The 111556-nt window shown below is 57.3% G+C and carries 105 protein-coding genes (1 of these 105 running past the window's edge); 65 read left to right on the top strand and 40 right to left on the bottom strand.

The genetic code is table 11. From position 1 onward, the window contains the following. The first annotated feature begins 60 nt into the window (after nt 1–60). The 3 genes from FIV46_RS10540 to FIV46_RS10530 all read left to right on the top strand — a co-directional run bounded on the left by FIV46_RS10540 (nt 61) and on the right by FIV46_RS10530 (nt 3092). Nucleotides 61–1527, top strand: coding sequence for a 2-hydroxymuconic semialdehyde dehydrogenase (locus tag FIV46_RS10540; protein ID WP_139938585.1), 1467 nt, complete (start codon nt 61–63; stop codon nt 1525–1527). A gap of 14 nt (nt 1528–1541) precedes the next feature. After that, the gene (locus FIV46_RS10535; RefSeq protein WP_139938583.1) at nt 1542–2312 is read left to right on the top strand and encodes a 2-keto-4-pentenoate hydratase; all 771 of its coding nucleotides are present in this window, start codon (nt 1542–1544) and stop codon (nt 2310–2312) included. Nucleotides 2313–2396: 84 nt separating this feature from the next. After that, the gene (locus tag FIV46_RS10530; RefSeq protein ID WP_139940878.1) at nt 2397–3092 is read left to right on the top strand and encodes a fumarylacetoacetate hydrolase family protein; all 696 of its coding nucleotides are present in this window, start codon (nt 2397–2399) and stop codon (nt 3090–3092) included. 190 nt (nt 3093–3282) lie between these two features. Here the strand turns inward: FIV46_RS10530 and FIV46_RS10525 are convergent, their stop codons facing one another. Then, nucleotides 3283–4065, bottom strand: a complete 783-nt coding sequence (locus tag FIV46_RS10525) for an IclR family transcriptional regulator (RefSeq protein WP_139940877.1) — start codon at nt 4063–4065, stop codon at nt 3283–3285. Nucleotides 4066–4177: 112 nt separating this feature from the next. Here FIV46_RS10525 and FIV46_RS10520 point away from each other — a divergent pair, with 112 nt between their 5' ends. From FIV46_RS10520 to FIV46_RS10480, 9 genes are all read left to right on the top strand, one after another. After that, nucleotides 4178–4966 (top strand): 2-keto-4-pentenoate hydratase, encoded by a 789-nt coding sequence (locus tag FIV46_RS10520; RefSeq protein ID WP_139940876.1) that lies wholly within the window; start codon nt 4178–4180, stop codon nt 4964–4966. 14 nt (nt 4967–4980) lie between these two features. After that, the gene (locus FIV46_RS10515; protein WP_139940875.1) at nt 4981–5925 is read left to right on the top strand and encodes an acetaldehyde dehydrogenase (acetylating); all 945 of its coding nucleotides are present in this window, start codon (nt 4981–4983) and stop codon (nt 5923–5925) included. 11 nt (nt 5926–5936) lie between these two features. After that, nucleotides 5937–6962: a 4-hydroxy-2-oxovalerate aldolase gene (gene dmpG, locus FIV46_RS10510; protein WP_139940874.1), complete on the top strand. Its 1026-nt coding sequence runs from the start codon at nt 5937–5939 to the stop codon at nt 6960–6962. Between the two features lie 318 nt (nt 6963–7280). Next, a complete protein-coding gene (locus tag FIV46_RS10505; protein WP_139940873.1) occupies nt 7281–8450 on the top strand; it encodes an amidohydrolase family protein in 1170 nt (389 codons plus the stop codon). A gap of 91 nt (nt 8451–8541) precedes the next feature. Continuing rightward, nucleotides 8542–9702 (top strand): LLM class flavin-dependent oxidoreductase, encoded by a 1161-nt coding sequence (locus FIV46_RS10500; RefSeq protein WP_139940872.1) that lies wholly within the window; start codon nt 8542–8544, stop codon nt 9700–9702. Between the two features lie 120 nt (nt 9703–9822). Continuing rightward, nucleotides 9823–10128: a hypothetical protein gene (locus FIV46_RS10495; RefSeq protein ID WP_139940871.1), complete on the top strand. Its 306-nt coding sequence runs from the start codon at nt 9823–9825 to the stop codon at nt 10126–10128. Nucleotides 10129–10178: 50 nt separating this feature from the next. Continuing rightward, nucleotides 10179–11138, top strand: a complete 960-nt coding sequence (locus FIV46_RS10490) for an enoyl-CoA hydratase/isomerase family protein (protein WP_139940870.1) — start codon at nt 10179–10181, stop codon at nt 11136–11138. Nucleotides 11139–11175: 37 nt separating this feature from the next. Continuing rightward, on the top strand, nt 11176–12357 hold the full coding sequence (locus FIV46_RS10485) for a CaiB/BaiF CoA transferase family protein (RefSeq protein WP_139940869.1): 1182 nt from the start codon (nt 11176–11178) through the stop codon (nt 12355–12357). Further along, nucleotides 12357–13562 carry a CaiB/BaiF CoA transferase family protein gene (locus FIV46_RS10480; protein WP_139940868.1) on the top strand — a complete coding sequence of 402 codons (1206 nt, stop codon included), beginning with the start codon at nt 12357–12359 and terminating at the stop codon, nt 13560–13562. Before FIV46_RS10485 ends, FIV46_RS10480 begins: the two co-directional genes overlap by 1 nt. 108 nt (nt 13563–13670) lie before the next feature. On the opposite strand, the gene FIV46_RS10475 is transcribed toward FIV46_RS10480, so the two are convergent. From FIV46_RS10475 to FIV46_RS18085, 8 genes are all read right to left on the bottom strand, one after another. Beyond that, entirely contained in the window at nt 13671–13988 is a 318-nt protein-coding gene (locus FIV46_RS10475; protein ID WP_139940867.1) for a 2Fe-2S iron-sulfur cluster-binding protein, read from the bottom strand. Between the two features lie 87 nt (nt 13989–14075). Next, complete coding sequence (locus FIV46_RS10470; protein ID WP_181163182.1) at nt 14076–14669, bottom strand: 2-hydroxychromene-2-carboxylate isomerase; 594 nt, start codon at nt 14667–14669, stop codon at nt 14076–14078. Beyond that, complete coding sequence (locus FIV46_RS10465; RefSeq protein WP_139940865.1) at nt 14666–15490, bottom strand: DODA-type extradiol aromatic ring-opening family dioxygenase; 825 nt, start codon at nt 15488–15490, stop codon at nt 14666–14668. Before FIV46_RS10465 ends, FIV46_RS10470 begins: the two co-directional genes overlap by 4 nt. A 26-nt stretch (nt 15491–15516) precedes the next feature. Then, nucleotides 15517–15783: a hypothetical protein gene (locus FIV46_RS10460; RefSeq protein WP_139940864.1), complete on the bottom strand. Its 267-nt coding sequence runs from the start codon at nt 15781–15783 to the stop codon at nt 15517–15519. Between the two features lie 39 nt (nt 15784–15822). After that, nucleotides 15823–16812 (bottom strand): dihydrodipicolinate synthase family protein, encoded by a 990-nt coding sequence (locus FIV46_RS10455; RefSeq protein WP_219846079.1) that lies wholly within the window; start codon nt 16810–16812, stop codon nt 15823–15825. A gap of 345 nt (nt 16813–17157) precedes the next feature. Further along, nucleotides 17158–17820 (bottom strand): GntR family transcriptional regulator, encoded by a 663-nt coding sequence (locus FIV46_RS10450; protein WP_139940863.1) that lies wholly within the window; start codon nt 17818–17820, stop codon nt 17158–17160. 112 nt (nt 17821–17932) lie between these two features. After that, nucleotides 17933–19657, bottom strand: a complete 1725-nt coding sequence (locus FIV46_RS10445; RefSeq protein WP_139940862.1) for an FAD-binding protein — start codon at nt 19655–19657, stop codon at nt 17933–17935. Nucleotides 19658–19661: 4 nt separating this feature from the next. Beyond that, a complete protein-coding gene (locus FIV46_RS18085; protein ID WP_181163181.1) occupies nt 19662–19817 on the bottom strand; it encodes a hypothetical protein in 156 nt (51 codons plus the stop codon). A 302-nt stretch (nt 19818–20119) separates the two neighbouring features. On the opposite strand from FIV46_RS18085, the gene FIV46_RS10440 reads away from it, so the two are divergent. The 12 genes from FIV46_RS10440 (at nt 20120) to FIV46_RS10385 (ending at nt 34578) form a co-directional block, all read left to right on the top strand. Next, nucleotides 20120–21289: an acyl-CoA dehydrogenase family protein gene (locus FIV46_RS10440; RefSeq protein ID WP_139940861.1), complete on the top strand. Its 1170-nt coding sequence runs from the start codon at nt 20120–20122 to the stop codon at nt 21287–21289. A gap of 131 nt (nt 21290–21420) precedes the next feature. Further along, nucleotides 21421–22650 (top strand): LLM class flavin-dependent oxidoreductase, encoded by a 1230-nt coding sequence (locus tag FIV46_RS10435; protein WP_139940860.1) that lies wholly within the window; start codon nt 21421–21423, stop codon nt 22648–22650. A 36-nt stretch (nt 22651–22686) separates the two neighbouring features. After that, complete coding sequence (locus tag FIV46_RS10430) at nt 22687–23508, top strand: alpha/beta fold hydrolase (protein ID WP_139940859.1); 822 nt, start codon at nt 22687–22689, stop codon at nt 23506–23508. A 69-nt stretch (nt 23509–23577) separates the two neighbouring features. Beyond that, on the top strand, nt 23578–24564 hold the full coding sequence (locus tag FIV46_RS10425; protein WP_139940858.1) for a flavin reductase: 987 nt from the start codon (nt 23578–23580) through the stop codon (nt 24562–24564). Between the two features lie 223 nt (nt 24565–24787). Then, entirely contained in the window at nt 24788–27208 is a 2421-nt protein-coding gene (locus FIV46_RS10420; RefSeq protein ID WP_181163180.1) for a TonB-dependent receptor, read from the top strand. 82 nt (nt 27209–27290) lie between these two features. Further along, nucleotides 27291–28373, top strand: coding sequence for a phosphotransferase (locus tag FIV46_RS10415; protein ID WP_139940856.1), 1083 nt, complete (start codon nt 27291–27293; stop codon nt 28371–28373). A gap of 314 nt (nt 28374–28687) precedes the next feature. After that, a complete protein-coding gene (locus FIV46_RS10410) occupies nt 28688–29011 on the top strand; it encodes a 2Fe-2S iron-sulfur cluster-binding protein (RefSeq protein ID WP_139940855.1) in 324 nt (107 codons plus the stop codon). 21 nt (nt 29012–29032) lie between these two features. Further along, nucleotides 29033–29956: a catechol 2,3-dioxygenase gene (locus tag FIV46_RS10405; protein WP_139940854.1), complete on the top strand. Its 924-nt coding sequence runs from the start codon at nt 29033–29035 to the stop codon at nt 29954–29956. A 218-nt stretch (nt 29957–30174) separates the two neighbouring features. After that, nucleotides 30175–30465: a hypothetical protein gene (locus FIV46_RS10400; RefSeq protein ID WP_139940853.1), complete on the top strand. Its 291-nt coding sequence runs from the start codon at nt 30175–30177 to the stop codon at nt 30463–30465. 12 nt (nt 30466–30477) lie between these two features. Further along, the gene (locus FIV46_RS10395; protein WP_139940852.1) at nt 30478–31977 is read left to right on the top strand and encodes a class I adenylate-forming enzyme family protein; all 1500 of its coding nucleotides are present in this window, start codon (nt 30478–30480) and stop codon (nt 31975–31977) included. 1 nt (nt 31978) lies between these two features. Continuing rightward, nucleotides 31979–33160: a CoA transferase gene (locus FIV46_RS10390; RefSeq protein WP_219846078.1), complete on the top strand. Its 1182-nt coding sequence runs from the start codon at nt 31979–31981 to the stop codon at nt 33158–33160. Further along, the gene (locus tag FIV46_RS10385; RefSeq protein WP_139940850.1) at nt 33154–34578 is read left to right on the top strand and encodes an amidohydrolase family protein; all 1425 of its coding nucleotides are present in this window, start codon (nt 33154–33156) and stop codon (nt 34576–34578) included. Before FIV46_RS10390 ends, FIV46_RS10385 begins: the two co-directional genes overlap by 7 nt. Here FIV46_RS10385 and FIV46_RS10380 read toward each other — a convergent pair. The 10 genes from FIV46_RS10380 to FIV46_RS10335 all read right to left on the bottom strand — a co-directional run bounded on the left by FIV46_RS10380 (nt 34510) and on the right by FIV46_RS10335 (nt 43406). Further along, a complete protein-coding gene (locus FIV46_RS10380) occupies nt 34510–35466 on the bottom strand; it encodes an enoyl-CoA hydratase/isomerase family protein (protein ID WP_139940849.1) in 957 nt (318 codons plus the stop codon). The genes FIV46_RS10385 and FIV46_RS10380 overlap by 69 nt on opposite strands. A gap of 10 nt (nt 35467–35476) precedes the next feature. After that, nucleotides 35477–36313 carry an alpha/beta fold hydrolase gene (locus FIV46_RS10375; protein WP_139940848.1) on the bottom strand — a complete coding sequence of 279 codons (837 nt, stop codon included), beginning with the start codon at nt 36311–36313 and terminating at the stop codon, nt 35477–35479. Between the two features lie 44 nt (nt 36314–36357). Then, complete coding sequence (ribB, locus tag FIV46_RS10370) at nt 36358–37476, bottom strand: 3,4-dihydroxy-2-butanone-4-phosphate synthase (RefSeq protein ID WP_139940847.1); 1119 nt, start codon at nt 37474–37476, stop codon at nt 36358–36360. Nucleotides 37477–37612: 136 nt separating this feature from the next. Next, the gene (locus tag FIV46_RS10365; RefSeq protein WP_139940846.1) at nt 37613–37945 is read right to left on the bottom strand and encodes a 2Fe-2S iron-sulfur cluster-binding protein; all 333 of its coding nucleotides are present in this window, start codon (nt 37943–37945) and stop codon (nt 37613–37615) included. Between the two features lie 12 nt (nt 37946–37957). After that, nucleotides 37958–38815 (bottom strand): SDR family NAD(P)-dependent oxidoreductase, encoded by an 858-nt coding sequence (locus tag FIV46_RS10360; RefSeq protein WP_139940845.1) that lies wholly within the window; start codon nt 38813–38815, stop codon nt 37958–37960. Between the two features lie 101 nt (nt 38816–38916). Continuing rightward, nucleotides 38917–40224: a cytochrome P450 gene (locus tag FIV46_RS10355; protein ID WP_139940844.1), complete on the bottom strand. Its 1308-nt coding sequence runs from the start codon at nt 40222–40224 to the stop codon at nt 38917–38919. A 130-nt stretch (nt 40225–40354) separates the two neighbouring features. Then, nucleotides 40355–41320, bottom strand: coding sequence for an NAD(P)H-dependent flavin oxidoreductase (locus FIV46_RS10350; RefSeq protein ID WP_139940843.1), 966 nt, complete (start codon nt 41318–41320; stop codon nt 40355–40357). Next, a complete protein-coding gene (locus FIV46_RS10345) occupies nt 41313–41618 on the bottom strand; it encodes a DUF1145 domain-containing protein (protein WP_181163179.1) in 306 nt (101 codons plus the stop codon). Before FIV46_RS10345 ends, FIV46_RS10350 begins: the two co-directional genes overlap by 8 nt. A 28-nt stretch (nt 41619–41646) precedes the next feature. Next, nucleotides 41647–42207, bottom strand: a complete 561-nt coding sequence (locus FIV46_RS10340) for a carboxymuconolactone decarboxylase family protein (protein ID WP_181163178.1) — start codon at nt 42205–42207, stop codon at nt 41647–41649. A gap of 533 nt (nt 42208–42740) precedes the next feature. Further along, entirely contained in the window at nt 42741–43406 is a 666-nt protein-coding gene (locus FIV46_RS10335) for a TetR/AcrR family transcriptional regulator (protein WP_139940840.1), read from the bottom strand. Nucleotides 43407–43619: 213 nt separating this feature from the next. On the opposite strand from FIV46_RS10335, the gene FIV46_RS10330 reads away from it, so the two are divergent. From FIV46_RS10330 to FIV46_RS10320, 3 genes are all read left to right on the top strand, one after another. Further along, complete coding sequence (locus FIV46_RS10330) at nt 43620–44843, top strand: cytochrome P450 (RefSeq protein WP_139940839.1); 1224 nt, start codon at nt 43620–43622, stop codon at nt 44841–44843. Between the two features lie 14 nt (nt 44844–44857). After that, nucleotides 44858–45178 carry a 2Fe-2S iron-sulfur cluster-binding protein gene (locus FIV46_RS10325; RefSeq protein WP_139940838.1) on the top strand — a complete coding sequence of 107 codons (321 nt, stop codon included), beginning with the start codon at nt 44858–44860 and terminating at the stop codon, nt 45176–45178. A 313-nt stretch (nt 45179–45491) separates the two neighbouring features. Beyond that, entirely contained in the window at nt 45492–46343 is an 852-nt protein-coding gene (locus FIV46_RS10320; protein ID WP_139940837.1) for a CmcJ/NvfI family oxidoreductase, read from the top strand. 40 nt (nt 46344–46383) lie between these two features. Here FIV46_RS10320 and FIV46_RS10315 read toward each other — a convergent pair whose 3' ends face one another. Genes FIV46_RS10315 through FIV46_RS10300 form a run of 4 tightly spaced genes read right to left on the bottom strand, consistent with a single transcriptional unit; the run spans nt 46384 to nt 49760 of the window. Next, on the bottom strand, nt 46384–47280 hold the full coding sequence (locus FIV46_RS10315; protein ID WP_139940836.1) for an SDR family NAD(P)-dependent oxidoreductase: 897 nt from the start codon (nt 47278–47280) through the stop codon (nt 46384–46386). A 38-nt stretch (nt 47281–47318) separates the two neighbouring features. Continuing rightward, nucleotides 47319–48050, bottom strand: coding sequence for a glutathione S-transferase N-terminal domain-containing protein (locus FIV46_RS10310; RefSeq protein ID WP_139940835.1), 732 nt, complete (start codon nt 48048–48050; stop codon nt 47319–47321). Nucleotides 48051–48061: 11 nt separating this feature from the next. Then, nucleotides 48062–48973 carry an SDR family oxidoreductase gene (locus FIV46_RS10305; RefSeq protein ID WP_139940834.1) on the bottom strand — a complete coding sequence of 304 codons (912 nt, stop codon included), beginning with the start codon at nt 48971–48973 and terminating at the stop codon, nt 48062–48064. Nucleotide 48974: 1 nt separating this feature from the next. Further along, nucleotides 48975–49760, bottom strand: a complete 786-nt coding sequence (locus FIV46_RS10300; protein ID WP_139940833.1) for a glutathione S-transferase family protein — start codon at nt 49758–49760, stop codon at nt 48975–48977. 259 nt (nt 49761–50019) lie between these two features. Here FIV46_RS10300 and FIV46_RS10295 point away from each other — a divergent pair, with 259 nt between their 5' ends. Continuing rightward, the gene (locus FIV46_RS10295; RefSeq protein WP_139940832.1) at nt 50020–50841 is read left to right on the top strand and encodes a helix-turn-helix transcriptional regulator; all 822 of its coding nucleotides are present in this window, start codon (nt 50020–50022) and stop codon (nt 50839–50841) included. Here FIV46_RS10295 and FIV46_RS10290 read toward each other — a convergent pair. Beyond that, a complete protein-coding gene (locus FIV46_RS10290) occupies nt 50817–52259 on the bottom strand; it encodes a spinster family MFS transporter (protein WP_139940831.1) in 1443 nt (480 codons plus the stop codon). The two genes, FIV46_RS10295 and FIV46_RS10290, sit on opposite strands and share 25 nt — an antisense overlap. A gap of 121 nt (nt 52260–52380) precedes the next feature. Further along, a complete protein-coding gene (locus tag FIV46_RS10285; RefSeq protein WP_219846077.1) occupies nt 52381–53718 on the bottom strand; it encodes an MFS transporter in 1338 nt (445 codons plus the stop codon). A 230-nt stretch (nt 53719–53948) separates the two neighbouring features. On the opposite strand from FIV46_RS10285, the gene nov2 reads away from it, so the two are divergent. Genes nov2 through FIV46_RS10265 form a run of 4 tightly spaced genes read left to right on the top strand, consistent with a single transcriptional unit; the run spans nt 53949 to nt 58583 of the window. Beyond that, nucleotides 53949–55418 carry a lignostilbene-alpha,beta-dioxygenase NOV2 gene (gene nov2 / locus FIV46_RS10280; protein WP_139940830.1) on the top strand — a complete coding sequence of 490 codons (1470 nt, stop codon included), beginning with the start codon at nt 53949–53951 and terminating at the stop codon, nt 55416–55418. Nucleotides 55419–55436: 18 nt separating this feature from the next. Next, on the top strand, nt 55437–56684 hold the full coding sequence (locus FIV46_RS10275) for a multidrug effflux MFS transporter (RefSeq protein ID WP_219846076.1): 1248 nt from the start codon (nt 55437–55439) through the stop codon (nt 56682–56684). After that, nucleotides 56671–58233 (top strand): FAD-binding oxidoreductase, encoded by a 1563-nt coding sequence (locus FIV46_RS10270; protein WP_219846075.1) that lies wholly within the window; start codon nt 56671–56673, stop codon nt 58231–58233. Before FIV46_RS10275 ends, FIV46_RS10270 begins: the two co-directional genes overlap by 14 nt. 14 nt (nt 58234–58247) lie before the next feature. After that, nucleotides 58248–58583 carry a c-type cytochrome gene (locus FIV46_RS10265; RefSeq protein ID WP_219846074.1) on the top strand — a complete coding sequence of 112 codons (336 nt, stop codon included), beginning with the start codon at nt 58248–58250 and terminating at the stop codon, nt 58581–58583. Nucleotides 58584–58585: 2 nt separating this feature from the next. Here FIV46_RS10265 and FIV46_RS10260 read toward each other — a convergent pair whose 3' ends face one another. Further along, nucleotides 58586–59080, bottom strand: a complete 495-nt coding sequence (locus FIV46_RS10260; RefSeq protein WP_139940828.1) for a nuclear transport factor 2 family protein — start codon at nt 59078–59080, stop codon at nt 58586–58588. A gap of 105 nt (nt 59081–59185) precedes the next feature. Between FIV46_RS10260 and FIV46_RS10255 the strand changes: the two genes are divergently transcribed. From FIV46_RS10255 to FIV46_RS10215, 9 genes are all read left to right on the top strand, one after another. Then, nucleotides 59186–60094, top strand: a complete 909-nt coding sequence (locus FIV46_RS10255) for an SDR family oxidoreductase (RefSeq protein ID WP_139940827.1) — start codon at nt 59186–59188, stop codon at nt 60092–60094. A 90-nt stretch (nt 60095–60184) separates the two neighbouring features. After that, a complete protein-coding gene (locus FIV46_RS10250) occupies nt 60185–62308 on the top strand; it encodes a PQQ-dependent dehydrogenase, methanol/ethanol family (protein WP_219846073.1) in 2124 nt (707 codons plus the stop codon). 59 nt (nt 62309–62367) lie between these two features. After that, complete coding sequence (locus tag FIV46_RS10245) at nt 62368–63849, top strand: aldehyde dehydrogenase (protein WP_139940826.1); 1482 nt, start codon at nt 62368–62370, stop codon at nt 63847–63849. Between the two features lie 234 nt (nt 63850–64083). Then, a complete protein-coding gene (locus FIV46_RS10240; protein ID WP_219846072.1) occupies nt 64084–65580 on the top strand; it encodes an aldehyde dehydrogenase in 1497 nt (498 codons plus the stop codon). A 253-nt stretch (nt 65581–65833) separates the two neighbouring features. Continuing rightward, entirely contained in the window at nt 65834–66259 is a 426-nt protein-coding gene (locus FIV46_RS10235; RefSeq protein ID WP_139940825.1) for a nuclear transport factor 2 family protein, read from the top strand. Nucleotides 66260–66366: 107 nt separating this feature from the next. Then, nucleotides 66367–66873 carry a MarR family winged helix-turn-helix transcriptional regulator gene (locus FIV46_RS10230; RefSeq protein WP_219846071.1) on the top strand — a complete coding sequence of 169 codons (507 nt, stop codon included), beginning with the start codon at nt 66367–66369 and terminating at the stop codon, nt 66871–66873. Nucleotides 66874–67006: 133 nt separating this feature from the next. Next, nucleotides 67007–67393: a nuclear transport factor 2 family protein gene (locus FIV46_RS10225; RefSeq protein ID WP_139940824.1), complete on the top strand. Its 387-nt coding sequence runs from the start codon at nt 67007–67009 to the stop codon at nt 67391–67393. A gap of 11 nt (nt 67394–67404) precedes the next feature. After that, nucleotides 67405–68154 carry an SDR family oxidoreductase gene (locus tag FIV46_RS10220; protein WP_139940823.1) on the top strand — a complete coding sequence of 250 codons (750 nt, stop codon included), beginning with the start codon at nt 67405–67407 and terminating at the stop codon, nt 68152–68154. After that, the gene (locus FIV46_RS10215; protein ID WP_139940822.1) at nt 68154–68657 is read left to right on the top strand and encodes a DUF3237 domain-containing protein; all 504 of its coding nucleotides are present in this window, start codon (nt 68154–68156) and stop codon (nt 68655–68657) included. The genes FIV46_RS10220 and FIV46_RS10215 overlap by 1 nt, the downstream gene beginning before the upstream one ends. 81 nt (nt 68658–68738) lie before the next feature. Here FIV46_RS10215 and FIV46_RS10210 read toward each other — a convergent pair whose 3' ends face one another. The 4 genes from FIV46_RS10210 to FIV46_RS10195 all read right to left on the bottom strand — a co-directional run bounded on the left by FIV46_RS10210 (nt 68739) and on the right by FIV46_RS10195 (nt 72023). Further along, nucleotides 68739–69656 (bottom strand): surface lipoprotein assembly modifier, encoded by a 918-nt coding sequence (locus FIV46_RS10210; RefSeq protein ID WP_139940821.1) that lies wholly within the window; start codon nt 69654–69656, stop codon nt 68739–68741. Between the two features lie 134 nt (nt 69657–69790). Further along, the gene (locus FIV46_RS10205) at nt 69791–70438 is read right to left on the bottom strand and encodes a hypothetical protein (RefSeq protein WP_139940820.1); all 648 of its coding nucleotides are present in this window, start codon (nt 70436–70438) and stop codon (nt 69791–69793) included. 234 nt (nt 70439–70672) lie between these two features. Then, nucleotides 70673–71497: a zf-HC2 domain-containing protein gene (locus tag FIV46_RS10200; protein ID WP_139940819.1), complete on the bottom strand. Its 825-nt coding sequence runs from the start codon at nt 71495–71497 to the stop codon at nt 70673–70675. Beyond that, complete coding sequence (locus FIV46_RS10195) at nt 71487–72023, bottom strand: RNA polymerase sigma factor (RefSeq protein ID WP_219846070.1); 537 nt, start codon at nt 72021–72023, stop codon at nt 71487–71489. The genes FIV46_RS10200 and FIV46_RS10195 overlap by 11 nt, the downstream gene beginning before the upstream one ends. Nucleotides 72024–72307: 284 nt before the next feature. Between FIV46_RS10195 and FIV46_RS10190 the strand changes: the two genes are divergently transcribed. Further along, the gene (locus FIV46_RS10190) at nt 72308–74212 is read left to right on the top strand and encodes a S8 family serine peptidase (RefSeq protein ID WP_139940818.1); all 1905 of its coding nucleotides are present in this window, start codon (nt 72308–72310) and stop codon (nt 74210–74212) included. A 23-nt stretch (nt 74213–74235) separates the two neighbouring features. Here the strand turns inward: FIV46_RS10190 and FIV46_RS10185 are convergent, their stop codons facing one another. The 4 genes from FIV46_RS10185 to FIV46_RS10170 form a co-directional block, all read right to left on the bottom strand. After that, nucleotides 74236–74733, bottom strand: a complete 498-nt coding sequence (locus tag FIV46_RS10185) for a hypothetical protein (RefSeq protein ID WP_139940817.1) — start codon at nt 74731–74733, stop codon at nt 74236–74238. Further along, entirely contained in the window at nt 74730–77186 is a 2457-nt protein-coding gene (locus FIV46_RS10180; RefSeq protein ID WP_139940816.1) for a Lon protease family protein, read from the bottom strand. Before FIV46_RS10180 ends, FIV46_RS10185 begins: the two co-directional genes overlap by 4 nt. 109 nt (nt 77187–77295) lie before the next feature. After that, nucleotides 77296–77565 (bottom strand): zinc ribbon domain-containing protein, encoded by a 270-nt coding sequence (locus FIV46_RS10175; protein ID WP_139940815.1) that lies wholly within the window; start codon nt 77563–77565, stop codon nt 77296–77298. 93 nt (nt 77566–77658) lie between these two features. Then, entirely contained in the window at nt 77659–78348 is a 690-nt protein-coding gene (locus FIV46_RS10170) for an IclR family transcriptional regulator (RefSeq protein WP_139940814.1), read from the bottom strand. 137 nt (nt 78349–78485) lie between these two features. Here FIV46_RS10170 and FIV46_RS10165 point away from each other — a divergent pair, with 137 nt between their 5' ends. From FIV46_RS10165 to FIV46_RS10110, 12 genes are all read left to right on the top strand, one after another. Beyond that, a complete protein-coding gene (locus FIV46_RS10165; RefSeq protein ID WP_139940813.1) occupies nt 78486–80789 on the top strand; it encodes a cytochrome P450/oxidoreductase in 2304 nt (767 codons plus the stop codon). A 79-nt stretch (nt 80790–80868) separates the two neighbouring features. Further along, nucleotides 80869–82284: an aldehyde dehydrogenase family protein gene (locus FIV46_RS10160; protein ID WP_139940812.1), complete on the top strand. Its 1416-nt coding sequence runs from the start codon at nt 80869–80871 to the stop codon at nt 82282–82284. Nucleotides 82285–82417: 133 nt separating this feature from the next. Beyond that, entirely contained in the window at nt 82418–83851 is a 1434-nt protein-coding gene (gene atpD, locus FIV46_RS10155) for a F0F1 ATP synthase subunit beta (protein WP_139940811.1), read from the top strand. After that, the gene (locus tag FIV46_RS10150; RefSeq protein ID WP_139940810.1) at nt 83848–84249 is read left to right on the top strand and encodes a F0F1 ATP synthase subunit delta/epsilon; all 402 of its coding nucleotides are present in this window, start codon (nt 83848–83850) and stop codon (nt 84247–84249) included. Before atpD ends, FIV46_RS10150 begins: the two co-directional genes overlap by 4 nt. 3 nt (nt 84250–84252) lie before the next feature. After that, nucleotides 84253–84534: an AtpZ/AtpI family protein gene (locus FIV46_RS10145; RefSeq protein ID WP_139940809.1), complete on the top strand. Its 282-nt coding sequence runs from the start codon at nt 84253–84255 to the stop codon at nt 84532–84534. After that, nucleotides 84534–85232 carry a F0F1 ATP synthase subunit A gene (locus FIV46_RS10140; RefSeq protein WP_139940808.1) on the top strand — a complete coding sequence of 233 codons (699 nt, stop codon included), beginning with the start codon at nt 84534–84536 and terminating at the stop codon, nt 85230–85232. The genes FIV46_RS10145 and FIV46_RS10140 overlap by 1 nt, the downstream gene beginning before the upstream one ends. Beyond that, nucleotides 85229–85498 (top strand): ATP synthase F0 subunit C, encoded by a 270-nt coding sequence (gene atpE, locus FIV46_RS10135; RefSeq protein WP_139940807.1) that lies wholly within the window; start codon nt 85229–85231, stop codon nt 85496–85498. The genes FIV46_RS10140 and atpE overlap by 4 nt, the downstream gene beginning before the upstream one ends. A gap of 5 nt (nt 85499–85503) precedes the next feature. After that, nucleotides 85504–86253: a F0F1 ATP synthase subunit delta gene (locus FIV46_RS10130; protein ID WP_139940806.1), complete on the top strand. Its 750-nt coding sequence runs from the start codon at nt 85504–85506 to the stop codon at nt 86251–86253. Then, the gene (locus tag FIV46_RS10125; RefSeq protein ID WP_139940805.1) at nt 86243–87700 is read left to right on the top strand and encodes a F0F1 ATP synthase subunit alpha; all 1458 of its coding nucleotides are present in this window, start codon (nt 86243–86245) and stop codon (nt 87698–87700) included. Before FIV46_RS10130 ends, FIV46_RS10125 begins: the two co-directional genes overlap by 11 nt. Further along, a complete protein-coding gene (locus tag FIV46_RS10120) occupies nt 87697–88512 on the top strand; it encodes a F0F1 ATP synthase subunit gamma (protein ID WP_139940804.1) in 816 nt (271 codons plus the stop codon). The genes FIV46_RS10125 and FIV46_RS10120 overlap by 4 nt, the downstream gene beginning before the upstream one ends. Nucleotides 88513–88711: 199 nt before the next feature. Then, the gene (locus FIV46_RS18205; protein ID WP_219846069.1) at nt 88712–89392 is read left to right on the top strand and encodes a PEP-CTERM sorting domain-containing protein; all 681 of its coding nucleotides are present in this window, start codon (nt 88712–88714) and stop codon (nt 89390–89392) included. Nucleotides 89393–89563: 171 nt separating this feature from the next. Next, on the top strand, nt 89564–89842 hold the full coding sequence (locus FIV46_RS10110; RefSeq protein ID WP_139940803.1) for a hypothetical protein: 279 nt from the start codon (nt 89564–89566) through the stop codon (nt 89840–89842). A 4-nt stretch (nt 89843–89846) separates the two neighbouring features. On the opposite strand, the gene FIV46_RS10105 is transcribed toward FIV46_RS10110, so the two are convergent. Then, the gene (locus FIV46_RS10105) at nt 89847–91238 is read right to left on the bottom strand and encodes a methyl-accepting chemotaxis protein (RefSeq protein ID WP_139940802.1); all 1392 of its coding nucleotides are present in this window, start codon (nt 91236–91238) and stop codon (nt 89847–89849) included. Between the two features lie 269 nt (nt 91239–91507). Continuing rightward, complete coding sequence (locus FIV46_RS10100) at nt 91508–92899, bottom strand: methyl-accepting chemotaxis protein (protein ID WP_139940801.1); 1392 nt, start codon at nt 92897–92899, stop codon at nt 91508–91510. A 253-nt stretch (nt 92900–93152) separates the two neighbouring features. On the opposite strand from FIV46_RS10100, the gene FIV46_RS10095 reads away from it, so the two are divergent. Next, the gene (locus FIV46_RS10095) at nt 93153–93530 is read left to right on the top strand and encodes an Hpt domain-containing protein (RefSeq protein WP_139940800.1); all 378 of its coding nucleotides are present in this window, start codon (nt 93153–93155) and stop codon (nt 93528–93530) included. Here FIV46_RS10095 and FIV46_RS10090 read toward each other — a convergent pair. Both FIV46_RS10090 and ppk2 read right to left on the bottom strand, forming a co-directional pair. After that, entirely contained in the window at nt 93476–94576 is a 1101-nt protein-coding gene (locus tag FIV46_RS10090; RefSeq protein ID WP_139940799.1) for a hypothetical protein, read from the bottom strand. The two genes, FIV46_RS10095 and FIV46_RS10090, sit on opposite strands and share 55 nt — an antisense overlap. A 176-nt stretch (nt 94577–94752) precedes the next feature. Next, nucleotides 94753–95517, bottom strand: a complete 765-nt coding sequence (gene ppk2, locus FIV46_RS10085) for a polyphosphate kinase 2 (RefSeq protein WP_139940798.1) — start codon at nt 95515–95517, stop codon at nt 94753–94755. 151 nt (nt 95518–95668) lie between these two features. Here ppk2 and FIV46_RS10080 point away from each other — a divergent pair, with 151 nt between their 5' ends. Then, nucleotides 95669–96937: an MgtC/SapB family protein gene (locus FIV46_RS10080; protein ID WP_219846068.1), complete on the top strand. Its 1269-nt coding sequence runs from the start codon at nt 95669–95671 to the stop codon at nt 96935–96937. 17 nt (nt 96938–96954) lie between these two features. Here the strand turns inward: FIV46_RS10080 and FIV46_RS10075 are convergent, their stop codons facing one another. After that, nucleotides 96955–97869 (bottom strand): LysR family transcriptional regulator, encoded by a 915-nt coding sequence (locus FIV46_RS10075; RefSeq protein WP_139940797.1) that lies wholly within the window; start codon nt 97867–97869, stop codon nt 96955–96957. Between the two features lie 103 nt (nt 97870–97972). Here FIV46_RS10075 and FIV46_RS10070 point away from each other — a divergent pair, with 103 nt between their 5' ends. Further along, nucleotides 97973–99772 (top strand): alkyl/aryl-sulfatase, encoded by a 1800-nt coding sequence (locus tag FIV46_RS10070; RefSeq protein ID WP_181163177.1) that lies wholly within the window; start codon nt 97973–97975, stop codon nt 99770–99772. A gap of 55 nt (nt 99773–99827) precedes the next feature. Here the strand turns inward: FIV46_RS10070 and FIV46_RS10065 are convergent, their stop codons facing one another. Then, nucleotides 99828–101099 (bottom strand): NAD(P)/FAD-dependent oxidoreductase, encoded by a 1272-nt coding sequence (locus tag FIV46_RS10065; RefSeq protein WP_139940795.1) that lies wholly within the window; start codon nt 101097–101099, stop codon nt 99828–99830. A gap of 278 nt (nt 101100–101377) precedes the next feature. Here FIV46_RS10065 and FIV46_RS10060 point away from each other — a divergent pair, with 278 nt between their 5' ends. From FIV46_RS10060 to FIV46_RS10025, 8 genes are all read left to right on the top strand, one after another. Next, on the top strand, nt 101378–101581 hold the full coding sequence (locus FIV46_RS10060; protein WP_139940794.1) for a YgaP family membrane protein: 204 nt from the start codon (nt 101378–101380) through the stop codon (nt 101579–101581). 56 nt (nt 101582–101637) lie between these two features. Then, a complete protein-coding gene (locus FIV46_RS10055; protein WP_139940793.1) occupies nt 101638–104268 on the top strand; it encodes an efflux RND transporter permease subunit in 2631 nt (876 codons plus the stop codon). After that, nucleotides 104265–105050 carry an outer membrane lipoprotein-sorting protein gene (locus FIV46_RS10050; RefSeq protein ID WP_139940792.1) on the top strand — a complete coding sequence of 262 codons (786 nt, stop codon included), beginning with the start codon at nt 104265–104267 and terminating at the stop codon, nt 105048–105050. The genes FIV46_RS10055 and FIV46_RS10050 overlap by 4 nt, the downstream gene beginning before the upstream one ends. Before the next feature lie 36 nt (nt 105051–105086). Beyond that, the gene (locus FIV46_RS10045) at nt 105087–106445 is read left to right on the top strand and encodes a hypothetical protein (protein ID WP_219846067.1); all 1359 of its coding nucleotides are present in this window, start codon (nt 105087–105089) and stop codon (nt 106443–106445) included. A 153-nt stretch (nt 106446–106598) separates the two neighbouring features. Beyond that, on the top strand, nt 106599–108833 hold the full coding sequence (gene amt, locus FIV46_RS10040) for an ammonium transporter (protein WP_181163176.1): 2235 nt from the start codon (nt 106599–106601) through the stop codon (nt 108831–108833). A 147-nt stretch (nt 108834–108980) separates the two neighbouring features. Further along, nucleotides 108981–109544 (top strand): hypothetical protein, encoded by a 564-nt coding sequence (locus tag FIV46_RS10035; RefSeq protein WP_219846066.1) that lies wholly within the window; start codon nt 108981–108983, stop codon nt 109542–109544. Nucleotides 109545–109689: 145 nt separating this feature from the next. Then, nucleotides 109690–109998, top strand: coding sequence for a hypothetical protein (locus FIV46_RS10030; RefSeq protein ID WP_139940790.1), 309 nt, complete (start codon nt 109690–109692; stop codon nt 109996–109998). A 308-nt stretch (nt 109999–110306) separates the two neighbouring features. Then, a protein-coding gene (locus tag FIV46_RS10025; protein WP_139940789.1) for a TonB-dependent receptor crosses the window boundary here: on the top strand, nt 110307–111556 show its 5' portion. 1009 nt of this gene lie beyond the right edge of the window; 1250 of the gene's 2259 nt are visible here — the first part of the coding sequence; the start codon lies at nt 110307–110309; its stop codon lies beyond the right edge, outside the window.

Genomic DNA, 111556 nt, shown 5'->3' with positions numbered 1-111556 from the left:
GTTCCCGCTGCTCCCATGGCGGGGACCATCTTTCTTTCATCTCACACTTGAGGAATGATCATGTCAGACAGAGAAAGTCTTCATTTTATCAACGGGGAATATACCGCCGGATCGTCCGGGCTCACCTTTGAAAACCGCTGTCCGGTCGACGGCAGCCTGATCGGCCTGGTGCATGAGGGCAAGCGCGAAGAGGTTGACGCCGCGGTCAGCGCGGCGCGGGCGGCGCTCAAGGGGCCGTGGGGCCGCATGAGTGTGGAGGAGCGGGTCAGGATGCTGTACCGGGTCGCCGACGGCATCACCGCCCGGTTTGACGAATTCCTCGAGGCCGAATGCCTCGACACCGGCAAGCCGAAGAGCCTGGCCAGCCATATCGACATTCCGCGCGGCGCCGCCAACTTCAAGGTCTTTGCCGACGTGATCAGGAATGTGCCGACCGAAGGCTTTTTCCTCGAGACGCCGGACGGGGCCGGGGCGCAGAATTACGGCGTGCGCACGCCCAAGGGGGTGATCGGGGTGATCTCGCCGTGGAACCTGCCGCTGCTGCTGATGACCTGGAAGGTGGGCCCGGCCTTGGCCTGCGGCAATACCGTGGTGGTCAAGCCGTCCGAGGAGACGCCGCTGACCACGACCCTGCTCGGCGAAGTGATGAATGACGCCGGCGTGCCCAGGGGCGTGTTCAATGTGGTGCACGGCTTCGGGCCGGACAGCGCCGGGGCGTTCCTGACTGAACATCCGGGCGTCGACGCCATCACCTTTACCGGCGAGACCCGCACCGGCACCGCGATCATGAAGGCGGCGGCCGAAGGGGTGCGCGATGTCTCCTTCGAACTCGGCGGCAAGAACCCGGCCATTGTCTTTGCCGACTGTGATATGGACAAGGCCATCGAGGGCACCATGCGTTCGGTGTTCGCCAACTGCGGCCAGGTCTGCCTCGGCACCGAGCGGGTATTTGTCGAGCGGCCGGTCTTTGATGAATTTGTCGCCCGCCTCAAGGCGGGGGCCGAGGGCCTGAAGCTGGGCCGTCCCGAAGACGAAACCGTCAACATGGGACCGCTGATCAGCAAGGAGCATCAGCAGAAGGTGCTGGGCTATTACAAGCTGGCCAAAGACCTGGGCGCGACCGTGGTCATTGGCGGCGGCGTGCCGGACATGCCGGACGACCTGAAGGACGGCGCCTGGGTCGAGCCGACCATCTGGACCGGGCTTGGCGACGACAGTGCGGTCATGAGGGAAGAAATCTTCGGCCCCTGTTGCCATATCACGCCGTTCGATGAGGAAGAGGAAGTGATCGCGCGGGCCAATGACACGGTTTACGGTTTGGCGTCGGCAGTGTGGACCGAGAATATGTCCCGCGGTCACCGGGTCGCGGCACAGATCGACTGCGGCATCTGCTGGGTCAACAGCTGGTTCCTGCGCGACCTGCGCACCGCTTTCGGCGGCACCAAGCAGTCCGGCATCGGCCGCGAGGGCGGGGTGCACAGCCTGGAATTCTATACCGAACTGAGAAACGTCTGCGTCAAGTTGTAGGGAGACCCATTGAGATGAGCAAAGACCTGAACGAAATAGCTAAAATCGTTGATGACGCCGCGCGTACCGCGACGGCGATTCCGCAGCTGTCGGAAACCGGTCACGACCTGACCCTGGAAGAAGCCTATCAGGTGCAGGCGCTCTCGCTCGCCCGGCGCTACGCCCGCGGCGAGCATCAGGTCGGGGTCAAGATGGGCTTCACCAGTGAAGCCAAGATGAAGCAGATGGGGCTCAAGGAAATGATCTGGGGCCGGCTCACCAATGTGATGCTGGTGGACAACGGCGGCGAGATCGACCTCAAACATTATGTTCATCCCCGGGTCGAGCCGGAAATCTGCTTCCGCCTCAGGGCGCCGCTGGCCGGCGAGGTGAGCCCCGAGGAAGCGCTGGCCGCCGTGGACGCCGTGGCGCCGGCGCTGGAGATCATCGACAGCCGCTACGAGAATTTCAAATTCAATCTGCCGGATGTGGTGGCGGACAACACCTCCACCTCCAGCTATGTGGTCGGCGACTGGTATCCGGCCGACACCGACATTGCCGATCTCGCCATGGCGATCAGCTTTGACGGCGAAGAGGTGCAGTCCGGCTCCACCTCTGCCATTCTCGGCGATCCGCTGCGGGCCCTCATCGGGGCGGCGCGGCTGGTGGGCAAAGACGGCGGCCGGCTCGAGGCGGGCTGGCATGTGATGGCCGGCGGCGCCACTGCGGCAGAGGCCCTCACTCCCGGGATCAGCGTCCGGCTCGACACCGAAAATATGACACCGGTCACCTTCAATGTGAAATAGGCAGGGGGGCAGGGGCAGCAATATTTTCATTGTGTCCGGCCGGTGATCAGTTAATCATAGAACTGATCAGGAGGAGACATCGACATGAGTTATATCTTTGAGCCCCCCGCCATTCCCAGTGTGGCGATCGCTGGCAGCGACGCCCGCTTCCCGGTCCGTCGCATATTCTGTGTCGGCCGCAACTATGAAGCCCATGCCCTTGAAATGGGACTTCAGCCGACCCGGGGCGAGCCGATGTTTTTCACCAAGCCGGCCGATGCAGTGGTGGAAAGCGGCAGTACCATTCCCTATCCGCCGGAGACGGAAAATTTCCATTATGAGGGGGAACTGGTGGTGGCTATCGGCGCCGACGGCTTCCGGGTTCCGGAAGAGCAGGTTCCGGAAATGATTTTCGGCTACGGTATCGGCATCGACCTGACCCGTCGGGACCTGCAGGCCAAGGCCCGTGATGCGGGCCGCCCCTGGGACTGGGCCAAGGGGTTTGACAATTCCGCGCCCTGTTCCGCCCTGACGCCGATCAAAAAGACCGGTGAGCTGACCAGTGGTGAAATCCGGCTGAGCGTCAATGGGGAGGTTCGGCAGGACGCGGATATTTCCCAGATGATCTGGACTGTGCGGGAAATTGTCTCCCTCATTTCCAATTCCATGCACCTGAAGAAAGGGGACCTGATCTATACCGGCACGCCGGCCGGGGTCGGCGCCGTCGGGCCGGGTGACCGTCTGGTCGCAAGTATTGAAGGATTGCCGGAGCTTACCCTCACCATCGGTGAGCCGGAATAGGAATTCGGCAAAATAGCGCAGCAAAGCGGATGTTGGGTTCACTATCGGGATAGTGCGTTGGAACCGGTCTGATACAGTGGAATGGTCACGCTGAAATGGTTTATTTAGCCAGGCCAATCCCTTGGTATTTCAGATGACATGTGTATCCTGGAAAATGAGGACGTTGGTCTTGGCCGGCGTCCTCATTATTTTAGTCGCGGGCGCTGGTTGACTGCTTGGTGACCCATCGCCCGTAAAGGGATTCCCGCAGTTTTACCGCCGCATCAGTGAGGATTTTCCGGATCCGGTCTTTTTCTGCCTCATAGGTTTCGACATTCCGGCAGGAGGCGGACAGGGCTGCGATTGCTTCCCCCTCCAGATTCCGGAGTGGGACGGCAAGGCAATAGAGGCCCGGTTCTATCTCGCTGTTATCGGTTGCAAATCCCTGCTCCCGGGTAAGGACGAGAACCTGGCGCAGCTTTTCCGGGTCGGTGATAGTGGTGTCGGTCAGGGCCGGAAACGGGCCGGTGGAGAGATAGGCGTCCAGATCCTGCTGGGGTAGTTCGGCGAGCAATATTTTACCGATCCCCGAGCAATAGGCTTCAAGCTGCTCGTTTTCCCGGGTGAAGACTTTTTGTCCCTCGGGTTCCGATTTCACCAGATAGGTCACCATTTCATTCTCGTATACCCCGATGTGGGAGATCATCTTGAGCTTGCGGCTGACCTCGGCCAGAATCGGTCGCGCCGCAGACGCCAGAAGACGGTGCAGCAGCCCCTGGTCCACCAGGGCGATCAGCTCCGTCCCCGGCCCCAGGGAACCCTGAGGGCTTCGCCGGACCAGCCCCTGCTTTTCCAGGACCGCCAGATGACGATAGACCGTTGCGGGCGGCAGGGAAATGGCTTCGGCTATTTCCTTGGCATTTTGCGGTCTTCTGCTGTCAATCGCCAGTTTCAAAATGGTGATGGCCTTGTCCAGGGTCTTGGTGCCTGACATCAATGGTCTCCAGAAATTTTTCTCACATTATGGGAATAATGCTGCCGGCGCAAGTTGCTTAAAAATAATGCCTGCGTAAGATATGGGAGATTGCGATGAGGGAAAGAAGACAATGACCACAGAAAATATAGAGCGTGCCGCCGAGAATATTCTCAAAGCCTATGAAACCAGGCAGTACTGCGCCCCGGTGCGGGAGCTGATCGGTGAAACCATCGAAGCCGGCTATGCCGTGCAGTCCATCCTGACAAAGCAGTGGCTTAAGGAAGGGCGTCGTCTGTGCGGCCGGAAAATCGGCCTCACCTCCGAGGCCGTTCAAAAGCAGCTTGGTGTCGATCAGCCTGACTTTGGCGTTCTGATGGCCGACATGGAATATGCCGACGGCGCTGAAGTCCCCTTTTCCAAAATGCATCAGCCCAAGGCGGAGGCCGAACTGGCCCTGATCCTCAAGGCCGACCTGGATCATGAGGACGTGACCTACGAAGAACTGGTCGAGGCGATTGACTACATCATGCCGTCTGTTGAGATCGTCGGCAGCCGGATCAAAGACTGGGATATCCGCCTCGCCGATACGGTTGCCGATAATGCCTCCAGCGGTCTTTATGTGCTCGGCAGCCCGGTGCGCGACTGGAAAGACATCGATCTTGCGGCGGCCGGCATGATCCTCAAGCGCAACGGCGAAATTGTCTCAGAAGGCAAGGGGGAGGCCTGCCTCGGACATCCGTTTAATGCCGCTCTGTGGCTTGCACAAACCTGCGCTCGTTTCGGCAACGGCCTGAAAGCCGGTGATGTGGTACTGACCGGGGCCTTGGGCCCGATGGTGCCCATCGCGCCGGGTGACGCCTTCGAAGCCTCAATCGAAAATGTCGGCTCAGTGAATTTCACGGTCAGTCAGGACCGGTAACAAGGAATAAAGTTATGTCTCAAGCAGCGAAAACCAAAGTAGCAATCATCGGCTCCGGCAATATCGGTACCGACCTGATGATCAAAATCATGCGTACCAGCGATGTCCTGGAAATGGGCGCCATGGTCGGGGTGGATCCGGCTTCCGACGGTCTTGCCCGGGCGGAACGTCTTGGCGTGCCGATCACCGCAGAGGGAATCGAAGGCCTGGTGAAAATGCCAGAGTGGCAGGACATCCAGATCGTGTTTGACGCCACCTCCGCTTATGCCCACAAGCACCATGACGAGGTGTGCCGGGCGGCCGGTAAGGTTCTGGTTGACCTGACGCCGGCGGCGATCGGCCCCTATACGGTGCCGGTGGTGAATATGGAAAAAAATCTGTCCGAACCGAATGTGAATATGGTGACCTGTGGCGGTCAGGCGACTATCCCCATTGTCGCCGCCGTCAGCCGGGTGGCAAAAGTACATTACGCCGAGATCGTGGCCAGTATCTCGTCCCGTTCGGCGGGGCCCGGCACCCGGGCCAATATTGACGAGTTTACCGAGACCACCAGCCGCGCTATCGAAAAGGTCGGCGGCGCCGGTCGCGGCAAGGCCATCATCATCCTAAATCCGGCGGAACCGCCGCTGCTGATGCGCGATACGGTGTTTACCCTGTCGGAAATGGCCGACGAAGCGGAAGTCGAGGCCTCCATCGAACAGATGGTCAAGGACGTGCAAAGCTATGTGCCCGGCTACCGGCTGAAACAAAAGGTGCAGTTCGAGCGTTTCGGCTCCAACAATCCGCTCAAAATTCCCGGCTACGGCGAGTTTGAGGGTCTGAAAACCTCTGTCTTTCTGGAAGTGGAAGGGGCGGCGCACTACCTGCCGGCCTATGCGGGCAACCTCGACATCATGACGTCGGCAGCGCTGGGCACCGCAGAGAAAATTGCCCGGCTCAAATTCAACAAGGCGGCCTGAGGAGAAGGACCATGACAGACCAGAAACTCTATATCCAGGATGTGACCCTGCGCGACGGCATGCACGCCATCCGCCATATGTACAGTATCGACCATGTGCGCGATATCGCCAGGGCCCTGGAAGAGGCTGGCGTTGACGCCATCGAAGTGGCGCATGGCGACGGGCTGACCGGTTCCAGCTTCAACTATGGCTTTGGCGCCCATACTGACTGGGAATGGATCGAGGCCGTGGCCGACGTGCTGGACAAGGCGGTGCTGACCACTCTGTTGCTGCCGGGTATCGGCACCAAGGAAGACCTGAAGCGGGCTTATGATCTTGGCGTGCGGTCCGTACGTATCGCCACCCATTGTACCGAGGCCGACGTGTCTAAGCAGCATATCGGCGTCGCCCGGGAGATGGGTATGGACACCATCGGCTTTCTGATGATGAGCCATATGATTGAGCCCGCGCATCTGGCCGAGCAGGCCAAGCTGATGGAAAGCTATGGCGCCACCACCGTTTATGTGGTGGATAGCGGCGGCGCCCAGAATATGGATGACGTGGCCGCCCGCCTGAAAGCTTTCGATGATGTGCTGGAGCCGGAAACCCAGCGCGGCATTCATGCCCACCACAATCTCAGCCTTGGCGTGGCCAACTCCATTGTGGCGGTGCAGAACGGCGCCATCCGTGTTGATGCGTCGCTGGCCGGTATGGGGGCCGGGGCCGGCAATGCGCCGCTCGAGGTCTTTATCGCCGCGGCCGATCGCATGGGCTGGAACCACGGCTGTGATGTGTTCAAGCTAATGGATGCGGCGGAGAACCTGGTGCGGCCGTTGCAGGATCGTCCGGTGCGGGTGGATCGCGAAACCCTGTCGCTGGGCTATGCCGGGGTATACAGTTCCTTCCTGCGTCATGCCGAGACGGCGGCGGAAAACTACGGCCTCGATGTGCGCGAGATCCTGGTGGAACTGGGACGCCGGAAAATGGTCGGCGGCCAGGAGGATATGATCGTCGATGTGGCGCTTGATATTCTCAAGCAAAAGGAAAGTGCCGCCTGAGGCGGTTCCGAGTCTGTTTGCCAAGGCGATTTGTCGTCCTGGAATCACCAAATCGGAAAGCAGTGTGAGCCCTGTCCCCGGCGTGCCGGAGACGGGGCTCATTTTTTTTGCAGCAGGAGGGGAACCGGAGAAAATCCTCGGGAAGTCCAGTATTTGCGGGACGTATTCACAGGAAAGTCTCGCTCAAATGTCTATCCTGAAATTGTCTATATGATCCGAAAATTGAAGTTTCGGACAGAAAGTGTGTTGATTTCATATGTCTAGACTGCTAGAATGTTAGTTAAGTTACAACATCCAAGCTTTACTGGAGACCAATACATGTTCGACGAACCCTTATCCGATATTTTTCCGCCCGAAGGGCATGGTGCGCCCAATGACCGCAGTCCCCAGAAAGAGGGCGATACTGGGTTGCCGGCGGGAACCGAAGTCTTTTCCGCAGATGATCATGTGTCGGTCGGTGAGGATATCTTTTTCGAGAATCTGCCTGAAAGCCTGAAACCCCGCGCACCGCGCCTGTGGCGGGACGAACAGGGCGTTTTCCAGATCGGAATGGTAATGGGCCAGTCGGTCCTGCCGGAAGCCTTTGTTGAAGTTGTGAGCCATTTTGAGAAGCGGCCCGGCTGTGATGCCGCCAATGTGGAGGCCCGCCTGGAAGATATGTCGGCCGAGGGCGTCTCCAAGGCACTGGTTTTCCCCAACGAGGTCCTTGGCCTCCTGGCCTGGCCGGATCATGAGATCAAAGGGGAATGTTTCCGGATCTACAACGACTATATCGCCGCCTGGAAGGACCAGGCGCCGGACCGGCTGTATCCGGTCGGCCTGATCAACTGGTGGGACGCGAAGGAAACCCGCAAAGACCTGGAACAGCTCAAGTCGCTGGGGCTGAAAACCTTCCTGATGCCGCTTAATGCCATGACCAGCCCTGATGGCGAAAAAATTGACTATGCCAGCCTGAAAATGCAACCGGTCTGGGAAGAGATTGAGGATTCCGGCATTCCCGTGTCCCACCATATCGGCGAAGGTGATTTCGGCCATGACGAGAATAACCGGGTGGCTATGGGCCTGTTGCAGCTGGTGAATAGCTTCCGCGAGATGTTCGGCAAATATACCTTCGGCGGCATTCTCGACCGGCATCCGAACCTGCAGGTTGGCTGGTTTGAAGGCGGGATCAACTGGGTGGTTTCCACCCTGCAGGACGCCAAATATATCGATGCCAGCATCAAGCATACCTACAACTGGAAAATGCAGCATGATCCGGAATATTACTGGAACAAGCATATGTGTGCGTCCTTCATGGTTGATCCGCTCGGTCTTGAGCTGATCGACCGGATCGGTGTGGAACGGGCGATGTGGTCAACAGATTACCCGCACAATGAGAGCACTCTGGGGTACACCAGAACCTCCCTGAAAAGTGTCGTGGATGCGGTCGGCGTTGAAAACGCGCGCAAAATCTGCGCCGAAAATATCGTCAAATACCTGAAAATCTGACGCCCCATTCCGGAGAGTGAAATAATCGCGGACAGGGTGCCTTGCTTAATGTGTCCTGTCCGGGTTCTGGGAGCACCTGAGGAGAAATAACTTGCGTAAAAATAGATTAAAGCTCGGCCTGTTCATTCCGCCGTTCCATCCACTCTACGAAAATCCGACCCTGTGTATTGAGCGGGATCTGCAAATCACCCAGTTCGCTGACGAGATCGGCATGTCGGAAATCTGGTTCGGCGAGCATCATTCCGGCGGCTACGAGATCATCATGTCTCCGGAGCTGATGGTTGCTGCGGCGGCGGAACGGACCAAGAGTATCAAGCTCGGCACCGGCGTGATCACGCTGCCGTACCATAATCCGCTGATGACGGCCAACCGCCTGTGCCAGCTCGACCACCAGACCCGCGGTCGCCTGCTGTTTGGTGGCGGCCCCGGCCTGCTGACTGCCGATGCCCATATGCTGGGCCTGGATGCGCGGGAATCCCGTGACAAGCTGGACGAGGGGATCAGTGTGATTTCCCGCCTTCTCGCCGGCGAATGGGTGACCGAGAAAACCAGCTGGTACGACCTGAACGATGCCCATTGTCATCTGCTTCCCTATAACGGTCCCGGCTCGCTCCCCATTGGTGTGGCCAGTGCCTTCTCTCCGAGCGGCGGTACCCTGGCGGCAAAATATGATACGGCGATGCTGTGCCTGGCGGCGACCAGCCCGGATGGCTATGACGCCCTGGCCGGCAACTGGAAGATCGCCTGTGATACCGCTGAAAAATATGGCCGTACCATGAATCCGGCAGTGCTGCGCTGTGCCACGGACATGCATATTGCCGAGACCCGGGATGAAGCCATGGACCAGGCCCGTAAAGGCTTTGAGGTTACCCAGCGCTATTTCGCCAACCAGACCGCCCATGTGGCCAACGAAGGAATGGATGTGACCCTGGAGGACCTGATCGAGCGTGGCGAAGCCGTGGTCGGGACCCCGGATGATGCGGTCGCCCAGATTCGTCGCCTGGAAGAAAAAGTTCCGGACTTCGGCACTCTGCTGCTGCTGGACAAGAACTGGGCAACCTTCGAGAACAAGAAACGCTCGCTGGAAATGATGATGCGCTACGTACTGCCCGAGATCAACGGCGACAACGTCAGCCGCCAGAAATCCTTCGACTGGCAGGGTGAGCACGCGGAAGAATATTTCAAAACCTTCCAGCAGGCCGCTCAACGCGCCTTCGAGAAGCATGCGGCCCAGACGGAGGCAGATAAATAACCAACTCAAAAATTGAGTGCCACCTCAGACCGGATACCCTGTCCCTGCGGCGGGGTATCCGTTCCCGTCAATAGGGTCAGCCGGTCTTTCGGCAAGTGCGGCAAAATAAAAGGAACAGGGATGCAAATCATCGTGTCAGACAGTGGCGTTATTCTTGAAGAGGCAGATCGCTTCGACGGTTTCAAGATCGTGTCCGGACTGGAGATCGAAGAGGTAGAAGGAAAACTGGCCGGGTCGGTTGGATACGCTGACGGTCAGGATAATTTCTTTATCAGGCGGGAATGGATTGTCTCCCAGGCGCCGGCAGCGGGTCAGGCCGGCTGGCAGCAAAATTTCGAAAAAATGATAAACTACGCCGCCAGCCACGGATGGGTCGATTCAGAGACCGGCGCCATTCGTGCCCATGTCGAGCGGCCGGAAGCGTAGGGCCAGGCCATGCGATTCCCAATAGATCAGGAAAGATAAGGAGCAGGGTTATGAGTAAAGCGGAGACGAGAACCGCCGAAGAAATGATGACCTATGAAAAGGATGTCGAGAACAAGATTGCCTATATCACTCTCCGTCGCCCCGACAAGATGAATGCGCCGGATACGGATATGCGGATGCGCTATGCGGAGCTCCTGCACCAGGCCAATGTGGATGATGAGGTCAAGGTTCTGGTGCTGCGCGGCGAGGGGGATGATTTCGGCACCGGCGCCGACCTGCCGGAGCAGCAGCAACGCATGTACAGCGGTGATATCCTTTATGAATTTGGTTTCGAGGAAGGGGCCGACGTCAAATATCCGGCAATGGACAGCTTCCGGTTCGCCCAGAATATCTGCACCCATTATGCCTCGGTCCGTGGCGGCTGCCGCAGCCTGCAGGAATTCAAGAAAATCAGCATTGTCGAGGTCAAGGGCTATTGCTACGGCTGGCATTTCTACCAGGCCGGAGATGCGGATATCGTTATTGCCTCCGACGATGCCCTGTTTGGCCACGCCGCCTTCCGCTACATGGGCTTTGCCCCGCGTATGTGGACCTGGATCGAAACCATTGGCTTGCGCAAATTCCAGGAGATGCTGTTCACCGGCCGTCCCTTTACTGCCGACGAAATGGAAAAATGCGACTTCGTTAACAAGGTGGTGCCGCGGGATCAGCTGGAAGACGAGGTGCAGAAATACGCCCTGGCCTGCGCCAACAACGGCACCACCGACCGGATCGTCATGCAGAAAACTTTCATGGAAATGTATAAGCAGCAGCGCGGCGAATATTTCGGCAGCATCCTGAGTGGCCTGTTCGAGGGGCTCGCCGCCAGCGGCGTCGAAAAGGTTGAGGAAGGTGAATTCGGTCTCACCCCTGAGGTGATGAAAAAAGGTCTGGCCAAAGCGGTCAAGGAAGCCGAAGAGAAATTCCCGCCGGAATGGCGGCTTAGCCGTTCGGGTCGTGAGAAGAAATGAGTTTAGCAGAGATTACAATAGATACAGGGAGCCGTGAATGACTGCCTTGAACACTTATCGAGTTCTCGAGCTTGCGGAAAATGTAAGTGGAGAATATTGCGGAAAACTTCTTGCCGATTTTGGCGCCGATGTCATCAAGATCGAGCGGCCCGGCAGCGGCAGCCCGACACGGAACATGGGCCCCTTTGCCGGCGGCGAAGCAGGCACAGAGAAAAGCGGCCTGTTTGCCTATCTGAACACCAACAAGAAATCCGTAGCCCTTGACCTGTCCCGTGAGGAAGGGATGCTGGCGCTGGGCAAGTTGCTGGATCATGTGGATGTGGTGATTGATGACCACCGGAGCGGCTGGCTTGGGGACGTCGGCCTGGATCCGGTCTCGTTTCAGGATAAACGGCCCGGGGTGGTGCTCTGTTCGATCACCGCTTTCGGCCAGAACCCGCCGGAGGACCGGCAAAACGCAGAGGACCTGACCGTCTTCCACAGCAGCGGCTGGGGCTACCATACTCCGGGCGGGGGTTACGATCAGCGGCCGCCGCTCAAGGGTCCGGGCCGCTTTCTGGTCAGTTATGAAGCGGGCATGGAAGCCGCTATGTATGTGGCGTCTGCTCTTTATGAGCGCGAAGAGTCGAAAAAAGGCCAGTTCATCGATGTCTCCATGCATGAAGTGATGGCTTCGCGCGCCGACTATGTGCTGGCCCAGTTTGTTGCCGGGGAGATGGACGTCAGCGCCAGCCGCAACGCCTTTGACCTGTTCGGCCCGGCGGGGATTTTCCCCTGCAGGGACGGCTTCATCTATGTGTTCATGGCGACGCCACAGCACTGGGAAGGTTATAAACAGCTTGTCGGCCATCCGGACTGGGCCAAGGATCTTCCGTCTGACTGGCTGATGAAGGGGCTGACGCCGGAACGGATCGCGAACTGCCGGCGCGACCTGTGTGAGTGGCTCAAGAGCAAAAGCAAGGATGAGGCGGCGGCCGAGGCGCAGGCACTCGGCATTACCCTGGTGCCGGTCAATACGCCCAAGGATCTGCTGGCGTCGCCGCAATATCAGCACCGCGAGTATTTTACCGAAGTCAACCATCCGGTCCAGGGCACTGCGCTCTACCCGACGGTGCCCTATCGGATGAGCGAAACTCCGGCGCAGATCACGTCGCCGGCCCCGCTCCTGGGGCAACATAGCGACGAGCCCATGGCGTCTGTCAGTGGAGGAGAGAAATAATGGCCAATGTGAACAGCAAAAGAGGCGGCCCGCTTCAAGGCGTCCGCGTGGTCGAGTTATCAAAAGTCTGGGCCGGGCCGGAAACCGGCAAGCATTTCGCCTTTCTTGGCGCCGAAGTCATCAAGATTGAAAGCCAGGGCGCCATTGACCTCACCCGTTATGACAGCCTGACCGGGGACATCAACAAGGCCCGCGGCTTCCAGTCCGTCAATCCGCAGAAGCTGAGCGCCCAGATCAACATGAAAAGCGAGAAGGGCATCCAGCTGATCCTCGATCTCCTGAAAGAGACCGACATCCTGGTGGAGAACCTGCGCCCGGGCGCCATGGACCGGCTTGGCCTCGGCTACGACGTGGCCCGGAAAATCAATCCGGGTCTGGTCTATATTTCCATGGGCATGTATGGTAATGACGGCCCGCTCGCCTACCAGACCGGCTATGCGCCCTGTTTTAACGCGGTCGGCGGTCTCAGTGCCCTGGTGGGCTATGAAGGCCAGGCGCCGACCGGGATTAATGTGCGCTATGCGGATTCCACCTATGGCACCGCCGCGGCCTATGCCGGCCTCGTGGCCCTTCTGCACAGCCGCCGGACCGGGGTCGGTCAGTTTGTGGATGTGTCCGCCTGTGAAACCATGACCGGCATGATTGCCGATACCGTTATGGAGTATACCATGAACGGGGTGGAACATGCCTGCGACGGCAACCGTCATGCCGAGATGGCCCCCCATGGCGTCTATCCCTGCCAGGGCGAAGACTGGATCAGCATTGCCGTCTCCTCCGATGAGGCCTGGTCCGCGCTGGCCGACGTCATGGGACTTGCCGGGGATGACCGTTTCGCAAGCCTGGCGAGCCGCACAGCCAATATCGAGGAACTCGACCGGCTGGTTGGGGAGTGGACTAAGTCCCAGGATGTCGGGGAACTGGTCGCAGCACTTCAGAACAAGGGGATTGCCGCCGGCAAAAGCCAGAACACCCTCGACCTGATCTCCGACCAGACCTTCTGGCAGCGCGGCTTCTATCCCGACGTTACCGAGTTTGACGGCGAGACCAAAACCATTGTCGGCCCCGGGGCGAAAATGACCCGGGGGGCGGCGATCACAGACGGTGCGCCAAAGCTGGGGGATCATACCGACTATGTGCTGGGGGAAATCCTCGGTCTTTCTGAAGAGGAGCAGAAAAAGCTCAACGATGAGGGGATTATGAGCTAGTAAGCAAGGGAAACCTGCCTGCTGCAGCCGGGTTCAAATTGTAAAAGCCGGGGCCTTAGCCCCGGCTTGTTCTTTATCTGCGCTGTGCAATCGGGAAGGTGAGAATTATTACTGCTCTTCCGGGATCCTGATAATGATGCCGTCGAGGTCGTCATTCATGGTGATCTGGCAGCCGAGACGGCTGTTTGGCCGGTGATCCATGACGAATTCCAGCATGTCCTGTTCGACGGGGTCCGCTTCGCCGGCCTTTCCCATCCAGGCTTCGTCCACATAGCAGTGACATGTGGCACAGCTGCAGGTCCCGCCGCATTCACCGTCAATACCCTCGATGCTGTTGTCAACGGCGGCCTGCATGATGCTGGTGCCGTTATCGACCTCAACGTCCTGTTCATCCCCGTCGGGGCTGATAAACTTGATTACTGGCATAACTTGCTTCCTGTGAGTTTAAAAATGTCAGAAGCTCCGGCGCTGGTTTCCGCCAATGCTTCTGACAATGCAGGGCTGGTCGGTAGATCAGGCGTTTTCCGCCAGATATTCCTCGACGAAATGCAGCCGGTCGTTGCCCCACCACATCTGGTCGTCGATGATATAGATCGGCACGCCGAAAACGCCGCGCTCGACGGCCTGGTCGAACAGTTTTGCGTAGCGTTCATCCGCCTCACCAGACGCGATATAGGTGAGGAACTCATCCGGGTTCCAGCCCATCTTTTGGGCCAGGTCCGTCAGGGTTTCATCGCTCGACATATCCCCGCCGCGCCCCCAGGTGGCGGCATAGGATTCGCGGATATACTCTGTGGCCTGGCCGTGATCGATGGCGAAAAATACGCCCCGGTTGATGCGGTTGGAGTCCATCCCCTTCGGAATTTCTCCGAAGGGGATGCCGTAGCGGTTCGCCCACCGGGTCAGGTCCGCCATCAGGTAACGGATCTTGGGCGGGATCTGCATGTTTGCCGGGCCGGTATTGCCGGCCGCGATCTTGGCCTTTTTCAGGTCAATGGGCAGATAGTTGATCTCGGAGCCATGCGCGTCGGCAATTTCCACCAGGCGGTGGAAAGCCAGATAGGCATAGGGACTATAGATATCAAAATAGAAGTCTATGGTCTTCACGCCGCAACCTCCATAAAGCCGCAGCCGGTGACCCACTGCGGGATCGGCTGATATTCGATCATCTCGCCCTTGCCGCCTTCGACGAAGCCCATGGCGACCATCCAGTTTTTGATCTCCAGGCCGCCGTTGCCGGACTGTTCGATAATTTCCTCATCACTAAGGGCCAGGAAACTGTCCATGTCGCCATTTTCAATATAGCCCATGATCCGCTTGTCCCATTCGACATTGACCCGGCCCATGTCCGGCATGCCGACCCAGTGGCTGATGCCGCCGGTGCCGAAGATGGCGACGCGTTCCGCCCCGTCCCAGGACTGTACCGCTTCACGCATGTTCCGGCCGATTTCGTAACAGCGCTTGTTGGAGATCAGCGGTTCAACGCCGGAGTTTACGAGCACCGGTATGGCGCTGATTTTCGGGTTGTCGATGAAGCACAGGTGAATCGGCTGCGATGTGGAGTGATCCAGCACGATGCTTTTCGCAACGGCCCAGTCAATGCCGGTATCAAAACCATGCTGCATGATATGCGTGGCGAGCGGCTGGTTGATGCGCATCTGTTTCTGCGGCAGGCCGACCCAGGGCTCCACCGGGCCGGAGGCCTCACCGGTAACGATCAGGCACCGCGGCAGGCAGTGCGGGCCGAACACGGTATAGTGATCGTCGCCGATGACGATTACGGTATCAATATCCAGTTCATTGAGGCGATTGCCGATGTGCGCATAGGCGTTCATAACGGCGTCTGCCTGTTCCTTCGGCGGAGAGGAGGGATCCGCGGTGATAAGGGGATCGTGCGGAAGAAGAAAGCCACCTACGATTTCTGCCATTTTTTGTCTCCAGATTTACTTGGTTGTTACTGTGCCGGGCCGTTCAGGGCGCCGAGATATTCGGGAAGGGCTGAAAAGCCGCCGGACACGGCGACAAAGAACAGCATCAGCAGCATATGGCTGTGTCCCTGGTCGGCGAGCGCCTTGACGTTTTTCTCTTTCATGAGGGCTTTTTCCTCGTCGCTCATCCCGTAGGGGGCGAGAAAAGCGTCCGGATCAGCCATATATTGCTGGATCTTGTCCGGGCCGCTGGTGACGTCCCACAGGGCACGTTCAGTCGCTATTTGAGTCATTGGAAACCTCCGATATATTTTCGCAGTCTGTTTGTCGTGTCAGGCGGAATATTTCTTGTGCAACGCCGCCGCACGCCGTCCGGATTCATGGGCGCCTTCCAGGTAAGACTGGGGCACGATGTGATAGGGCGGGCGGGTTGGTCCGGCCACCATCCAGCCGGCGGCGTTCATACGCTCTTTTTCCAGGATGATATTATACATGGAGAAATCTTTGAAGCTGCCATTGGGGAATAGCGTGGACAGGGCATAGCCGATTTCGCCGGCCATAACCTTGGCTTCGCTCCAGTCATTGGTCTTTTTCGCTTCAGCAATCACATCGCGGAATTTGGTCACCGCAGCCGGGCCACAGACGGCGCTGTTGGTCCAGAAGGCGTCGCAAAAATCGGGTTCCATGCGGGCGGCGCCGTAATAGGCGGCGTCAATGGGCAGGAATTTGATCTGTCCCCTGGTTGCGGCGATGTCCTGCAGCAGGTTGCCGAGATTATTGTACTTGCTGGTCACGACCTGGGGAATGGAGGCCACCTGGGCCCAGAAGGCGGTCGGGAAGTCGAACTTGAAGGCCTCCACGTTGGCATAAACGCAGATCGCCATGTCCGGACAGGCTTCGGCGACATCCTTGTAGAACTGAACCGCGGTGTCGACGCTGGAGGCGCACCACATGGGCAGGCCAAGCATGGTGCCGGCAGCGCCCAGTTCCGCTGCCGCTCTGGTTTCACGGATGGTTTCGCGGGTGTTCAGGGCGGTGGTGCCGACAAACACCGGAACGCGACCGGCGGCGGCTTCAATCATCGTGGCCATGAATTCGTATTTCTCTTCCCAGGTCAAGGTGGCGCATTCGCCGAGTGTTCCAAGGGCGAGAATACCGTCGACGCCGCCTTCAATCAGGCCGTTGACCACGCGGGCAGTTTCTTCCAGGTCAACGGTATTTTCTGAATCCCACTTTTCGGAACCGGGTTTGGCGGGCGTCGGCATGATTGCCCAGGCACCGACGATATCATCGACGGTCAGTAGAGATTTTGATTTGGCCATTATTGTAGTCCTATTTCAATCAATTACGGGCGCTCAACGGCGCATGGCTGCGAAACGCCCAACGAAACTTAAAAAAATATCCGGCGAAATAAGAGTAGAAGCGTGCCCTGAGCGGCCATATTCTCTCTTGCCAGGAATACTAACATCCTAGCAGGTTAGATATATTAAATCAACAAATGAATCATGCCGGCGTCAGCCGGGGACTGCGCCGGAATATACGGATAGACCAGGGTGGGGGCGACCGTTCTTACCGGTTATTGATAACCGGTAAGCCAGGGCAGGGACTTGAAGGACAATTAAAAAGGGCCCGAGGGGCCCTTCTTTCCGATGGGGTAAGCGGGAGTATTACGAAGCTTCTTTCTGGTGGACGCCAGCGCGTTTGGGCTTGCCCTGTACGTGGATTTCCATAAGTCGGCTTGCCCGCTCGGCGTCACGGGCGGCGATGGCCTCGATGATATCCGCCCTCTCTTTGTCGGCTATCTCAAGCGGTTCACCACCGGGAACATTCATGGCGTTACTGTTGAACATGAAGAATTCTGACATCCGCAGATATTTCGCAGCGCGTTCCGCCTCGAATTTGGAGTTGGAGATCTGGTGAATCTGATGATAGAATTCAGCGACCAGGTCGACAAAGGTTTCGGTAATTGTCTCGCCTTTTTTGGGGGTATGAATCTGAATCTGCTGTTGTGTCATACGCAACATCGCCAGACCCTTGTCATCATGCCGTTCTGCCGCCATGGCGGCAAAGGCGCCTTCCACCCTGCCGTACACGAAGAAGAAATCCTCGATCTCTGACGGGGAGGGGGAGATCACCCGGCATCCTACCTGGGGTGTAATGATCAGATATCCTTCGGCACGCAGGTAATTCATGGCCGCCATCACTGGCGCGCGGCTGGCGCCGAATTCCTTGACAAGATCATTCGCCAGTATTTCATCGCCGAAACGATAAACTCCCCGCACCAATCTTTTCTCGATTTCCTCGCAAATGGCGCGTGTCTTTCCAGACAAAGCCGATGTATGTAAGTTGCGCAAACTGGTGACCTCTCTTGTTGTCGAATTGGCTGGTATTATAAGATACTAGACCAAAACATGTTAGCTAAACAAACTTCTAACCCATTTTCTATTTATTTATCAAGTCTGTCAGCGCCTTGCCGGCGATATGCAGCGCGGCTCTGGCGCCGAAAACCATGGATGGACCGATGGTGACCCCGCCACCCGGGTAGGAGCGGCCCATAATGGAGGCGGCAGTGTTGCCGGCGGCATAAAGGCCATTGATGGTGTTTCCACCCCTGTCCAGAACCCGGGCGTCCCTATCCGTGACCAGTCCCCCTTTCGTCCCGATGTCTCCCGCATAAATCGGAATGGCATAAAACGGCGCCTCGGTGATTGGCGCCATGGTACTGTTGGGCGCGACATTGGGATCGCTGTAGTGGCGTTCATAGGTTTCCTCGCCGCGGTGGAAGTCAGCATCCACGCCCGCCAGCGCCTGGCGATTGAAGCGTTCAACAGTATTTTCCAGCGCCACCGGATCAATATTCAGTTTTTCCGCCAGCGACTTGAGGTCGGGCGCCTTGATGACAAGATCCTTTGTTTCCGCGCTCAGCACAGCGTCCATCACCGCCGGCATCGGCTGCAGCGGGCCGGCGATATAGTTTTCCCGGCACCGTTTGTCGAAAATAAAATAACTTGGCACGTCCGGGCCGTTAGTGGAATTCGCATTTGCCATGGCGCGGCCGGCGTCATCATAGTTGGCCGCTTCGTTGAGATATCGCGCGCCCTGGCGGTTGATGATCATGGAACCGGGGAAGGAGCGCTCCATGAACATGCCGCAGGTCAGTTTCGAGTCCCTGAGCCGGTAGATGGGAATCCACCAGGCTTCATCCATGAGATGCGTGTCGGCGCCCAGCTCCATGCCGGCGGAAATGCCGTCTCCCATATTGATGTCCGGGGCAACGCTCCGTTCCGTTTCCGGGGAACGGGTGAGATAGGTCTTGCGCATCTCCTGATTGGCGCCAAATCCACCGGCGGCCAGAATCACGCCTTTCTTCGCCTTTATACGGACTTCCTTGCCGTCCCGCTCGGCAACAATGCCGATAACGCCGGTCTCGTCTCTGATGAGGCGTTTCAGTTTCGTTTCGCGCCAGATGGGAATGTTGCGTTGTTTCAGGCTCAGCATGCAGCGGCCGACCAAGGCGTTGCCCAGGGTCAGTCGTGGCGAGTTGCCGTGGCGAACAAGCCAGGGCAGGTCGAGGTAATGATGCAACGCCCTTTTCAGGACGAGCTTGAGCCAGCCCGGTTCCTTGCGCAGGATGATGGCGACTTCACCGGTGGTAAAGGTCATGCCGCCGACCACGATCTGCGGATGAGGCGGGCGCAGAATCTTGATGTCCTCGCCCAGGTCCCGGGCACTCAGGGGCAGCGGGTCGAGGGCGCGATTGCCGTCCTTGCCGCCGGGAAGGTCGGCGTAATAATCGGGAAGCCCCACCGGGCGGAACGCGATTTCTGAATGTTGTTCAAGATAGCTGACGAGGGCAGGGCCGGTGTCCAGATAGGCGCCGATCTTTTCCTCATCATAGTCCTCGCCGACAGTTTCCCTGAGATAGGTGGCGGCGTCGTCCCGCGAATCCGGATAACTAATGGATTTGAGGTGGGGATTATCCGGAATCCAGACCACCCCGGCGGATACAGCTGTTGTCCCGCCCACCAGATTGCTTTTCTCAATCACAATCGCATCAAGACCAAGGTCATGGGCGATCAGTGCGGCCGTCATGCCGCCCGCGCCGGATCCCACGATGACAACATCATGCTGATAATCCCAGTCACTGGCGTTGGTGGTTTGCGTCATTTCCTCATTCCGTCACAATATATATTAAAAAATCGACGGTCATTTCCCGGCCGGCGAGCAGGGAGGCATGACCGCGAATCGGTTTATTTTCCTGTTTCAGCCCGCGTATGGCCGGTTCATCCGGGTGCATTTTGTTCTTGTCGGCGCCTGTTATGTTCATGATGATATCGCTTTATCCTCCCGTGGCGACTTGTGGTATTTCCTTTGGTTATGGTTTTTATTTCTTTTATTTATGTGCCTCTTTACATTCATTATACATGATTTATACTAGAATTCTAGAATATAGTTTATAACAGCCTTTACATATATTCTAGAATGTTACATAATGCCTGCACCGGCCGCAAGGGATGAAAAAGCCTGTGGAGGTTGGTATCAGGGATCAAACAAGTCTTGTAATATGAAGTAAATATCTGATGCAGACGCTGCCAGGACGTCAGGTGCGGATATAGGGATCGTAATTGGATGGAGAGTAAAGTAATGCCGGAAGGCCTTCTTGAATGTGCGAGGGCGATGAAGCCCAGATTAAGAGAGCGCGCTGCCAAAGTGGAGCAGGAGCGCATCGTTGGACAGGATACGATTTCAGATTTTCGCGAAGCGGGGTTTTTCAAAATTCTCCAGCCGAAAGAATATGGCGGCTATGAGCTGTCCCCTTCCTTGCTGACCGATATCATATTCGAGGTGGCGTCGGCCTGTGGATCAAGCGGCTGGACGCTCGCCGTGCTGGCGTTGCATCAGTGGGAGGTGAAACATCTTCCGGTCCAGGGGCTGGAAGATATCTGGGGCGCGGATCGCGAAGTCCTGTTGTCTTCCGCCTATGCGCCGACCGGCCAGGTGGAGCCGGCCGAGGGTGGTTTTCTGCTGACCGGTGAGTGGCCCTATTCCAGTGGCTGTGACCACGCCGAGTGGGCGATTGTCGGCGGCATTCGCCCGCCGCGGGCCGAAGGTGACCAGCCGACCCCCTGCGGGTTTTTTGTGCCCCGGTCCGATTATGAGATCATCGACGACTGGAAGGTCATGGGGCTTGCCGGTACCGGCAGTAAACGGTTGAAGATGGAAAAAGTATTTGTGCCCGAACATCGTCATCATCCGATTTTCGGCGCGGCGCCGACACCGCCGGCGGATTTTGATCCGATCTACAAGATACCTTTCGTATTGATTTTTGGTGAGATGCTGGCCGCTGCCGCGCAAGGCATGGCCCGGGGAATCCTGGATCAGTATATCGAGCGCAACCAGTCCCGCCTGGGGGCTTTTGACCGGTCCAAATATGCCGACAACCCGGATGTGCATCGTTATATCGCCGAGACGGAATATGCTATTCGCTCTGCCCGTGCCATGAGCCATGCCAACCAGCAGGCGGCCTATGACGCGGCGAACGAAGGTGTTGAGCAGCCGGTAATTGATAAAGCGCGTCATTTGTGGGAGATGGCCAAGTCCGTGCACGGCTGTACCGAGGCGGCTTCCCGGCTTTATTCCATCAGCGGGGCGCATACGATCTTCGAAGGCGATTCATTGCAGCGGGCGTTCCGCGACATGCAGAGCGCAACAACGCATATGGCCTTTAACTTCAATGGATACGCACGCAACTATGGCGGGATGCACATGGGGCACCCCAACACGCTGAACCTCATCTAGGTTCAGCGTAAGCCAGATAATAATGTTGAGGGGCATCTGTGTGCCCATTTTATTAACATTCTAGAATGGAAATGGACTGGGCGCAGGGCGCCACAAGGAGCGCGAGGGGTCGCGCTGAATAGGAGAAAATAATGAAAGTATTAGCCTTCCAGCAATTGCCGTACCGGCATCTGCCTGATGATTTTGCAGAAAAATATAATTCTGTTGTGAAGACACCTTATTTCGAGCTGGTGGATTCGAAACTGATGCATCAGGATCATGTCCACTTCCTGGACGAAATGCTGCATGCCGCCCGTTGCGGGTTTGACGGCATCGGCCTGACAGAACACAGTCAGGCCTCCTATGATGTCCTGCCGAACCCGAACCTGCAGCTGGCGGCGCTGGCCTATGCCACCCAGTCGGAAGGCCTTGACACGGCACTGGCCTGCCTCGGCCGGGCTCTTGGCAAATCCAAGGAGCCGCTGCGCATTGCCGAGGAATATGCCGTGCTTGACCAGATCAGCGGCGGCCGCCTGATTGCCGGTTTCCCGATCTCCCTGAGTTACGATTCCAACCAGAACCAGGGCATCCCGCCGATTGAAACCCGGGCCCGCTTTGCCGAGAATATCCAGCTGATCGACAGGGCGCACAAGGAGAAGGAGCCGTTTGCCTTCAACGGGACATTCAGCAAACATCCCCATGTCAATATCTGGCCGCGCCCGGTCCAGCCGAACCTGCCGGTCTGGTCACCGGCGGTGGGCAACCCGCATACCCTCGGCGGCATTCTCGACCGTAACCAGGTGTTCCTGTACCTCAGCTGGTTCGGTCCGAAACTTACCGGCCGCGTGTTCAAGCGCTATTGGGATATGGCTGAAGAGCGCGGTCGCGACCGCAACCCCTATCGCCTGTCCTTCCTGCAGTGTGTCGCTGTTGGCGAGACCGATGAAGAAGCGCATCGCGAATATGGTCCGCACGTAAAAGCCGGATTTAACACCGGCCTCGGCTGTATTCCGCCGAGCAGCCTCGGCATCCCCGGGTATATGGACATCCGCGGTGTTGAAGCCATTACCAAGGACCCGGGCGACTTCGGCCTGTTCCCGAAAATGCGCACTGCCACCTATGAGGAAATCGTCGATTCACAGGCCTGTATCGTGGGCGGCGTGGATACAGTGACAGAACAGCTCCTGGAGCTGGTCAAGGAGCACCGCATCGGCAACCTGCTGCTGATGACGCAGCATGGCTCCATGCCGACGGAGCTGACCAAGAAGAACATCAGCCTGCTTGCGGAAAAGGTAATGCCGCGATTGCGCGAGGAGTGGGAAAAAACCTTCGGCGCGGACGACTGGCATAACCATTGGTGGCCGACCGGCCTGTCCAAATAAGACGCAACTGCAGAGAAAGATTCGGAGTTAGACGAGATGAGCAATAATACAACACTCAAGGGGCCTGAACGGGACGAAACTGTAAGCGTCTGGAATGGCGAGATCGATATGCGGGTGCGCATTGCGGGCAGCGGCCCGGCACTGGTTTATTTCCATCCGGCCGCCGGCCTTTACTGGGATGAATTCCTCGACAAGCTGGCGGAGGACTATACGGTTTATGCGCCGGAATTGCCGGGCACCACACCGGGCGATCCCTACGCCATTCACAAGGTTGGCAACTATAATGATCTTCTTCTCATGTATGAAGAACTGCTGCGCAAGCTTGACCTGGGTGGAGCGATTGCAGTGGGTCAGTCCATGGGTGGCATGATCGCCTGTGACCTGGCGGCTTACTTCCCCACCCTGTTCAGTCGCCTGGTGGGGCTGGCGCCCTGCGGCCTGTGGCGGGACGATGCCCCGCTCGGCCTTGCCGATCTTTACGCGGCAGCGCCGGAGGCGCTTCCGGGCTATGTGTTCAAGGATCCTTCAATTCCCGCGGCGCAGGCCATGTTTGCCCTGCCGGAAAATCCTGAAGATATTCCGATGCACGTAGCGCAGAGTGTCTGGAACCTGGGCTGCGCCGGCAAGTTCCTGTGGCCGTTCCCCGATACCGGCATGCGCAGCCGCCTGCACCGGATTTCCATTCCCACGCTGATTGTCTGGGGCCGTGATGACCGGGTCGTGCCCGCGGTCTATGCCGAGGACTTCGCCAGCGGGATCGAGAACTGCGAGGCTCGTATCTACGAGAATTGCGGCCATATCCTGCAGATGGAAAAAATTGACGACGCAGTGGCGGACGTCAAGGGTTTCATTTCCTAGAAGATTGAGTGGCGTTCACATGGTGTGTTGCTCAGCATTTCCACCATGTGAACGCATAAAGAGTGAATAATGAAAGAACCAGTTTTTGATTCAATGGAATTTCGTCGCGCCCTCGGTACTTTTACCACGGGGGTGACGGTAATTACCGCGCGCGGCGCGGACGGGGAACCCGTCGGGGTCACGGCAAACAGTTTCAGCTCTGTATCCCTTGAACCGCCGCTTGTTCTGTGGAGCTTGGCGAAAAGCGCCCACAGTCTTTCGGTCTTTCAGGAGGCGGAATATTTCGCGATCCATATTCTTGCCGCGAACCAGGAAGACCTGTCCAACCGGTTTGCCTCCCGCGGCGAGGACAAATTCGCTGCTCTGGATGTGGAAGACGGTCTGGGTAAAACGCCGTTGCTGTCCGGCTGCTGTACCAGGATGCAGTGCAAGACGGTGTATCGGTATGAAGGCGGCGACCATATTATTTTTGTCGGTGAAGTCGTTGACCTGGTACGCGACGATGTGCCGCCGCTGGTTTTCCAGGCTGGCAAATATGCCGTTGCCGCCCGCAAGGCCAGTGAAGCGCCATTGCTTCCTGCCGGCAGTTCCGAGTTCAAGGAAGACTTTCTGGGGTACCTGCTGTGGCGAGCCTATTTCCAGTTTCACTGTGAGATGAGAAAGCAGGCACCGATTTCAGATTTATCCGATCAGGAATTCCTCATTCTGAGCACCTTGTTTCACAGCAACTGGCGCAGCGCAGACGGTCTTTGCAACAGTGTGTTCCTTGATAGTGACCGCGAAGAGGCGGCCCGCGCCCTGGCTTCATTGTTGGAGAAGGGGCTGATCGAAAAAAAGGCCGGTGATAACAATGTCGACCTTTACGGTGTAACTGACACCGGTAAAGAAAAAGCGCTGGGCCTGTTGGGCGCCGCGAAAGCAACGGAGGCAGACTTCCTCGACAAGCTTGGCACGTGGGAAGGGGGCGCCCTCAAAAATCTGCTTAAAGGGTTCATAGTGGAGACGAACCCCGGACTACCGCATCCGTGGGAACGCACGGACAATGAAAGCCTTTAGCTAAACGATAAGGCGACCATTGCCGAAATTGCGCCAGTTGTGCGCTTTTGCGTGTCTTCTACGCAACAAAAACCGAAATTTGCTCGAAAAACCTGAAGGAACAGGAGGTGTCAATTAGACTCTTTAAAACTAAAATGCTAATATATTAATACTTAAGGATACTAGAATGACAATACCAAGGGAGACGATTCATGAAAGTATGTATGATACAGGGAGGCCTGGCATGAAAAAATCAAGAATGATGCTGTTGCCGATCGTTGCAGCTTCCATTCCGGTCTGGACGATGCCGGCGATGGCTGAAGACGACGCGGACAATTTCCAGATCGAGGAAATCGTGATCACGGCGCGTAAGCGTGAAGAATCCATCATGAAAGTGCCGGTGGTGGCTACCGCACTGTCCGGGGAACATCTGGACCAGTTCCAGACCAGCGATCTGTCAAAAATGGCCGATGAAGTTGCCGGCCTGAACCTCGGCTCCGCCACCAGCGTGTTCGGGACCCAGGTGTCCCTGCGTGGTGTCGGCACATCGGTGTTGAATGGCAGTATCGACCAGTCCATCTCCCTCAATATCGATGGTATGCAGATGACCCAGGGGCTGGCCTATTCCATCGGTTCCTTTGATATGGCCCAGCTCGAGGTGCTTAAAGGTCCGCAGGCGCTGTTTTACGGCAAGGCCTCCCCCGGTGGCGTGATTTCCATCCGCACCGCGGACCCGTCGGATGAGTTCGAATTGATCGGCCGGGCCGGCTATGAGATTGAAGCAGAAGAAAAGCTGTTTGAGTTGGTTGTTTCCGGCCCAGTGTCCGATACCCTCGGCGTACGGCTGGCCGGTAAATTCTCTGATTCCAACGGCTTTTTCAAAAACGAAGGTGTGGCCGGCGGTCTTGGTGCTGCTGATCCCAAATACGATACCGTGCCGCAGAATAAAACATGGATGTTCCGCGGCACAGCCGTCTGGAATCCGAGCGACGAGTTTAGCGCCCGCCTGAAGGTGAATTATGCTGACGTTGAAATCGAAGGCGCCGGCTGGGGCGGCCAGATGGGGTCCTGTCCGGATGGCACAGCACCGACGACGACACCGTTCGCCTTCCTTGGCGGCGGCGAGGACTGCGTCCTTGACGATACCGTTTACAGTGTTGCACTCGACCCGGATTATTTCCCGGGCATCAAGAACAATGGTACGCCCATCAACGCGTCAGAGCAGATTTTCGGCACTCTCGAGCTGAACTACAATGTTCGGGACGATCTGATCCTGACGTCCGTGACCGGTTTCTATGACCTTGACCAGGAATCCATGATCAACGGGACGGGAACGACCCTGATTGGACCAGGTTTCCCGGTTCAGGGGGACTTTGACCGCAAGGACTTTACCCAGGAACTGCGTTTGACGTCGAATTTTGATGGCAACCTGAATTTCATGCTGGGCGGGTTCTATCAGGATGCGTCCATGGATTTCCTGGTTGATTTGCCGGTCAATACGGCGTTCATTGCCATGGGTATTCCGCTTCCCCCCAAGCTTGCCTTTGCGGATCACCATATCGATATTGAATCCGTGTCCCTGTTCGGACAGGTGCTGTGGAACATCACGTCTGAACTGGAACTGGGCGCCGGTGTGCGCTGGACCGACGAGGACCGGACCCATACCCAGCTGAACATGTTCCCCACGCTGATGGGGATGGACCCGGTTGCTACGGATCTGGCGGTGCCGAAGCTGTCCAGCAGCAACTGGTCGCCGGAAGTTACCCTGACCTATACACCGACGGATGACCTGACCGTGTTTGCCTCCTTCAAGCAGGCCTACAAGTCCGGTTCATTTGATTCCTCCGGGCAGTTCCAGGACGGTGACGATTCCTCCTTCGGGGACGAACGGGTCCGCGGCGGCGAGATCGGCCTCAAGACCCGTTTGATGGAAGGGGCCGTCAATTTTAATATCGCCGGCTACTACTATCGCTTCCGGGATCTGCAGGTTGGCGCCAATGATGTGGACCTGGAAGGCAACATCGTTATCCACACCACCAATGCGGCCTCTGCCGATGTTTACGGGATTGATGCCGATGTGACCTATATGCCTGAAGGAGTGGAAGGTTTGACCCTGAAGGCAGCCGTGAACTGGAATATCGCCGAATATGATGAGTTCACCAATGCCCAGTGCTGGGGTGGCCAGACCATCGCTGAGGGCTGTAACCAGCTTCTCGATCCCAACACCGGTCTCTTTACCGCCCAGGATATCTCCGGCGGTAAACTGATGCGCGCCCCGGAATGGGCCGCCACCTTCGGTTTTGACTACCAGACCCAGGTTGGCAGCGATATGACGCTGGCCCTCGGCGGGAACGCCAATTACTCTTCCGAGTATTACACCAACCTGCTGCTCCGGGACGACATGATCCAGGAAGACTTCATCAAGTTCAACGCCAGCATCGCGCTGCGCGGGGCGGATGACAAGTGGGAACTGGCGCTGATCGGCAACAACCTGGGCAACAAGATCGTGACCGGGAACTGCGTCAACGCGCCGTTCCAGGACGGCACCATCTTCAGTGCGACGGTTACCGGCGCGCCGGTAAAGGGCCCCAGCGGGGATGAGGAACTGTTCTGTACACCGGAACGTGGCCGTTCCCTGTGGCTGCGGGCGACTGTCAAATACTAAGTCCGTCAGGGTAACATCTCGAACTGAAATGAACGGGGGACACTTGGAAACAAGTGTCCTCTGTCTGCGAAGGAGCAGTTAAATGGTTGAAAAATTGCGAATTCCGTCGAACTGGCAGTTTACGCCGGAATTCATGACACATGTTGTGGCGGCACAGCATCCGGGTGCCCGTGTGTCCGAAGTGAGCCTGTTGAACGGTTCCGACGGCACCAGCAGCCGGGCGCTTTTGGGGCTGAAATATGCGGAAGGGTCAGGGCCTGGCGCCCTGTTCGTCAAAACCCAGGGTGACTGGAAGCACCGGTTGCTGCACGTAATGACGGGGAACCTGTATCGCGAATCGCTGATGTATGGCTCCGGCGTAGCGATACCGGTCGAACATCCCAGACCCTACTTTGGCGGGGTGGATCGTCTCCGGCTCAACGACCTGGTGATGATGGAAGACCTGAGCCCGCGCAACGTGACCCTGAATGACGCCACCAAACCGTTGAGCGTTGAAAATGTCGCCAGTGGGTTGCGGGGTCTGGCCAAACTGCACAGTAAATTCTGGAATTTCTCTGCCGGCGACTATCCGACTTTGGCCTGGGTGGAGCCGTGGAAAGCGACTCTGACCTTCCGGCTTACCATCCGGAGGGCCTGCAAGATCGGCATTGAAAATCACCGGAACAGCCTGCCGGAGGAGATGGCGGCGCTGGGCGGTGCCGGCATGGAAGAATGGTGGACCAAATACATCAGGACTGTGAGCCAAGGGCCGATGACGTTGCTCCATGGCGATGCCCATGTGGGCAACAGCTATATCGTGCCCGGCGGGGAAGTCGGCTTTCTGGACTGGGCCTGCGTGCGCAAGGGCAACTGGGCCTTTGATGTGGGTTATTTCCTGGCCGGCGCGCTGGATGTCGAGACCTGTCGGGCCAATGAAGCCGACCTTGTTGAGGAGTATCGCCAGGCTCTTGAGGTCCCGACTGCAGAAATGCCGAGCAGGGAGGAAGCCTTCCTGCGCTATCGCACCACGCCCGCCTACGGCATGGCGGTGTGGGTGGCGACCGGCTGCAGCGTCAACTACCAGAGCAGTGAAATCTGCGCCAACCTGGTCCATCGCTACGGCAGGGCGTTTCTTGACCTCGATACCCGGACGGCGCTGGGCGAACTTGCGGACAGTCTGCGGTAAAGAGAGAAACAATTTCGGCAGGATGAGAGGCCCGGAGAAGCTTGTCGTCGGGGACACCAGAACAGGCGAAGCTTCCCTACAGTCGTCACTGGCGCTCCCATGCCAGTTCCCGGCGGCGCAAGTCTGAGTGCCGGGCCTGTCTGAACGCCGAACTGCGGGGCGGAGGGAACCTGGATACGGGTGCCCTCCGTTCCGTATTTGTGAGGGGCTGACCAATAAACAATGTTGATCTTGGCAAACTAAAATGCTAAAAGACTAGTATAACTTAATTCATCAAATCATCGATTTGATGAGTCTGGATAGGGAAAAGTCTGATGGCGTCAGACAGTCATGTCATCCGTGTTGAAGATTCCGGGGAAGCCTTTGAGTGCAGGGAGGAAGAATCACTTCTTTCTGCGGCGTCGCGGACCGGCCGGCGGATCATACTGGCAGGATGCCGTAACGGCGGATGTGGGGTCTGCAAAATCCGTGTTTTGCAGGGGCAGTATCGCACCGGCAAGATGAGCAAGGCGCATGTCAGCGACTGCGAAGGCGAAGAAGGCTACGCCCTGGCCTGTCGGACGTTGCCGACCACGTCATTGAAAATAGAAGTTTGCCGCCGGGCCGACAAGCCGGTGACAAGCTGGAGTGATAAATAACATTCGGAGGTTTTATTCGTTATGGTTAAAGGAGTTATGCGTCCGGGACACGTGCAAATCCGCGTCCTCGACATGGAAGAGGCAGTAAAGCACTATCGGGATTTGATGGGACTGATCGAAGTAAACCGGGATGCATCCGGACGGGTCTATCTCAAGGGCTGGACCGAGTCAGATAAATTCTCCGTGGTTCTGCGCGAGGCGGATACGCCCGGTTGTGATTTCAACGGTTTCAAGGTGCGCAACAACGAGGTTCTGGACCAGCTGCACAGCGACCTGAAGGATTTCGGCTGCAATATCGAGGAAATCCCGGCGGGTGAGCTGGAAGATTGCGGCCGTCGTATCCGTTTTGATTCTCCGACCGGCCATATTTTCGAAATCTATGCCGAAAAAGAACGGACCGGGAAATGGGGCATTTCCAGCACCAACCCGGAAGCCTGGCCGCGCGGCCTGAAAGGTATGAAGGCGACCCGTTTTGACCATTGCCTGTTTTACGGCGATGATCTGGACGGCACCTTTGATCTCTTTACCAATGTTCTGGGTTTTGATCTTTCGGAACAGGTGGTGGATCCGGAAGGCAACCGGATCGCCCAGTTCTTTACCTGCTCGATCAAGGAACATGACATCGCCTTCATCAAGCATGAGGAAAAAGGAAAGCTCCATCACGTCTCCTTCTATCTGGATACCTGGGAAGACGTGCTGCGGGCGGCCGACCTGATCTCCATGGAGGATGTGCCGCTCGATATTGGCCCGACCCGCCACGGCCTGACCCATGGCCAGACCATTTACTTCTTCGACCCCTCCGGGAACCGCTCTGAAGTCTTCTGCGGCGGCGACTATTTCTATCCCGACCAGGAGCCGATAACCTGGACGGCTGATCAGCTTGGCAAGGCGATCTTTTATCATGACCGGCAGCTGAATGAACGGTTCCTGTCGGTTCTGACCTGACCGGTCAGTGAAGAGGAGTGCCTTTCCGGCACAAGCAGGGGGGTGAATGGTGACATCCACCCCCTCGCGTTGTCGGGAAAAATATAGAAACTGTTCCTCATTGCGGACACATTGCTGAAAATGGCAAAGTTGCTTTAACTCAGGGACCGGAGTGAGGTAGAATTTGAACGTGAAAGCGGAGGGCGGTTATGCCTGACGCAACCTGTAAGGAAAGAGGAATGAAGCCAGGTACAAAGTTAAAAAGTGCGGTTTGCGATACAGAAGTCATGGTGGTGCGTTGCGGCGACGGCACCGTTGAATGCGGCGGGGCACCGATGGTGGAACAGAAGCCCGAGGCACCGGGACAGCTCAGTGACGAGCATGCTGGCGGCACCCTGATGGGCAAGCGCTATGTGGATGCCGACGGCAAGTTTGAACTTCTTTGTGTAAAGCCGGGCAAGGGATCGCTTTCCATTGACGGCGTCGCCATGGCGCCCAAAGAAGCGAAACCGCTTCCCTCCTCAGACTGAAGAAAAAATCTCATGAATATTGCTCTGTTTCTGCAAATGTCTGCCGATGCCGCTCCGGATCGCATAGGCCTGGTCTGTGAAGGCAAACACTGGAGTTATGCCGAACTGCTGGCCGGCGCCCGCGGGGCGGCCGACCTGATCCGCAAGAGCGGCTGCACCAATGTGGCCCTGCTGGATGAAAGCAGCGCGGCGGCCGTCATGACCCTGTTTGGCGCTGCTCTTGCCGGTGTGCCCTATGTACCGCTGAACTATCGCCTGGCGGACAAGGATCTGGCAGGCCTGATTGAGCGCATCACGCCGGCGTTTATCGTCGGCGATATCGAACGCGTTGACCGGCTCTATTCCAGTTCGGACAACCAGCTTTACAGCCGGGCGGATTTTATCGCCGCGGCGGTGGAAGCAGGCAAAACCGCGTCGGAAGAGGAAACCGAAGGGGACGGCGTCGCGGTCCAGCTCTTTACCAGTGGCACCACCGGTGCGCCCAAAGCAGCGATCCTGCGCCATTCCAATCTGGTCTCTTATATTCTGGGCACAGCGGAATTCGCTTCCGCGCCCGAAGGCACTGCAGCGCTGGTCAGTGTGCCGCCCTATCATATTGCCGGCACCGCCGCCCTGATCAGTTCTATTTATACCCAGCGCAAGATCCTGATGCTGCCCGCCTTCAGTCCCGAAGCCTGGCTCGAGCTGGCCTCCCGGGAAAAGGCGAGCAACGCCTTTGTGGTGCCGACCATGTTGTCACGGATCGTGGAGCAGATGGATAAAGGCGATGCGCCGGACCTGTCGTCGCTGCGATCCATCGCCTATGGCGGCGGCAAAATGCCGATCGAACTGATCCGGCGGGCGCTGGACCTGTTTCCTGAGACCGGTTTCACCAATGCGTATGGCTTAACTGAAACCAGTTCCACCATTTCCCTGCTGGGACCGGACGATCATCGCGAGGCCTATGAGTCCGACGATCCGAAGGTTCAGGCCCGCCTGGGTTCGGTAGGGCGTCCCCTGCCGACCATCGAACTGGAAATCCGCGATGAAGAGGGCCGGGCCGTTCCCGTCGGTGAACGCGGTGAAATCTACGTCCGCGGCGAGCAGGTGTCGGGCGAATATCGCGAGCGCAGCGCCCTTGACAAGGATGGCTGGTTCCCGACCCGCGATGCCGGTTATCTCGATGAGGGCGGCTATCTGTTTCTGTCCGGCCGTGCTGACGATGTCATTGTCCGTGGCGGGGAGAATATCTCCCCCGGCGAGATCGAGGATGTGCTGCTGACCCATCCGGCCATTGCCGATGCGGCCGCGGTGGCGGTGCCGTCGGCGGAATGGGGCGAAGCGGTCGGGGTTGCCGCGGTAGTCCGCGAGGGGCACGCGCAGCCCGGGGAAAACGAACTGAAGCAACTGATCCGCGACAGGCTCCGCTCCTCCCGCGTGCCGGAGGAGATTCTGTTTACCCCTGAGCTGCCCTATAATGAAATGGGCAAGCTGCTGCGGCGCAAAATCAAAACCATGTTTTCCAGTGACTGAAATGACGGACGAGCTGACCATCCCCCTCTCCAATTGGGCCCATGAGCAGCTCGTCGGTCTTGCCAAAGCCACACACTCCCCTGAAGTTGCAGCTTTGACCGGTGCCACCCTGCTGGGCGAGCGCGCTGGCCTGAATGGGTTTTCCCTTCCCGGCCGGACCTCTGCCGGCGGTGGAAGCCGCCTGTTTCAGGCGCGCGACGGCTGGGTCACCCTCAACCTGGCCCGGCCCGACGATCGGGATCTGCTGCCGGCGCTGTTTTGTGATGCAGACGCGGATTTCCGCCGGGAAGAGGCGATCGCGCAGGTTATTTCCCAGTGCGAGTGCCTGCCGCTGGTCCGGCGGGGTCGGGAAATGGGACTGGCGATTGCCGCCGACAGGGAAGAGCTTTTAAGTCCGGTGATCCAGATAGAAGAGGAAGGACGTATTTCTTCGGTCCGGCATCATCCGCCGCTGGTCATCGACCTGTCCGGCCTGTGGGCCGGGCCATTGTCCAGCCACCTGCTGGGACTGGCCGGGGCCCGGGTGGTCAAGGTGGAAAGCCATCGCCGCACCGACAGCATGCGGACCGGGGACAAAGCGCTGTTTACCCTGCTGAACCAGGGCAAGGACAGCGTCATGGTCGACCTGCAGGATGCCGAAGACCGGGACGCCTTATTGAAGCTGCTCCGGCTGGCGGATATTGTTGTCGAAGCAGCCCGGCCGCGGGCGTTGCGGCAATTGGGGATCGATGCCGCCGCTCTGGTGCGAGAGGTTCCCGGCCTGGTGTGGCTCAGCATCACCGGCCATGGCGCGGTTGGTGAGGCGGCCAACTGGGTCGGGTTCGGTGATGACTGCGGCGTTGCCGGCGGCCTGACCCGGGCACTCTATGAGGCGAGTGGCAAGATTGGTTTTGTCGGCGACGCCATCGCCGACCCCCTGACCGGAATTCTGGCCGCGCGGACCGCTTGGGAACGGTGGACTTCTGGCAAAGGCGCCCGGATTTTCCTGTCCATGAGCGGCATTGTCGCCGAAGCCCTGGCGGCCGAACGCAAGCGAGATCCCGAAGGCCTGGAACAGTCGTTTCGCAATTGGGCGGCTTCGAACGGACAGCCGTTCCCTGGAACCCGGTCACGTTCTGTTGGCGAAGTGCATCCGCTGGGCAGCGATACTAGTCTGTGGCTGAAAGGAGAAGCGGCATGCTGATCCGGAACGCGGAAATTTACGCTCAGGGAGTGGCCGACCTGCGCCTGTTCCAGGGCAGGATCGTCGACATCGGGGCGCTTAAACCCGGTGTTGGAGAGGAAGTTCTGGAGGCGGACGGCAGCGCCCTGCTGCCGGGACTGCATGATCATCACATCCATCTGGCCGCCTTGGCGGCGAGGCGCTCCTCAGTCCTGTGCGGACCGCCGGAAGTTCAAAATAAGGAGGCGTTGGCCGCCCGGCTCGCCGAACCGGGGATGGGCTGGCTCCGCGGCATCGGCTACCATGAAAGCGTGGCCGGCATGCTCGACGCCGGAACCTTGGACCGGATGGCCGGAGATCGGCCGGTGCGGATCCAGCATCGTGGCGGGCGCATGTGGTTCCTCAATTCGGCTGCGCTGGATATTTTGTTGGCCCAGTCGGCACCGCCGCCGGGGCTGGAAAAGGTGACGGGAAAGTTTACCGGCCGTCTGTTCGACGAGGACGGCTGGCTGAAACAGGCGCTGGGCAGCACGCCGCCTGATTTTGCTGACATTAGCGCCGAACTGGCCTCTCATGGCGTGACCGGCATTACCGACATGTCGCCGGCCAACGACCCCGAGATGGCGCACCATTTCCATGCCCAGCAGCAGGCGGGGAGGCTCTTGCAACATTGTCTTCTCGCCGGGACACTGAAGCTGACAGAGGCAGGCTTTGATGACGGGCTGCAGCTCGGTCCGGCCAAGCTTCATCTGCATGAAGCGGAATTGCCGGAAATGGAGAGCGTCATTTCCTTTATCCAGACGGCCCATGAGCAGGGTCGCCCGGTTGCCATCCATTGTGTCACCGAGACCGAACTGGTTTTCGCTCTCGCGATGCTGGAGGAGGCGGGAACAATGCCGGGCGACCGGATCGAGCATGCCTCGGTGACGCCGGACCCTCTGCTGGCGCAGATCGCCCGGATGGGGCTCCGGGTCGTCTCCCAGCCGCATTTCATCGCCGAGCGGGGAGATCGTTACCGGCAGGATGTGGAAGTGCGGGACCAGCCTTATCTGTACCGCCTGAAAGCTTTTATTGACGCCGGGGTTTCGCTCGCCGCGGGCAGCGATGCGCCGTTTGGGAAACCTGATCCCTGGGCCAGTATGGCGGCGGCGATTTCCAGATCCACCAGCGACGGTTACATCATGGGGGTGGATGAGGCCTTGACGCCGGAGGAGGCGCTTGACCTTTATCTGGCCGATCCGGTCGACCTGGCCCGTACCCGCAATATCGAGGTCGAGGCACCGGCCGACCTGTGCCTGCTCGACCGGTCCTGGACTGAGGCACGTAAACGGTTGAGCGCGGAATATGTCCGGGCGACGATTATCGGCGGCTCAGTCGTCTATGACCGCGTCGACCAGTCCCCACTCCAGAGCCGTCTGCGCATTGAGGCGTTTGCCTGACAGGATCATCAGTGCTGCCCGCTGCCGCCCGATCCGGCGCGACACTGAAACACAGCCACCGGCGCCGGGCATGACGCCCATGGCCAGTTCCGGCAGGTGAAACCAGGCGTCTATGGTCGCCGTAATCCGCGTGGCAAAAGCGGCCATCTCCAGCCCGGAACCGACGCAGGCCCCCTGGATATGGGCTTCAAATTTATCCGGGCATCTGGCGATGGCATGGGCCGGCAGGGTCTGCAGGCGGATCATATGCGCCAGGGCCGGGTCCCGGGTGGTGCCGAATTCAGAAAGGTCGGCGCCGACACAGAAGGCTTTGCCGACGCCTTCCATCCGCACAGTCTCGATCTCCGGATCCATGGCGGCAATCTCGAAGGCCTCGCGCAGGGTGTCGCGCATGCCGGCATCGATGGCATTTCGCGCCACTGGGCGATCGAGTAGGATATGGAGTGTATTTCCATCCCGGGCCAGTTCCACATTTCCCGCCGGTATAGCGTTGTCCTTGTGACGGCCGGAGTTTTCCTCAAGCCACTCTGTATGCTCGGCGCTGGCCTGCAGCAGGCCGTAGGCAAGGGATTCATGGGCAAGCGCCGCCATCACCGGCAGATTTTCAATGGTTCGCAGCACCTGGGTGACAATGGCCGCGCTGTGCGGGCTGGCCGTGATCGACTGCGCCAGAGTATCCAGGGTGATCGGCGGTTCGACCAAGACATCGACCTGCCCGGCAAGCGGATGCCAGGGGGTGCCGATACCGATCACCGGGAACGGCGGCAGGAGTATGTTGGCGGGGATATCGCCTGACCGGTCCAGATCGATAATTCCCAGCGGCCTGCCATCGCCTTGCCAGCCGATGGCGAGCTCGTTGGGATCGATCCGGAACTGCTCCATGGTCATGGGTCCGGTCTCAGGGCGTCTCTTTGAGGAAGCCGCTGACCGTCCGGCAGAAGGAGTCGGAATGCTCGATCTGGGTCCAGTGGCCGCAGCGGCCGAACACATGCAGCTGGCTGTTGTCGATCCAGTCCAGCAGGGTCATGGAGGTGGACAGTGGAATGACCTTGTCGTCGCGGCCGTGGATCATCAGCGTTTTATGAGGAATGGCGCGGATATCCTTTTCCTCATGGGCCATGGCGTCGACCCAGCGCTGGCGCGGCGCCGGGAACATGCTGGAAAAGGCTTCCTGGATGCCGGGGCGGATGCTGGCCTCATAGCGCAGCTTTGCCAGTTCTTCACCGATCAGCGACTGGTCATAGGCAAAGATGCGCAGGATGGCGTCCATATTTTCAACAGAGGGTTCATAGCCCCAGACCGCATCCAGGCCATAAGTCAGCTCAAAGGGCACACCGACGGCGCCCATCAGGACCATCTTGTTGACCCGCTCCGGATGGGCGATCGCCAGCGCCAGCGCCATGGAGCCGCCAAACGAGTTGCCGATCACATGAACCCGTTCCAGTCCCAGCGCGTCGAGAAAGTCCACCATCTGTTGAAGCCAGACTTCCCGGGTAAATTCCATACCCTCCGGAGACTCGGTATAGCCGAACCCGGCCATATCCAGGGCAAGCATGCGGAAGTCGGATTTGAGGTTCCCCAGTGTCAGGCGCCAGTTGGCCCAGGCGCTCACCCCGGGACCGGACCCATGGATCATCAGTACGGGATCGCCGCTCCCCACATCATGATAATTCGTCAGGATAGGGCCGGTCTGGATGGACTGGCCGATTTCCGGATTTTGGGTTTCAGTAGTCATAATCGAACCTCCTTTTAAATCTTTCAGTATATCTGGTCTTACAACTAACTACGGCCGCCAATAGGGCGACGTTCCACAACAGCAAGACCGAATCCCTCCAGCGCATTGAGTTTACCCTTGCTTGAAGAGAGCAATACCATGTCCCGCACCCCGATGTCGCGCAGGATCTGGGCGCCGATGCCATAATCGCGATAGCCGTGGGTGGCGGCATAATCAATATAGGCTTTGGCGCCGCCGCTGATGCGTTCCGAAAGGGAAGCCGGGTTGGGGTCCTGGACGAAAACGGCAACCGCCGGTCCGTCATGCTCGGCCAGTGCCCGAAGCGCCGTCTGCACATAATCCTTCTGGGTTTCCTTCCACCCGAGGAGGTCAACGGCCAGGTCAACTTGATGGACGCGGACCAATGTCGGGACGTCGGGGCGCACTGCCCCGCGCACCAGCGCCAGATGTTCACTGTTGTCGATCCGGTTCCGGTAAACAATAATCCGGAAATCATCGCAGAAGTGGCTGGGGAACGGTGCTTCAACCACCCGCTCCAGCAGAGATTCAGATTGCAGGCGATAGGCGATCAGGTCGGCGATGGTGCCGATCCTGAGGTCATGCTTTTTGGCGAAGCTGATAAGATCGGGCAGGCGGCTCATGGTGCCGTCTTCATTCATGATCTCGCAAATGACACCCGCCGGCATCAGTCCGGCCAGCCGGGAAATATCGACGGCGGCCTCCGTATGGCCGGCCCTGAGCAACACACCGCCGTCACGTGCGGTCAGGGGAAATACATGGCCGGGGGAGACAATGTCGTCCTTGTCCTTTGTCGGGTCGACGGCCACGGCAATGGTCCGGGCCCGGTCCTGGGCGGAAATGCCAGTGGTGACGCCCTCCCGCGCCTCGATGGAGACCGTGAAGGCGGTGCCGTGCCCAGACTGGTTGCGAGAGACCATCGGCCCCAGGTCCAGTTGCCTGGCCCGTTCGCCGGTCATGGCCAGGCAAATCAGGCCGCGGGCATGGGTGGCCATGAAATTGATGAGCTTGGGGGTGGCAAACTGGGCGGGAATGATCACATCGCCTTCATTCTCCCGGTCTGGCGCATCCACCAGGATAAAGGGCAGGCCGTTGCGGGCATCCTCGATGATGTCTTCTATGGGGGAAATATCTGTTTCAGACACGGTTTATTCGCCTCCTGCGCTGCCATTAAAGCTTAGCACAAATAAATTCTCGGCACATTCGGTCTGGGGTGAGAGTTTCCCAAACCGTAGGAAAACCAGGGTGCGGCCAGATGACAGCATCTGGTCGCCAGCCTGATCAAAATTCAGTGGAAACTTTCACCTTCAAACCATCCAGTTCCGGGCGGAGCTCCACCTGGCAGGACAGGCGGCTCGCGCCCTCCTCGAAGGTGGGGACCATCAGGTCGAGGGTGCTGGCTTCAATGTCGTTGGGCGGGCCGACAATCCCCCGCCATTCTTCATCGACAAGGACATGGCAGGTCCCGCAGTCGCAGCAGCCGCCGCAGTCGGCGACAATGCCTTCTACGCCATTGTCCCGGCCGACCTCCATCAGGGTCAGTCCGGTTTCTACATCTTTCAGGACACGCTCTTCGCCGTTTTCCTGCAAGAAAGTGACCGTGATCCTTTCCATGAGCTCTGTCTCCTATTGTTCGGAATTTTTGATTTCTTCCATCACTTTGGCCCGGGCCGCCATGAAGGCTTCGAAGTGGTTGACGGGATCGCCGGCAGTGGCGCCGCCGTCAACCGTGATTTCAAGGCCGGTGATCTGCGCAGACATATCGCTGGCCAGGAACAGGGCGGCGTTGGCGATATCCTGCGGCTTGCCATGGCGCTTGAGCGGCTGGCCGGCCATACGGACCGGGGTAACGGCTTCCTTGATTTTTTCAATCTGCTCCGGAGACATGCCCGGGACGGGGAAGGCGGACATTTCGGTCTGAATGTTACCGGGGGAAATACTGTTCACCCGAATGCCATATTCGGCAAAATCCATGGCGATGCATTTGGTAAAATGAAGCACGGCGGCTTTGATCGAGCGGTAACTCATCATCCCGAAGCCGGCCAGGTGACCGGCGACGGACGCATTGTTGATGATGGAACCGCCGCCATGATCTTTCATGTAGCGGGCAGCTCGCTGACAACCGGCCATGACGCCAAACAGGTTTACATCGACGACTTTCCGGAAATCTTTCAGGTCATCATCGATAAAGCGGCTGCACATTGCCTGGGAAATGCCGGCGTTGTTGAACATGATGTCGAGGCCGTCGAATTCCGAGACGGCGAAATCCACAAGTTCCTGGATCTGTTCCGCGTCGCTGACGTCCGTAGATTTGAACCGGGCTGAATTTCCCAGCTTTTCGGCAAGTTCCTCTCCACGCTCCTTGTCCACATCGGCGACGACGACCTGGGCGCCTTCCTCGATAAAGCGTTCCACCGTCGCCCGGCCGAGGCCGCTGGCACCGCCGGTAATGATTGCTGTTTTTCCAGCAAGTTGCTTGCTCACTGTCTTCTCCCTATCTGGCTGGAACAGGTGTGCCAGAGCCGATGTTGGAATCAGGCCTGGCACAGTTTTTGTTAGCTGCAGGATACGTTAATCCCGTGCAATTACGACCTGCGGGTGAAGGATACCTGCAGATTGGAGATGGTATGTGTGGCAATGGTCGGGAGGTATTTGATGTCCTCTTCCGGAATGGCCAGTTTGATATTATCCATACGCCGGATGATCTCCCGGGCCGCCACTTTAAGTTCCATCCTCGCCAGCGCGGCGCCGGCGCAACGGTGCACGCCGCCGCCGAATGACATGTGACGTCCCACATTGGACCGTTCCACATCAAAATCGCGCGGGCAGGTGAATTGCGTCTCGTCGTCGTTGGCGGAGGCATAGAGCAGCAACAGGTGCGCGCCTTCCGGCAGGGTAACGCCGCCAACCTCCACTTCTTTCGTGGTCATGCGGGTGAGGCCGCGGACCGGCGGGTCGTAGCGGAGAAGCTCCTCGACAAACCGCTGGTACAGGCGATCGTCATCAAAGTTGTCCTGCAGCAATTTTACCAGATCCGGCCGGGTAGCCAGGACATAGAACATGGTGGTCAGGGCCGTCGCCGTGGTTTCGTTACCGGCAATCAGCAGCGCCCGCACCAGGCCGACGGTTTCTCCGAAGCTGAGGGTGGGATTTTCTTCCCCTTCCGCCCGGGCGTGTATCAGGTCGGAAATCATATCCTCCGAGGGGTTTTCCTGACGATGTTTGATCTGCTCAATAATGAATTTCTGCAGGTCAATCAGTTCCTTGGCCAGTTCCTCAAAATCTTCACGGTTGGTCATGCGGCTGATCTGCTGCGTAAAGGCCAGGGCCCAGCGCTGAATGGTTTCCGACGGCAGATCAACACCGAGCTGCTCACAGATGATGGCGCTGGTGATCGGTACGGCAAAGTCGCTGAAGATTTCCGCTTCGCCCTTTTCCAGAAGACCCTCGATAATATCCGCGACCAGTTTGGTGATGGCAGGCTGAAGTTCTCTCACCCGGTGAGCGGTAAAGGCGCCGTCCAGCAACCGGCGGGCACGGGTGTGCTCCGGCGGGTCGGTCATGATGGCTTCTTCAAAGAAACCGCCGGCTTCGTTGGCCAGGCGTTCTTTCAGTTCTTCCTGAAAGCCTTTGGCATAGTTTTCCTTGAAGCCTTTCTTGACCGAAAAAGTGATCGGGTCCCGCAGCACAGTCTGCAGGTCATCATAGCGGGAGATCAGATACATCCCGAGTTTTTCGTCATAGTGAACCGGGTCTTCGGTGCGAACGGTCTTATAGAAGTCGTTCGGATGAGCGAGAATTTCCGGGTCGGTCAGGGTTGTCTTGCTCAGGTCGATGTGCCCACTTACGGGGCAGGTTCCCGCTTCTTTTCCTTCTAGCTCGTTCGAAACCATTGTGTATCCTTTTTAATAAATAACAAATCACGCAGGGCGGTCCTGGTTACCAACCCTTACAACTAGTATATTAGTATAATAGTTCGCAAAGATCAACAGGGATCTGGGAAAAATCGTATCTGGCCCGCAGTCAGGTGAGCCGTTGTTTGGCGGTGATAAACTCTGCCTTCAGGCGAGAAACGACGTCTGCAGTACTGGCTTTTTCATGAATAATGCCGATTCCCTGGCCGGCTCCCCAGATATCGCGCCAGGCTTTGGCATCAGACGCATCATTGTCACCAAAGTCCATCGCTGACGGGTTGCTGCCGGGCAGGTTATCGGGATCAAGGCCCGCGGCGATGATCGAGGGAATCAGGTAATTGCCGTGAACACCGGTGAACTGGTTGGTGTACAGGATATCCTTGGCGGAGCTGTCGAGAATCATTTGTTTATAGGCTTCGGCCGCGTTGGCTTCGTGGGTGGCGATAAAGACCGAGCCCATGTAGGCCAGGTCGGCGCCGCAGGCCAGGGCCGCAAGGATCGAGGCGCCATGCGAGATCGCGCCGGACAGGGCAAGCGGGCCGTCAAACCATTCCCTGATTTCCCGAATCAATGCAAAAGGCGAGGTAACGCCTGCGTGACCGCCGGCGCCGGCCGCGACGGCGATCAGGCCCGAAGCGCCCTTTTCGATGGCCTTGTGGGCAAAGCGGTTGTTGATGACATCATGCAGGACAATTCCCCCGTATCCCTTGACCCTACTATTGACGTCTTCACGGGCGCCGAGCGAGGTGACGACAACCGGGACCCTGTGTTTCACACACAGCTCCAGGTCCTCTTCAAGCCGCGGGTTGCTTTTGTGCACGATCAGATTGACGGCAAACGGGGCAGAAGGATTATCAGGATTGGCTTTGTCATGGGCGGCAAGTTCGTCGTTGATTCTTTCCAGCCACTCCGCCAGCATTGAGGAAGGGCGCGCATTGAGGGCGGGGAAAGTGCCGATGATACCCGCCTTGCATTGGGCGATAACAAGGTCCGGATTGGAAATCAGGAACATGGGCGCGCCAATGGCGGGAAGTTGCAGCCGCTTGGTCAAAGTAGAGAATGCTGTATCAGTCATTTGCGGCTTCCGCAGGATTTAGCCCGTCGGCATTTTTCCTGCCTTCAAGCAGGATCGGCAACCACCAGAAAAAGCCGAAAATAAAGACCTTCAGGAACGTCCCGCCACCCTGGCAGCCGAGCTGATCGAGCCGGCGTCTCAGGACGAGCCACTCAGCAAGGTGGATAACCACCATGATGATCAGGAAATAGAGAGCGATGGTGTACCAGATGCCGGGGAAGGGCAGCAGGAGGTTATAGATGGCCGTTGCCCAGATGGCGATGCACAGTATTTGGCCCACTTTGTAAAAGAAAGTCATTGGGGAGTTCCTTGAATTACCGGGAATACTACTTGTCGGTGGGCTTCCAGGTTTCCTCGACATTATGCTCCGGCTGGATCCCCAGGCTGTTGTTGACCATGGACAAGAGCGTATAGTTGGCGACCATGAACACAAGCTCGATCAGCTGTCCCTGTGAATAACGTTCCGCCAGCGCGGCCCAGGTTTCATCTGAAATACACTGGTTGCCGACAAGTTCCTCTGCCGTCCGGGCCAGGACCTGGTCAGCGGCATCCAGGCCTTTGCCGCTCCTGGCGGCCTCAAACTCGTCATCCGTCAAACCGGCGGCCTGCCGGGCGATAAGGTGATGATGGGCCAGTTCATATTCTTCCTGACACAGCGTCAGGGTGCGCAGGATCAGGATTTCCTTATCCCGGAAGGGCAGGGTCGGCGTTCGGCCCAGCTGCATGGCAAAGGGGGTGTAATTTTTCAGCAGGTCGGGGTGCTGGATCATCACCTTGAAGAAATTGAGTTCGCAACGGGGGTCATTGCGATCCCCCAGCACGGTGATCTGCTCATCTGTCAGGTCATCCAGGTTAAGGGGGGCAATACGGGGTGACTTTAAGGCCATTTGTTTCTCGTTGTGTAAAAATGCTGTGTATACCTGTTTATATACTAGCATATTAGATGTGATATGGTCAGTAAAGCTGAAAAATCAGCATTTATTCCTGCAGTGCACAATTTCAAAACCCTGTGTATATCCGGCCGTGGGTGGTGCCCTGGGGCGGCAAAAGCGTGCAGAGAACGCCGCCCGGGACCTGAACCGGCGCCTGGATCGTCTCCGGTCCCTGCCACGGCGGAACCAGCTTGTCCTTTATCTCATGCCAAGCGGGTTTAGGCCGGGCAGGGGACCTATATCAATGATATGCTCCATCTTGCCGGCATCCGGACCATGGCCGATGAGTTTGGCTATTCCGACCATCTATATTCCGGGAAAATATTTGTCCTGCAAGCGGCATCTTCCTGCCGGATGCCGCCGAATATATCCTTCGCGAACAGGACGGTATTGTCGTCCACCTGTCGGAAGAGCAGAGCTAAACGATTTTTCGGTTATAGCTCCGGGGTGAAACAGCCCCGGAGCTAGCCTTCATTGTCCTTCCCGTATCAGGTTACGTCCGGATCAAGCTTAAATGTTTCCAGGAAATAATTCAGGGCCCGCTCGGTACGGCCTCTGATTTCCTTGTCATTCATGGGAGGTTTCACGCCGACCATAATGGACTGATAGGCGGTACCTGTCAGCAGATCGAGGAAATAGTCTGCCGCTTCCTTCGGGTCGGTCAGCCGGATATCCCCGCTTTTTATCGCCTGCTCGAGTATATTGGCGATGGCGTCCAGCAGTTTGCCAAAACTTTCATCGAAAAACTGTTGAGCAAGTAAGGGGAAGCGTTGTGATTCTGCGACAACGGTTCGAAACAGGGCCAGGGTGACGGGCGAGTTGGCGATCCGCAGCATTTCGATACCTATCCGCCGCAACTGTTCACCCCATGCTTCGGATTCATAACGATCCGGCTCGAAACTGACCCAGATGGCGCCAAGCTGCATCTGCATGACATCAAAGAAAATGTCTTCCTTGCTGTCATAATAATTATAGAGCGTCCGCTTGGAGACGCCCGCCCGTTCAACAATCTTGTCCATGCTCGCCGCGGAAAAACCATCCTCCAGAAAGACTTCCGTCGCCGCCGAGACGATCTGGCGGATCTTGGCCTGGCGGCGGCGGTCCCGCGCCGAGGACGGGGGCTGGGTGGTAATTTTTGCTGTATCGTTATTCATTTCTCATTTTTACCTTGAAAAAGGAAACTATCTGGTTTACATGTCAAAAAATAAACGATATAGTTTACTTTATGACAAAAACCATACAAAAAACAAGCCCTAACCATCCTGGGGGGCAATAACAGCCGGGACCAAGGGCAGGATTTATCTAACAAACCCGATTTGGAATGAGAATTCAAGCGAGATAACGTTTAACCAGGGAGTATACCTGAAATGGAACAAGTAAAAGATCTGGCTCTGCCGCATTTGCCGATGGAAACGCCCGAGTTTGCAGCGGATCCCATCCCTTATTTTAACGATGCCCGGGAAAAGCACCCCTGGCTGGCGAAATGCGCCTTTGGCTATGTGATTACCCAATATGACGCCATGAAGGATTTGCTGATCCAGGACGACAAGATGAAGTCGGCCCTGGAAGGCATTGTTGCGATCTACGGGGCGCATGGCACCCCCTGGGGCCGGCTGACTGAAGAGTCTATCGTCGCCTCGTCTGGTGATGTTCATACCCAGTTGCGCAATGTGGTGACGCCGTTGTTTTCACCGCGCCAGGCGAATGCCAACCGGGTCTATATGCAGGAAGTTATTAACAGGCAGCTCAATGAGTGGCTTCCGAAAGGTGTTTTCGATTTTGAGGAGTTTATCGCCTATTACCCTGTCGGCGTCATCTGTGCCATGATCGGCGCGGATCACAATGAGGTGCCGCGCCTGCGCTCTTCGCTCGAGACAATCGGCCGGGCTTTCTCCATGGACCCGAACCTGGTGCCGGCGCTGAATGAAGCCACCGAGGTGCTGGACGGCTTTGTCCATGACCTGGTTGCCGAGCGGCGGGCTGGAAAACGACCGGAAAAAGGCGGGGAACTGCTTGATATCCTGATCAAGGCACTGGATGAAGGCGGACTGACCGAGCGTCAGTTTTATGATTTGCTGATTTTCCTGTTCGGCGCCGGCTACGATACGTCAAAAAACATCATGACACTGATGATGTATGAAATGCTTCAATATCCGGAGATGTATGAACGCTGTGCCGTGGACATGGCTTACTGTGAAAAGGTGACGGAAGAGGCCTTCCGCTACCACAGCGTGGCCAATATTCCACGGATGACGACTGAAGAGATCACGTATCGGGATGTTCATTTCCCGGTCGGCAGCATGTTATTCTTCCCTGTCAGTATTGCCGGGCGCGATCCGTCAGTATTTGACGATGCCGATACCTTTGATCCCGAGAAGAAACGCTCAGTCCGGCATATTGCCTTTGGTCGTGGAATGCATATCTGCCTGGGGCAGTTTATTGCCCGCGCCCAGATTGCGGAAGGCATGCATCTGATCGCCCAGCGCGTCAAGAACCCGAAACTGACCGGAGAGGTGACCTGGCGTCCGTTCTACGGGGTCTGGGGACTTGAAGGCCTGCCGATTGAGTTTGAACAGGCTCCGGCAGCCTGACGGAGGTTTCCCAGATGCCTAAGATTACATATATCGAGTATGACGGTGAAGAGCATGTCGTGGAAGCGTCGGAAGGCAGTACTGTCATGCAAACTGCCGTCGACAATGGCGTGCCCGGAATCGACGGTGATTGCGGGGGCTTCTGTTCCTGCGCCACCTGTCACGTCTATGTGGAACCTGCATGGATCGACAAGGTCGGCCCGCCGAACGATGACGAAGCCGCCATGCTCGATTATGCAGGCAACATCCGGGACAACAGCCGCCTCGGATGCCAGATAACCATCACAGAAGAACTTGACGGCCTGGTCGTCCGGACACCGGAATCCCAACACTAGAGGGGGAGGGGGAGCATTCTGCTACACGGTGCAATCAGTATGCTCCCCCGCTAGAATTTAAAAAACATAAACAAGGCGGCACTGCCCTTTGGCGGTAGTGTCACAATATATCATCAGGCAGATGAAGGAAACCGCACCGGCGCTTGTTTGCCCGGTCCCTGTTTCACATAAAAGGGAAACGGCGGGATTCCGGCAAACTCAGTGCGCCGTAATCAGGACTGAGCCACGGCAGGAATTCTTGCACCCTATAGTAACGGCTGATATAGTATGTAACTCATACAAATATAGGGACGTTTTCACAACGAGAGTTACAATGGCTGAAGTCGCACAACCTGTTGATGCAGAAATCAAATATCTGATCCCCACTTCCCGGATCAACCGCCGTTTCTGGGCGCCAGGGGCGGAGTATAACACCGGGGAGTACCAGCCTTATCCGGTAAAGATTCACAACGCCCGGCTGGCAGCGGAGCCCTTTTCCCTGGACACCCACGGATTTGCACTCCGCAAGCATGTGACCACAGTGACGGATTTCATGGATAATGAGGCCATCAACACGGTCTATGCCCAGGAAGTTGCGGACATTGCCAGGGACTGGACCGGGGCAGACCTGGTGATCCCCATGGGCGGACAGGTGCGCTCGTCAGGCCTCACCGGACAGAAAGTGCAGCCGCCGGCCGGGGAGGCCCATGTGGACTTCACGCCGAAGACGGCTGAAACAGTGGCGAAAATAATCTATGAAAAAGCCGTGCCCGATGGGCCGGGTTATGACCGCTTCATCATGTTCAGCCTGTGGCGGGCCCTCAGCCCCGCGCCCCAGGACTGGCCGCTGGCGCTGTGTGATTTCAGGAGCATGGACGAAAATGAAGGGACTCCCAACACCAAAGTTGATGTGGATGAGATCCCGGAAGGGGATGCCCTCTTTGCCCCGATCCCGGGGGAGGAGGATATGGTCGCGGCGTCAATCTTCTACCATAATCCAAACCATGTCTGGTGGTATTACCCGGACATGACCCGCGACGAGGTGATCTTCATTAAATTCTATGATTCCGATCACTCCCGGGCCTGGCGGGCGGCCCATACCGCCTTCCACGACACCAGCCATTCTGACGCCGTCGAGCGGGAAAGTATCGAGTTCCGGGCGATTGCCTATTTTTCCAAGGAATAGACAGAGGAAGGGGCCCGTTTCCGGGCCCCTCACGTGATGCTTATTTTTTAGTTCCGGGCATGGCCTGGCCGGTTTCTTCGGCCAGTTTCTTGCGGCGCAGATAATCGGGGTCGTTCTCATAGGATTTGAGGGCCTCGACGATTTCCGCATTTTGGTCCTCGATGGTCGGGACGAATTCCGGATAGGGCAGGATCCAGAAGTCGCCACGCTTGACGGCTTGCAGGCAGATCCGGCCCAGGTCAACCGGATCAAACCCGCCCTCGATCACCGATTTCAGGTGGGCGAAGACATTTTCGTCGCGGCCATAATAGCCGGTTTTGCCGTATTTTTCCGGCCGGGTTTCCACGGCCCGGTGGATGTTGGTATTGACCGCGCCCGGGCACAGGATGGACACGCCGATATCAAACTTGTCCATTTCCACCCGCAGGGATTCGGAAAACCCGCGAACCGCAAATTTGGTGGTGCAGTAAATGCTGGTGGTGGGCAGGGCGACGAAGGCGGACATGGAGGCGGTATTGAGGATGTGCCCACCCTTGCCGGTTTCGATCATCCGCGGCATGAAAGTCATGACGCCGTTGATCATGCCTTTCAGGTTCACGTCAATCTGCCAGTCCCAGTCATCAAAGGTGGCCTGTTCGATAGGGCCGAACTGGCTCACCCCGGCGGTGTTGCACAGCAGCTGGACCGGACCGAATACCTCTTCCGCTTCATCGGCGGCCCGGGCGTAAGCTTCCCGGTCGGTGATGTCCAGTTGAAGGGCATGGACGTCGACCTGCTTGTCGCTAAAATATTCCATGGCCTCGTCGAGGTGGTTTTGCCGGACATCGGCAATGACCACTTTCATGCCGGCTTCTTCGGCAAACACCTTGGCCTGGCCGAGGGCGACGCCGGAGCCGCCACCGGTGACAAAGGCTACTTTTCCTTTAAGATCCTGCATTTTTCACTCCTGTTGAATTTCAAATTTTGGCCCGGTACCTAGTCTGCTTTCGGCAGGCCGAAAAGATTATGCATGCCTTCGTGGCGTCCCAATCCGCCATACAGATCAAAGCCGCGGTCGATATAATTCCTGAGCGGATCATCGTCATGCAGCGGCGGGATCTTGGCGACCGAGGCGGTCCATAAAAAGACCGCAAGGATGCAATAATCGGTGTAATTGGGGCTTTCCCCGCCGATCCAGGGGCTCTCTTCCAATAGCTCGCGCAAAGGCTCCAGTTCGGGCGGTACCAGCGGCAGGCGTTCCTCGCGCCCGGCCTGGACGTTTTCCAGTTTTTCCCCGCCGAGGAACATCTGTTCCCGGCTGGTGCGCACATATTCCCGGTCCTGGGGCATGGACAGATCATGATAGTCCAGGATGTAACAGCGGAACCAGGGAGAAATGGCAGTACGCCAGAGCCAGCTGTCGATGAACTTGGTCAGGTTCCTGTGGCACTGGCTTTCAAACAGCATCGGCCGATCGGGATATTTTTCATCCAGATATTCGGCAATTTCCCAGCTGTCCTTGACCCAGTGGCCGTCATCAACAATCACCGGCAGGCGATCGGAAAAGCCGTTGGTCAGTTCCTCGATCCCGGTAAAACCGTTGGGGATCAGCTCCAGGTCAAAACCCTTGTGTTTCAGGGCGTATTTGGTGCGCCAGACAAAGGGGCTGATGGTGCAGCCGCTTTCCAGCACCAGATCATAGAGGGTGATCGTATTATTCTTGGCCATGACTCTACCCCCTATTTTTTGGTTTTTTCCGCCAGGACTTCGTCAAACAGCGGGTTGGAGGTCAGGAAGCTGATGGCTTCCTTGCGCTCCTCGTTGATCTCCTCGTCCGGGAAGGAGGCCAGGATGGCGTCAAAGCGTGTTTTGGTGCCTTCCTTGAACTCCCGATGGGTGATGATATAGAGGTCATTCTGCCGGATGCCTTTCAGCACCCGTTCGCCGACTTCTTCCTTGGTCATCCACAGGGGGGAATTGGGACGCTTTTCGAGGTTTTCCTCGAATTCCCGATAACCGCTGTTTTCTTTGTATTTTTCCGGGCGCAGTTTGCCGGAATCGCTGATTTTGGTCTGCACCGGGCCGGGGCAGAAGGCCGACACGCCGATATTATCGGGCGCGAGCTCGCCGCGGATTGATTCCGACATACCGAGGACGGCCGACTTGGCGGCAATGTAAATGGAGGACCAGGGGATCGGGATCAGCGCCGCCTTGGACGCGGTGGTTACGATCTGCCCGCCTTCGCCATGTTTCTTGATCCGCGGCAGGAAGGTGACAAGGCCGTTGATAACCCCGCCCAGGTTGACGCCCATGCCCCAGTCCCAGTCGTCATAGGTGGCGTCGGCCACCAGACCGCCGATGCCGATGCCGGCATTGCCGATCAGGATGTGGACATTGCCGAACCATTCCTCGGTCTGGTCCGCGGCCTTGGCAAAGGCTTCCCGGTCGGTGACGTCCAGAACGATGGTCCTGACCTGATCGTCGGCGCCCAGGTATTCCCGGGCCTCGGCAAGGGCCTGTTCCTGGATATCGGCAAGCACCACATTGGCGCCTGCATTTACGAGAGCCCGGGCAATGCCCAGGCCAATGCCGTTGGCACCGCCGGTAATAAAGGCGGTCTTCCCGGCTACATCAGCCATAGGAGCTTTCATATCATTCTTTTCCTTGCTTGGAGAGGACGTCGACGCGATCGTCAAGCTTGACTTCTTCACGCATCTTGTTGGGCATAGTCAGGGCGGCGTTAGTGCCGTCGCGTTCCATCATGCGATTGTACCAGGCCATAAGGTGGGGGGTATCCTCCTCATTCATGATGTCCTGGTAGCCCATGGGCATGGGATGGGCCATGGCAAAGACGGAGATGTCCGCCAGGGTGAACTGGTCGCCAAGGATCCAGTCCTTGCCGTGTTCCCTGAGGGCGCTGTCGATTTTAGTGACGGAAGTTTCCACCTGGCGGCGCCATTCCTTGAGCCGCTCTTCCGGGTAGCCTTCGGTCGCGGTGATGCGCCATTTGTCCTGTTGTTCCTTGAGGGGAATTTTCTGGAGTTTCGCTTCGAATTCCTCGGGAGTAAGGTCCTTGACCAGGCTCTTGATCATCCAGTTCCAAGCCAGGTAGCTCAGCGCCGGGCAGAAATATTCGTCGACCCATTTGGTCCAGATCCGCATCATGGCCTTGCCATATTCATCGGCCGGGCGCAGGGCCGGTCCCTCGAAAACGGCGTCAACATATTCGTTGATCACGGTTGATTCGTTGATCACCTTGCCGTCATGGACAATGACCGGCACCTGGCCGTTGGGATTGATTTTCTTGAACCATTCTTCGTGCTGCTCGAATTTGTTCAGAGCGACGTAATGACTGTTAAAGTCTACGCCTTTTTCTTTCAGGGCGAGAAGAACTTTCAAGGTATTGGCGCCGGGCTCGGCGTGATAAACGTCTAGCATCAGTAGGTCCCTATATTTCGTATGATTAGCTATTTTGATTTTTTTCTATTTTACCGGCAGGAAATTGATTAGTAACAGGCCTGAAATTATCCTATTATAAAAACTAATAGCTAATTACCTCATATATAACATAGATCAAGAGAGGTGACATGGGGCCCTAAACCTATTATAACAAATGTTATTTTAGAAAGATGTGGGATATAAACTGAACTATAAGCGGGACAGATTTTGTTCTGAAAAATATAGGGAAAACTGAAATATGACCCAACGGGATGAACTTGTTCGGTTCCTCAAAAATGCCCGTGCCCGAATCAAACCCTCGGATGTGGGCCTGCCCGAAGGCGGTCGCCGCCGCACCTCCGGTCTGCGCCGCGAGGAAGTCGCGACCCTCACCGGCATGAGCGTCACCTGGTATACCTGGTTCGAACAGGGGCGGGAGGTGCAGCTCTCCAGGGCCATGCTGGAAGGGTTAAGCCGGACCCTGCTGCTTAATCCCCAGGAACGGGAGTATCTGCTCGCGCTTGCCCGAAAACGCCCGCGCCCGCTTGTGGTCGCTCAGGATGAAGTCATCCATCCCGCCACCCAGCAGATGATGGACGGACTGAATATTCCGGCCCAGGTCATCACCGAGGACTGGACGGTTATCGGCTGGAACCACATCGTGACCAGACTGTTCCGGGACTATGCGGAACGCCCGGCGTCGGAGCGAAACCTGTTCAAGATCCTCATGCTGGATAAAAGATACCGCAAGGACCCCGACAGTTTCCGGGAGATGGCCAAACGCCTGACCGCCCGCTTCAAATGGGACTACAGCCGGACCAACCAGACCGAAAAGTTCGATGCCATCATTCAGGAGATGCTGAACAAAAGCAAAACCTTCAAGGAGTTTTGGTTTCAGTCGGACATCATCGCCCATCTCGAAGGTGTTCATACTGTAACGGCGCCCGAATTCGGCGACATCACGGTCCGGCACACCTCCTACACAATAGAAGAAGCCCCTTCCCAGAGGCTAATTCTGTTTGTGCCGACAGATGACGTGAGCCGGGAACGGCTGGATCAGGTGGCCTTGTCAGACTCCTGAACTTCCAGCCCGCCGGCCGCGACGGCCTTACCATAGGGTTTCATTCCCAGCCAGAATATATAGGTGGCCACGGGGCCGAAGATGACGCCTGTGAGAACCAGGGAATAACGAATTCCGGCCTCGCCAAAAATATACTGGGTCATGGCGGCCAAAATGATGGGACCTAAGCCAAAGCCGATCACATTCATGGTGAACAGGAACAGGAAAGTCACCTGGCCCCGGAATTTGTTGGGGGTCACGATCTGAAGGGCGGCATTCTCCACGGGGGCGGCCATGCCATTGAATATCCCGGCGATCAGGCCCAGTCCAACCACCATCCAGGGATTGGGCAGGAGGGGAGCCAAAGCAAAGGGTATGGTGATCATGGTGCTGTAAACCACCACGCGCATATTGGCGTCATGATAGCCTTTTTTCCAATAATGTTCCCCGAACCAGCTGCCAAGGAACAGACCGATCGGCATGGAGATCAACATGGTGACCCCGGTTACGGGACCAATAAAATCGGGTGTCCAGCCATAAGTGCGGATATAAAATACAACACCCCAGGCGCCCACGGCCGCCATCTGGGCCGACCTGATGGCCAGCCCCAGGAACAGAGGCAGGTAGACCGCCCGGTTGTGCCAGACAAATTTAAAGACTTCGGTAATTGGCTGGGAGTCCTTGGAGGCCTGCCCGTGTCTCGGGGGTTCCGTCACCGTCAGCATCAGCAGAGCGACAATGACCCCGGGAAGGCCTGCGGAAATGAGGACCATCTGCCAGCCCGCCAGTTCGCCGACAACTGGGAAAGTGAAACTCCTGTCCCCGATGACGCCAATCAAAAGGCCGCCAAAAATCGAGGCCATGCCGATTCCCAATACAAATCCCATGTTCATGCCGGCGATCGCCTTGGGCAGTTTCTGCGGCGGGAAATAGTCGGATAGCAGGGAATAGGCGGACGGTCCGCTTGTGGTCTCGCCCACGCCAACCCCGACGCGGCCGATAAAAAGCTGCCAGAAATTTGACGCCAGGCCGCAAAAGGCGGTCATGACGCTCCAGATGGCGATCCCGGCGGCCATGATCTTTTTCCGGTTGCCCCGGTCCACCAGCCGGGCGACGGGAAGGCCGAAGATGCTGTAGAATACGGTGAAGGCCACACCCAGGATCAGGCTGGTTTCAATTTCTGTTAGCTGCAGGTCGCGTTTGATGCTTTCCGCCAGGAGGTTCAATATGTTCCGGTCGAGGAAGTTGACCAGGACCGCCAGGGCGAGGACAAAGACGCAGTACCAGGCTTTGCCGGGCGAGGGATAGGTCCGTTCCTCCGCAGCTGGAGGCGCAGGATGTTCCGCACCAATTGCATAGTCTTCATGTTCCACATCACCAACAGTGTCAGTGAGGATCGGTTCCGGAGTCCCCTTGTCGCTATATGAAGCGCCCGTCATATTTGTCTCCCAATTATTTTGTTAGTCTCCCAAACAAATTAGGCCGCAAAGAGGGTTTCTGGTCAAGAGTTAGAAAAACTAACAGGATAAATGAACAGTTTTCTGCGGGTATGGGGCCGGCTTAGCTATTCAGGCTGCGCAACACTCCCGGGATCAGGCCCACCAGCAACATACACAGGATGACCGGCACCAGCAGGGTCTGCATGAAGCTGGCAAACCCAAGCCCCATGCCCACATACCAGCCGCCGAGCAGCGGGCCCAGGATTGCGCCGATGCGCCCTAGTGCGATGGTGATGCCGATGGCGGTGGACAGGATGTGCGGCGGATAGAATTTCGGGCCCAGCGCCATCAGCGACAGGTGCGCCCCGGCCACACCGCCGCCTGTCAGCAGGATCAGGATGCCCCAGGACAGGGGCTGAGCCGGGATCAGGCTGAATCCGACGATCACCAGGATCACTACCCCGTAGGCGCTGAGGAAAGCCCTGACGGTCTGCTCCCGGTCCAGCAGCCAAGACAGCAGGAAACCGCCCAGCAAGCCGCCGATCTGCATCACGGAAGCGAATCTTGCCGCCTGGTCCGCGCTGAAACCTGCACTGGGCAGAAGCGTGGGCAGCCAGCTGACCAGACTGTACATGGTCAGGGAATTGATAGTGAACAGGCCGGCATAGACCAGGGTGGCGCGAAGATAGGATTTTTCAAACAGGGCGCGCCAGGCGGAAAGGGTGGATTTTTCCCGGTCGGGAAACAGCTGTCTCAATTGCTCGGCGCGAGCGGGCGCACGGAGTCTGGTCAGCAGCCGATCAAGGCTTTCGTGTCTGCCCGCGCGCAACAGGTAGCCGGGAGAATCCGGCAGGATCAGATAGAGCAGCAGGGCGATCAGCAGCGTGACGAAGCCTGACATATAGAAAATCATCTGCCAGCCGCCCAGGCTTACCAGCCAGGGCACCACCAGTCCCGCCCCGGCGGCACCCAGGGAAACGCCGCAGGAGACAAAGACAATGATACCGGCCCGCCGCCGCTTCGGAGCCAGTTCCGCCACCAGGGCGGTGACATTGGGCAGGCAGGCGCCCAGTGCCGTTCCGGTCAACAGCCGCCAGAAGGTGAATCCGCCGATGGAGGAAGAGAAGCCGGTGCCGATGGTGAACAGGGCAACGGCCAGCAGGGAGGGAATAATCAGTTTACGTCGCCCGAACCGGTCCCCCAGCGGGGCGAGCAAGAGGGCGCCGGCGCCAAGCCCGAGCAACACCGCGGCGAGGGCCGGGCCGAAGCCGGCGGCGTCACCCTCCCAGGACGGCAGGATATAGGGCAGCGCCAGCGGCAGGGCGGCCAGGTCATAGCCGTCAATCAGCATCACCAGGGTGCAGAGCGACAGCGACAGGATCAGCGGCGCGCCAAAGGAAAGCCCGTCAAAGACCGTCTGCAGGGAATAATCCTGCGTCGTCTGTTTTGCGCTGCTCAATGAGTCCTCCCCTGCTTATGTCACTTTCTGCCTCTGATATTGTAACGCAGGTTATCAGCGATATGTCAAACCACCGTGCAGAATCAAGCTGTTGGCCGTTCTTTGTTGGTGATCGGGCAATTTTTCCCGACGATCTGCTTGCTATTAAAGTAACAAATGTTATTATTGGATTGTGCCATGAATAAATACCAAAGTAAATGGCTGGAGGTTTCAAAAGAGGAGATTGCGGGATGGATAAATTTCCGTCGACTATTCAATTCACCGGACTCAATACCCCCATTCGCGCCGAGGCATCGGTTCGGGACCTGGTTGTCGAGGGGGAGATTCCCCCGGAAATCCAGGGGGCTTTTTTCCGGGCCGTGCCCGATCCGGCCCATCTGCCGATGTTTGAAGATGATATTGCCCTCAATGCGGACGGTATGATTGCCCGTTTCCTGTTCGGGGACGGCCATGTGGATTATGACATCCGCTATGTGGAAACCGCCCGTTACCTGGCGGAGAAAAAGGCGCGCAAGGCGCTGTTCGGTAAATACCGCAACCCCTTTACCGACGATCCCTCCGTGGAAGGGGTGGACCGGACTGTCTCCAACACCACGCCGATCTGGCATGCCGGGCGGCTGTTTATGACCAAGGAAGACGGCCGCGCCTATGAGGTTAATCCCCATACGCTGGAAACCATCGGCTCCTGGGACTATCACGGCGCCCTGAAATCGCAGACCATGACGGCCCATGCCCGCATCGACCCGGAAACCGGGGAAATGTTCTTCTTCGGCTATGAGGCCGACGGACTGTGCAGCAAGGAAATTTCCTATTGTATCGCCGACAAGGACGGCAACCTGGTGTCCGAGCAATGGTTCGAGGCGCCATATGTTTCCGCCATGCATGATTTTGTCATCACCGAGAAATATGCAATCTTCCCGCTGTTTCCGACCACAGCCGATCTGGACCGGATCAAGGCCGGCGGTCCGCACTGGGCCCACCAGCAGGACCTGGAAAGCTGGGTCGCGGTGATGCCGCGGTATGGCAAGGTGGAGGATATCCGCTGGTTCAAGGGACGCAAGGGTGTGTCCTGCTTCCATCTGGTCAATGCCTTTGATGACGGCGATAAAATCCATATGGAACTGTGTCTGTCGGACACCAATGCCTTCCCCTTCATGCGTGAAGCGGGCGGCATCCACTGTGACCAGTCTGAGATCGGCGGCGGCCTGATCCGCTGGACCCTGGATATGTCCAGGAATGACGACTCTATAGCCGAAATCCCGCTTGGCCCGCCAGGCGACATGCCGCGGCTCAGGGACAAGGACCAGGGCCGGCCCTACGAGTCCGCCTGGTATCTGAGCATGAACCCGGAAGGCGGTCCGCCGCTGCCGGGCGGCCCGGTGGGCGTGGCCTTCAACGCCCTGCTCAGGATCGAGCCCGCAACCGGCCGTCTTGACATGATGCCACTGGGCTTTGGTATGGGGCTCAATGAACCGGTGCATATCCCGGCCAGGGATCCGGACCATGAAGGCTGGCTCATGTGCGTGGTCGACCGCCAGGTTGACGATAATCTCTTTGAGTCCGAGCTCTGGATCATCGACGCGGGTAATGTCTCCCAAGGGGCCGTGGCCAAGGTGCTGTTGCCGATCCCCATGAAAGCGCAGGTGCACGGCTGGTGGGTACCCGCCGACCAACTGGCGCAGGCCCGGGCCGGCAAGTGACCGGGCAGGACTAAGGGGTTGGCTGAAGCAAAATCAGAGACGCTGAACAGCTTTTCGATGCTCCATCTCGGCATCGTCCTCGGGCTGTTGTCGGCGATCGGGCCCATTTCCATCGACCTGTATCTGCCGGCCTTTCCGGCCATGGCCGGGGAGCTGTCCGCTTCGCCGGATCAGGTGCAGCTGACCCTGTCGGTATTCTTCCTGGCGCTGGCCGTGGCGCAGATCCCGGTGGGCCTGTTCGGTGACCGTTATGGACGCAAGCTGCCCCTATACCTGGGGCTTGGCCTGTTTGTCGCCGCCTCTGTCGCCTGCGCGGCCACCAGCGGTATAACGCAGCTGATCCTGTTGCGCTTCGTCCAGGGCTTCGGGGTTTGCGCCGGCACCGCCGTGTCCCGGGCCATGATCCGCGACCTGGCCTCCGGCCATCATGCCGCCCGGCTGATGGCCAACAGTTTCCTGATCATTGGTATCTCGCCGATCCTGGCGCCGCTGGCCGGCAGTTTCCTGATGACGGTGATGCCCTGGCGGGGCCTGTTCCTGGTGCTGGCGGCGATCGGCCTTTTTGCCATTCTGCTGGTGCGCTTTTACCTGCCGGAATCCCTGCCGCCGTCGGCCCGGCTGCAAAAGGGAGCCTCCATATTACCCAAATACCGGGCGCTGCTGACCAACCGGCGGTTTTTTGCCAGCGCCTTTGTCGCCGCTTTCGCCACCACCATTCCCTTTTCCTACGTCACGGCGGCGCCGTTCGTTTTTTCCAAAATTTATGGCCTCGACAGCATGGAGTACAGCCTGTTGCTGGCGCTCAATGCCTTGTGTTCCATTGCCTCCACCCAGTTTTCGCCGGGACTGATGAAGCTCTGGGGCCCCAGAATGGTATTGCGTTCGGTCGGGGCGGTCGGTGTGCTGTTGACCATAGTGCTGACCCTGCTGCTGGCGGCGGGGGTCATGAACCTGATCATTTTTATGATCTATTCCATGCTGGTCTTTACATTGTCCGGCCTGATGCTGACGCCAGCCGCTGTTGCGGCGCTGGATACGGTGAAGGAAAATGTCGGCGCTGCGGCCGGGACGCTGGGTACCATCCAGCTGGCGATTGTGGCCTCAGCCAGTGCGCTGATTTCCGTGTTGCCGGATACAAGTGTAGTGCCGCTGGCTGGCGTTCTGGGCGGGGTCTTTGTCTTTTCCTGGGCGCTGACCTCCGGCGAAGAGGAGCTGCATCCGGAAGAACCACATAATCAAGGGGAGAGTCCAAATGGGGACAACTAATTTGCCGCCAGGCCTGACTCAAGGGGCGCTGAATGCCGCCATGAAGGGCTTTGCTGCGGTAGTCGGCGAGAAATACCTGTTTTTCGAGCCGGAAGACGTAGACAGCTATGCCGACAAATTCGCGGTCAATGACGACCTGCACCAGACCCTCGGCGCCATTGCGCCGGCCAGTGCCGAGGAAGTCCAGGCCATCGTCCGCATTGCTGCCGAGCATAAGGTGCCGCTCTGGCCAATCAGCCGCGGCAAGAACCTTGGTTACGGCGGCTCCGCCCCGGTCATGTCCGGTACCGTGGTGCTCGACCTGTCGCGCATGAAGAAGATTGAAATCGACGAGGAAAACGGCACCGTGCTGCTGGAACCCGGGGTCGGCTTCTATGATCTCTATGACTATCTCAAGGAAAATAACATCAAGCTGTGGCTGTCGGTGCCCGGTAACAGCTGGGGCTCCGTGGTCGGCAATGCGCTCGACCGCGGCGTCGGCTATACGCCGTATGGTGATCACACCTCCAAGATCTGCGGCATGGAAGTGGTGATGCCGGACGGCGATCTGGTGCGTACCGGCATGGGGGCGCTCACCGACTCGCCGACCTGGCTCCTCTATCGCTATGGTTATGGCCCGGCCTGGGACCAGATGTTCGTCCAGTCCAACTTCGGCGTCGTCACCAAAATGGGTCTGTGGCTGATGCCGGAACCGGAATCGGTGATGGGCATGGATGTGGAGTTCAACAACCCGGAAGACCTGGGGCCGCTGATTGATACGCTCGGGCCCCTGCGCCGCGAAGGCTTGTTGCAGCAGTCGCCGACCATCGGCAACTGGCTCCGCGCTGCGGCGATCCTCACCACCCGGGATGAATGGACCGACAAGCCCGGCGCCCTGTCCGACGAGGTGATTGCCGCCATCCGCAAGAAATACGGCATGGGCTGGTGGGGTGTCAGCCTCAGGCTCTATGGCCGGGAAGGCGTTAACAAGGCGGCCTACGCCATCCTGGAAAAGGCCATGACCGACCTGAAGCCCATGCGGGTCAAGCCCACCTCCTGGCGTCAGGGCGAACCGTTGGAAAACACCGGCTGGGTCGGGGTGCCGCTCACGTTCCCGATGCAGAATTCCAACTGGCACGGCGGGCGCGGCGGCCATATCGGCTTTTCGCCGGTGCTGCCCCAGTCCGGCACGCTGGCCATGCGGCAGTTCAAGCGCACCTATGCCCGCTACAAGGAGTTCGGCATGGATTACCAGGCGAGTTTCGCTTTCGGTGAACGTCACCTGATCAATGTCAACGCGGTGCTGCTCAACAAGGATGATCCGGACATGATGGGCCGGGTCGATCCATTCCTGCGGGCGCTGATCAAGGATTCCCGGGCGGAAGGTTACGGCGAATACCGCACCCATCTCGACTATATGGATACGGTGGCGGCGACCTATGACTTCAATGACCATGCCCTGCTGCGCCTCAATGAAAAGGTCAAGAATGCCCTCGATCCGGCCGGCATCATTGCCCCCGGCAAAAGCGGCGTCTGGCCCAAACGCTATGACGGGGAGAGGACGAAATGAGCGGGAGGTGTGCGATGAAACGAAAAGCTGGTCGACTGTTGGCAATCACCCTGCTTTCCGGACTGTTCACCATTTGCGCACGCGGCGAGGAAGCGGCAATGCTGGACGGCAAGGCGCTGTTCCATGAAAAATGCGCCATGTGTCACCGGGTGATGGGTATGGGCACCGGGCTGCTGGCGCGCCGGGTCGATGAGCCATTTCTGGAAAAACGCACCGACCTGACTGCGGATTATGTGATCCACGCCGCCCGCAGCGGCATCGGCAATATGCCGGCAATCCCGCGGGGCGAGGCCTCGGACGAACAGCTTGAGGCCATCGCCACCTATCTCGCCGCCGGAAATGCGGAGTAAGTTTATTTCTTGATGATCAGGGAGGCGGGACGCTTGCGCGGCACCCATTCGCCACGGCCCGGGAATTTGCTGAGGATTTCCCCGTCCCACAACCGCACCGTACGGCGATGGAAGCGCCAGGTGCCGTCATTGCCTTTCACGGCGTGATCGTCATAATAGCCGGTGAAGCGCAGCAGGTAAGGCGGTTCGCCCTCGCATTCGGTGACAAAAGCGAAGCTGCGCATTTTGACCGAGCCGTCTTCCTGCGGCATATACTGAGTCTGGGTGACATGATGCTGGCGGCCGGGAAAACCCGGCGCATTGCGGTAATGTTCGGCGATGCCGCGGATGCCGTCATGGCCTTCCCAGATATCCGGGTCTTCGAAGACTTCTTCGACCATGCGGGCGTCGGGGGTGAAGCACTCGACAAGCGCCTCCACATCGCCCGTATCCAAAGCCCAGCTATAGTTGGCAATCAGGTCCTGTAGGGCCAGTCTGTCTTCAATCTGCAGTTTCACCGCCGTTCTCCCGGTAATTAGTTTGTTAGGCCTTGCATTAATAATAACATATGTTACAGTTGTAAACAAGAATTGACCCGGAACAGGGTATCAGGGAGTTGTTTCATGATAATCATTACAGGGGCCTCCGGCCAGTTTGGCCGTGCAGCGGCCGAATTACTTCTGACAAAAGTGCCGGCAGATCAGGTGATCCTGACGTCGCGCAGTCCGGACAAGCTGGAAGACTTCAGGAAACAGGGCGCCCACGTGCGCTATGCCGATTTTGACAATAAGGCCTCCCTTGGTGCGGCCTTTGCGGGCGGCACCAAAATGCTGCTGATCAGCACGGCGCGGGTCGGCACCCGGGTGTCCCAGCATCGCAATGCCATCGAGGCGGCGGTGGCGGCCGGGGTCGATCATATCGCCTATACCTCGATCATCAGCGCCGACGAGCCCGGAAATCCGGCTATTGTCAAACTGGACCATCGGGCGACCGAGGAAATTATCGAGCAGTCCGGCGCCGACTGGACTTTCCTGCGCGACAGCCAGTATGCGGAAGCCATCGCCGGGGCCATGGTGCCGGGGGCGCTGATCGCCGGCAAGCTGCCGGACAATTGCGGTGACGGCAAGGTGGCCTTTGTCTCCCGCGAGGATTGCGTGGCGGTGGCGGTGGGCGTACTGACCCAGGAAGGTCATCGCCGAAAGGCCTACGACCTGACCGGGCCGGAACTGCTGTCCATTCCCGAAGCCATGGCCATCGCCAGCGAGATTATCGGCAAGGAGATCGAGGTTATTCCGGTCGATGACGAGGCCATGTTTGCCTATTTTGATTCCCTTGGCGCTCCGCGTCACGCCAGCGATATTGTGCCCGATGGCCCGATTCCCTGGTCCAGCGACGACATGGTGACCTTCGGCCAGGCCATCAAGGAAGGCTATTTCAACAAGATCAATGACAATGTGGAACGCATCACCGGCCGGCCGCCGAAAAGCCTGCGCGCAGTGATGCTGGAACATAAATCCATGTGGCCGGTGTAAAGAGGCGTTAGACCAATGAAGATGAGTATAAAACTGCTTTGTGCTGCAGTTCTTGGACTGTTTTGCGCTGCTTGTAATGACAGCGCACAGATGTCTGCGCCTGAAGTCGGCGCTGGTGAAAACTGGCCCATGCCGGGTGGAGACGGCAATGACAGCCATTATTCCCGCCTGACCGACATCAACAGGGATAATGTGAGCCGGCTCGGGCTCGCCTGGTCCTATGATATGGGTACCGGCCGGGTTCAGGAAGCAACTCCGGTGGTAATCGACGGCATCTTGTACACCAGCGGTAACCTGGGTCGGGTATATGCTCTTAATGCTGTTACCGGCGAGGAACTCTGGACCTTCGAACCCGATGTGAATATGCAGGTCAACCGGGTGGTCTGCTGTGACCAGGCCAACCGCGGGATTGCGGTGAGTGACGGCAAGGTCATGGTCGGGGCGCTGGACGGCATCCTCTATGCCCTGGACCAGAAGACCGGCGAGGTGGCCTGGCAGGTGGATACTATTGTCGACCACAGCCGCGGTTATTCCAGCACCGGTGCACCGGAAGTGGCCGGGGACCTGGTGCTGATTGGTAACGCCGGGTCCGAATTTGATGTGCGCGGCTATGTGACCGCCTATCATATCTCTGACGGCTCACAGGCCTGGCGCTTCTACACCATTCCCCATGACCCGGCGCTTGGCCCGCAGGAAAATGAGGATTTGGAGAAGGCGCTCGAAACCTGGGGCGAGAACAGCCGCTGGGATATTGGCGGCGGCGGTACGGCCTGGGACGCCATTGTCTATGATGATCGTTTTGATGTGATCTATGTGGGTACCGGAAATGGCGGGCCTTATTCCCACGCCTCCCGTTCCGGCGGCGAAGGGGATAACCTCTACTTGTCCTCGATTGTGGCGCTGGACCGCAAAACCGGCAAGATGAAATGGTATTACCAGGAAACGCCGCGCGACAGCTGGGACTTTACCGCGACCCAGCCCATGACCCTGACCGACATGGAAGTGGGTGGCGAAGTCCGCCCGGTCATCATCCATACACCCAAGAACGGCTATCTTTATGTTGTCGACCGGATTACCGGCAAACCGGTGGCGATCAACGCCCTGGTGCGGACCAGTTGGGCCGACGGCTATGACATGGAAACCGGCCGGCCAAACATGACGCCGGAATATTCCGACTATGGTACCGGGCCGAAGATTGTCTTCCCGTCCTCCGCCGGGGCGCGCAACTGGTACCCGCCGGCCTATGATCCGGAGAGCGGCATTTATTATGCTGCGGTGCTGGATATGGGGAACCTGATGTACAACCTGCCTGGCAAGCAGCCGCACCGGGAGAAGGGCCTCAATGCCGGGGCGTCGCTGATTTTCACCACCAGCCTGGAAGGCTTTCTCGAGACCATGCCACCGGCGTTGAAAGAGCAGATCGAAGCCTTGCCGCAGATGGACTGGGTGCGGGAAAATCCGGGCTTTTCCCAAGTGCGGGCCACCGATCCATTGACCGGGAAAACCATCTGGGCGGCGGACGCCGAAGGCTGGCAGGACCGTAGCGGCATGCTGGTGACCAGGTCCGGCCTTCTGTTCCATGGCTCTATCGGCGGCAAATTTTATGTCCGTGATGCGGCCACAGGCGAAGCCCTGAAAGAAATCGATACCGGCTCGGCGATCATGGCCGGGGCTGCGACCTACAAGGTGGACGGCGTGCAATATGTGGCGGTGGCCACAGGCTGGGGCGGTGGCGGCTGGTCCTTCGTGCCGGGCTACAGCGCCCCCTACAAATATGAAAACAGCAACCGGATACTGGTGTTCAAACTGGACGGCGGAGAAGTGCCGAAGCCCGAGGCCCTGCCGCCGCTGGAAGTGGCGCCCGAACCCCCGGCCCAGGCGGACAATGTGACCCCTGAGACAATTGCGAAAGGGGCCCAGCTGTTCTTTGCCAACTGCGCGCTGTGCCATTCCAATATGGTCCGCTCTATCAGTCCCGACCTGCGGCGGCTGACGCCGGAAAAGCATGAACTGTTCCGGGATATCCTGATGGACGGCCTGCTGGTCGGCATGGGCATGCCGCAATGGGATGACCTGCTGTCGGAAGAGGATGTGGCGGCCCTCCATGCTTATCTGATCGACCTGCAGGAAAAACAGCATGCCCGGGAAAAGGCCCTCAAGGAAGCCGGCAAGCCGCTGGATTCCAAAGGCCTGGTGATCATGTCCAACTATTAATGCCTGTTTTTAACCGGAGCATTCCGGCGAAGACCAATTGAATGAAAAGGAAGATGACAATGGCGACTGTTCTACCTGAAAATGTGAATATCAAACATCCGGACAAGCTGTTTATTGGCGGCGAATGGGTGGCGCCGACTTCGGGCGACAGTATCGAGGTGGTTTCCCCCCATACCGAGGAAGTATGCGCGGTGATTGCCGAAGCGAATGCGGATGATGTCAATGCCGCCGTGGCGGCGGCCCGGCAGGCCTTTGATCATGGCCCCTGGCCGACCATGAGTGTAAGCGAGCGGGCCAATGCCCTGCGCCGCATGGCGGAGATCCTGCGCGGCCGGATACCGGAATTGGCGGCCGCCTTTACTGCGGAAATTGGGGCACTTTCATCCTTTGCACCAGTTGCCGTGGGTGGCGCAGTTGAGACCCTTGCCGCCTATGCCGACATCGGTGAGAATTATGCTTGGGAAACCAGTCGGCCGTCCACAGTGCCCGGCAATACCGCCCATGTCATTCGCGAACCGGTCGGTGTCGTGGCGGCCATTGCGCCCTGGAATATGCCCGGCGCCATCATGACCCAGAAAATCGCCCCGGCTTTGATTAGCGGCTGTCCGGTGATCATGAAACCGTCGCCGGAAACGCCGCTTGAAGCCTACATCATCGCCGAAGCAGCGGAAGAAGCGGGGTTGCCGGCTGGAGTTATAAACCTGGTGACTGCCCACCGCGAAGCCGCTGACCAATTGGTGCAAAATCCGGGCGTCGACAAGATCAGCTTTACGGGCTCGACTGCGGCTGGACGGCACATCGCCAGTGTGGCCGGGGCGCGTATGGCGCGCGTTACGCTGGAACTGGGTGGCAAGTCCCCGGCCATTGTGCTGGATGACATGCCGGCGGAAGTGGCAGGCAAAATCCTTGCCCGCACGATTACCATTCTCAGTGGCCAGGTTTGCGCCATGCTCAGCCGGGCGATTGTGCCGGCGCACCGTCATGATGAAATTGCCGAGGCCATTATTGCCGAGATGAAACAGGTAAAGGTGGGTTCACCACTGGATCCGGAGACAGAAATGGGGCCTGTGGCCATGAAGCGGCAACTGGAGCGCATCGAGCATTATGTGGAGACCGGGATCAAGGAAGGCGCGATCCTGGCCTATGGCGGCAGGCGGGTCGAGGGCCTGAAGGGCTATTACTTCGAGCCCACGCTGTTTACCAACGTGGACAACAAGATGACCATCGCCCGGGAAGAAATCTTTGGTCCGGTGCTGTCGCTGATCCCGGCCAGGGATGTTGATCATGCAGTGGAGCTGGCGAACGAGACGGAATATGGCCTCAATTCTTCCGTCTTCACCAATGACGCGGAGGCTGCCTATGCCATCGGTCGGCGGATCCGGGCCGGCAACATGGCGCAGAACGGCATGAATGCAGACTTCACGCTGCCGTTTGGCGGTTTCAAATGTTCCGGCATCGGCCGGGAAGGCGGTGTCGAAGGCCTGACGCCCTATATCGAAACAAAAGTGATGTTACTGCAGACCGGGGAGGCGGCTGAATAGCCGGTTCCTGTTGAATTAATCTATCTCCCTGACTTGGATATCCCGGACCTGTCCTGCAGGCTCCGGGATTTTTTTTGATTATCAGTGCATCGCCTGGCCCAGCCCTTGAATTCAAAAAGGCTGGTAATTCTGTCGAATTATTGATATTGCTTCTTGTAAAAGTAAACTATACCGTTTATTTTTATAAAAAAGGTGGGCAAGAGTATTGTAAGGTTCGACAGACGGGAGAATGAAATGACGAACTTGTTACCTGAGAACATTAACATTAAACATCCGGACAAGCTCTATATCGGCGGCGAATGGGTGTCGCCGAAAAGCGGCCGCAGCATCAAGGTGGTCTCACCGCATACGGAAGAAGTCTGCGCCATTGTGGCGGAAGCCGGCCCGGAAGATGTGAATGACGCCGTTGCGGCGGCCCGGGAGGCCTTTGACAACGGGCCCTGGCCGAGCACGAGTGTCGAGGAGCGGGCCGGGTATCTGCGCCGCATGGGGGAGATCCTCGGAGCGCGTTCGGCTGAACTGTCGGCTGCTTTTACCCATCAGGTCGGCGGTCTTGCCTCCATGGCGCCCATCGGCGCCATGCTCGGCACCAAGAATATGTTTGACTATGCCGAGGTCGGCGAGAAGTTCGAGTGGGTGACGAGCCAGCCGTCCAGTGTGATGGGCTATACAGCGAATGTTATCCACGAACCGGTCGGTGTCGTGGCGGCCATTACGCCCTGGAATATGCCCTATCCTTGTATCACCCATAAGATAGCCCCTGCGCTGATGGCGGGTTGTCCGGTGATTATGAAACCGTCGCCGGAAACTCCTCTGGAAGGCTACATCATTGCCGAAGCTGCCGAGGAAGCGGGCCTGCCGCCTGGTGTGGTCAACCTGGTGACCGCGGAGCGTGAAGCCGCCGATCAGCTTGTGCAGAATCCGGGCGTAGATAAAATCGCCTTTACCGGCTCGTCAGCCGTCGGCAAACATATCGCCAATGTAGCCGGGGGGCGCATGGCCCGCCTGACCCTGGAACTCGGCGGTAAATCGCCGGCGATCATCCTGGATGATTTCCCGACGGAAATCGCGGGGCCGCTCCTCGCTCGCACCATTACGGTCCTTAGCGGCCAGGTCTGCGGTATGCTGAGCCGGGCCATTGTCCCGGCGCACCGCCACGACGAAATTGCCGCAGCGATTGCCGAGGAGATGAAGAAGATCAAGGTGGGCTCGCCGCTCGACCCGGCATCTGAAATGGGGCCCGTGGCCATGAAACGCCAGCTGGAGCGCATTGAGCATTATGTGGAGGTAGGCGTCAAGGAAGGCGCCACCCTGGCCCATGGCGGCAAACGGGTCGAGGGTCTGAAGGGATACTACTTCGAGCCGACGCTGTTTACCAATGTGGACAACAGTATGACCATCGCCCAGGAAGAAATTTTTGGCCCGGTGCTGTCCCTGATCCCGGCCAGGGATGTCGATCATGCGGTCGAACTGGCCAATGAGACGATTTACGGCCTGAACGCGGCCGTCCTGACCAATGACAATGATGCCGCCTTTGCCATTGGCCGGCGGGTCCGGGCCGGCAGTGTCGCGCAAAATGGCATGAATGCCGACTTTGAACTTCCGTTTGGCGGCTTTAAATGTTCCGGGGTTGGTCGTGAAGGTGGTGCCGCTGGCCTGAAGTCCTATACCGAAACAAAGATTATCCTTCTGCAGGACGCTACGGCGACCGGACAGCCGCTATTCGGATAAGACAAACTAATTCTATCCGTACTGATCCCGGGCCTGCAGCAGCAGGGCCCGGGATTTTTCTTGGCGATCGAGAGGCTGTGAGCGCTTTGGGTGCGGTATCTGCTGCCGCCGTGAAACCTTGACATGAAATATAACAAAAGTTACTATTATGAGTTATTTAAAGAGACTGCTGATGTAAGGTGGTCCATCAATGAAAAATATAGGGATCATTCCGGCATTCCTTTGGGCTGCAGGGAACTCTGAGGGAAAGACAATGTTTGATGAAGCCCGCTACCGGGAATATCTCCATCATTTCAATAAACCGGATCACGAAACCCTGCACCGGGAGTTTTTTGCGCCCGATGTGGAGCTGGTAACCCTCGGCAATGTGCTGCGGGGGCAGGAAGGAATCCGCAAATTCTATGCCTATTTCCACAGCTGTGTGCGGGAACATATTGACCTGATCAAGTTCTATCCTACCGAAGGCGGAGCCTGGGTTCATGTGGCCATGCGCCTGGAAGCTTTTGAAGACCTGACCGAACAGGGGCTGGCAAATATCGGCATCCAGCGCATGCCGGCGATTCCCAAAGGAACAGTGTATGAAAATGAGATGTTCATCCACTACCAGCTGAATTCGGAAGGAAAATTGGGATTGTTGCGTTGCGCGGAGTATATACCGCCGATGAATGTTATCGAATGATGAAAATAAAATACTAATTTAAGTACCACAGGTGCCGGGTTTTCTTGACTAGTTCATGTCGGACCTGTAATAAATTTAGGCGTTGAGACGAGGGGTAAACCAGTAAAGTGTCCGAACTTCCAGACCAGACCGGCAAAGACGACGAAACAGGGCCTGAGCACACCTTGCATCAGCTCCTCAAGCTGTATAATCGTCTGATGGTGCCCTTTTCTGTTCATGTGGAGCGGCAGTTCAATATCACCACCAACCAGTTCCGGCTTCTGATGTTGATCGGCCGTCTTGGCAAAACCGCCAGCCATGAGCTGGTGGAGATGACCGGCGTGAATAGCATGAGTGTGAGCCGCGCCGTCGCCGACCTGAAGAAACAGGGCCGTGTCTCGGTGACCAGCGACCCCAATAACCGGCGGCGCAAGACCCTGACCCTGACTGAAGAGGGGCGGCAACTCTATGAGGCCTTGCTGCCGTCCACGCAAAAGGTCATGGATTACCTGTTTGCTGCGCTCAAGCCTGATGAAGTCATGGCTTTTGACCGCTATGTGGAAACCCTGATCGATGCCCTGGAAGCCACTGACGAGGAAGGTCAGTCCAGGTTCCTGGAATATACCCGCCTCTGAATTCCCTTATCCCGATGGCATTTGTCCTGGATTATTGTTAGTATCGCCAACAATAGAGTCTTGACATCATGACGTCACTGGCGTTACCTATTATAACAAATGTTATAATAAAAATATATAGGGAAACGGGGACATGCGAACAGAGCAGGAGCAGAAGAACCTTGACCTGGTTCTGGAGATGTTTGAAGCGGTGCTCAGGCCGCTCGATGCCGATGCGGTGGATCAATATATTTCGCCCGACTATATCCAGCACAGCGCCTTGGCCGAGCCGGGGCGGGAAGCGCTTAAGGCCTATCTCAGGGTCATTCAGAAGCAACATCCCAACGCCACCCAGGATATGAAGCGCTGCTTCGTCGACGGCGATCACGTGATCCTGCACTATCATGTCAAACCGGACCCCGGCGACGTGGGTTTTGTCGTGGTGGATATATTCCGTGTCGAGGACGGCATGATTGTTGAACACTGGGACGTGCTGCAGGATATCGTCACCGACGGTCCCAATCCCAATCCGGTATGCTAAAGGAGGCGAAAATGCGGTTTAAAGACAAGACGGCGCTGGTGATCGGCGGCAACAGCGGGATCGGTCTTTCCACAGCGAAGGGACTGTCCGAGGAAGGCGCGAAAGTTTATATCACCGGCCGGAACCCGGACACCCTGGCGGCAGCGGAACAGGATATCCCCGGCCTCAAGGCGTTCCAGGCCGATATGGCGGACCTGGATGGCCTCACCCCGGTGCTGGATGTTATCCGTGAAGAGACGGGCCGGATCGATGCCTTGTTCGTCAATGCCGGCATCGGCACTTTTATCAATGTGCGGGATGTTACCCCTGAAATCTGGGATCAGGTTCACAACGTCAATCTCAGGGGCGCCTTTTTCACCACCCAGGCCGCTCTGCCATTGATGGGCAAGGGCGGCTCAATCGTCATAACCGGCTCCATTGGCAGTACGCTGGGGATGCCGGGCAACGTCATTTATTCTTCAGCCAAGGCGGGGCTCCGGGCGATGGCGCGGATCCTGGCTGTTGAGCTCGTAAAGGATGGAATCCGTGTCAATGTTGTGAGCCCGGGTCCCATCGAGACGCCGCTGATTAACCGCAATGTCGGCATGGATCCGTCCGAGGTCGATGGCCTTCGTCAGGTGATGATTTCCGGCGTGCCGATGCATAGAATGGGCGAGCCGGAAGAAGTGGCCCGGGCGGCGCTGTTCCTGGCGTCGGAGGAGGCCAGTTTCATCACCGGCATTGACATGTTTGTGGATGGCGGAAGTTTGGAGCTGAGATAATGAGTGATTTATATTCAACCATGGATAATCCGCGGCTGGAATTTGCCATGGAAGTGCGGCTGAAATTCCCGACGGTGCAGATGATTGCCAACACCCCCAACGGCGGCAATCGCTCGGCGGTTTATGTCAATGAGGGTAGCTTCGAAGGACCGCGCCTCAAGGGCAAGGCGGTGCCGGGTTCCGGTGGCGATTATGCCTATTTCCGGCCCGACGATGTGGCGGTATTTGACGCCCGCTATATGCTGGAGGAAGACGACGGCACCCTGATCCTGATCAACAACAAGGGCTTCCTGTGGGGACGGCATCCTGACACCATGACGAGGCTCCGGGACTGGGCCTTTAATGACGGGCCGGCAGTCCCGCACGAGGATTATTACCTGCGCTGTACACCGACCTTTGAAACGCCCATCGGCAAGCATGACTGGCTGACCAAGCATGTCTTTATCGGCATCGGCGAGCGCAAACCGGACGGCAACCTGGTGCGCTACTACGCGTTGGTTTAACGCATTTCATTTTGCTGAAAAAATAGGGCGGCTCCAGAATGGAAACCGCCCTTTTGTATGGGAGTTTTGGGAGAGTAATTTCTATAGTTCCCAAGTGAGGGTGAATGTGACCAAATGATTGTCGTAGTTCAGAGTCTGCAGGTTGGAACTTGAATCAGTATATTCATATTCCAGCTTGCCAGTGAAACTTTCGAAAAACGGCGCTTCCAGGCTCGCCCGGATGTAATGTTTTTTGTCCCAGCGTTTTTCTCCCAGATCCAGATCGATATTGGAATAGTCTTTCTGGCGGTAGCGGTAACGGGCGCGAAAGACGGAATCTTCGACAATACCTACGGGAAGCTTGACCCCAACGTCGAAAGTGTGACCCCAATAGACCAGATCATCCGCAATGGTGTCATGCTTGCTCAGTTTGTAGCCCACGTTGATGGTGCGGCCGTCGCCCAGCAGGAAATAGACGGACGCATGGCCGCTGTGGCGGTTGGCGTTACGTTCCAGCAGGTTTGTCTGCTTGAAGTCCTGTTTGAGATATTCGTATCCCCCGGTGACGAAAGCCTTGGTGCCGATCAGGGTGGAGACCGTCGGATTGATCGTATGCATGTCCAGGAAGGATTCTGAACCCAGGGTGATATAATTGTAGCGATAGGCCAGGCCCAAATCCAGATCACCGACTTTGGTGCCAGCTTCCAGGCTGGCACCATGAATTTGCAGGTCAAATTCTGTCAGATCCATATGCAGGCTCTGGGAGAATGTATAGCGCGCTTTCAGTTTGAAATCATCATTCTTGACAAATTGATAGCCTGCCGCACCACCCAGCAACAGCGCCTCGTCCCCCTGGCGGCTGGTAACATCGGTGGCGTCCACTGTGATATTGCTGTCATATTCGGCGCCCACTTCAAGAGACAGTTCAAACGGGGATTTTTCTTCTGCGATGGCCGGAGCGGCACATAAAGACAATAGGACTGCGGTTGCCAGACCAGGCTGTGATTTAATTACTGACATAGCTTTGTTTCCTTTAATTTTATAATTTGTGTGATCATTTCTTAAAAAGCCAACAGCCCGTTGGTAGGGGACTGGGGCAAGGCTGAAGACAGCCCCCGGAGGGGCTGTCTTGGTTTGGCACTATGGTATTGGAATTAATCGTCACCCTGCGCGGCATCTTCCGCTGCCTCTTCTGCTTCCTCTGCAGCGTCTTCAGCGGCCTCTTCAGCAGCCTCTTGGGCTTCTTCAGCAGCGTCGCGAGCGGATTCCCGTGCTTCTTCCGCAGCATCGCGAGCTGACTCTCTGGCCTCTTCGGCGGCGTCTTTCGCGGCTTCACGAGCCTCTTCGGCGGCGTCTTTCGCGGCTTCACGAGCCTCTTCGGCTGCGTCTTTCGCGGCTTCACGAGCTTCTTCAGAGGCTTCTTTGGCAGCTTCACGAGCCTCTTCGGCGGCGTCTTTCGCAGCTTCACGAGCTTCTTCAGAGGCTTCTTTGGCAGCTTCACGAGCCTGTTTAGCTTCTTCGCTGGCCTCTTCGCCGTACTCATGGTCATACTCGTACTCATGGTCATACTCGTACTCGTGTTCGTACTCGTACTCATGTTCGTATTCGTTTTCTACCTCGTTTTCGATTTCGACTTCATCTTCGATTTCGACTTCGGAAACGCTGTCGTCAGTAGAGGAGGAAACCTCGTCAGCGACATCATCGGATACGTTCGGAACTTCCTGGGCCATTGCGGACAGGCTAAGGCTGCCGGCAAACAACAGGCTGAACAGGAAGACTGTTAGGCGTGAAAAAATACTCATGTCGTTCTCTCTTTTTGTTTATTCCGAAATTTTTTGGATTTTGAAGCAAAGAACTATCTAATATTAGACAGGATTCCGTTTAAACCCATATTATTACAAGGAATTGTTGCTTTCTGACGGGGGCAAAAATCTCCGGTATCACCCGTTTGCAACGTGTCCTTCAAGTTGATAACGGCTGGGGGATGTGATTTATTCCCGGAAAATTCAAAAAAACATGAGAGAAAAAACCGGGACTTATTTGTCCCGGTTCCAATGTTCTTCAATGACCTGTGTTTCGCGCTCTGAGCCAAAGGCTTCACCCTTGATCATACTCTGGATGGCATTGTCGATGACAGGGGCTATGGCCTGACTGGCAGTCTGGTAGCTACCGGCGTCGACTGCAGGTTGTCCGACTGTGGCTACGGTAATTTCCACAACCCACTGATTATCCCCTTTGCAGGCGACCCCACGGGTGCCACCCGAAGTGGACGTAATGGAAAATTCGCGACAATATCTGTTGTCGATGCTTTCAAAACTCATGACCGGCGTGGCGACGGTTCCATCCTGTTCATCTATTGTAAGAGGAACGGCGCTCGGCTGGTTTTCCAGAACGGCGAACAGGGCGCTATCCGGCTCGACAGGTCCGGTGCCCGGCTTCGCCAGGATCAGGGTCTGCTCCGGTGCGGTTGATTCCGGCAGGAACAGACTCCGGCCAATACCCAGGCCGATGACAAGCGCTACACTTGCTGCAGCAGCAATTTGCCAGATAGGAGTATGGGATACGGATTTGGACTTACCCCGGAACGGGATGACATCGGCAGTATCGTTCCCGGTTTCTTCTGTTGCCGTTTGTTCCTGGCTGGCGGGAAAGCTTTCCAACATATTCAGTACGGCGTCCGGCAGGGGGCGTTCATCAATATCATGGTAGGCCTGCTTCAGGGCTGTATCCGTGGCGCGCAGCCTCTCAAGCTGCCGGGAAAGGTCCGGAGACTGTTCAAGCTGCCTTTCGACTTCCGACATTTTAACGGCATCAAGTTCACCGTCCAGGTATGCCGTCAGCAGTTCATCGTCAAGTTTCATTGTCGGCTCCTTTTGAGTGTCGGCTATCGGGATTCTGCAGGAGATCCTGCAAGGCGTTTCTGGCCCGGGCAAGGCGGCTCATCACTGTTCCTACGGGGATCTCCAGTATTTCTGAGGCTTCCTTGTAAGTGTGTCCTTCTATGGCAACAAGAGCGATCAGCACTTTCTGGTCTTCCTGTAATTTGTTCAGGGCCGTGTTGAGCTCTGACAAGCTCAATCGGTCGACAAGTTCCTGTTCTCCATCCACCAGGAGTTCGGACCTAAAATCCATCGGATCGACACTTGGTCCCCTGACCTGACGCGAACGCCATTCATCAATCCAGGTGTTTTTGCACATACGGAACAGCCACTTGTCGAGGTCGGTACCTGCCTGGAACTGACTGTATTTCGACAGGGCTTTTTCAATGGTTGCCTGTAGCAGGTCATCGGCATCAGCCGCCGAAGATGTCAGGGCGAACGAAAACCGCCGCAGCCGAGGCAGCAGGGCTACTATTTCATCCCGCCATTTTTCCGGTGTCATGTCCATTCGATATCCATAACGTTTCGGGATTGGATTTTATTCCAGAAATTTTGAAAATAATTGACGCATGACAATTTGGTTCGATCGATCTTGGAGCTTCTTTTCTTATTAGTGCCTTTTTTAGGGAATAAAACTATACTCTAAGGCGTTATTAATTCGGATGAAAGTAAAGAGGAGCGGCTCCGAGCGTATGTTTTCGGGGCAAGTTAGTGCCGATGAAAAGGTTTAGAAATTTTTCCTGCGTCAAAATTCTGGCGATCATGATTTGTGTACTACTGGGTTTTGTTTCTATGGGAGGCAGGCCTGTGGTCGCCGCCGACAGCATTGGTGCCTCCGCTGTTCAGGCTCCTCAGTATGCCGGTATCTCCGGATTTTCACCCGAAGTAATGTTGCTTTCCATATTTGATGTGATGTGGTTGTCCAGCGATGACCCATCTGAAGATGCTGCTGATGAGGCCGAAGAGGAAGCGGAAAAGGCTGCAGAGGAAGCCGCGGAGCAGGCCGCTCAGGAAGCAGAAGAAGCCGCCGAACAGGCGGCGGAAGAAGCAGCGGAACAGGCAGCGGAAGAAGCAGAGAAAGCAGCAGAAAAGGCTGCAGAAGAGGCGGCGGAACAGGCAGAGCAAGCTGCAGAGCAAGCCGCGGAAGAGGCTGCTGAGCAAGCTGAAAAAGCCGCAGAAGAAGCTGCTGAAAAGGCCGCCAGGGAGGCCGAGCGGGCCGCAGAGGAAGCTGCCGAAGACGCTGCAGAGGAAGCCGAGGAGGTTGCGGAAGAGGCCGCCAAACAGGTGGAGGAAGCTGCTGAGGAAGCGGCAAAACAGGCAGAGGAAACAGCAGAAGAATCTGCCAAGCAGGCCGAAGAGGCTGCTGAAGAGGCGGCAAAAGAAGCGGAGGAGGCGGCTAAACAGGCAGAGGCAGAAGCTGAAGAAGCGCAAGAGCTGGCCCGGGAAGGCGAAGTGCAGGCAGAAAAAGAAGCTGAAGAGCAGGCAGAGCGGGAAGCAGAAGAGGCCGGTGAAGATCATTCAGGTCATGATGACGACCATGACGAGGATCGAGATAACGATGAAAGCCATCGGTTGTCTGAAACCCGCGAACATATGGTGGAGCGGCTTCGGGAATTCAACGAATTCACCGATGACGAAGGTTTTGAGGCGGTTGCAGACGAGCTCCTGGTTCTGGCAGACAGAGGGAGCGATCTGAAGCTTGATAAGTCACAGATTGACCAGATCGAACAGTTGGACGGACTGGGCATGGTTCTGGTTCGGGTGCGGGCATCCGGCGAAAAGAAAGTGCAGGACCTTGCTGGCGAAATGTCCGGGACGATCGAAAATGCGGATGTGGATCTTAATCATTTGTTCCGGCCGGACGCGCAACAGGACGGACAGGCCGTGACCTCTGTTGACCCGGCAAATTATTCCAGAGACTTTAATCTGCGTGAATCGGGACGTGGCGATTTATCGGTGGGACTGATCGACAGTAAAGTGGACCGTAGTCATCCTGCGTTGCAAAATGGCAATATTACGGATAAAGACCTCGTGCCTTTTAACTATATCCGCCCTTCATCACATGGTACCGCGGTTGCTTCCCTTCTAGTTGGCGACGACGAAACCTTTCATGGTCTGTTGCCGGGTGGTAAACTTTACGCCGCCAGCGTTTTCTTCCAGACTCCTGACGGGGCCACAGTGGCGACAACAGAAAGCCTGATCCTGGCCCTGGACTGGCTGGTGCGCCAGAAAGTCAGGGTTATCAATATGAGTCTGAGCGGTCCTCCCAACAAGTTGCTTGAGCTGGCACTCCGGCGGGTTTCTGAAAAAGGCAGTGTTGTTGTGGCTGCCGTGGGGAACGGCGGTCCGGCCTCGGGTCCGCTGTTTCCGGCTGCTTATGATGGTGTGATTGCTGTTACGGCAGTTGACAATCATCGAAAAGTTTACCTGCGGGCCAGTCGCGGCCCTCATGTTGCCTTTTCAGCCCCTGGCGTCGATATCAGAGTTGCCCGCGCGGATGGTGGATATGATATCCAGACAGGTACTTCCATTGCAGCACCTTTCGTCAGTGCCATTCTGGCAGATATGATCAGCCGCAAAGGCACAGAATGGAAAAAGGAAGATCTTGATATCCTGCGAAAAACAGCCATAGATCTGGGAGCCCCGGGATTTGATGAAATCTATGGTCACGGCCTGATCCGGGCCGTGGAAGAATAGTCTACTCCTTTCCAGGTGTGCTTCTATTCTTTTGGATTTGTTGCCGGTTTCAGCACCACGCGATAGCCTGCCCGTTCCAGCTTCATGATGTAGTGTGACAAGGCGCGGGTGGTGGGTTCCTCTTCCGGCGAGGTCTCATCCCCGTCGGGGATACTGCGCGGCAGCAGCAGCAGGTCCGTTTCTCCCCACTCTTCTTTCATGTGTTCCGGACTGACAGTGCGGAACGACCAGCGGACATTGCGGGCCTTGGCGCCGCTGGCGATCAGGGCTTCCAGGCGACCGGCCTCGGCCGCGAAGGCCCGTTTCATGACCCGTTCATCGATTTTCTCCCAGCGCGAATAGGTGCGGCTGCGGACAGAGACCGCGGGGATGTCGGAGGCCGCGGCCAGCGCCTCGTCCCGGGCCAGCAGGCCGACCAGTTCTGCTTCCATCTCCCGGGCCATGCCGAGCGCCGTATCGAGCGCCAGGCGGCATTCCTCGCCGCTGGCAAAACCGAGAAGAATGCGGCGGGTCGTCGTCATGACCTGTCCTCCTCATCAGTTTCTTTTTCACCATCTTTGTCGGCGGACTCCGGATGGGCAAACTTGCGCAGACGAATGGAAAAGTCCCTCAGCCGGTCCTGAATCTTGCGGTTGACGGTGCCATCGGGATATTGGCCCTTTTCATCCTTCTCCCCGGCCGCCGTGCCGGTCAGCAGGGTGAGGGCTTCGTTGACCGTCTCGACTGCATAAATGTTGAACTTGCCGGCCTCGATCGCCTCCAGGACCCGCTGGTCCAGCATCAGGTGGCGCACATTGGAGACGGGGATGATGACCCCCTGGCTGCCGTCCAAACCGCGCAGGGCACACAGATCGAAGAAGCCCTCAATCTTTTCGTTGACGCCGCCGATGGCCTGGGCCTGACCCTGCTGGTTGACGGAGCCGGTGATCGCCATGCCCTGCTTCAGCGGTATTTCGGCGATGGCTGACAACAGCGTGCAAAGCTCCGCCATCGAGGCGCTGTCGCCCTCAATCCCGCCGTAAGATTGTTCGAACACTAGGCTTGCAGACAGGGACAGGGGCAGGTCCGGCTGGTAATGGGCGCCGAGGAAACTGCTCAGGATCAGGACGCCTTTGGAGTGGATCGGGCCGCCGAGCTTGACTTCCCGCTCGATGTCCACCACTTCGCCCTTGCCGAGCCTGACCCGGGCGGTGATGCGGGTCGGGCGGCCGAAGGCATAGCTGCCCAGGTCCAGCACTGACAGGCCGTTGACCTGGCCGACCTGGCTGCCGCTGGTGTCAATCAGGATGGTGCCCTGACCGGTCTGTTCCAGCAGCCGCTCGCGCATGCGGCTCTGGCGGTATTCCCGCGCCTTGACGGCCTGGTCCACATGGTCGGCCGTGACTTGCGCCTTTTTGTCCTGTCCGGCATGATAGTCGGCTTCGCGCAACAGGTCGCCCACATATTTGAGGCGGGTGGACAGTTTCTCCGAATCCCCGCTGTAGCGCACCACCCGCTCCAGGATTCGGGCGATGGCGTCGCTGGTAAAGGGACGCAGCTCTTCTTCGCGAATGCGCGAGGCCAGCATCCGGGCATAAAGTGCGAGACTTTCCTCGGTGCGGTCCATCTGCTCGTCAAAATCGGCCGCCACTTTGAATAGATCGGTAAATTCCGGATCCAGGCTGTTGAGCAGGTAATAGAGGATCCTGGTGCCGAGCAGGACCACCTTGACCTCAAGCGGGATCGGTTCCGGTTCCAGGCTGACCGTATTGATAAAGCCCAGCACCTGGCCCAGGGATTCGATTTTGATCTCCCCGGATTTGAGAGTGCGTTTCAGGGCCTCATAGGCATAGGGATGCTGCAGCAACTTGAGGATGTCGACCACCAGATAGCCGCCGTTGACGGAGTGCAGCGCGCCGGCCCGGATCAGCCGGAAATCAGTCATCAGGGTGCCCATTTCCGAACGATATTCCACCCGGCCGAGCAGCCGGTCATAGGTGGGCTCGTCTTCATGGATCACCGGGGCGTGTTTGGCATCGCTGTTGTCGACAATCAGGTTGACCATATAGCGTCCGGGTTCCAGCGCGAAGCTGTGCGGTTGCGGACCCTCCGGGCCAGGGCCCCGCGCGGCCTCTTCTTCGGCCCCATGGACAATCTGGTGCACATTCTGGATGATGTCTTCCTGGGCGGCGGCGAGATATTCGATCACTTCCTCGAGGTCGGCATATTTCTTTTTAAGCTGTTCCACCAGGTGGCCAATCGCGTGGCCGGCGGTTTCTTCATTCAGCTTGCGCATTTTTTCCCGGCTTTCGGTTAGCAGGTCGGGCATGAATTCCAGGACTTCCTCCAGTTTCTCCCGCAGGTAATCCAGGTTTTCCTCGATATCTTCCCGCTCCTGTTCGGAAAGTTTGCGGAATTCATCGGGGCTGACGGTTTTGCCATCCCTGATGGGGACGAAGGTAAAGCCCAGCGGCGTCATTTTCAGGGCAGCCCCTCTCTGCCGGGCTTCCTGGTCGACCGCGGACAGGGCTTCGTCCTGGGCGTCCTTGATTTCCTGCTGGATCATGTTGGAGCGGGTCTGGTACTCCTCGCTCTCGAAGGCATTCTTGAGTACAAAGGGAATGTCCTCCGCCAGCCGGCTCATGTCCTGGGAGAATTGTACCCCCCGTCCCGGCGGCAGGGCCAGGGCGTTGGGGCGACGCGGGTCCTGGAAGTTGTAGACATAACACCAGTCGGAGGGGACGGTTTCTTCCCGGGCCCGATCCTTGAGGAAGGCCATGACCACTTCATGTTTGTCGAGGCCGTCCGGGCCCAGGGCGAAAATATTATAGCCCTTGTGCGACATGTTGGTGCCGAAGCGGATTGCTTCAATGGCCCGGTCCTGGCCCAGCACCTGGCCCAGGTCTTCCAACTGGTCAGTGGTGTTGAATTTCAGGCTCTCAGGGTTGCATTTCCAGCTCAGACGGTCCAGCGGAAGCGGGTTGATGTCTACCATACTCTAATCCCTCCAATTTTGCATATAGTAGCAGTATGGGAGGGAGAGGGCCAGTTGGTTTCGGTCCCCCCGGCGCTGGAAAAATAATCTGAAGACGATTCAGAATTTGTCAGGCCGTGGAGTGGCGCGGCTCAAGCATATGGCCGCAGTGCTGGCAGAGATGAGCGCCAACCCGAATGGGTTCCATACAGTGGGGACAATATGCCTTTCCCTGACTGGCCTGCGCGTCGTTGCGCAGAAACAGGGAGTGGGGGATTGCGGCGAAGGTGAACAGGGTGCCATAGGCCCACCAGAACAGGAAAGACCGGCCTTTGCTCCAGGCAACACAGGCTGGCAGGGCACCGAGAACCAAGGACGTCACGATCATTGCCAGAATCATTGTTCGACTCCTTTCGAATTTTCCTGGACCAGTATCTGCGTTTTTTGTGAAGGAGGCGTAAATATTCGATAGAAGTTGCAGGATTGCTGGCTATCAGCTGCGATCCTGCCGGCTAATCATAGTGGATATTTTTTCGGCATATCTGAGCACGGCTTTAGTGGACAGGTCAATGTCGAGGTCTTCCATGGCCACGACACCGATGGAAGCTTCGAAATGTATTTTGTCCCCGTTCCCGGAGAGGAGCGGGCTGGCGACACCGACGGCGCCTTTCTGGATCTGGCCCCGGGTCATAATGATGCCCTCCTTGCGGGCCTGTTTGACCAGATCGCTGTCATCGGCGGAGGCGGGGCGGCCGGACAGGATGGCGATCCCTGCCGCGCCGCAGGTGAGGGGATGGCGGCTGCCGATCCGATATCCCACACGCAGGACGGTGGTTTCCGGCTCCGCCACCATGATCACTACACAATCATTGCCTTCCGCGATGGTCAGGAAAGCGGTGGCGGAGGTTTCGTTGGCCAGGTCATCCAGAAAGGGAGCGGCGACGGCCCTGAGCTGGGGTTCAAAACGGGACGCCAGCCAGGCAAGCCCGGGGCCAAGCCGGATCTGGCCGTCAGGGGAGCGAGTGACGAGGGAGCGAGACTCCAGAGTGGCAACGATGCGATAGGCAATCGCCCGGTGCACGTCCAGGCTCTCCGCCAGTTCGCCGACGGTCAGGCCGCTGGTTTTTCTGGCGATGGCCTCCAGCGCCAGCAGTCCCCGGTCCAGTGTTTGCAGGATATTCAATACAGGTCCCCCTTGGTCTTTCGTTTGGCCTGCTCCTTTTCGGCTTGCTCAAGAATCCGGTTGACTGATTTGGGCAGGCAGGATTATTTTACATATATAGCACAAAATGTTCAATAAAAGTAATTATAGGGATTCTGATGTCTGGATCATCCAAAGATTTTGGCCTGTCCCCCACCGGCTGTCCCCTGTCGCGGGAGGCCACGGAATTCGACATCTTCGAAGGCCCTTATCAGGTCGACCCGGCTGAGGCCCTGCGCTGGTCGCGGGACCGGGAACCGGTGTTTTATAACCCCAGGCTCGGCTACTGGATTGTCACCCGTTACGATGATGTGAAGGCGGTGTTCCGCGACAATATTCTGTTTTCCCCGTCCATTGCGCTGGAAAAAATCACCCCGGCGCCGCCGGAGGCCATGGAGGTGCTGAAAAGCTATGGCTATGCCATGGACCGGACCATGGTCAATGAGGACGAGCCGGCCCATATGGAACGCCGACGGGTGCTGATGGACTCTTTCCTGCCCGAAGCGCTGGAGCGGCATCAGGAGGACGTACGCCGACTGACCAGGGAGTATATGGACCGCTTTATCGATCGCGGCGAAGTGGATCTGGTCAATGAAATGTTCTGGGACATCCCGCTGATCGTGGCGCTACATTTCCTCGGCGTTAGTGGCGAGGACCGGGAAAAGCTCCGGGCCTTTTCCGTGGCGCATACGGTCAACACCTGGGGACGTCCGAGCCCTGAAGAACAGGTTAAAGTGGCGGTATCCGTCGGTAAATTCTGGCAGACCGCCATGGGGATACTCGAGCGCATGCGTCAGGACCCGTCCGGAGACGGCTGGATGCATTATACCATCCGCCAGCATCTCAAATATCCGGATGTGGTGCCGGAATCCTATCTCAAATCCATGATGATGGCGATCCTGTCGGCGGCGCACGAGACCACCTCCAACGCCACGGCCAACATGTTCAAGCTCCTTTTGTCCGATCGGGAGGTCTGGCAGGATCTTTGCGAAAACCCGGACCTGATTCCCAATGCGGTGGAGGAATGCCTGCGCTTGTCCGGCTCTATCATCGCCTGGCGCAGGCTGGCGACAGACGACACCCGGGTCGGTGATGTGGATATCCCAAAGGGCTCCAAGCTGCTGATCGTCATGACATCGGCCAATCATGACGAACGGCATTTTGAGAATCCGGACGAGATCGACCTCTACCGCGACAATACCTCCGAGCATCTGTCCTTTGGCTACGGCAGTCACCAGTGCATGGGTAAAAATATCGCCCGCATGGAAATGCGAATTTTTCTCGAGGAATTCGTCAAACGGTTGCCGCATCTGGAACTGGTGCCGGACCAGAGCTTCAGCTATCTGCCCAATACTTCCTTCCGCGGCCCCAAATCGCTGTGGGCGCGCTGGGATCCGGCGCAAAATCCCGAAAAGCAGGACCCGGCCATCCTGGACCAGCACCGCCATTTCAAGATCGGCGCCCCGGCCAAAAACGAAGTGGTGCGCCAGGTCCGGGTAGGGGAAGCCCATGAAGAATCCGAAGGCGTCAAACGGTTTGTGCTGGAACATCTGCATGGTCGCGACCTGCCGGGCTGGACCCCGGGCGCCCATATCGACCTGATTGCCGGCGGTTTCGACCGCAAATATTCCCTGTGTGGCGACCCATCCGATCACAAGCATTATGAGGTGGCGATCCTGAGGGAGGACGAAGGGCGCGGCGGCTCGATCTATTTCCACGACCATATTGCGCCCGGCGATACGGTCAGCATCATCGGGCCGAAAAACCATTTCCGCCTCGATGAAAAAGCGAGCAGTTACCTGCTGATTGCCGGCGGCATCGGCATTACCCCGATCATGGCCATGGCTGACCGGCTCAAGGCATTGGGCAAGGACTATCAGTTGCATTATGCCGGGCGGGCGCTGGATCATATGTCCTTTATCGACCGGCTGAAGCAGACCCACGGCGCCCGGCTGCATCTTTATGCCAGGGACCTGGGGCGGCGGCTGGACCTCGCCAACCTGACCGCCGACCTGCCGGCAGGGCAGAAAATATATGCCTGCGGTCCCGGCCGCATGCTGGAGGCGCTGGAGGAAATGTCTGCGGCCTGGCCCGACCACACCCTGAATTACGAGCATTTTTCCTCGGTCGAAACCACACTTGATCCCTCCAAAGAGCATGACTTTGACGTCACGCTGGCGGATTCCGGTGTCGATGTGCACGTCCGGTCCGACCAGACCTTGCTGCAGGCGCTGCGCGAGGCCGGGGTTGATGTTTCCTCCGACTGTGAGGAAGGGCTGTGCGGCGCCTGCGAGGTGCAGGTGCTGGACGGCGACATCGATCATCGCGACAAGGTGCTGTCCAAATCGGAACGGATGCGCGGCGACCGCATCATTTCCTGCTGTTCCCGGGCCCGGGGCGGAAAACTGGTGCTGAGGTTGTAAAGCCGATACGAAGGTATGATTGTGACGGTCTGTTGCCCGCGCTACCCTGAAAATTCACTACAGGAATAAAGGAAGGCCGATGACAAGCTATTCTCTGATCATTGACGGTCAAAAGGTAGAGACCGCAGACACATTCGATATTCTGAATCCCGCGACCCGGGAACTGGTTGGTAAGGCGCCGATCGCGACCAAGGCCGATCTTGATGCCGCCGTGGCGGCCGCCGACAAGGCGTTCCAAAGCTGGAGCCGGGAGAGCAACGAGACGCGCAAGCAGGCCTGCCTCGACATGGCCAAGGTGCTGGAAGACAATATGGGTGAGCTCAGCCGCCTGCTGACCATGGAGCAGGGCAAGCCGCTTGGCGGTATGGGCTCCGAATTCGAGATGGGCGCGTGTATGGCCTGGGCCGGGGCGCAGGCCAATTTCGAGCTTCCGGTCAAGGTGATCGAGGACAGCGACGCCCAGCGCATCGAACTGCATCGTCAGCCGCTCGGCGTGGTGGCGTCCATCACCCCCTGGAACTGGCCGCTGATGATTGCCATCTGGCATATCGTGCCCGCAATCCGCACCGGCAACACGGTGGTGCTCAAGCCGTCGCCCTTCACTCCGCTCAGCACCATCCGCATGGTGGAGCTGCTCAATACGGTGCTGCCGGCCGGCGTCCTCAATGTGGTGACCGGTACCGATGAACTGGGCCAGTGGATGACCGACCATGACAATATCAAGAAGGTGGTCTTCACCGGCTCCTGCGCGACCGGCAAAAAAGTGATGCAGAGTGCCGCCGGGACCATGAAACGCCTGACCCTGGAGCTGGGCGGCAACGACGCAGCGATCGTGCTGCCCGACACCGATGTGAGTAAAATGGCCGAGAAAATCTTCGGCGGCGCCTTCATCAACAGCGGCCAGACCTGCGCCGCCATCAAGCGGCTCTATGTCCATGACGATATCTATGATGAAGTCTGTGAAACCCTGACCAAAATCGCCGAGGCGACACCGGTCGGCAACGGCCTGGAGCAGGGCGTGCTGATGGGGCCGATCCAGAATAAGATGCAGTATGACAAGGTGGTCGGTCTGGTCGAAGACGCCAAGACCCGGGGGGCGCGGATCCTGTGTGGCGGCGAGCCGATGGACGGCCCCGGCTATTTCTACCCCCTGACCCTGGTCGCCGATATTTCCGACGGCACCCGCTTGGTCGACGAGGAACAGTTCGGGCCGGTGCTGCCGATCATCCGCTACAGCGATCTGGACGAGGTCATCGGGCGGGCCAACAACAGCGAGTTCGGGCTCAGCGGCTCGGTCTGGTCTTCCGACCTCGCCAAGGCCACCGAAGTGGCCAAGAAACTGGAATGCGGCACTTCCTGGGTCAATGCCCACGCCCTGATCGCGCCCCATGTGCCCATGGGCGGCGTCAAATCCTCCGGCATGGGGGTTGAATTCGGCGAGGAAGGCCTGGCTGAATATACCGATATCCATGTCATCAGCATCGACAAGAGCTGATCAAGGGTAAAAGTTTCAGGTTGTTTCGGATCCCCCGGCGTGTTTTCGTCGGGGGATTTTTCGTTTTTCCGCAATCCCTTTTTGACAAAAAATCTCAGCTGGTTCATGGTATTAGGGAGGGGTGGAGTATGCGATGACCGGGGAAACGACATCTTTATCACCTGAGGCAACTCAAAAAGCTGAAACGCTGGGCACCATCGTCGGCGTTTCCGGCCCGGTCGTCGAGATTGCCTGTTCCGGCCCCCATCTTCCCGCCCTGCACGAGGCCCTGACCGTTTCCCTGGATGGCGGCCAGTGCCTGCTGGAAGTCTATCACCATATCGACGAGAAGCACGTTCGCGCGGTGGCGCTGCATGCCACGGCCGGCCTGAAGCGCGGCATGGCTGTGCACAGCACCGGCGGGCCGTTGCAGGTGCCGGTGGGACCGGATTGCCTGGGCCGGGTGCTGGACGTATTCGGTCAGCCGCTGGACGGCGGCGCGCCGTTCACGGCCGAGGAAACCCGACCGGTGGTGGCCCGTCCGGCGCCGCTGGCGGATGTCAAGGGGCCGGACTCGATCCTGCGCACCGGCATTAAGGTGATCGACCTGCTCTGTCCCTTTGCCCGCGGCGGCAAGACCGGCCTGTTCGGCGGCGCCGGGGTCGGCAAGACCGTACTGATCATGGAATTCATGAATGCGGTGGCCGCCCTGCACAAGGGGGTGTCCGTGTTCGCCGGGGTCGGCGAACGCATCCGCGAAGCCCATGAGCTGTGGCGGGAAATGGAAGGCAGCGGGGTGCTGAAAAATGCCACGCTGCTCTATGGCCAGATGGATGAATCGCCCGGGGTGCGGTTCCGGGCCGGGCCGGCGGCGCTGGCCTATGCGGAATACCTGCGCGACACCCTGAACAAGGAAGTGCTGGTGCTGATGGACAATGTGTTCCGCTATGTCCAGGCCGGCAGCGAGATTTCCGGCCTGCTGGGCCGTATGCCGGCGACGGTCGGCTACCAGCCGACGCTGCTGTCTGAGGTGGCGGAGCTTGAAGAACGCATCGCTTCCACCGAGACCGGGACCATTACCTCGGTACAGGCCATTTACGTGCCGGCCGATGACATGACCGATCCGGCAGTGAGCGCCATCCTGTCCCATCTCGATGCGCTGGTGATCCTGTCCCGCGACCAGGCCGGGCGCGGCATCTATCCGGCGGTGGATCCGCTGTTGTCCCAGAGCACCATGCTGGAAAAACACATCGTCGGCGAGCGCCATTATGATATCGCCCGCAAGGTGCGCGAGCATCTGGCCCGTTATGACGAGCTTGAGGACATTATCGCCATGCTGGGCATGGAGGCCCTGTCCCCCGAAGACCGCAAGATTGTCGAGCGCGCCCGGCGGTTGCAGCGTTACCTGAGCCAGCCGTTCTTTTCCGTTGCCGGCCATTCCGGAATCGATGGCGTGTCGGTGGACCTGGAGGATACCCTGGATGACTGTGAAGCCTTCCTGGGCGGGGAGCTGGATCATTTGGCCGAGGAAGACTGCTATATGAAAGGCAGTCTCAAGCAGGAGCGTGAGGGAGGGCAGCAGGCATGAGCGGCTTCACCCTGCATCTCCAGTCCGGCGGCCAGGTCGAAAACCTGGAAAATGTGACCAGTTTTTCCGCCGCCGACGCCTCCGGCTCATTCGGTCTGAAGGCAGGCCATGAACGCTTCATGACGGTGCTGGAAAGCGGGCTGGCCCGCTATCGGCAGTCAGCGGGACGATGGCGGTATCTCGCCCTGTCAGGCGGCATTCTCTATTTCATCGACAATGAACTGTTTCTGTGCACCCACAGATATGTGCGCAGCGAGAATTATCAGGAAGTGACGGCGGCCATCAGCGAGATCCTGGCGGAGGAGGAGGAAACCCGCAAGGACCTGAAAACATCCATCAGCCGGATGGAACAGGAAATGGCCCGCCGGCTCTGGGACCTGCAGCGGGAGCGGGTATGAGCTATGGACGAAGATGGCAGCAACGATATGAAGCGAGCGGCAGAACGGGATGCGGACCGGTTGCGGGAAGCGGAACGCCAGCGCCATACCTTGCTGGCGCAAACAGTGTTTCTCGGCAGCCTGGCGCTGATGTTCGTCCTGCCCATTGTCGGTGGTGCCTATCTGGGACGCTGGATTGATGCTATGTTTGAGGAATATTCCGTGCGCTGGACCGTCAGCCTGATCGTGCTGGGAGTGGTTGTCGGCACCGTGAATGTGTTTCTCTTTATCCGGGAGCGGCCGTAATGGAGGAAATCGCTGTCCTGTTTCATATCGGACCCCTGGGCATTACCACTACCGTGGTGATGACCTGGGCGATCATGTTGCTGCTGCTGCTGGTCAGTGTCATTGCCACCTTGAATCTCAGGGAAGATGAACCAGGTATGGTCCAGACAATGCTGGAATCCGTCGTCGGAGCGATTGAAACATCTGTTGCCGACATGATGCCGCAGAGGCCGGATTTGCTGGTCCCCTTTGTCGGTACTTTGTGGATCTTTCTGGTGGTGGCCAACCTGGTCGGGATCATCCCGGAACTGCATTCGCCGACCGGCGACCTGTCGCTCACCTCAGCACTGGCGATTCTGGTGTTCCTGTCCGTGCACTGGTACGGCATGCGTTCGGACGGGGTGCGCCAGTATCTCAAACATTATCTGTCGCCCAGCCCGGTGATGCTGCCGTTCCACCTGATCAGCGAATTTTCCCGCACCCTGGCCTTGGCGGTGCGCCTGTTCGGCAATATCGCCAGCCTGGAAATGGCCGTGTTGCTGGTGCTGATCGTGGCCGGCTTTCTGGTGCCGGTGCCGCTGCTGGCCCTGCATGTGATCGAGGCACTGGTGCAGGCCTATATTTTCGGGACCCTGGCCCTGGTCTATATCGCCGGCGGCATCCAGTCCCAGCAGATAACCAAAGAAAAAGACGAACAGAGGAGTGAAAAGAACCAATGAGCTCTATGGACCTGCTTGTTATTGTTTCCACCGCGGTGGCGTTGCTTGCCATTGCAATTGGGGTGATCGGTCCCGCCATTGCCATGGGACGATCGATCACCCAGGCGCTGGACGCGCTGGCGCGCCAGCCCGAGGCGGAAAAATCCATCATGCGGACCCTGTTTATCGGCCTGGCCATGATCGAATCCCTGGCCATTTATGTGCTGGTGGTGGTGCTGATCGTGCTGTTCCGCAACCCGCTGATTGAATATCTGCTGCCGGGTTAACGCCGATGCAGATCGACCTCACCACCTTCATTCTGGAGCTGATCAACTTTGTTGTTCTGGTCTGGCTGTTGCACCGCTTTCTGTACCGGCCGATTCAGGCTGTCATGGCGCGGCGCCGGCAGGCCATTGAGGACAGCGTCCAGGAAGCGGCCGACCAGAAACAGCAGGCCGACGACCTGCGCACCACTTACGAGAAACGCCTTGCCGACTGGCAGCGGGAACAGGACCGCGAGCGGGCCGAACTGGACAAGGAACTGGCCGACGAGCGCGAGCGGAAACTGGAAGAGGTCCGCCAGGCGGTGGAGGAGGAAAAACAGCGTCTGGCGGCAACGACGGCGAAAAAGGAGGCTGATGCCCGGCGCAGGATGGAGAAACAGGCGCGGGCCAAGGGTATGGACTTTGCAGCAAAATTCCTGGAACGCCTGTCAGGCGCAGAACTTGACCGCAGGCTGGCAGAGGTGCTGGTTGAGGATATCAAGGCCTGGCCGGACGAAAAGCTGGAGAGCCTGAAGACTGCCCTGGCAGAGACGGAGGGGCAGATGACCATCGCCAGTCCGCGGGATCTGCCGCTGGAAGTCAAACAGCAACTGGAAAAGACCTTTTCGGAGGCCACTGGTGTGGCCTGCAAGCTTTCCTACCTGCAGGATGAGAGCCTGATTGCCGGCCTGTCGGTGACGATCGGCCCCTGGGTGCTGCAGGCCAATGTCCGGGATGAACTCGCTTGGTTTACGGAGGGACTGGTGCATGCGCAGTGACGACCGGTTGCCAGAAGCCGGGGGTCAGCTGCTCCGGGACTATCAGTTTTCGCCCCGGCTGGCCGAGCGGGGGATCGTGACGGCGGTCGGTGACGGCGTCATGTGGATCGAGGGGTTGCCGTCGGTCGCCATTGAGGACCTGGTGCGCACCGAAGACGGCTCCCTCGCACTGGTCTATCTGCTGTCTGCCCAGCGGGTCGGGGCCATGATCCTGGAGGAAACGCCGGACCTGAGCGCCGGGATGGCGGTCAGCCTGACGGGGCGGAGGCTGACTTTGCAGACCGGCGACGGTTTTCTCGGCCGGGTGATCGATCCGCTTGGTTTTCCGCTGGATGACGGCGAAGCGGTGGAGGGACAGGACGAACGTTTCCTTGATCATCCGTCGCCGCAGATTACCGCGCGGGATTTTGTCCATGAGCCGCTCTATACCGGCAACCGGATTGTCGACACCATGATCCCGATCGGCCATGGCCAGCGCCAGTTGCTGATCGGCGACAACGGTACCGGCAAAAGCAGTCTGGCGCTCGATACGGTGTTGAACCAGAAGGACAGCGGCACCCTCTGTGTCTATGTCATGATCGGCCAGAAACGGGCAGCGGTGGCCTCGCTGGTTGAAACGCTGCGGGAGCAGGGCGCCCTGGCCTGGACCACGGTGGTGGTGGCGGAAGCGACGGCCCGGCCGGGCCTCAAATATCTGGCGCCCTATGCCGGCTGCACCTTGGCGGAACACTGGATGGAAAGCGGCCGCAAGGTGCTGGTGGTTTATGACGACCTGTCCACCCATGCCCGGGTCTACCGGGAACTGTCGCTGCTGCTGCGCCGCCCGCCGGGCCGCGAGGCCTATCCCGGCGACGTGTTTTACCTCCATTCGCGCCTGCTGGAACGATCCACCTGCCTGTCCGCGGAAAAGGGTGGTGGCAGCATGTCGGCGCTGGCCATTGTCGAGACCCAGCAGGACGAGATTTCAGCCTATATCCCGACCAATCTGATCTCCATCACCGACGGCCAGATTTACTTTGACCGCAAGCTGTTTGCCGCCGGGGTCTTGCCGGCCGTGGACGTGCGCCGGTCCGTATCCCGCATCGGCGGGGCGGCCCAGCATCCGGCGATCAAGAAGGAAGCCGCACGCATGAAGCTGGATTACCTGCAGTTTCTGGAGCTGGAGGTCTTTTCCCACTTCGGCGCCCGGCTCGAGGAAAATATCCAGAACCGGCTCAAGCGCGGCAGGCTGTTGCGTGAAATCCTGAAACAGGACCTGCAGAGCGCCTTTTCGCCGGAAATGCAGCTGGCCTGGATGGTGGCATTCAATGACGGGCTGTTTGCCGACAAGGAAGGAGAGGAGATTAAACGGCTGCTCAAGAGTATTGCCGAGGCGGTGGCCCGCGGCAGGCTGAGGCTTGATGACCCGCGGGACCAGTGGGCGGCGCTGGTGGGGAGGCTCACATGAGCAAGCGTCGCAACATCGCCCGCAAGCTGGAACGCTATGACGACGTACGATCCATGTTGTCGGCCATGAAGAACCTGGCCCTGATGGAAGTACACAAGCTGGGGCAGAGCCTGGACCGGCAGAAGCAGGTCCTCGGCACCGTCGAGCGGGTGGCGGCGGATTTTTCTTCCTTTTACGATCTGCCGCTGGAGCAGGCAGGCGGGATTACCATTGTGATCGGCGCCGAGCGCGGCTTTTGCGGGGAGTTTAATGCCGAACTGGTCGCACCCGCGCTTGAGGCGCAGGAAAGGGGCGAGAAGATCCTGGTGGTCGGCAACAGACTGGCGGATCGTCTGGAGGAGGAAGGGAGGGTGGAGAGCCTCGCCGGCGCGGTGGTGGCCGAGGAAATCCCCCAGGTTCTGGAACGGGTCGCTGGCTGGCTGGAGCATACCCAGCAGGCTTGTCCCGGCCTGTCCTCAACGGTAAAGGTATTGTACCAGGATGAGGCTGAGGGCGGGCCGCACCTGAAGACGGTGGCGCCGCTGCCGGTGCCTGACCGTCCGGCCACTGTTCCGTCTCACAAGCCACTATTGAACCTCACTGCACCGGACTTTACCGCTCTGTTGGGCGAACAAGCGCTGCTTCTGTCATTGGAAGGGACGTTCATGATGTCGCTGGCCACGGAAAACCGCCGCCGTCTCGAGCATATGGAAAAGGCGCTGCACCGGCTGGAGGAGACGACCAGGGATCTGACCCAGCGCATGAATATGGCCCGCCAGGGGGAAATCATCCAGGAAATCGAAACCATCATGCTGGGCGCCGAAGCCCTGTAACCTGGAGTGTACCTGGGGTGTTTCACCTCCGAAACTGTAAAAAATCCCGTAAATAGAGTCAGGATATTTTACAGTTTTTCAGGTTTTCCAATGAAATAAAATCTGAAAAATTGCAGTTTTCTCCAGTTTTTCTAATATGGCACGAATGTTGCTAGTCTTACCCCTAATTTAAATCAGAAAAAGTGGGAAGGGGTTTTCAATGTTTAAAAGTGTGGTAAAAAAATGTGCGTTGGCCGGGGCGTTTCTGGTCGCCGGCTTTGCGGGCCAGGCGCAGGCGACAGCCATCGCCAACGGCAGCTTCGAAACCGGTGATTTTACCGGCTGGGCGGTACAGGATCTTACCGATCCCTATTTTCCGGCATCTGTAATTGGATCAGGTGTCACCGACTGGGGCGGCTTTTTCTTGAGCTCTCCGACCGACGGTGTCTATACCGCAGCCAACGGCTTTGACGGGGATGGTCCCGGTACGATCCGTATCGGCCAGGACATCACCGTGGTAGGTGGCCTGTCCACCATTTCCTTCGACTATCGCGGGGCTTGGGACCTGGTAAACTATGGCGCACAGCAGAACCGGCTCTTTGATGTTAATATCGAAGTCGCCGGCGGCGGGGCCAATCTTGCCAGCTTTAACATCCTGACTGCGGTGGCCGGGACTTTGGTGAATGACACAGGCGCCCTGACGGGCCTTGTCGACCTGAGCGCCTTTGCCGGCCAGACCGTTCGCCTGTCCTTCGACTGGACCGTTCCCGAGAACTTTACCGGTCCGGCCTTCTTTACCCTGGACAATATCCATGCCGTAGGTGTTGCTGAGCCTGCTACTCTGGCGCTGCTGGGTCTTGGCCTCGTCGGGGTTGGTGTGGCGCGTCGTCGTCGCAGCTAATCACGCTCCAGAAGTGAAATGCACAAAGGCGGCCTCCGGGTCGCCTTTTTTATCGTGCCAGCTGCCTGCAGGATATGTGTGACGTTGGCAGGGAGTTTTGACGGATATCAATGGACAATCAAATTCCGGCTGATACAATTTGGGGAAACTCAAACATACAGGGGATAAAGAATGAGCACATTTTTACACAAGCTTGCCGAAGGGCTCCGGGCCCGGGAGAAATTCCTGGAAGACCATTCCGAGCATCCCGTCTTCGATACCGAAGAAGGCGGCAAGTTCAAGGCCGAATATGAAGACCTGATGGCCGAACTGAAAAAGTTTTCCGGCAAGGTCGAAAAGCTTGCCGGCGAAGGCAAGGATTATGACGAGCATTTTGAGCGCGAGATCGAGGACGAGCACAAGCATCTGTCAGTGAAGATTGACGCCTGGGCGGAAAGCCTGAAAAAATAAATGATCAGGCCTTATAGGCGATCCTGACCGCGCCCCAGTGTTTGCCGTTGGCATAGATCGGCGCCGAGGCATCCTTCAACATCACAATATTGCCGCCGCCCATATCCCGGCGGTACACCTGCAGCAGGAACGGGGCCGTGCTTTTGACCGCATTCATGGCGGTGCGGTCGTCGAAAATCAGCCGGTTGCGGCAATTGGCCTTGTTCCATTCAATATCGTTCGGTCTCTGCGGTTTGCTGAAAACCCGGTTGTGGGTTGGAAGATAGCCGTTCATATCGAAGGAGGCGCAGAAAATGGTCCTGTCGTCCTCGGCAAGCACCGGTTCCTGAATGTCCGGCAAGACCCGGTCTGTGAAGTCTGTAAATTTGGCCATCAGTTGCTGCGGATCGGTACCATCAATGGGCTGATAGGAAAAATCAAACAGGTCCTGCGCGCTGATTTGTCCCTCGGCAATGCCTTTCTCAAAGGCCGCTGAAATCTGCCCGGCAACTTCCCTGACCCTTTTGATCATTGGCGTGTCAACGGTTTCGATGCCTGCACCGGCGGTCAGCTGGACAAGTTTCTCGGCCGAAGAAATCAGTTGTACCGTCCGGTCCCGGGCGCTGGCCAGGCTCTTGTCGGCTGCGGCGACATCATTTGACAGATTTTCCAGGGTTTCCCCGAAATGAACGCAGCTTTCGTCACTTGACCTGGCCGCCCGGTCAATGGTCTGGGCTTCGTTGGCCATGTCGGTGAGGATCTCGTCCATATCTGTGACCATCTGGGAGAAGTTACTGGTGCTCTCATGGACGGTTTCGGCATTTCTGGTGCTCAGGTCCACCGAACTGATCAGGGCGTTGATTTTTTCCGCCAGCAGCGAGACCGTGGCACCGATTTTGGCGGTCGCTTCCGAGGTCTGGTTGGACAGGGCTTTCACTTCGTTGGCGACGACGGAAAAGCCGCGCCCGGCCTCGCCGGCCCGGGCCGCCTCGATGGTGGCGTTCAGCGCCAGCAGGTTGGTCTGGCTGGCGATGTCGTCAATGGTGGAGGCAACGGCACTGACTTCCCCCAATGCAGCCTGCAAATCATTAAGCTGGCTCGCGAAGTCGCCAACAGAAGAAATCAGGCTGTGGATATCGCCAAGGGTATGTTCCACAATTTCGCCGGAACGTGACATGCTTTGGCGGGTTTGTTCCACACGAGTTCTGGTCCTGGTCGAAATTTCACTGATGTTGTGATTGCTGTCGGAGATTTCCTGTGCCTTTTCCTTCAGGTTCCGGAAAGCCTTTGCCTGCTCACTGACCAGGGAACTGACTTCTTCGACAACTCCCGAGATGTCCGCTATTTCTATGCCAAGGCCACCGGCCTCGGCCGCTACTTCCTGAAAAGCATCATTGTTGCCCGATAAATTTGTCACTCCACTATTCTCCCTATATTTTGCTTCGGAGTATATGCTGTCTTGGCTACTCCACTGACCTCCCAATACTATTATTCATTAAGCCGGGAATTTGTTTTTTGGCCTGTAGTATAGCCCATATTTCCCGGATACTGGCTTCCACAAAAGTCTAACGACCACAGGTTTCAGAGTAATAAGCGGCACTTATATAAGGTTGAACCCTGTTGGCCGGTAAAAAAAACGGGCGGCAAGCCTGCCCCCCGTTCTTACAACTCCACACCGGCTTTTTTTCAGGCCTTGTAGGCGATCCTCACCGCACCCCAGTGCTGGCCATTGACGAAGATCGGGGCGGTCGCATCCTTCAGCACGGTGAAGTTGCCGTTACCCATATCCCGGCGATAGGCCTGCAGCAGGAACGGCTCGGTATTCTGCACGGCTCGCTGGGCATTTCGGTCACTATAGATTGTCCGATAGCGGGAATTGGCTTTGTTCCATTCCGGGTCATTGGCCCGCTGGGGCTTATTATACTGGCTGTTGTGGGTCGGAAGATAGCCGTTGCGGTCAAAGGTGCCGCAGATCATGATCCGGCTGTCAAAATTAAGGACCGGGTCCTGGATTGCCGGCAGGATCTGGTCGGTCAGCGAGGAAAATCTGGTCGTAACCTGCTCCGGATCGGTGCCCTCGATCGGGGTATAGGTGAAATCAAACAGATCCCGCTGGCTGATGTGGCCGGAAGCAACAGCTTCTTCAAAAGCTCCGGAGATTTTATTCGCCACCTCCTTGACTTTCTGGATGATCGGGGTGTCGAGGGTTTCAATGCCGGAATCTGCGGTCAGCTGTACAAGTTTTTCGGCGGAAGAAATGAGCTGGACTGTGCGGTCCCGGGCGCTGGCCAGGTTTTTGTCCGCGTTGTCCACGTCTTTTTCCATGCCTTCCAGGGTGCCGACAAACTGTGAGCAATTTGAATCGCAGATTCTGGTGGCTTCCTCGATGGATTGTGCTTCCTGGTCCATGTCGGTCAGTACGTTGTCCATCTCGGTGACCATTTCTGAGAAATTGCTGGTGCTCTCGTGGACATTTTCCGCATTTCTCGTGCTGGCCTGTACGGAATTGCTGAGGGTTGTAATCTTGTCTGCCAGCAGGGAAACAGTGGTGCCGATTTTGGCGGTGGCTTCCGAGGTCTGGTTGGACAGGGCTTTCACTTCGTTGGCGACAACCGAAAAGCCGCGTCCGGCTTCGCCGGCCCGGGCGGCCTCGATGGTGGCGTTCAGGGCCAGCAGGTTGGTCTGGCTGGCGATGTCATTGATGGTGGAGGCGACAGCGCTTACTTCATCCAGGGCAGACTGGAGATCATTGAGCTGTTCGGAGAATTCGCCGACCGAGGCAATGAGCTTGTGGATATCGCCCAGGGTGTTCTCCACCACTTCGCCGGATCGTGACATGCTTTGCCGGGTCTGATGTACCCGGTCCCGGGTGTTTTTCGATGTTTCGCAGATGTTGTTGTTGCTTTGGGAAATTTCCCGGGCTTTCTCCTGCAGGTTCTGAAAAGCCTTTGCCTGTTCACTGACCAGATTGCTGACTTGGTCAACAATGCCGGAAATATCCGCGATTTCAATGCCCAATCCGCCGGCTTCGACGGCAACTGCCTGGAAGGCATCTGTTTTGTCCGATGTCTGTGTCATCTGCGTTTCTCTGTTCTGTAACTCTTATCCGGTTCCTGTCTGTCCCTCTTTTGCGGTCACTCAGTGGTGCGTTGATGAAAGGCGCTTCTGGATGAGTTCCCTGTTTGCACAGTATATAGATTGGATTTAATAAAATATTAAATGTGCGGGCCTTTGGACGTCTTTTTTATGTATAATATTTAACGGATATTTTTATATGCGGAAATATGCTTGAAAACGGGCGGATGTTTCAACCGGGCTGGGGTGAGGAAATATGACGATAGTGGATGAGAATTGCCTGGAGGAGCTGGCTGTTTATCTGGGGGACCAGTTGCATGAAGTGCTTGAAAAATATATCAGCGATGGTGACGCGTATGTCGCCCGGCTGCGGGACAGCCTGCTGGCGGGCGATTTTAAAGGTCTGGCCGACATTGCCCATCCCCTGAAATCCACCAGCCAGCAGATCGGCGCCGGAAGCGTTGCAGCCATAGCCAGGGAAATCGAGGTCAATGCCCGCAGGGAAAATGATCTGGACTATGCGGAGCTGATCGACAGATTGCCGGAACAGTTTGAACAGGTGGAACGGTTTCTCAGAGACTACATGGCCCGCCAGGGAACCGCTTCGACATCAGCCAGCTGGCCGGGTTCTTGATATTCGGGGCATTTACTGTGGTGCCAGTCAAGCGCTTCGCCGATGATGTCCCGATACTCGCGGGAAATTCTCTGGTCGATGATCCTGGCCTGCTTCCGGTCATAATTCTCTTCCCTGTTCTTTGAGTGCCGGGCAAAATTCAGTTCGACCGACCGCATAACCTCTGCGTCGTCAAAGCCCAGGGCAAGGGTTTCGGAGGCCAGCGCCAGGCTCTCTTCCGGCCTGGAAATCAGGCTGTTATAAGACATTACTCGACAGTGGCCGGAGGGAAGCTGTGTCATCAATTTCCTGAAGGCGGCCATCTGGATTTCATAAACCAGCAGGATCAGCCGGGCAGTGCTTTTCCAGGGATCCGCCGCCAGGGGTGCCGCCTGTTCGATCAGGCCGGAATAGTGGGGAAAGGCTCTCTGCAGTTGCCGCAGTAAATTACAGATATAGGTGATCCTCTCCCGCCCGCCGCGAAGCACGGCAATCAGGAAGTCTTCCGGCTCAATGATCAGGAGCACCGCTCGTGACGAGGGATGGCACTCCATCAGCTCCGGCAAAAAACAGTTTACCCAGTTGGACGGCTTGAGCAGCGTTGTTTCTCCGGCTTGCCAGGGGGTGTTGAATTTCTGCAGAACCACGTTTTTCAGCAGGGACCAGTCAGCTCCACTCTCATACAGCGGATGATTTTCCAGCCTGAGTGTGGACAGGGCGATCAGTGCCTGGGGCTCTTTGTAACACAACGCCCTGCCGGGAATGGTGCAGGCCCGCGCGAGCAGGGTGGACCCGCAGAAGGAGACATGGAAAATAAACCGGGCTGGATCACATACAAGCTGGCCGGCAGCTTGAAACTCTTTGAGATGGTCCCAGTCAATCAGGTATCTGTCCCCGTCAACGGACAGCCTGGTTCGCCCGTCGATGAAGGCCGCTTCAGAAATAAGCGCCTTCTCCGTTTTCACAAATTCCAGTTGCCTGGAGTCCGCAAGGATGTTGGTCAGAAAATATTCTGGCGAGTGGATCAACTTGTCCAGGGAGGGCGGAAAAGAAGCGGAATAGGTCATGTGGTGCAGCGGCCCCTGATTATTTTTCTTTAGGGCGCTCTTCTCCCGCAGCAGCCTGGCAGGGCTGCCGGGGAGGAGTGTGCCTGTGTGGTAACGGGTCCAGTATTCACATATGTGGGAAGTAGCGCATCAGTTATGCGATATACTGTCGGATTAGCACGATAAAATGCCGAATATTATTTCGCAATCTGACCGCTGCCAAGCTGGTCCGGATGATAGGAGAAGATAATTTCGTGATCCGGTTTGGCGATATCCAGGTCCCGGTCCGGGCATTCCACATGGGCGATAAGATGCCGGATTACGTTGAGGCGGGCCTCCTTCTTGCTGTCTGCCCGCACGACATGCCAGGGCGTGATGGGATTATGGGTGCGCTCGAACATTTCATTCCGGGCGGCGCTGTAGTCGTGCCAGTGCTCCAGCGCCACTTCGTCAATGGGACTGATTTTCCATTGCTTTAGCGGGTCGATGCGCCTCTCGTCCAGGCGTTTCTTTTGTTCTTTCCTGCTGATATCCAGATAATATTTGATGATCTGGATGCCGGAACGGACCAGCATCTGCTCGAAAGTTACCACAGAGGTCATGAAATCCTCATATTCTGCGTCGGTACAGAAGCCCATAACCCGCTCGACGCCGGCCCGGTTATACCAACTGCGGTTCATCAACACCATCTCCTGGGCAGCGGGCAGATGCTCTGCAAAGCGCTGGAAATACCAGGAACTGCGTTCCCTCTCATTGGGTTTTCCCAGCGCCACGACCCTGGTTTCCCGGGGGCTGAGATGCTGGATGATTCGCTTGATGGTGCCGTCCTTGCCGGCCGCATCCCGACCTTCGAAAATCACCAGGATTTTGTGGTCATGCTTGATGATATGGCGCTGCAGCTTGACCAGCTCGATCTGCAGGTTGCGTAATGTCTTCTTGTAGTCACTGTGTTCTTTGTTCATGAGAGTATCCCGCACCGTGCCTTTCCTTATCCTATAATGCCACAGTTGTCGGAAAAGTCAGCCCTATAGCGGGCGAGGAAGAAAAAACGGCAAGACATCTGAAAAAATCTGCTATGATGTTAAAATCAAAAGATAAAAAGGGAAAAATGTCTTGCCGTTAAATGAGGCTCAACTGGTTTTCTATCATATGGGCGCGGCGCTGGTGATCGGTCTGCTGATCGGCGTTGAGCGGGGCTGGGAAAAGCGTGAGGCCGCGGAAGGGCAGCGCATTGCCGGGGTCAGGACCTATGGCCTGATCGGGCTTTTGGGCGGCGCTGCGGCGCTGGTGGGGGAACATTTCGGGGCTTTGATCGTCGGCCTCTCCTTTTTTGCCGTCGCGGCGGTGCTGACGGTGGTCTATGCGGTCAACCTGCACCGGGGTAATGACGCCGGCATCACCAGCCTGGTGGCCGGCCTGCTCACCTTCCTGCTCGGATGCCTGGCAGCCATGGCCCACGTCAGCATTGCCATTTCCGTCGCGGTGGTTGCGGTGCTGTTGCTCAGTCAAAAACCGTTGTTGCACAAGTGGGTGCGGGGCATCCAGGCCACCGAACTGCAGGCCGGGGTCAAGCTTTTGCTGATTTCCGTGGTTATGTTGCCGGTGCTGCCCGACAAGGGTTATGGTCCCTGGCAGGCGCTCAATCCCTATGTGATCTGGTGGATGGTGGTGCTGATCGCGATCATTTCCTTTGCCGGTTATTTCGCCATCAAGCTCGGCGGCGCGAGGCTGGGGGCGGCATTAACCGGCCTGTTTGGCGGCCTGGCGTCCTCGACCGCGGTAACCCTGCATTTCTCCCGTATCACCCGGCGCAGTCCGTCCATGGCGCCGGTGCTGGCCACGGGAACGCTGCTGGCCTGCGGCACCACCTATCTTCGCATTATCCTGGTGGCGTCCATCCTGAATGCCTCCCTGTTCAAGATTCTTATCCTGCCGACGGCAGTCATGGCGGTGCTGACCTATACCCCTGCCTTCTTTTACTGGCGTAAATATTCGGACAATAAGACCGAAGAAGTCACCGGCCTGATCAATCCGCTGGAGCTGTGGCCGGCCATTGGCTTCGGCGTCCTGCTGGCGGTGGTGATGGTGTTGGGCCGGGCAATCCGGGACTGGATCGGTGCGGCCGGGATCCTCGCCCTGTCGGCCGCCTTCGGGCTTGCGGATGTGGATGCGATCACCCTGTCCCTGTCCCGCATGAGCCAGTTTGATCTCACACCGCAGATCGCTGTCAGCGGCATCATTATTGCTGCTGTGGTCAATAATCTGGTCAAGGGGGGCATCGCCGCCGTGATCGGCGGACAGGATATAGGCAAAAGGGTCAGCCTGCCGCTGATTGCCAGTGCCGCTGCAGGGCTGCTGGCAACCGGGGCTCTGCTCTGGTAGCGGGAAGCGCCGCGACTTCAGATTTGACCAGAGGACAGGTCACCGGAAACTTCCGCAAATAGCTCCGTCAGGGTTCGGACCAGGGGGGAATGCAGGGATTCCTGACGGGTCAGGACTGATGTCTTCAGCTTAGGTTCCTGCTGCAGGGGGAGGGGAATAAGGTCTCCCGCCGCAAAGTCCGCCTGGAACAGGCTTGCCGGGCCGCTGATCACATGGTCTGTAACTTTGGTGATTTCCCTGAGCACATTATAGTTTTCGCATTTCACTCCCTGGTTTGCCGATCCTTCGCCGATCTCTGCGAACCAGTCCCGAAGATAGTCCGGGATACGCGGTGCTGCCAGCGGGTAGTCCAGTATCTCTTTGAACGAAATCCCGGTTCGCCTATTTTTACCGCACAGCAGCGGGTGTCCGGGGCGGGTCGCGAAAACCAGATTTTGATCGGCGAGTGGCACAGTATGCAGGTCTTCAAGATTATTCAGGGGGTCAAAAGCGCCAACTGCCAGGTCGAGACCGACTTTATTGAGAGCGGTCAGCAGGCGTGCGGCAGAATCCACCCTGACCGTGACTGAAATATGTGGATGGAGGGACAAAAAGCGGGACAAAACCCTGGGCAGAAGATTCTGTTCAACAACGGGACCTACACCGATCCTGAGTTCGCCGATTTCCATGTTGGCCATCAGCTGCATTTGGCGCTGAAGCATTTCTCCCCGGTCCAGAAGCTGTTGCCCCTTTTCCAGAAGGTAGGTTCCGAATACCGTGGGGCGGGTGCCGCGGCGACTGCGGTGAAACAGGGTGACGCCCAGCTTGTCTTCGAGGCGGGCGATCTTTTTGGTCAGGGCCGGCTGCGACATGTTCAGGACGTCCGCCGCTTTGTTGAAGCTGCCTTCACTGGCCAGCGCCTTCACCAGCTTCAGTTCCTGCATTTCAATCATCTTATTCCATTTGGTTATTAAAATGGCGAATATATATTATTATATTGAATTTATTAAAGGCTGTACACTTTTCCTGTCACTTAAAAAACAAAGGACAGGGAAGATGCTTCAAGACACTCTCAAGACAGTGAAAATTCTGGTGATGGTGCTTTCTTTATGCCTGGCGACCGGCTCAACTCTGGTTGCCGAAGAGGCCACTGTGGAAAAGCCGGAGATTTCCATTCATCCGGAACTGGCGGCCCACACGGCCCATTTTGAAAAAAAGGTCTACCAGGTGGGAGATAATGTCTATTCCGCCGTCGGCTATAGCCTTGGCAATGTGATTATGATTGTTGGCGAGGACGGTGTGATTGTCGTCGACACGGGGACTCATCCCGGCGAGGCGGCCGAGGCCTGGAACGAGCTTCGCAAATATTCTGACAAGCCGGTGCGGGCCGTGGTCTATACCCACTTCCATCCCGATCACTGGGGCGGGGTCAAGGCGATTGTGTCGCAGGAAGAAGTTGATAGTGGAAAAGTACGGATCTTTGCCCATGAAACCCTGGTCAGCAATGTGGTTCATCAGGGCGGCGCCATGGGTCCGATCCTGGCCATGCGCACCGGGTACAGTTTTGGCCTCGGCCTGCCGCCGGAAGACCGGGAAGGGATGAATGAAGGGATCGGTCCGGAAATCACCCAGGGGACGTCCGGGTTCCTCTATCCAACCGATGTTTTTGATGACCATCTTCAGGTCACCATCGCCGGCGTACAACTGCAAATGGTTCACGTCCCCAGTGAAGCACCGGATGAAATTTCCGTTTACCTGAAAAAGGGCAACATCCTGCTGTCCGGCGAAACCATCCAGGGCCCGACCCTGCCCAATATTCACACATTGCGCGGCACCAAGTTCCGCGATCCGCTGCAATGGTATAAGAGCATCGACCGGCTCAGGGGGTTCAAGGCTGCTTATCTGGTGCCATCCCACGGACAGCCACTCTATGGTGCGGACCGGGTCGAGGAGGTGCTGAGAATGACCCGCGACGGTATCCAGTATATCCACGACCAGACCCTGCGTTATATAAACAAGGGTCTGACCCCGGACGAACTGGCGCAGACAGTGGCATTTCCCGACTATCTGGCCAATTCGAAGCCTTACCTTCGGGAATATTACGGCACTGTCAAACATGCGGTCCGGGAGATCTATGCCGGTTATCTGGGGTGGTTCGAGGGCGATCCGACCGATCTGGACCCGATGCCGCGGAGTGAAGCCTCACGCCGTTATGTAGAACTGCTGGGCGGGCGGGACAGATTGCTGGCCGCCGCCCGGGACGCCTATGAGAAGGGTGAGGCCCAGTGGGCGGCGGAACTGGCGACCCATCTGGTGCGCATCGACCATAAGGATATGCCGGCCCGGTTGCTCAAGGCCGCTGCGCTCCGCAAACTGGGCTATGCCAGCATGAACACTAACTGGCGCAACTGGTATCTGACCTCGGCCCAGGAACTGGAGGGGCATATCGATCCAGTGGCGGATCTCAGGAAATTTATTGGCGCTTTCTCTTCCCCGGATATTGTTGCCGCCTGGCCGCTGGCGCGTCTGGTGGAGGGGCTCGGTCCCCGCCTGGCGGCGGAAAAAACGCTGGGCCGGCACGTAACCGTTGCTTTTGTTGCCACCGATACCGGCGAAGGGCACGCCCTGGAAATCAGGCAGGCGGTGGCCGAATTCCATGCGGACATCCCGTCTGATGCGGAGGTGACGGTGCGGGCGCCCCGGATGGTTCTGGTGGGGTTGCTGACCGGACAGGCCACGGTGGAGCAGTTGCTGGATAAGGGGCTTCTGGGGATTGACGGCGACCCGGCGCGGCTCAGGGAAATCCTGGGAATGTTTGATCCCATGCTCTCGCCCATCGAACTGACCCTGAGATAAAATAAACCCCCGGAGGGTGACCTCCGGGGGTAAATAAGCGTTAGTTTGGTCCGGCTTATTCTTCCAGTTTGCCGATTCCGAACATTTTCAGGATGTACTTCTCATAAATCGGCTCGCTGGTGCCTTTTTTCATCTTGTTCATGAAATATTTCTCGAAGCCGATTTTCGCCAGGTGGACCCATTTCCCTTTCTTGAACCAGGTGGTATTGCGGGGCGGGATTTGCGGCATGGCGACAAAGGCAATGCCGGTATCGCCCATATCCGCCAGGCAGATGGCGTTCCAGGTAGCTTTGGCATAGGGTTTTTTGCCGGCGAGATCGGCAGCAATATTGTGGGCGATCGCGGTCACCATGGATTCAATCATAAAGCCGGTCTTGGGCGTTCCTGTCGGGACAGGCGTGTCTTCCACCGGCGGGATCGCCACACAGACCCCGGCAGAATAGATGTTATTCCATTTGGGGTTGCGCTGATATTCATCAATCAGGACAAACCCTTTCGGGTTACACAGTTCCGTGACTTCCGCCACGGCATCCACGCCGGCGAAGGGCGGAATCAGCATGGCGTGATTGAAGGGAAGTTCGTGGGTTCGTTCCACTTCCTTGTTCTGATTAAACTCCTCAATTTCGAAACTGCCGTCCTTCACTTCCTTGACGCTGGCGTTGCAGATCCATTTGATGTCGCGGTTGCGTAACTCGCTTTCCAGCATGGATTTGGAATCGCCAACCCCGCCGAGGCCGAGGTGGCCGATATAGGGCTCGCTGGTGACAAAGGTCATGGGCACCTTGTTGCGGATCTTTTCGTCTTTCAGAGCCTTGTCCAGGATCAGCGCATACTCATAAGCCGGGCCAAAGCAGCTCGCGCCCTGGAAGGCGCCGACAATGACGGGACCGGGGTTTTCCACCAGCTTCTGGAAATCCAGATAGGATTTTTCTGCATGGGGCAGGGTACAGACAGACTGGGTGTAGCCGTCCGGGCCGGCGCCGGGAATATTCCCCCAGGCCAGTTTGGGACCGGTGGTGATGACCAGATAGTCATAGTCAATGGTATCGCCGGACGCCAGAGTGACCTGGTTGGCATCCGGGTCGATTTTGGTCACCCGTTCGGCGATAAAGCCGATATTTTTCTTCGCCAGATAAGGTTCCGCATCAAAGGCGACTTCGTCGGCTTGCCGCCAGCCCACAGCCACCCAGGGATTTGACGGCACAAATCTGAACTGCGGACTTTCATTGATCATGATCACTTCATGACTTTTGTCCAACTCCTCCCGGATTTCATAAGCTGCCGGCATGCCGCCGAGCCCCGCGCCGATGATAAGTACTTTTGCCATTGTATTTTCCTTTTGACTTTGCCTTCCCTGGAATTAGGTTCTAGATGCTAATAACACAAAACTGCTGTTAATTATAAGACTCTTAACACAGACTGACAGGATTACTTTTGATGCATGTCAACGGTACCCAAAACGCTAAAAAAAGCGTACACTTGAATTTGAACTCCTCAGTACCCAGATTGTTATTTACAGTATTCTTTTGTGAATTGATTGGGATCAAATCCCCCGAAGTTTTTATAGGTTAAAAGGAATTATAGAAGGATTTTAGGAGAATTACCATGTCTATCGATCGTGTCGTCCTTGCTTTTGCCGGAGTTATGATTCTCGTGGGTATTGCCTTGGCGTATTATGTGCATCCCTACTGGATTGCGCTGCCCATTTTTGTCGGCCTTAACATGTTCCAGGCGGCCTTTACCGGCTTTTGTCCCCTGGCCATCATTCTCAAGAAACTGGGCGTGAAGCCGGGACAGGCATTCAACTAGCCGGCCCGTTCGCAACGAACATAAATAATAACAAGTAAGATTTTTGGGAGAAATCCATGATTACCCTCTCTGAAAAGGCCAGTAATACACCAAAGACATTCTACTGGCTGACGGGTCTGCTTAGTGCCCTGATGATCGTGTTGGTGGCGCTGCCCACCTTCTGGCCTGCTTCTTTCAGCATGCTGAGTCCCTTGAAAATTGATACGGACCCGGAAAACATGCTGTCTGCGGACGAGCCGGTGAGGGTATTCCATAATGCCGAGAAAAAGGAATTCTCCCTTTATGATATGGTTGTGGTCGGGGTGGTCAATAAAACCAATCCCCAGGGCGTCTTTAATCAGAAATCCCTGACCGATATTTACGACCTGACCACCTTCGCCAAGAATATCCAGTGGACCGATGAGGACGGCAGCGTCCACGGGGTGATTGCCGCCGATGTGATGGCGCCGTCCACGGTGGATAATATCGAGCCGGGCGGAGTCGGCTCCGTTCGGTTCGAATGGCTGATGAACAGTCCGCCGAAATCCGACGCAGAGGCCCTGGAAATCAGGGAGAAGGCCCAGAACCTGCCGATGCTGAACGGGACCATTGTTTCTGACGACGGCAAGGCGGTGGCCATTTACCTGCCCATTACGGCGAAAAACATCAGCTACAATGTGGTGGAAAAGCTCAAGGAACATATCGCCACCTATGACAATGGTGACGAGTATCATATCACCGGCATGCCGGTGGCCCAGGATGTGTTCGGGGTGGAAATGTTCAAGCAGATGGCCATTTCCGCACCCATGGCCATGATCCTGATCTTCCTGTTGCTGTGGTATTTCTTCAAGAAAGTCAATCTGGTGGTCTCCCCCATGATCGTGGCCATGGCCTCGGTGATTGTCACCATGGGGCTGCTGATTGTGACGGGCAATACCGTCCATATCATGAGCAGCATGATCCCCATTTTCATTATGCCGATCGCGGTGCTGGATGCCATTCACATCCTGTCGGATTTTTATGACTGTTACCATGTCTATAAGGATCGCAGAAAAACCATCGACCATGTGATGAAGGAATTGTCCCGGCCGATGCTGTTTACCACTCTCACCACGGCGGTGGGTTTTGCCTCCCTGGCCTTTACCCCCATTCCACCGGTGCAGGTGTTCGGTATTTTCGTCTCCATCGGGGTGATCGCCGCCTGGTTCTTCACCGTGACCCTGGTTCCGGCCTACATCATGCTGATGAAGGAAGAAAGTTTTGCCGACTTTTCCCACGAAACCAGGGAACAGGCGGAAGGCACCATGATGTTCCGGTCGCTCAACTTCATGGGGGGAATGACGTATAATTATGCCAAATTGATCCTGGCTGGCGTGGTGATCCTGGGTTTTGTCGCCTGGTATGGGATCAACCAGATTGTGATCAATGACAACCCGGTCAAATGGTTCGCCCCCGATCATGATATCCGGGTCGCCGACCGGGAACTGAATGCCCGCTTCTCCGGGACCTATATGGCCTATCTGAAGCTGGAAAGCGCGGCCGAGCAGGGCAGCCTTGCCGACTATGCGGCGACCCTCAGGGACCGCATGGCCGCAAGCACTCTGGCGCCCCTGCAGCAGCTGGCGCCTGAAGTGGAAGCCCTGGCTGGGACCGCCGCCGATAAAAACGAACTGATTTCCCTGCTGGTGGAAAAGGTCGAGAACGGCCTGGACAACGCTCCGGATGAAGAGTGGGAGGCCTGGGACGAGGCCCTGACCTTTGCCGAAGGGCTCGCCAATGAGGGTGAGACCTTTAAAAATCCGGAAGTTCTGCGCTACATCAGCGGTCTGCAGGACTATCTGGTGCAAAGCGGCCTGGTCGGGAAAAGCAGCGCGCTCACCGATGCGGTCAAGACCGTGCATCGGGAACTGTACGCCGGCGACCCGGAAGCCTACCGCATTCCCGATACGCCGGCGGCTGTGGCCCAGACCCTGATCACCTTCCAGAGCGGTCACCGTCCCCAGGACCTGTGGCATTTCGTGACGCCTGATTACAAGAAGGCGGCCATGTGGCTGCAGCTGAAAAGCGGCGACAACAAGGATATGGCCATTGTGGTCAAACAGGTGAATGATTATTTTGCCGCTAATCCGGCGCCGATGGACATCAAACCGAACTGGTTCGGCCTTACCTATATCAATATGATCTGGCAGGACAAGATGGTCAGCGGCATGGCGGAAGCCTTTATCGGCTCCTTTGTCATCGTGCTGGTGATGATGATCTTCCTGTTCCGGTCCTTCCTGTGGGGTGTGCTGGCCATGGTGCCGCTCACGTTCACCATCGGCATGATCTATGGCATCATCGGCCTGATCGGCAAGGATTATGACATGCCGGTGGCGGTTCTGTCCTCGCTCAGCCTTGGCCTGGCGGTGGACTATGCCATCCATTTCCTGGCCCGGTCCCGGGAAATGCGAAAACGCCACAAGGACTGGAAGGAAACCGCCAGCGCGGTCTTCGGCGAACCGGCCGTGGCCATTACCCGGAATGTGATCGTGGTGGGTATCGGCTTTTTGCCGCTGCTGGCGGCGCCGCTGGTGCCCTACCAGACGGTCGGTACTTTCATCTCCGCCATCCTGGTCCTGGCCGGGGTCGCCACACTGACCATTCTGCCGGCTATGATCCGGGTCCTGGAAAAATTCCTGTTTGGAAAAGAAGCAAAGGAAAAATCATGAAGAAATTATTCGCAACCCTTGTTTTTCCGCTGATCCTTTTTGCCGGGGCTGCCCAGGCCCAGGACGTGATGGAGGTCGTCAAGAAAGCCAACCACACCTCCTATTACCAGGGCAATGACGGACGCGCCATGGTGGACATGGAAATCCTGGACGACCAGGGACGCAGCCGTTCGCGCCAGTTTGTGATCCTGCGCCGGGACGATGAAGAGGCCGATACCGGGCAGAAGTTCTACGTTTATTTCAACAAGCCGGCTGATGTGAAGAAGATGGCCTTCATGGTGTGGAAGAATGTTGACCGGGATGACGACCGCTGGCTCTACCTGCCGGCCCTGGACCTGGTAAAACGGATCGCCGCCAGTGACGAACGCACCAGCTTCGTCGGCTCACACTTCTTTTATGAAGATGTTTCCGGCCGCGGGATTGAAGAGGATACCCATGAACTGGTGGAGGAAACCGACGAGCTCTATAAGATCAAGAGTGTGCCCAAGGATACCGGCAAGGTCGAGTTTGCCTATTATGTGAACTGGATCCACAAAGCCACCTTCCTGCCCATCAAGACCGAATATTACGACGAGAACGGTCGCAACTACCGGACCTACACGGCGTTGAAGGTGGAAATGGTTGACGGGCATCCGACTGTGACCGCGTCGCAGATGAGCGACAACGTCAGTGGCGGCAAAACCACAATGAGCTATAGTGAGGTCAAATATGATGTGGATCTGCCGGAGGATATCTTCACCGAACGCTACCTCAGGAAGGCCCCGCGCAAATACCTGAAATAACCCGGGCTGCATTTGGCTGTAAAACAAAGAAAAATGATGAAAAAATCCGCTGTATTGATGACCGCAGGCCTGGCCTGCTGGATGGGTATGGGCATAGCCTCGGCCCAGGAGATCAAGTTGCCCGAAGGCCTGATGGGGCTGGGAACCGGCGACAAAGAAGAAGAGAGCAAAAAAGAGAAAAAATCGGCAGGCCTTCCCTTCGACCTGACCGGGTTTATCGAAGGCCGCATTGGGGTGCGCACCCAGTCTGATGATCATGAAAAATCCGCCAGCATTGGCGAGACCCGCCTGCAGCTGGATATGGAGAAACAGGTGGACATGTTCACCTTTAACCTGACCACTGATTTCCTGCTGGATCCGGTGGTCGACGACTATGGCGTGGACCTGGAAAGCGGCAAGGGACTGATTGACCTGCGTGAAGCCAATGTCACCTTCAGTCCGCTGGATTTCATGGATGTGAAGCTCGGGCGCCAGATCCTGACCTGGGGCACCGGGGACCTGATTTTCATCAACGATTTGTTTCCCAAGGACTGGAACAGTTTCTTCATCGGCCGGGATGATGAATATCTCAAGGCACCGTCCGACGCCCTGAAAGCGGCCTTTTTCTCCGACAGCTTCAACCTTGATGTGGTCTACACCCCCCGCTTTGACAATGACCGCTATATCGACGGGCACCGCATCTCCTTTTTCGATCGCGGGCTGAACGACCTCAGGGGCAGGGAAAATGTGGTGACGGCAGATCTGCCCGACGACTGGTTCAGCGACGATGAGCTGGCGCTGCGCCTGTATCGTTCCTTCGGTGCCTTCGAGACGGCACTTTACTATTACAACGGGTATTGGAAAAGCCCGGGCGGTCAGAACATGATGACCGGCGCGGTCACCTTCCCCAAACTGCAGGTCTTCGGCGCCAGTGTGCGCGGCCCGGTGGCCAAGGGGATCGCCAATATGGAGGCAGGCTACTATAAAAGCGCCTCGGGCTCCGGTTCCAATCCCCTGGTCCGGAACAGCGAATTTCGTTTCCTGGCCGGTTATGAGCAGGAGATTGCCACCGAGCTGACCGCGTCCGTGCAATATTATCTGGAACGGAAGCTGGACTATGATGCCTATGTGGCCAGCCTGCCGCCGGGCGCCATCGTCGATGATGAAAACCGGCACCTGATTACCCTGCGCCTGACCAAGCTGTTGAAGCAGCAGACCATGACGGTTTCGCTGTTCAACTTCTGGTCCCCGTCCGACAAGGACGGTTACCTGCGGTTCAATGTTTCCTACAAGATTACCGACAGTCTGGAAGTGGAAGGCGGCGGAAATGTCTTTTACGGAGCGGAGAATTACAGCTTTTTCGGCCAGTTCCAGGACAACAGTAATATCTATGCCGGACTGAGATATAATTTCTAGTTCTTCGCATCTGCGGTAAGTATTTATAATATAAGAAAAATGCAATATGTTTTGCAGTGCGGTTTATTCATAAAAAGTTAGGAACTACTGCTTTAAGTTGGTCACATACTAGTGATGCAAGGGTTTGAGGGACACCCTGCACAGGAGAATATGATGACTAATGTGTTCAGGCGTTTAATTTATTTGTTCCTTTCATTCAGCGCCATGCTGTTTCCCGCCGCCGCCCTGGCTGAACCGGCGCAGCGTTTTGCCCTGCAAAGTGATCTCGACCATGTCTGGACCATGACGGCCGCGGGCCTGGTGTTCATGATGCAGGCCGGATTTTTGCTGCTGGAAAGCGGCATGGTGCGGGCCAAAAACTCGATCAACGTGGCCCAGAAGAATATCACCGACTTTATTCTCTCGACCCTGGTGTTCGGTGCCGTTGGATTCATGATCATGTTCGGCTCATCCGTCGGCGGTCTGTTCGGCTTCGAGCTGGATTTGTTGATGTTTGACCGGGTCAGTGACTGGACCTTTACCTTTTTTGTTTTCCAGGTCGTGTTCTGCGGAACCGCTGTGACGGTGCTGTCCGGCGCGGTGGCAGAGCGCATGAAGATGGACGTTTTCATGATGATGGCGGTGTTCATCGGCGCCTTTGTCTATCCGGTTTACGGCCACTGGGCCTGGGGCAACCTGCTGGATCCGGCCAACGAACCTCTTCTGGGGGCCATGGGTTTCATCGATTTTGCCGGCTCTTCCGTGGTGCATTCCATCGGCGGGTGGGCGGCGCTTGCTGCCGTTATTCTGGTGGGGCCGCGGATCGGCAAGTTTGATGCTGAGGGAAATCCTCAACGGATCCACGGGCACAATGCCATTCTTTCCACCCTGGGAGCGATGATCATCTGGGTCGGCTGGATCGGTTTTAACGGCGGATCGACCACCGCCGGTACGTCTGCATTCGCCCATATTATCATGAATACTGTTGTCGCCGGCGCTATTGGCGGCCTGGTGCAGATGGTGCTGGGAAGATATATTGAAGGTATCTACCGTCCGTTCAGGACCATTAACGGCGTTCTGGCCGGACTGGTCGGAATTACGGCGGGCTGCGATGCGGTGTCCACCTGGGGGGCGCTGGCGATCGGCGCCAGCAGCAGCCTGGTATGCTTTTACGGCGCAAAGATGCTGGTCTACCGGTTCAAACTGGACGATGTGGTCGGCGCCATATCCGTGCACGCTTTTGCCGGGGCCTGGGGCACTGTTATGGTGGGGGTGTTCGCCATGCCTGACAAACTTGCAGCAGCTGACCGTTTCGAGCAGATCGGTGTCCAGTCCCTGGGGGTGGTGCTTTGCTTTGTCTGGGCGTTCGGGACAAGTTATGTTTTCCTGCGTGTTCTGAAAATGGTGCTTTCCAGCCATCAGAATCCCAACGGCCTGCGGGTTCCTCCGGCCCATGAACTGGAGGGCCTGAACGCCTCCGAGCACGGGGCGACGCTCGGCACCGGGGTCCTGCAAAGGGCCATGTGCGAACTGGCGGACGGCAATGCGGACCTGACCCGCCGGGTGCAGATCGAACCCGGCGACGAGGCCGGGGAGCTTGGTGAGATTTTCAACCGGGTGATGGATACCATCGAAGAAAACGAGCGTAAAATGCGTTCCCTGGAGAAGGAAAAGGAAGCCAACCAGGCCAAGACGGCCTTCATTGCCAAAATGTCCCATGAATTGCGCACACCGTTGAATGCGATCATCGGATTTTCTGACATTCTCCGGGGCAAGGCCGCCCAGACCGTCAAACCGGAAACCGTGCATGAATATGCCGAGGATATCAATTCAAGCGGCCGGCACCTTCTGGAAATCATCAATGATATTCTTGACCTGTCAAAGATCGAGGCCGGAAAATATGTGCTTCACCTGGAGGAGGTCTGGGTGGATGAAATCGCCGAGCAGGCCCTGCGTCTGATCCGTGAGGCGGCAAATGACAAGAATCTCACAGTCTCGTGCCAGATTGACCGCAATTTCCCGTCCCTCAGGCTGGACGAGAGGCTGATGAAGCAGATCATGACCAACCTGCTGTCCAATGCGATCAAGTTCACGCCGGAAGGCGGCAAGGTGAGCGTAATTCACAAGGTGTTGCCGACCGGCGGTGTGCGCATTGTTGTCGCAGACACCGGCATTGGCATGGCGGAGAAAGATATTGCCAAGGCGCTGGAACCCTTTGGCCAGGTGGAATCCTACCTGACGCGCCAGCACCAGGGGACCGGACTTGGCCTGCCGTTGGTGAATGCCTTTGTGGAACTGCAGGGCGGCACCCTTCTGATCGAAAGTGAACCTGGCACGGGAACCGAAATTTCCATCATTTTCCCGCAGTCTCTTGTCTTTGACGAGACACTTTCCGCCGATACAGCCTGATCCCTTTGTTGCTGTCCCGGCCCGGGAGAACAGGACTTTCCCCTTTACAGGCAATTTATGCTATACTTGTTAAAGTTCGGTATTAAAGATACTCGAACTTTCGGATATGCGAAAATAACTTCGCATAGAGCCAAACAGGAGGGGAGTATGAATGGAATTTTGAGGAAAATGGCGACCGGCTTTGGTGCCTGTCTGTCAGTGCTGTTGGTGGTTGTGAACGTGCAGGCCGGGGAACAGGAAAGCGTGGAAGACAAGATCGCCCGGGCTATGTCGGCCGCCCCAATGGATATTTCCGCTGAAGCCACCATCATCGATATTGACGGCACGGTTCTGCGGGAAGGGACCAATGACTGGATTTGCATGCCTGGAGTGCCGTTAATTCCCGGCGACAAGCATCCCATGTGCAACGACCCGGTCTGGACTGCCTGGATGAAGGCCGTAGCGGAGGGCCAGCCCTTTACGACCGACGTCATTGGCGTGTCCTATATGCTGCAGGGGGACGCCCTGGTCAATAATGACGATCCGTCCGCCACCGATCCCAATGATGGCGGGGTCTGGGTGCAGGAAGGCCCTCATCTGATGCTTCTGATGCCGTCCGCAGCACATCTGAAGGGGCTTCCCCGCAATCCCTTTGTTGGTGGGCCCTACGTCATGTGGGGGGATACTCCCCTGGTTCATGTCATGGTGCCGCTGGAAGAGAAAACTCAATAAAAATACACATAAAATCTGCCTGGATTTTGAATTAAACACGATCCGGTTGTTCATGCTCCGTTAAATCGGAATCACCTATGATTCAGAGAATCACGGGTGCAAGGGACCTTGAGGCTTAACCGTTAACCTGAGAGGAACCACGGGTATGAACAACCGGAAAAAAACTTCGCTTTGTATCGTTGCTTGTCTTGTCGCAACCGTCTTTGCCGGCGCCGCCCAGGCCCGGGAACTCAGCACCGAAGAAGTTGATGCCGCGGTTCTGGCCGCACAAAAAGCCCGGCAAGCCGCCCAGCAGGCCATGCTGGAGTATCGTGACCGGAGCCACATCTCCTCTGAAGAGGCAGACAAAGCCAAACAAGCAGCCAAGGTAGCGCTGAATGCCGCCCGCGAAGCCTCAAAGCAAGCGGCGCAGCTGGTCAGCGAATATGCCTACAACATGTCGAACGGCAGCTAACAGAAATTTTCTCTCCCTGACAATCTCCCTGTATGATTGTAGCCTTAAACTGAATTTACCGCCCTGGCCTGCCGGGGCTTTTTTTTATAGAAAAGGGATATGTATCTCCGCCCAAAAAAACCTCAAGTTGCTGTTTTGTCATAATTATTTAATGCCCGTCCGGGACACACAATTTCTCCACGAATAATTCACCGCTCTGTCAATGAAGCGTCACGAAAGCTTCACTCCCCGGAGCTACTTCTCCACCGGCGTTAAAGCTGAACGCTTATCCAATAAAAATATTCATTATTCGTTCGAGAGGAAAAGTCATGAAACGGATGCTTTCAAGAAAGTCCATGCTTCTGGGCGTGAGCGCTGTTGCGCTGATGACCGTTGCCACGGCTCAGGCAGAAGAAGAAGTCTACGAAGACGATGCTGCGGAATATGAAGAGATCATGGTGACCGGCAAAAAGGTAACCTTCGCCAACAACGCCACCGACCAGGTTATGCTGGACCAGAAGGCGCCGGCTGCCAGCGTTCTCGCTGTGGTTGACAGCCTGCCGGGCGTTCTGGTCAGCGAAGGCGGTATCTTCGGATCCGACGACTGGTCAACAACCGTCAATATGCGCGGCTTCTCTGTTGGTCTTGACCAGCAGCAGATCGGCACCACCATTGACGGCCTGCCCAACGGTAACTCCAACTATGGCGGCGGCTCCAAGGCCAACCGTTACCTGGATGCGGAAAACATGGAGCGGGTAGAGGTCTCCCAGGGGACTGCTGACATCGGTTCCCCGTCCCATGAGGCCCTTGGCGGTACATTGAACTTCATCTCCCGCAATCCGCTGGAGGAAGAGCAGTTCCGTGTCGGCCTGTCCTACGGTGACAACAACGCCCAGCGTATGTTCGTCAGCTATGACACAGGCGAGATCTTCGGCAACACCACGGCTTACATCAGCTATTCCCACACCGATAACGATGCCTGGATCGGCAACGCCGGCGGTACCTACCGGGATCATGTGGAAGCCAAGTTCGTCACCGAACTGGAAGACTGGACCCTGACCGGTCGTATCTCTTATGACGATGCCAACGAAGACAACTATCAGCGTATCAGCCTGGATTCCTTTTATGAAAATCCGGACTGGGACCGCCTGACCGACCAGTTGACCGGTATTCCGGTTATCGACCAGAACTTCCGTCCGTCATGGTCCACCCTGCGCAAGAACTTCTTTGCCTATCTGAATGCGGCGTATGAAGGTGAAAACTTCTCAGCCCATATCACTCCTTACTTCCACCAGCAGAATGGTCGTGGTGACTGGGCGCCGCCGTATCTGGTTGCTCTTGACGGCACCGGTGACCTGCAGCCCAGTGGTACTGTGTTCGGCGGCGGTTACACCGAGCGCGTATTTGAAGTCGATGGAAACCCGGTTATGTCTTATCGGCACACCCATTACGCCAAGCGTCGCCTCGGGTTCACCACCGAAGTCCAGGCTCAGCTGGTAGAAGACAACGAACTGCGCGTCGGCGGCTGGCTGGAAAGCACACGTCGCGACGAATGGCGTGACTGGCACGAAATCATCAA

The organism is Emcibacter nanhaiensis (assembly GCF_006385175.1).
GTDB lineage: Bacteria > Pseudomonadota > Alphaproteobacteria > Sphingomonadales > Emcibacteraceae > Emcibacter > Emcibacter nanhaiensis.
This window is presented reverse-complemented; position numbering and strand designations above follow the sequence as displayed.

Bases quoted from the DNA above. Each gene is read 5' to 3' on its own strand.
- FIV46_RS10310 (WP_139940835.1), bottom strand. From the start codon at position 48,050: ATGGCCAAGAATAATACGATCACCCTCTATGATCTGGTGCTGGAAAGC.
- FIV46_RS10400 (WP_139940853.1), top strand. From the start codon at position 30,175: ATGAAGCCAGGTACAAAGTTAAAAAGTGCGGTTTGCGATACAGAAGTC.
- FIV46_RS10205 (WP_139940820.1), bottom strand. From the start codon at position 70,438: ATGAGTATTTTTTCACGCCTAACAGTCTTCCTGTTCAGCCTGTTGTTT.
- FIV46_RS10270 (WP_219846075.1), top strand. From the start codon at position 56,671: ATGGGGACAACTAATTTGCCGCCAGGCCTGACTCAAGGGGCGCTGAAT.
- FIV46_RS10540 (WP_139938585.1), top strand. From the start codon at position 61: ATGTCAGACAGAGAAAGTCTTCATTTTATCAACGGGGAATATACCGCC.
- FIV46_RS10405 (WP_139940854.1), top strand. From the start codon at position 29,033: ATGGTTAAAGGAGTTATGCGTCCGGGACACGTGCAAATCCGCGTCCTC.
- FIV46_RS18085 (WP_181163181.1), bottom strand. From the start codon at position 19,817: ATGAACATAACAGGCGCCGACAAGAACAAAATGCACCCGGATGAACCG.
- FIV46_RS10065 (WP_139940795.1), bottom strand. From the start codon at position 101,099: ATGGCAAAAGTACTTATCATCGGCGCGGGGCTCGGCGGCATGCCGGCA.
- FIV46_RS10210 (WP_139940821.1), bottom strand. From the start codon at position 69,656: ATGTCAGTAATTAAATCACAGCCTGGTCTGGCAACCGCAGTCCTATTG.
- FIV46_RS10070 (WP_181163177.1), top strand. From the start codon at position 97,973: ATGCTTCAAGACACTCTCAAGACAGTGAAAATTCTGGTGATGGTGCTT.
- FIV46_RS10475 (WP_139940867.1), bottom strand. From the start codon at position 13,988: ATGCCAGTAATCAAGTTTATCAGCCCCGACGGGGATGAACAGGACGTT.
- FIV46_RS10220 (WP_139940823.1), top strand. From the start codon at position 67,405: ATGCGGTTTAAAGACAAGACGGCGCTGGTGATCGGCGGCAACAGCGGG.
- FIV46_RS10435 (WP_139940860.1), top strand. From the start codon at position 21,421: ATGAAAGTATTAGCCTTCCAGCAATTGCCGTACCGGCATCTGCCTGAT.
- FIV46_RS10425 (WP_139940858.1), top strand. From the start codon at position 23,578: ATGAAAGAACCAGTTTTTGATTCAATGGAATTTCGTCGCGCCCTCGGT.
- FIV46_RS10380 (WP_139940849.1), bottom strand. From the start codon at position 35,466: ATGACCATGGAGCAGTTCCGGATCGATCCCAACGAGCTCGCCATCGGC.
- FIV46_RS10185 (WP_139940817.1), bottom strand. From the start codon at position 74,733: ATGACGACGACCCGCCGCATTCTTCTCGGTTTTGCCAGCGGCGAGGAA.
- FIV46_RS10195 (WP_219846070.1), bottom strand. From the start codon at position 72,023: ATGGACATGACACCGGAAAAATGGCGGGATGAAATAGTAGCCCTGCTG.
- FIV46_RS10175 (WP_139940815.1), bottom strand. From the start codon at position 77,565: ATGATTCTGGCAATGATCGTGACGTCCTTGGTTCTCGGTGCCCTGCCA.
- FIV46_RS10180 (WP_139940816.1), bottom strand. From the start codon at position 77,186: ATGGTAGACATCAACCCGCTTCCGCTGGACCGTCTGAGCTGGAAATGC.
- FIV46_RS10050 (WP_139940792.1), top strand. From the start codon at position 104,265: ATGAAGAAATTATTCGCAACCCTTGTTTTTCCGCTGATCCTTTTTGCC.
- atpE (WP_139940807.1), top strand. From the start codon at position 85,229: ATGAGCTCTATGGACCTGCTTGTTATTGTTTCCACCGCGGTGGCGTTG.
- FIV46_RS18205 (WP_219846069.1), top strand. From the start codon at position 88,712: ATGTTTAAAAGTGTGGTAAAAAAATGTGCGTTGGCCGGGGCGTTTCTG.
- FIV46_RS10340 (WP_181163178.1), bottom strand. From the start codon at position 42,207: ATGGCCTTAAAGTCACCCCGTATTGCCCCCCTTAACCTGGATGACCTG.
- FIV46_RS10350 (WP_139940843.1), bottom strand. From the start codon at position 41,320: ATGACTGATACAGCATTCTCTACTTTGACCAAGCGGCTGCAACTTCCC.
- FIV46_RS10535 (WP_139938583.1), top strand. From the start codon at position 1,542: ATGAGCAAAGACCTGAACGAAATAGCTAAAATCGTTGATGACGCCGCG.
- FIV46_RS10530 (WP_139940878.1), top strand. From the start codon at position 2,397: ATGAGTTATATCTTTGAGCCCCCCGCCATTCCCAGTGTGGCGATCGCT.
- FIV46_RS10160 (WP_139940812.1), top strand. From the start codon at position 80,869: ATGACAAGCTATTCTCTGATCATTGACGGTCAAAAGGTAGAGACCGCA.
- FIV46_RS10515 (WP_139940875.1), top strand. From the start codon at position 4,981: ATGTCTCAAGCAGCGAAAACCAAAGTAGCAATCATCGGCTCCGGCAAT.
- FIV46_RS10100 (WP_139940801.1), bottom strand. From the start codon at position 92,899: ATGACACAGACATCGGACAAAACAGATGCCTTCCAGGCAGTTGCCGTC.
- FIV46_RS10485 (WP_139940869.1), top strand. From the start codon at position 11,176: ATGACTGCCTTGAACACTTATCGAGTTCTCGAGCTTGCGGAAAATGTA.
- FIV46_RS10440 (WP_139940861.1), top strand. From the start codon at position 20,120: ATGGAGAGTAAAGTAATGCCGGAAGGCCTTCTTGAATGTGCGAGGGCG.
- FIV46_RS10505 (WP_139940873.1), top strand. From the start codon at position 7,281: ATGTTCGACGAACCCTTATCCGATATTTTTCCGCCCGAAGGGCATGGT.
- FIV46_RS10255 (WP_139940827.1), top strand. From the start codon at position 59,186: ATGATAATCATTACAGGGGCCTCCGGCCAGTTTGGCCGTGCAGCGGCC.
- FIV46_RS10315 (WP_139940836.1), bottom strand. From the start codon at position 47,280: ATGCAGGATCTTAAAGGAAAAGTAGCCTTTGTCACCGGTGGCGGCTCC.
- FIV46_RS10305 (WP_139940834.1), bottom strand. From the start codon at position 48,973: ATGAAAGCTCCTATGGCTGATGTAGCCGGGAAGACCGCCTTTATTACC.
- FIV46_RS10290 (WP_139940831.1), bottom strand. From the start codon at position 52,259: ATGACGGGCGCTTCATATAGCGACAAGGGGACTCCGGAACCGATCCTC.
- FIV46_RS10075 (WP_139940797.1), bottom strand. From the start codon at position 97,869: ATGATTGAAATGCAGGAACTGAAGCTGGTGAAGGCGCTGGCCAGTGAA.
- FIV46_RS10090 (WP_139940799.1), bottom strand. From the start codon at position 94,576: ATGACCTATTCCGCTTCTTTTCCGCCCTCCCTGGACAAGTTGATCCAC.
- FIV46_RS10165 (WP_139940813.1), top strand. From the start codon at position 78,486: ATGTCTGGATCATCCAAAGATTTTGGCCTGTCCCCCACCGGCTGTCCC.
- FIV46_RS10215 (WP_139940822.1), top strand. From the start codon at position 68,154: ATGAGTGATTTATATTCAACCATGGATAATCCGCGGCTGGAATTTGCC.
- FIV46_RS10525 (WP_139940877.1), bottom strand. From the start codon at position 4,065: ATGTCAGGCACCAAGACCCTGGACAAGGCCATCACCATTTTGAAACTG.
- FIV46_RS10250 (WP_219846073.1), top strand. From the start codon at position 60,185: ATGTCTGCGCCTGAAGTCGGCGCTGGTGAAAACTGGCCCATGCCGGGT.
- FIV46_RS10245 (WP_139940826.1), top strand. From the start codon at position 62,368: ATGGCGACTGTTCTACCTGAAAATGTGAATATCAAACATCCGGACAAG.
- FIV46_RS10375 (WP_139940848.1), bottom strand. From the start codon at position 36,313: ATGACTACTGAAACCCAAAATCCGGAAATCGGCCAGTCCATCCAGACC.
- FIV46_RS10465 (WP_139940865.1), bottom strand. From the start codon at position 15,490: ATGGCAGAAATCGTAGGTGGCTTTCTTCTTCCGCACGATCCCCTTATC.
- FIV46_RS10520 (WP_139940876.1), top strand. From the start codon at position 4,178: ATGACCACAGAAAATATAGAGCGTGCCGCCGAGAATATTCTCAAAGCC.
- FIV46_RS10415 (WP_139940856.1), top strand. From the start codon at position 27,291: ATGGTTGAAAAATTGCGAATTCCGTCGAACTGGCAGTTTACGCCGGAA.
- FIV46_RS10395 (WP_139940852.1), top strand. From the start codon at position 30,478: ATGAATATTGCTCTGTTTCTGCAAATGTCTGCCGATGCCGCTCCGGAT.
- FIV46_RS10460 (WP_139940864.1), bottom strand. From the start codon at position 15,783: ATGACTCAAATAGCGACTGAACGTGCCCTGTGGGACGTCACCAGCGGC.
- dmpG (WP_139940874.1), top strand. From the start codon at position 5,937: ATGACAGACCAGAAACTCTATATCCAGGATGTGACCCTGCGCGACGGC.
- FIV46_RS10200 (WP_139940819.1), bottom strand. From the start codon at position 71,497: ATGAAACTTGACGATGAACTGCTGACGGCATACCTGGACGGTGAACTT.
- FIV46_RS10150 (WP_139940810.1), top strand. From the start codon at position 83,848: ATGAGCGGCTTCACCCTGCATCTCCAGTCCGGCGGCCAGGTCGAAAAC.
- FIV46_RS10095 (WP_139940800.1), top strand. From the start codon at position 93,153: ATGACGATAGTGGATGAGAATTGCCTGGAGGAGCTGGCTGTTTATCTG.
- FIV46_RS10355 (WP_139940844.1), bottom strand. From the start codon at position 40,224: ATGGTTTCGAACGAGCTAGAAGGAAAAGAAGCGGGAACCTGCCCCGTA.
- FIV46_RS10345 (WP_181163179.1), bottom strand. From the start codon at position 41,618: ATGACTTTCTTTTACAAAGTGGGCCAAATACTGTGCATCGCCATCTGG.
- FIV46_RS10490 (WP_139940870.1), top strand. From the start codon at position 10,179: ATGAGTAAAGCGGAGACGAGAACCGCCGAAGAAATGATGACCTATGAA.
- FIV46_RS10330 (WP_139940839.1), top strand. From the start codon at position 43,620: ATGGAACAAGTAAAAGATCTGGCTCTGCCGCATTTGCCGATGGAAACG.
- FIV46_RS10335 (WP_139940840.1), bottom strand. From the start codon at position 43,406: ATGAATAACGATACAGCAAAAATTACCACCCAGCCCCCGTCCTCGGCG.
- FIV46_RS10145 (WP_139940809.1), top strand. From the start codon at position 84,253: ATGGACGAAGATGGCAGCAACGATATGAAGCGAGCGGCAGAACGGGAT.
- FIV46_RS10130 (WP_139940806.1), top strand. From the start codon at position 85,504: ATGCAGATCGACCTCACCACCTTCATTCTGGAGCTGATCAACTTTGTT.
- FIV46_RS10390 (WP_219846078.1), top strand. From the start codon at position 31,979: ATGACGGACGAGCTGACCATCCCCCTCTCCAATTGGGCCCATGAGCAG.
- FIV46_RS10125 (WP_139940805.1), top strand. From the start codon at position 86,243: ATGCGCAGTGACGACCGGTTGCCAGAAGCCGGGGGTCAGCTGCTCCGG.
- FIV46_RS10030 (WP_139940790.1), top strand. From the start codon at position 109,690: ATGAACAACCGGAAAAAAACTTCGCTTTGTATCGTTGCTTGTCTTGTC.
- FIV46_RS10420 (WP_181163180.1), top strand. From the start codon at position 24,788: ATGAAAAAATCAAGAATGATGCTGTTGCCGATCGTTGCAGCTTCCATT.
- FIV46_RS10265 (WP_219846074.1), top strand. From the start codon at position 58,248: ATGAAACGAAAAGCTGGTCGACTGTTGGCAATCACCCTGCTTTCCGGA.
- FIV46_RS10055 (WP_139940793.1), top strand. From the start codon at position 101,638: ATGATTACCCTCTCTGAAAAGGCCAGTAATACACCAAAGACATTCTAC.
- FIV46_RS10385 (WP_139940850.1), top strand. From the start codon at position 33,154: ATGCTGATCCGGAACGCGGAAATTTACGCTCAGGGAGTGGCCGACCTG.
- FIV46_RS10300 (WP_139940833.1), bottom strand. From the start codon at position 49,760: ATGCTAGACGTTTATCACGCCGAGCCCGGCGCCAATACCTTGAAAGTT.
- FIV46_RS10225 (WP_139940824.1), top strand. From the start codon at position 67,007: ATGCGAACAGAGCAGGAGCAGAAGAACCTTGACCTGGTTCTGGAGATG.
- FIV46_RS10035 (WP_219846066.1), top strand. From the start codon at position 108,981: ATGAATGGAATTTTGAGGAAAATGGCGACCGGCTTTGGTGCCTGTCTG.
- FIV46_RS10235 (WP_139940825.1), top strand. From the start codon at position 65,834: ATGTTTGATGAAGCCCGCTACCGGGAATATCTCCATCATTTCAATAAA.
- atpD (WP_139940811.1), top strand. From the start codon at position 82,418: ATGACCGGGGAAACGACATCTTTATCACCTGAGGCAACTCAAAAAGCT.
- FIV46_RS10140 (WP_139940808.1), top strand. From the start codon at position 84,534: ATGGAGGAAATCGCTGTCCTGTTTCATATCGGACCCCTGGGCATTACC.
- FIV46_RS10240 (WP_219846072.1), top strand. From the start codon at position 64,084: ATGACGAACTTGTTACCTGAGAACATTAACATTAAACATCCGGACAAG.
- FIV46_RS10320 (WP_139940837.1), top strand. From the start codon at position 45,492: ATGGCTGAAGTCGCACAACCTGTTGATGCAGAAATCAAATATCTGATC.
- FIV46_RS10045 (WP_219846067.1), top strand. From the start codon at position 105,087: ATGAAAAAATCCGCTGTATTGATGACCGCAGGCCTGGCCTGCTGGATG.
- nov2 (WP_139940830.1), top strand. From the start codon at position 53,949: ATGGATAAATTTCCGTCGACTATTCAATTCACCGGACTCAATACCCCC.
- FIV46_RS10295 (WP_139940832.1), top strand. From the start codon at position 50,020: ATGACCCAACGGGATGAACTTGTTCGGTTCCTCAAAAATGCCCGTGCC.
- FIV46_RS10480 (WP_139940868.1), top strand. From the start codon at position 12,357: ATGGCCAATGTGAACAGCAAAAGAGGCGGCCCGCTTCAAGGCGTCCGC.
- amt (WP_181163176.1), top strand. From the start codon at position 106,599: ATGACTAATGTGTTCAGGCGTTTAATTTATTTGTTCCTTTCATTCAGC.
- FIV46_RS10430 (WP_139940859.1), top strand. From the start codon at position 22,687: ATGAGCAATAATACAACACTCAAGGGGCCTGAACGGGACGAAACTGTA.
- FIV46_RS10445 (WP_139940862.1), bottom strand. From the start codon at position 19,657: ATGACGCAAACCACCAACGCCAGTGACTGGGATTATCAGCATGATGTT.
- FIV46_RS10325 (WP_139940838.1), top strand. From the start codon at position 44,858: ATGCCTAAGATTACATATATCGAGTATGACGGTGAAGAGCATGTCGTG.
- FIV46_RS10495 (WP_139940871.1), top strand. From the start codon at position 9,823: ATGCAAATCATCGTGTCAGACAGTGGCGTTATTCTTGAAGAGGCAGAT.
- FIV46_RS10190 (WP_139940818.1), top strand. From the start codon at position 72,308: ATGGGAGGCAGGCCTGTGGTCGCCGCCGACAGCATTGGTGCCTCCGCT.
- FIV46_RS10120 (WP_139940804.1), top strand. From the start codon at position 87,697: ATGAGCAAGCGTCGCAACATCGCCCGCAAGCTGGAACGCTATGACGAC.
- FIV46_RS10110 (WP_139940803.1), top strand. From the start codon at position 89,564: ATGAGCACATTTTTACACAAGCTTGCCGAAGGGCTCCGGGCCCGGGAG.
- FIV46_RS10410 (WP_139940855.1), top strand. From the start codon at position 28,688: ATGGCGTCAGACAGTCATGTCATCCGTGTTGAAGATTCCGGGGAAGCC.
- ppk2 (WP_139940798.1), bottom strand. From the start codon at position 95,517: ATGAACAAAGAACACAGTGACTACAAGAAGACATTACGCAACCTGCAG.
- FIV46_RS10060 (WP_139940794.1), top strand. From the start codon at position 101,378: ATGTCTATCGATCGTGTCGTCCTTGCTTTTGCCGGAGTTATGATTCTC.
- FIV46_RS10455 (WP_219846079.1), bottom strand. From the start codon at position 16,812: ATGGCCAAATCAAAATCTCTACTGACCGTCGATGATATCGTCGGTGCC.
- FIV46_RS10365 (WP_139940846.1), bottom strand. From the start codon at position 37,945: ATGGAAAGGATCACGGTCACTTTCTTGCAGGAAAACGGCGAAGAGCGT.